Annotated in this window: 92 protein-coding genes, 1 tRNA gene, 4 pseudogenes and 1 riboswitch; of the genes and pseudogenes, 63 read left to right on the forward strand and 34 right to left on the reverse strand. The window is 42.3% G+C overall.

Annotated features, from left to right (window positions below; genetic code table 11):
• Positions 1-280 (forward strand): hypothetical protein (locus PGRAN_RS16755; protein ID WP_036065899.1); only part of this gene is annotated, 280 nt, incomplete at its 5' end.
• Positions 281-324: 44 nt separating this feature from the next.
• Here PGRAN_RS16755 and PGRAN_RS05995 read toward each other — a convergent pair.
• Positions 325-1,023, reverse strand: a complete 699-nt coding sequence (locus tag PGRAN_RS05995) for a DsbA family oxidoreductase (protein ID WP_036065900.1) — start codon at positions 1,021-1,023, stop codon at positions 325-327.
• A 160-nt stretch (positions 1,024-1,183) separates the two neighbouring features.
• Between PGRAN_RS05995 and PGRAN_RS06000 the strand changes: the two genes are divergently transcribed.
• The 20 genes from PGRAN_RS06000 to PGRAN_RS06095 all read left to right on the forward strand — a co-directional run bounded on the left by PGRAN_RS06000 (position 1,184) and on the right by PGRAN_RS06095 (position 17,266).
• Positions 1,184-1,945 (forward strand): FAD synthetase family protein, encoded by a 762-nt coding sequence (locus tag PGRAN_RS06000; RefSeq protein ID WP_036065901.1) that lies wholly within the window; start codon positions 1,184-1,186, stop codon positions 1,943-1,945.
• 96 nt (positions 1,946-2,041) lie between these two features.
• Positions 2,042-2,521 (forward strand): DUF6530 family protein, encoded by a 480-nt coding sequence (locus PGRAN_RS06005; protein WP_036065902.1) that lies wholly within the window; start codon positions 2,042-2,044, stop codon positions 2,519-2,521.
• A gap of 14 nt (positions 2,522-2,535) precedes the next feature.
• A complete protein-coding gene (locus tag PGRAN_RS06010; RefSeq protein WP_036065904.1) occupies positions 2,536-2,880 on the forward strand; it encodes a GIY-YIG nuclease family protein in 345 nt (114 codons plus the stop codon).
• A 144-nt stretch (positions 2,881-3,024) separates the two neighbouring features.
• Positions 3,025-3,573, forward strand: coding sequence for a hypothetical protein (locus PGRAN_RS06015; protein WP_036065905.1), 549 nt, complete (start codon positions 3,025-3,027; stop codon positions 3,571-3,573).
• The gene (locus PGRAN_RS06020; RefSeq protein WP_036065906.1) at positions 3,570-3,848 is read left to right on the forward strand and encodes a hypothetical protein; all 279 of its coding nucleotides are present in this window, start codon (positions 3,570-3,572) and stop codon (positions 3,846-3,848) included. The genes PGRAN_RS06015 and PGRAN_RS06020 overlap by 4 nt, the downstream gene beginning before the upstream one ends.
• Positions 3,845-4,639 (forward strand): SGNH/GDSL hydrolase family protein, encoded by a 795-nt coding sequence (locus PGRAN_RS06025; RefSeq protein ID WP_036065908.1) that lies wholly within the window; start codon positions 3,845-3,847, stop codon positions 4,637-4,639. The genes PGRAN_RS06020 and PGRAN_RS06025 overlap by 4 nt, the downstream gene beginning before the upstream one ends.
• Positions 4,636-5,541 (forward strand): ABC transporter ATP-binding protein, encoded by a 906-nt coding sequence (locus PGRAN_RS06030; protein WP_036065909.1) that lies wholly within the window; start codon positions 4,636-4,638, stop codon positions 5,539-5,541. Before PGRAN_RS06025 ends, PGRAN_RS06030 begins: the two co-directional genes overlap by 4 nt.
• A complete protein-coding gene (locus PGRAN_RS06035; protein ID WP_036065910.1) occupies positions 5,534-6,514 on the forward strand; it encodes an ABC transporter permease in 981 nt (326 codons plus the stop codon). Before PGRAN_RS06030 ends, PGRAN_RS06035 begins: the two co-directional genes overlap by 8 nt.
• Before the next feature lie 215 nt (positions 6,515-6,729).
• On the forward strand, positions 6,730-7,596 hold the full coding sequence (locus PGRAN_RS06040) for a VOC family protein (RefSeq protein WP_036065911.1): 867 nt from the start codon (positions 6,730-6,732) through the stop codon (positions 7,594-7,596).
• A complete protein-coding gene (locus PGRAN_RS06045) occupies positions 7,593-8,549 on the forward strand; it encodes a ring-cleaving dioxygenase (RefSeq protein WP_036065912.1) in 957 nt (318 codons plus the stop codon). The genes PGRAN_RS06040 and PGRAN_RS06045 overlap by 4 nt, the downstream gene beginning before the upstream one ends.
• Before the next feature lie 7 nt (positions 8,550-8,556).
• Entirely contained in the window at positions 8,557-9,165 is a 609-nt protein-coding gene (locus tag PGRAN_RS06050) for an alpha/beta hydrolase (protein WP_036065914.1), read from the forward strand.
• Entirely contained in the window at positions 9,158-9,775 is a 618-nt protein-coding gene (locus PGRAN_RS06055; RefSeq protein WP_036065915.1) for a flavin reductase family protein, read from the forward strand. The genes PGRAN_RS06050 and PGRAN_RS06055 overlap by 8 nt, the downstream gene beginning before the upstream one ends.
• A gap of 132 nt (positions 9,776-9,907) precedes the next feature.
• On the forward strand, positions 9,908-10,417 hold the full coding sequence (locus tag PGRAN_RS06060) for a GNAT family N-acetyltransferase (protein WP_036065916.1): 510 nt from the start codon (positions 9,908-9,910) through the stop codon (positions 10,415-10,417).
• Between the two features lie 435 nt (positions 10,418-10,852).
• Complete coding sequence (gene hflX / locus PGRAN_RS06065) at positions 10,853-12,124, forward strand: GTPase HflX (RefSeq protein WP_036065917.1); 1,272 nt, start codon at positions 10,853-10,855, stop codon at positions 12,122-12,124.
• A gap of 52 nt (positions 12,125-12,176) precedes the next feature.
• A complete protein-coding gene (locus tag PGRAN_RS06070; RefSeq protein ID WP_036065991.1) occupies positions 12,177-13,046 on the forward strand; it encodes a metallophosphoesterase in 870 nt (289 codons plus the stop codon).
• A 71-nt stretch (positions 13,047-13,117) separates the two neighbouring features.
• On the forward strand, positions 13,118-14,107 hold the full coding sequence (locus tag PGRAN_RS06075; protein ID WP_036065918.1) for a lipoate--protein ligase: 990 nt from the start codon (positions 13,118-13,120) through the stop codon (positions 14,105-14,107).
• Positions 14,108-14,225: 118 nt separating this feature from the next.
• Positions 14,226-14,813 carry a PepSY domain-containing protein gene (locus PGRAN_RS06080; protein ID WP_036065919.1) on the forward strand — a complete coding sequence of 196 codons (588 nt, stop codon included), beginning with the start codon at positions 14,226-14,228 and terminating at the stop codon, positions 14,811-14,813.
• Between the two features lie 191 nt (positions 14,814-15,004).
• Positions 15,005-15,697 (forward strand): hypothetical protein, encoded by a 693-nt coding sequence (locus tag PGRAN_RS15570; RefSeq protein WP_051998448.1) that lies wholly within the window; start codon positions 15,005-15,007, stop codon positions 15,695-15,697.
• An 80-nt stretch (positions 15,698-15,777) separates the two neighbouring features.
• Positions 15,778-16,425, forward strand: a complete 648-nt coding sequence (locus PGRAN_RS06090; RefSeq protein ID WP_051998449.1) for a GntR family transcriptional regulator — start codon at positions 15,778-15,780, stop codon at positions 16,423-16,425.
• Positions 16,426-16,450: 25 nt separating this feature from the next.
• Positions 16,451-17,266: a polysaccharide deacetylase family protein gene (locus PGRAN_RS06095; RefSeq protein ID WP_036065921.1), complete on the forward strand. Its 816-nt coding sequence runs from the start codon at positions 16,451-16,453 to the stop codon at positions 17,264-17,266.
• Between the two features lie 45 nt (positions 17,267-17,311).
• Here the strand turns inward: PGRAN_RS06095 and PGRAN_RS06100 are convergent, their stop codons facing one another.
• Positions 17,312-18,073 carry an alpha/beta hydrolase gene (locus PGRAN_RS06100; protein ID WP_036065922.1) on the reverse strand — a complete coding sequence of 254 codons (762 nt, stop codon included), beginning with the start codon at positions 18,071-18,073 and terminating at the stop codon, positions 17,312-17,314.
• Positions 18,074-18,243: 170 nt separating this feature from the next.
• Here PGRAN_RS06100 and PGRAN_RS06105 point away from each other — a divergent pair, with 170 nt between their 5' ends.
• Positions 18,244-19,131, forward strand: coding sequence for a diacylglycerol/lipid kinase family protein (locus PGRAN_RS06105; RefSeq protein ID WP_036065923.1), 888 nt, complete (start codon positions 18,244-18,246; stop codon positions 19,129-19,131).
• Positions 19,132-19,189: 58 nt separating this feature from the next.
• Here PGRAN_RS06105 and PGRAN_RS06110 read toward each other — a convergent pair whose 3' ends face one another.
• Positions 19,190-19,921, reverse strand: a complete 732-nt coding sequence (locus PGRAN_RS06110; RefSeq protein ID WP_036065924.1) for a sirohydrochlorin chelatase — start codon at positions 19,919-19,921, stop codon at positions 19,190-19,192.
• Between the two features lie 217 nt (positions 19,922-20,138).
• Between PGRAN_RS06110 and PGRAN_RS06115 the strand changes: the two genes are divergently transcribed.
• Positions 20,139-20,480 (forward strand): GRAM domain-containing protein, encoded by a 342-nt coding sequence (locus tag PGRAN_RS06115; protein ID WP_036065925.1) that lies wholly within the window; start codon positions 20,139-20,141, stop codon positions 20,478-20,480.
• 47 nt (positions 20,481-20,527) lie between these two features.
• Here the strand turns inward: PGRAN_RS06115 and PGRAN_RS06120 are convergent, their stop codons facing one another.
• Positions 20,528-21,400: an ROK family protein gene (locus PGRAN_RS06120; RefSeq protein WP_036065926.1), complete on the reverse strand. Its 873-nt coding sequence runs from the start codon at positions 21,398-21,400 to the stop codon at positions 20,528-20,530.
• 160 nt (positions 21,401-21,560) lie between these two features.
• Here PGRAN_RS06120 and PGRAN_RS06125 point away from each other — a divergent pair, with 160 nt between their 5' ends.
• Both PGRAN_RS06125 and PGRAN_RS06130 read left to right on the forward strand, forming a co-directional pair.
• Positions 21,561-22,703, forward strand: coding sequence for a serine hydrolase domain-containing protein (locus tag PGRAN_RS06125; RefSeq protein WP_051998450.1), 1,143 nt, complete (start codon positions 21,561-21,563; stop codon positions 22,701-22,703).
• Positions 22,704-22,776: 73 nt separating this feature from the next.
• Positions 22,777-23,163 carry a hypothetical protein gene (locus PGRAN_RS06130; RefSeq protein WP_036065927.1) on the forward strand — a complete coding sequence of 129 codons (387 nt, stop codon included), beginning with the start codon at positions 22,777-22,779 and terminating at the stop codon, positions 23,161-23,163.
• Between the two features lie 39 nt (positions 23,164-23,202).
• Here PGRAN_RS06130 and PGRAN_RS06135 read toward each other — a convergent pair whose 3' ends face one another.
• Entirely contained in the window at positions 23,203-23,664 is a 462-nt protein-coding gene (locus PGRAN_RS06135) for an Lmo0779 family protein (RefSeq protein ID WP_277619711.1), read from the reverse strand.
• Positions 23,665-23,896: 232 nt separating this feature from the next.
• Between PGRAN_RS06135 and PGRAN_RS06140 the strand changes: the two genes are divergently transcribed.
• The gene (locus PGRAN_RS06140) at positions 23,897-24,523 is read left to right on the forward strand and encodes a hypothetical protein (RefSeq protein ID WP_036065929.1); all 627 of its coding nucleotides are present in this window, start codon (positions 23,897-23,899) and stop codon (positions 24,521-24,523) included.
• A gap of 72 nt (positions 24,524-24,595) precedes the next feature.
• Here the strand turns inward: PGRAN_RS06140 and PGRAN_RS06145 are convergent, their stop codons facing one another.
• The 5 genes from PGRAN_RS06145 to PGRAN_RS06165 all read right to left on the reverse strand — a co-directional run bounded on the left by PGRAN_RS06145 (position 24,596) and on the right by PGRAN_RS06165 (position 30,425).
• Entirely contained in the window at positions 24,596-25,456 is an 861-nt protein-coding gene (locus tag PGRAN_RS06145) for a PTS mannose transporter subunit IID (protein WP_036065930.1), read from the reverse strand.
• 20 nt (positions 25,457-25,476) lie between these two features.
• Entirely contained in the window at positions 25,477-26,295 is an 819-nt protein-coding gene (locus tag PGRAN_RS06150) for a PTS mannose/fructose/sorbose transporter subunit IIC (RefSeq protein WP_036065931.1), read from the reverse strand.
• A gap of 105 nt (positions 26,296-26,400) precedes the next feature.
• The gene (locus tag PGRAN_RS06155) at positions 26,401-26,889 is read right to left on the reverse strand and encodes a mannose/fructose/sorbose PTS transporter subunit IIB (protein ID WP_036065932.1); all 489 of its coding nucleotides are present in this window, start codon (positions 26,887-26,889) and stop codon (positions 26,401-26,403) included.
• A complete protein-coding gene (locus PGRAN_RS06160; RefSeq protein ID WP_036065933.1) occupies positions 26,889-27,311 on the reverse strand; it encodes a mannose/fructose/sorbose PTS transporter subunit IIA in 423 nt (140 codons plus the stop codon). Before PGRAN_RS06160 ends, PGRAN_RS06155 begins: the two co-directional genes overlap by 1 nt.
• Positions 27,312-27,614: 303 nt before the next feature.
• Entirely contained in the window at positions 27,615-30,425 is a 2,811-nt protein-coding gene (locus tag PGRAN_RS06165) for a sigma-54-dependent transcriptional regulator (protein ID WP_036065934.1), read from the reverse strand.
• A 199-nt stretch (positions 30,426-30,624) separates the two neighbouring features.
• Here PGRAN_RS06165 and PGRAN_RS06170 point away from each other — a divergent pair, with 199 nt between their 5' ends.
• The 6 genes and pseudogenes from PGRAN_RS06170 to PGRAN_RS06195 all read left to right on the forward strand — a co-directional run bounded on the left by PGRAN_RS06170 (position 30,625) and on the right by PGRAN_RS06195 (position 36,183).
• On the forward strand, positions 30,625-31,260 hold the full coding sequence (locus tag PGRAN_RS06170; protein WP_036065936.1) for an FMN-dependent NADH-azoreductase: 636 nt from the start codon (positions 30,625-30,627) through the stop codon (positions 31,258-31,260).
• A 70-nt stretch (positions 31,261-31,330) separates the two neighbouring features.
• A pseudogene (locus tag PGRAN_RS06175) lies at positions 31,331-32,176 on the forward strand (2-hydroxyglutaryl-CoA dehydratase); the annotation flags it as partial.
• Between the two features lie 144 nt (positions 32,177-32,320).
• Positions 32,321-32,728 carry a DUF2177 family protein gene (locus PGRAN_RS06180; protein ID WP_036065939.1) on the forward strand — a complete coding sequence of 136 codons (408 nt, stop codon included), beginning with the start codon at positions 32,321-32,323 and terminating at the stop codon, positions 32,726-32,728.
• The gene (locus tag PGRAN_RS06185; protein WP_051998451.1) at positions 32,713-34,527 is read left to right on the forward strand and encodes a DegV family EDD domain-containing protein; all 1,815 of its coding nucleotides are present in this window, start codon (positions 32,713-32,715) and stop codon (positions 34,525-34,527) included. The genes PGRAN_RS06180 and PGRAN_RS06185 overlap by 16 nt, the downstream gene beginning before the upstream one ends.
• A gap of 1 nt (position 34,528) precedes the next feature.
• A complete protein-coding gene (locus PGRAN_RS06190) occupies positions 34,529-35,302 on the forward strand; it encodes a DUF1295 domain-containing protein (protein ID WP_036065940.1) in 774 nt (257 codons plus the stop codon).
• A gap of 242 nt (positions 35,303-35,544) precedes the next feature.
• Positions 35,545-36,183 (forward strand): DUF5105 domain-containing protein, encoded by a 639-nt coding sequence (locus PGRAN_RS06195; protein WP_036065941.1) that lies wholly within the window; start codon positions 35,545-35,547, stop codon positions 36,181-36,183.
• Positions 36,184-36,234: 51 nt separating this feature from the next.
• Here the strand turns inward: PGRAN_RS06195 and PGRAN_RS06200 are convergent.
• A pseudogene (locus PGRAN_RS06200) lies at positions 36,235-36,868 on the reverse strand (NAD(P)-dependent oxidoreductase).
• Between the two features lie 151 nt (positions 36,869-37,019).
• Positions 37,020-37,928: an EamA family transporter RarD gene (gene rarD / locus PGRAN_RS06205; RefSeq protein WP_036065943.1), complete on the reverse strand. Its 909-nt coding sequence runs from the start codon at positions 37,926-37,928 to the stop codon at positions 37,020-37,022.
• Between the two features lie 141 nt (positions 37,929-38,069).
• Here rarD and PGRAN_RS06210 point away from each other — a divergent pair, with 141 nt between their 5' ends.
• Positions 38,070-38,714, forward strand: coding sequence for a DUF1129 family protein (locus PGRAN_RS06210; protein WP_036065944.1), 645 nt, complete (start codon positions 38,070-38,072; stop codon positions 38,712-38,714).
• Positions 38,715-38,770: 56 nt separating this feature from the next.
• On the opposite strand, the gene PGRAN_RS06215 is transcribed toward PGRAN_RS06210, so the two are convergent.
• Positions 38,771-39,301, reverse strand: a complete 531-nt coding sequence (locus tag PGRAN_RS06215) for a YceI family protein (RefSeq protein ID WP_036065945.1) — start codon at positions 39,299-39,301, stop codon at positions 38,771-38,773.
• 45 nt (positions 39,302-39,346) lie between these two features.
• Complete coding sequence (locus PGRAN_RS06220) at positions 39,347-39,787, reverse strand: MarR family winged helix-turn-helix transcriptional regulator (protein WP_036065946.1); 441 nt, start codon at positions 39,785-39,787, stop codon at positions 39,347-39,349.
• A gap of 192 nt (positions 39,788-39,979) precedes the next feature.
• Here PGRAN_RS06220 and PGRAN_RS06225 point away from each other — a divergent pair, with 192 nt between their 5' ends.
• A complete protein-coding gene (locus tag PGRAN_RS06225) occupies positions 39,980-40,438 on the forward strand; it encodes a MarR family winged helix-turn-helix transcriptional regulator (RefSeq protein WP_036065947.1) in 459 nt (152 codons plus the stop codon).
• Positions 40,439-40,577: 139 nt separating this feature from the next.
• On the opposite strand, the gene PGRAN_RS06230 is transcribed toward PGRAN_RS06225, so the two are convergent.
• Both PGRAN_RS06230 and ytvA read right to left on the reverse strand, forming a co-directional pair.
• Entirely contained in the window at positions 40,578-42,062 is a 1,485-nt protein-coding gene (locus PGRAN_RS06230; protein WP_036065949.1) for an amino acid permease, read from the reverse strand.
• Between the two features lie 137 nt (positions 42,063-42,199).
• A riboswitch (Lysine riboswitch) is annotated at positions 42,200-42,394 on the reverse strand.
• 77 nt (positions 42,395-42,471) lie between these two features.
• A complete protein-coding gene (gene ytvA / locus PGRAN_RS06235) occupies positions 42,472-43,245 on the reverse strand; it encodes a YtvA family blue-light photoreceptor (RefSeq protein WP_036065950.1) in 774 nt (257 codons plus the stop codon).
• A 254-nt stretch (positions 43,246-43,499) separates the two neighbouring features.
• Here ytvA and PGRAN_RS06240 point away from each other — a divergent pair, with 254 nt between their 5' ends.
• From PGRAN_RS06240 to coaA, 12 genes and pseudogenes are all read left to right on the forward strand, one after another.
• Entirely contained in the window at positions 43,500-44,141 is a 642-nt protein-coding gene (locus PGRAN_RS06240; protein ID WP_036065951.1) for a GTP pyrophosphokinase, read from the forward strand.
• A 14-nt stretch (positions 44,142-44,155) separates the two neighbouring features.
• On the forward strand, positions 44,156-46,216 hold the full coding sequence (locus PGRAN_RS06245; RefSeq protein ID WP_036065952.1) for a Na+/H+ antiporter: 2,061 nt from the start codon (positions 44,156-44,158) through the stop codon (positions 46,214-46,216).
• 182 nt (positions 46,217-46,398) lie between these two features.
• Positions 46,399-46,942: pseudogene (locus PGRAN_RS06250) on the forward strand (helix-turn-helix domain-containing protein).
• A gap of 14 nt (positions 46,943-46,956) precedes the next feature.
• Positions 46,957-48,048 carry an ABC transporter ATP-binding protein gene (locus PGRAN_RS06255; RefSeq protein WP_036065953.1) on the forward strand — a complete coding sequence of 364 codons (1,092 nt, stop codon included), beginning with the start codon at positions 46,957-46,959 and terminating at the stop codon, positions 48,046-48,048.
• Between the two features lie 2 nt (positions 48,049-48,050).
• Positions 48,051-48,860, forward strand: a complete 810-nt coding sequence (locus PGRAN_RS06260; RefSeq protein WP_036065954.1) for an ABC transporter permease — start codon at positions 48,051-48,053, stop codon at positions 48,858-48,860.
• The gene (locus PGRAN_RS06265) at positions 48,857-49,663 is read left to right on the forward strand and encodes an ABC transporter permease (RefSeq protein ID WP_036065955.1); all 807 of its coding nucleotides are present in this window, start codon (positions 48,857-48,859) and stop codon (positions 49,661-49,663) included. Before PGRAN_RS06260 ends, PGRAN_RS06265 begins: the two co-directional genes overlap by 4 nt.
• Positions 49,660-50,733, forward strand: coding sequence for an ABC transporter substrate-binding protein (locus tag PGRAN_RS06270; protein WP_036065957.1), 1,074 nt, complete (start codon positions 49,660-49,662; stop codon positions 50,731-50,733). The genes PGRAN_RS06265 and PGRAN_RS06270 overlap by 4 nt, the downstream gene beginning before the upstream one ends.
• A gap of 111 nt (positions 50,734-50,844) precedes the next feature.
• Complete coding sequence (locus PGRAN_RS06275; protein WP_036065958.1) at positions 50,845-51,288, forward strand: VOC family protein; 444 nt, start codon at positions 50,845-50,847, stop codon at positions 51,286-51,288.
• A gap of 189 nt (positions 51,289-51,477) precedes the next feature.
• Positions 51,478-52,821 carry a WxL domain-containing protein gene (locus PGRAN_RS06280; RefSeq protein ID WP_036065959.1) on the forward strand — a complete coding sequence of 448 codons (1,344 nt, stop codon included), beginning with the start codon at positions 51,478-51,480 and terminating at the stop codon, positions 52,819-52,821.
• Between the two features lie 175 nt (positions 52,822-52,996).
• Positions 52,997-54,022: a permease gene (locus PGRAN_RS06285; RefSeq protein ID WP_036065960.1), complete on the forward strand. Its 1,026-nt coding sequence runs from the start codon at positions 52,997-52,999 to the stop codon at positions 54,020-54,022.
• Positions 54,023-54,038: 16 nt separating this feature from the next.
• Positions 54,039-54,881, forward strand: a complete 843-nt coding sequence (locus tag PGRAN_RS06290) for a TIGR03943 family putative permease subunit (RefSeq protein WP_036065961.1) — start codon at positions 54,039-54,041, stop codon at positions 54,879-54,881.
• 77 nt (positions 54,882-54,958) lie between these two features.
• On the forward strand, positions 54,959-55,879 hold the full coding sequence (gene coaA / locus PGRAN_RS06295) for a type I pantothenate kinase (RefSeq protein WP_036065997.1): 921 nt from the start codon (positions 54,959-54,961) through the stop codon (positions 55,877-55,879).
• Between the two features lie 126 nt (positions 55,880-56,005).
• On the opposite strand, the gene PGRAN_RS17740 is transcribed toward coaA, so the two are convergent.
• Positions 56,006-56,143, reverse strand: coding sequence for a type I toxin-antitoxin system Fst family toxin (locus PGRAN_RS17740; protein WP_222712969.1), 138 nt, complete (start codon positions 56,141-56,143; stop codon positions 56,006-56,008).
• A 220-nt stretch (positions 56,144-56,363) separates the two neighbouring features.
• On the opposite strand from PGRAN_RS17740, the gene PGRAN_RS06300 reads away from it, so the two are divergent.
• Genes PGRAN_RS06300 through PGRAN_RS06310 form a run of 3 tightly spaced genes read left to right on the forward strand, consistent with a single transcriptional unit; the run spans position 56,364 to position 58,927 of the window.
• Positions 56,364-57,089 (forward strand): ABC transporter ATP-binding protein, encoded by a 726-nt coding sequence (locus PGRAN_RS06300; protein WP_036065962.1) that lies wholly within the window; start codon positions 56,364-56,366, stop codon positions 57,087-57,089.
• Positions 57,089-58,258: an ABC transporter permease gene (locus tag PGRAN_RS06305; protein WP_036065998.1), complete on the forward strand. Its 1,170-nt coding sequence runs from the start codon at positions 57,089-57,091 to the stop codon at positions 58,256-58,258. Before PGRAN_RS06300 ends, PGRAN_RS06305 begins: the two co-directional genes overlap by 1 nt.
• Positions 58,259-58,273: 15 nt before the next feature.
• Entirely contained in the window at positions 58,274-58,927 is a 654-nt protein-coding gene (locus tag PGRAN_RS06310) for a TetR/AcrR family transcriptional regulator (protein ID WP_036065963.1), read from the forward strand.
• 52 nt (positions 58,928-58,979) lie between these two features.
• On the opposite strand, the gene kdpDN is transcribed toward PGRAN_RS06310, so the two are convergent.
• The 7 genes and pseudogenes from kdpDN to ltaS all read right to left on the reverse strand — a co-directional run bounded on the left by kdpDN (position 58,980) and on the right by ltaS (position 68,294).
• Positions 58,980-60,131 (reverse strand): KdpD-like non-kinase potassium sensor, encoded by a 1,152-nt coding sequence (kdpDN, locus tag PGRAN_RS06315; RefSeq protein ID WP_036065964.1) that lies wholly within the window; start codon positions 60,129-60,131, stop codon positions 58,980-58,982.
• A gap of 15 nt (positions 60,132-60,146) precedes the next feature.
• Positions 60,147-60,701 (reverse strand): potassium-transporting ATPase subunit KdpC, encoded by a 555-nt coding sequence (kdpC, locus tag PGRAN_RS06320; RefSeq protein ID WP_036065965.1) that lies wholly within the window; start codon positions 60,699-60,701, stop codon positions 60,147-60,149.
• A 12-nt stretch (positions 60,702-60,713) separates the two neighbouring features.
• Positions 60,714-62,745, reverse strand: a pseudogene (gene kdpB / locus PGRAN_RS06325) (potassium-transporting ATPase subunit KdpB).
• 12 nt (positions 62,746-62,757) lie between these two features.
• Positions 62,758-64,431: a potassium-transporting ATPase subunit KdpA gene (gene kdpA, locus PGRAN_RS06330; protein ID WP_036065966.1), complete on the reverse strand. Its 1,674-nt coding sequence runs from the start codon at positions 64,429-64,431 to the stop codon at positions 62,758-62,760.
• A 20-nt stretch (positions 64,432-64,451) separates the two neighbouring features.
• On the reverse strand, positions 64,452-64,529 hold the full coding sequence (gene kdpF / locus PGRAN_RS17745) for a K(+)-transporting ATPase subunit F (RefSeq protein ID WP_077914608.1): 78 nt from the start codon (positions 64,527-64,529) through the stop codon (positions 64,452-64,454).
• A 419-nt stretch (positions 64,530-64,948) separates the two neighbouring features.
• Complete coding sequence (locus tag PGRAN_RS06335; RefSeq protein WP_036065967.1) at positions 64,949-66,187, reverse strand: dicarboxylate/amino acid:cation symporter; 1,239 nt, start codon at positions 66,185-66,187, stop codon at positions 64,949-64,951.
• A 133-nt stretch (positions 66,188-66,320) separates the two neighbouring features.
• The gene (ltaS, locus tag PGRAN_RS06340) at positions 66,321-68,294 is read right to left on the reverse strand and encodes a lipoteichoic acid synthase (protein WP_036065968.1); all 1,974 of its coding nucleotides are present in this window, start codon (positions 68,292-68,294) and stop codon (positions 66,321-66,323) included.
• 522 nt (positions 68,295-68,816) lie between these two features.
• Here ltaS and PGRAN_RS06345 point away from each other — a divergent pair.
• The 9 genes from PGRAN_RS06345 to PGRAN_RS06385 all read left to right on the forward strand — a co-directional run bounded on the left by PGRAN_RS06345 (position 68,817) and on the right by PGRAN_RS06385 (position 81,921).
• On the forward strand, positions 68,817-69,479 hold the full coding sequence (locus PGRAN_RS06345; protein ID WP_036065969.1) for a class A sortase: 663 nt from the start codon (positions 68,817-68,819) through the stop codon (positions 69,477-69,479).
• A gap of 522 nt (positions 69,480-70,001) precedes the next feature.
• Complete coding sequence (locus PGRAN_RS06350; protein WP_036065970.1) at positions 70,002-70,733, forward strand: MBL fold metallo-hydrolase; 732 nt, start codon at positions 70,002-70,004, stop codon at positions 70,731-70,733.
• A gap of 14 nt (positions 70,734-70,747) precedes the next feature.
• Entirely contained in the window at positions 70,748-71,743 is a 996-nt protein-coding gene (locus tag PGRAN_RS06355) for a lipoate--protein ligase (protein ID WP_036065971.1), read from the forward strand.
• A gap of 229 nt (positions 71,744-71,972) precedes the next feature.
• Positions 71,973-73,934: a 1,4-alpha-glucan branching protein GlgB gene (glgB, locus tag PGRAN_RS06360; RefSeq protein WP_241433294.1), complete on the forward strand. Its 1,962-nt coding sequence runs from the start codon at positions 71,973-71,975 to the stop codon at positions 73,932-73,934.
• 2 nt (positions 73,935-73,936) lie between these two features.
• On the forward strand, positions 73,937-75,079 hold the full coding sequence (locus PGRAN_RS06365; RefSeq protein ID WP_036066001.1) for a glucose-1-phosphate adenylyltransferase: 1,143 nt from the start codon (positions 73,937-73,939) through the stop codon (positions 75,077-75,079).
• Positions 75,069-76,214, forward strand: a complete 1,146-nt coding sequence (gene glgD / locus PGRAN_RS06370) for a glucose-1-phosphate adenylyltransferase subunit GlgD (RefSeq protein WP_036065972.1) — start codon at positions 75,069-75,071, stop codon at positions 76,212-76,214. Before PGRAN_RS06365 ends, glgD begins: the two co-directional genes overlap by 11 nt.
• A complete protein-coding gene (gene glgA / locus PGRAN_RS06375) occupies positions 76,214-77,641 on the forward strand; it encodes a glycogen synthase GlgA (RefSeq protein ID WP_036065974.1) in 1,428 nt (475 codons plus the stop codon). The genes glgD and glgA overlap by 1 nt, the downstream gene beginning before the upstream one ends.
• 47 nt (positions 77,642-77,688) lie before the next feature.
• Entirely contained in the window at positions 77,689-80,094 is a 2,406-nt protein-coding gene (locus PGRAN_RS06380; RefSeq protein WP_036065975.1) for a glycogen/starch/alpha-glucan phosphorylase, read from the forward strand.
• 18 nt (positions 80,095-80,112) lie between these two features.
• Entirely contained in the window at positions 80,113-81,921 is a 1,809-nt protein-coding gene (locus tag PGRAN_RS06385) for a glycoside hydrolase family 13 protein (RefSeq protein ID WP_036065976.1), read from the forward strand.
• Between the two features lie 61 nt (positions 81,922-81,982).
• Here PGRAN_RS06385 and PGRAN_RS06390 read toward each other — a convergent pair whose 3' ends face one another.
• The 6 genes from PGRAN_RS06390 to PGRAN_RS06415 all read right to left on the reverse strand — a co-directional run bounded on the left by PGRAN_RS06390 (position 81,983) and on the right by PGRAN_RS06415 (position 88,491).
• On the reverse strand, positions 81,983-82,546 hold the full coding sequence (locus PGRAN_RS06390; protein WP_036065978.1) for an isochorismatase family protein: 564 nt from the start codon (positions 82,544-82,546) through the stop codon (positions 81,983-81,985).
• Positions 82,543-83,772, reverse strand: a complete 1,230-nt coding sequence (locus PGRAN_RS06395; protein WP_036065979.1) for a multidrug efflux MFS transporter — start codon at positions 83,770-83,772, stop codon at positions 82,543-82,545. The genes PGRAN_RS06390 and PGRAN_RS06395 overlap by 4 nt, the downstream gene beginning before the upstream one ends.
• An 80-nt stretch (positions 83,773-83,852) precedes the next feature.
• The gene (locus PGRAN_RS06400) at positions 83,853-84,683 is read right to left on the reverse strand and encodes a helix-turn-helix transcriptional regulator (protein WP_036065980.1); all 831 of its coding nucleotides are present in this window, start codon (positions 84,681-84,683) and stop codon (positions 83,853-83,855) included.
• A 9-nt stretch (positions 84,684-84,692) separates the two neighbouring features.
• Positions 84,693-85,304: a TVP38/TMEM64 family protein gene (locus PGRAN_RS06405; protein ID WP_036066002.1), complete on the reverse strand. Its 612-nt coding sequence runs from the start codon at positions 85,302-85,304 to the stop codon at positions 84,693-84,695.
• Between the two features lie 149 nt (positions 85,305-85,453).
• Entirely contained in the window at positions 85,454-86,428 is a 975-nt protein-coding gene (gene gltA / locus PGRAN_RS06410; RefSeq protein ID WP_036065981.1) for a glycosyltransferase GltA, read from the reverse strand.
• A 5-nt stretch (positions 86,429-86,433) separates the two neighbouring features.
• Complete coding sequence (locus PGRAN_RS06415; RefSeq protein ID WP_036065983.1) at positions 86,434-88,491, reverse strand: ArnT family glycosyltransferase; 2,058 nt, start codon at positions 88,489-88,491, stop codon at positions 86,434-86,436.
• Between the two features lie 219 nt (positions 88,492-88,710).
• Here PGRAN_RS06415 and PGRAN_RS06420 point away from each other — a divergent pair.
• The 4 genes from PGRAN_RS06420 (at position 88,711) to nfsA (ending at position 91,424) form a co-directional block, all read left to right on the forward strand.
• Positions 88,711-88,781: transfer RNA gene (locus tag PGRAN_RS06420), tRNA-Gly, on the forward strand.
• A gap of 253 nt (positions 88,782-89,034) precedes the next feature.
• Positions 89,035-90,159: a tRNA epoxyqueuosine(34) reductase QueG gene (queG, locus tag PGRAN_RS06425; protein WP_036066004.1), complete on the forward strand. Its 1,125-nt coding sequence runs from the start codon at positions 89,035-89,037 to the stop codon at positions 90,157-90,159.
• A gap of 5 nt (positions 90,160-90,164) precedes the next feature.
• Complete coding sequence (gene trmL, locus PGRAN_RS06430; RefSeq protein WP_036066005.1) at positions 90,165-90,674, forward strand: tRNA (uridine(34)/cytosine(34)/5-carboxymethylaminomethyluridine(34)-2'-O)-methyltransferase TrmL; 510 nt, start codon at positions 90,165-90,167, stop codon at positions 90,672-90,674.
• A 12-nt stretch (positions 90,675-90,686) separates the two neighbouring features.
• Positions 90,687-91,424 (forward strand): oxygen-insensitive NADPH nitroreductase, encoded by a 738-nt coding sequence (gene nfsA, locus PGRAN_RS06435; protein ID WP_036065984.1) that lies wholly within the window; start codon positions 90,687-90,689, stop codon positions 91,422-91,424.
• A 139-nt stretch (positions 91,425-91,563) separates the two neighbouring features.
• Here nfsA and PGRAN_RS06440 read toward each other — a convergent pair whose 3' ends face one another.
• On the reverse strand, positions 91,564-92,070 hold the full coding sequence (locus tag PGRAN_RS06440) for a hypothetical protein (RefSeq protein WP_149024000.1): 507 nt from the start codon (positions 92,068-92,070) through the stop codon (positions 91,564-91,566).
• Positions 92,071-92,300: 230 nt separating this feature from the next.
• Between PGRAN_RS06440 and PGRAN_RS06445 the strand changes: the two genes are divergently transcribed.
• Positions 92,301-93,008 (forward strand): DNA alkylation repair protein, encoded by a 708-nt coding sequence (locus PGRAN_RS06445; protein WP_036065986.1) that lies wholly within the window; start codon positions 92,301-92,303, stop codon positions 93,006-93,008.
• Between the two features lie 561 nt (positions 93,009-93,569).
• On the opposite strand, the gene PGRAN_RS06450 is transcribed toward PGRAN_RS06445, so the two are convergent.
• The 3 genes from PGRAN_RS06450 to PGRAN_RS06460 all read right to left on the reverse strand — a co-directional run bounded on the left by PGRAN_RS06450 (position 93,570) and on the right by PGRAN_RS06460 (position 95,296).
• Positions 93,570-94,043, reverse strand: a complete 474-nt coding sequence (locus tag PGRAN_RS06450) for a low molecular weight protein-tyrosine-phosphatase (protein WP_036065988.1) — start codon at positions 94,041-94,043, stop codon at positions 93,570-93,572.
• 1 nt (position 94,044) lies between these two features.
• Positions 94,045-94,782 (reverse strand): SMI1/KNR4 family protein, encoded by a 738-nt coding sequence (locus PGRAN_RS06455; RefSeq protein WP_036065989.1) that lies wholly within the window; start codon positions 94,780-94,782, stop codon positions 94,045-94,047.
• An 88-nt stretch (positions 94,783-94,870) separates the two neighbouring features.
• The gene (locus PGRAN_RS06460) at positions 94,871-95,296 is read right to left on the reverse strand and encodes an Rrf2 family transcriptional regulator (RefSeq protein WP_036065990.1); all 426 of its coding nucleotides are present in this window, start codon (positions 95,294-95,296) and stop codon (positions 94,871-94,873) included.
• Between the last annotated feature and the right edge of the window lie 139 nt (positions 95,297-95,435).

Here is a 95,435-nt window from a genome sequence, read left to right on the forward strand (position 1 = left end):
TATTATTGTGAGTATCGTTTCAGTTACGATATCATTTATGGGTTTTGCACTTTTTAATCAAAATCAAGCGGGAATGAATGGTCAAGGAAATATGCCAACGAATGGACAGTCGCAAATGGGTGGCTCTGATGAAACATATGGAACGCCGCCAAGTGGTGCTCCTGGACAACAACAAGGAGGAGGTTCGTCCGGTTCATCTGGTGATACAGATGCGGATACTGGTGCTTCTCTAAGTCCAGGCTCTGATTCAACGGACGGGACATCATCGAATTCTCTATAAATAGCAAAAAGCCACTTTCGATTTTTCAGCGAAAGTGGCTTTTATTAACAGTTACAGGAATCTCCGGAGCACTGGCCAGCATTATCATCTTTGTTATTTAGCATCGTTAGTGGATTTTCTTCTTTCCAAACTTTTTCAAGTACTTCTGTAAAACTCGTGGCTGGCTGTGCGCCGGAAACGCCGTATTTCTCGTTGATTACAAAGAAGGGGACGCCTTGGATCCCAAGGGAAGCGCCGGTTTGTTCATCATCTCGAACGTCGGCTGAAAAGGTGTCGCTTGCCAGCATATCTAAAACCTCGGATCTGTCCAGACCAATCGATGCCGCAATGTCTGCTAACGTCTCATGATCGCCTAAATGCTTGGATTCTGTGAAATAAGCGTGAAGTAAGGTTTCTTTTAGTTCTTCTGCTTTTCCTTTTGTTTTGGCGAATTGAAGCAAGCGATGTGCGTCAAACGTGTTGGTTGGAATCATGGTATCAAAGTGATAATCGAGGCCAACCGTTTTTGCCTGCGCGCTTACTTGATCGTTCATACCCTTCGCTTTCTCGATTGTCATTCCGTATTTCTCCGCTAAAATCTCGTCCATCGTCTGATCATATGTCACCGGCGCGTTTGGATCGAGCTCGAAGCTACGATATTCTACTTCTACATCTTTTCCAAATTCCTTTAAACCGGCCTCAAAATTACGTTTTCCAATATAACAAAACGGACAGGCAAAGTCCGACCAAATCTCTACTTTCATACGTGTTTCCTCCTAAAAAAGATTTACTCATCTTCCATTAGTATAGCGTGATGTCATATAGAATACAATTAAGTTGCTTACTATTTGTTAGTGACGAGCAAACGAGTTGAGAAGTGCATTGGAAATGAGGTATCTTTGTAGTGTAGAGGAGTGGAGCGAGATGGAAGTTTTTCAAGTGAAGGATAAGTTACCAACTAGTGAGGAGCCGGTTGTCTTAGTTATTGGTAAATTTGATGGTGTTCATAAAGGGCATCAATACCTTTTGAAGCGCGCGAAATCATTTTGTGGTGGGGGAGAGAAGTTGGCCATTGTTAGCTTTACGCCGCATCCGCTATGGGCTCTCAAAAAAGATCCAGCATACCAGCGAGCAATTACTCCAGATGAAGAGAAGTTTCATTGGCTAAACTACCATGGTGTGGATAAGGTATATAATGTGGAGTTCACACAAAAATATGCCGAGACTTCTGCGGAAACATTTATTAGAGAACATTTGCGTGGCCTCAATTTGCGCCATATCGTTGTGGGTGAAAGTTTTAATTTTGGTAAGGGGCGAGATTCGGATGTGGATTTATTGATAAATCTATGTGGCGAGCGCGCAGTTCCGGTGACGGAGGTTCCCTTTGTGAAGGATAACGCGCGTCATAAAGTGAGCTCAACAGAGATTCGTGCGGCTTTGCATGCGGGGAATTTCCTTGAGGCGGAACGTTTACTGGGGCATTCTTATTTTATAGAAGGGAATGTGGAATCAGTCGACGGTTCCTATGTGCTCACAGGGATCGATGATTTTGTTGTGCCAAAAATGGGAACGTATTATGCGTTTATCGATGGTAAGCGGGAGCAAATACGTGTTTTAGAAAATGGTGAGATTAGCGTACCAAAAGTAAAGCAGCATATGCGGTTACAATTCGACACTATCCAATGAGATGGTGTTTTTTTAATGGGTTGATTTTCCAACAGAATGGTGCTATACTGATTTAGTAAGTTTACTAATTTACTAAACTACTAAAGGAGAGATACCATGAAAATTCCAACAAATTTAAAACACAAACCAGTCATTGTCGCTGAAAACTACGAAGATGTGGATGGCAAACTTGCTTATAATTCGGATGCAAAAGGTTTGTCGCTTGGCTTGGCGCAATGGAATGACCGTGGCAAAGTCGATATTTCAGCAAAAGTATGGCGACACACCGGTGGAAAATGGTCTCGCCAATCGGAAGAATTACCGTTACATCGTGTGCTGGATTTGGCTATTTTAATCGGTCGGTCGAAGCTTTATTTTAAAGATGCCTATAAATATGAAGGCTTATATAATATGGAAAACCCGCAGATTGATCGGATCGGCTTACAAGGAGACGCGATGACTGTAGAGGTTTGTGAAGATAATCCAATGATTGATGAGGATATTGTGTTATTCCAGCAAGTGCTTGCCGACAGTGACGAACTTGTGAGTGAGCGTTTACGAACATTGAGCAGAATTTTGAAAGAAGCAGGATATTAAGGAGGTTTTTGAACATGGCATCAGAGAAAGAGACGCGTAAGGAAATGATTAATGCGTATAAGCAAATGAAGCATCGCGCGGGTGTGTATCGGTTTATTAATAAGGAGACAGGCACGTATGTGATGGCGGCCAGTATGGATTTAAAGGGGATTCAGAACAAATATGAATTTGCGAAAAAGATGAATATGCCAGGTGCATTACCGCGATTGATCGAGGATGAGGTTGCGAAATATGGTATGGATGCGATCGTACTTGAGGAGTTAGAGCTTGTTGATATGAAGGACGAGATGAACAATCAAGATATTAAGGAAGAATTAGATGTGTTGCTCGAGCTGTGGCACGAAAAACTGAGCGACTGAGCAGGATAGAGAAGTCAGGATAGACATGAATCAATGGAAAATTGGTTTTTGTTCTCTCTTGGCTTTTTTGTTTAGGTTTGGGGGCAATTCTGCTATACTTAATCAAAAGTGGTAGAAGAGCCCGTTAGAGAGGTTGGTGAAGGGATGAGGAAATATTACACGCATCAAATCGGGATGGCGCTGATGCTGACTTTTGGCGTAATAACCGGTCTTGGTGCAGCAAGACGCGTGTTGTATGTAACATTGCTTGATCAGGAGCGTTCTAGTTTGTATTGGATTATTGAGCTTGCGTTAGCGATTATTATGATTATTACGGCGATTTTATCTTATTCAGGTCGACGATTGAGAGGGACAGAAGTTGTTGTCAGCCTGTTGTTCGTCACTTATTTCACGTATTTTGTGATTCGTGCGGTGATAGGGATGGAAGAAATGGTGAATACCCAAAATGCGAATATTTTTTCGATGTTAGCGGGCTTGGCGATGTTCTCAGCGTTTATCTTGTTTTATACAACGGAATCAGGAGCGGTGACGGCCAAAGCAGAAAACAGAATGGTAACGCTCAGCGGCTTTGTATTTGTTTTGTTAGGTCTATACTTGGTTTTATACTTGCCATTTTTCGCTATCAAGCTTACGCGGACACGAAGGGTTGGGAAGATGCTAATTTTCAAAAAGCGGTTTTCTATCCGGCGATGATTTCAGTGGGGGAATACGCATTTGTCGCATTATCATTTGTTTTCTGCGCCTTTTTACTATTCCAGAAATGGCAACCGTTACTGGCTTATATCGGCATGGGAATCGCAATGCGAGAATTATTATTTGGTTGGCTACAGATGCGGGCATTACAGGGGGATAACACGGAACTCACGATGTTGAGTATTTTGCCATTATTTGTTGGTATAACAGGACTTATCGGCTTCCTTCTATTCATAGGAGGAGCGAAACGAGGCGAACAGGAGGAACAGATTTGAAACGAAATAAATGGGTTATTGTGATGACATGGATTTCTGTGTTGGCGCTATTTCTTTGCGTCGCGGGGCTGATTGCAGTCGCGCAAGGGCAAACGAAGACGGGGTCCACGACGACAGAAAAAACGACACCAAAACAAGAAACGAAGAAATCAGATCGCTTTCAGGTGACTGGTTTAGGTGATTCATTGACGGCGGGTGTTGGTGATACGGACGGGAAAGGATATGTACGCCGTGTTGTCGATACAATGGAGAAGGACGGCACGCGTGTGACACTGTCCAACCTTGCCATCAGCGGCGCGCGTAGCAACCAGTTACTCAGCCAGCTCGGTCAAAAAGAAATCGCGCAACAGGTCGCGAATGCGGATGTCGTCTTTATGACAATTGGTGGGAATGACTTATTCCGCGGTGGCGCAGCACTGGAAGATTTGAACACGGCGGAGATTCAGAAAAACGAAACGGCCTATTTAAAAAATCTAGAGCAAACGTATAAACGCATTCGTGAGCTAAATAAAGATGCGGTCGTTTATCATCTCGGTTTGTATAATCCTTTTGTAGATGTCAAAAAACGGGTAGAGTTGGCTAGTATTGCGGCAAAATGGAACATGGATACACAAAATTTGGCGAGTAAGTTTTCACGAGTGGTGTACGTTCCGACCTATGATTACTTTATTTTGAATGGGAAAAAATATTTATCGAGTGATCACTTCCATCCGAACGGTGCGGGATATCAGTTATTTGCAGACCGGGTATCAAGTGTTATGACAACGGACGGAGAGGGGGAAGCGAAATGACAACAGCTTTATTAGTTCAAGATTTAAACAAAAAAATTGGCAAGCGGCAAATTATCAAAGACTTGAGTTTTGAAGTGAATGAAGGGGAAGTGTTTGGCTTTCTAGGTCCGAACGGTGCGGGTAAAACAACGACGATTCGAATGCTGGTGGGGCTGATAAAACCAACTTCTGGAACGGTTTTAATTGGTGGCAAAGATATTCAGAAAGATTTTACGGAAGCGATGAAAAGCCTTGGATGTATCGTTGAAAACCCAGAGTTTTACCCATTTTTGACAGGGTGGGAAAATTTAGCTTATTTTGCTCGGATGGATCGGTCGATTAAGCCTGAACGTTTGCACGAGGTAGCAGAGCTTGTTGGAATGTCGGCGCGCGTACATGACCGGGTGTCGACTTATTCGCTTGGGATGCGTCAGCGTTTAGGCATTGCGCAGGCCTTGTTGCCGAATCCGAAGCTACTTATTTTAGATGAGCCGACAAATGGGCTAGATCCATCTGGAATTCGAGAAATGCGTGATTTTATTCGGTTTTTGGCGAAGAAGCAAGGCATTAGTGTGCTTGTTTCATCCCATTTATTGAGCGAGATTCAATTGTTGTGTGACCGGGTGGCGATTATGACGAACGGCGAGATTATTGCGACGGATGATGTGGATAAACTGCTTTCTGACCGGGAAAAAACGCGATGGCGCTTTGAGCCAATGGCAAAAGGTGCGGCGATTTTAGCGGAGATGACCGCGGTAACAGAGCAAGATGGTGCTTTTTATACGTCGTTTGATGCGGATAAATTACCGGTTTGGAATAGTCGGGTTGTTCGCGCGGGTGTTCAAGTGCTTGAGATGCAGAAGATTACACCATCGTTAGAGGATTTATTTATCGAGTTGACAGGAGGACAAGGCATTGATTAACTTAGTTTATAACGAGCAGCTGAAGCTTTATCGGAAACGTCGACTCCTGATTATTTTATTTTTAGTGGCAATTATTGTGGGAATTTTTACGTATGCGCAGTTTCGGCAACATCAGGAAGATGAGAAAAAATCGGGTACGACGGATTGGCATGTGCAAGTACAGCAACAAATTGTGGACATTGAGAACCGGTTAAGTTCCAATCGGATTCCGGATGAGTATAAGAAATATATGCGTGTGACGCTGGGGCAGTTGCAATATTATTTGGATGAGGATGTGAATCCAAATGCGCCAGGAGCCCCAACTTTCTTGAAATCATTTGTGGAAAATGGGATCGGCTTACTGTTTCCGTTGTTTGTGATGGTGATCGCGGCGGACTTGATTTCTTCGGAGTCGGGAAGTGGGACGATCAAATTCCTGTTGACAAGGCCGGTGAAACGATGGCGAATTTTGACGAGTAAATTTATTTCGATGATGCTGTCTGTGTCGATTATTTTGCTAGCATCGGCGGTGATAGCATATGCGATTTCAGGCGTCGTGTTCGGGTATAGTGGTTGGACCGCGCCGATTTTGACTGGATTTGATGTGAGTGGTGATGCGGTTGGAACAGCGGGTGTCTATTCACTGCCAATGTGGCAATATTTATTGATGGAGTTTGGTTTGGCTTGGTTGGTCGCGATCGTGATCGGTGTGCTGACATTGATGTGTTCCGTGTTGGTGAGAAGTACGGCTGCGGTGATGGGCATCATGCTCTCCGCGCTGATTACGGGCTCGATTTTGAGCAATCTCGTGTCATCTTGGCCAAGCGCGAAATATTTGTTTATGGTTAACTTACAATTAACGAATTATCTAAATGGAACAAGCCCACCTGTTGATGGTATGACGCTCGGTTTTTCTGTTGTAACATTGCTGGTTTGGACGCTCGCAGGATTGATTACTTCTTATTGGGTATTCATGAAACGCGATGTATATTAAGAGAGAGCCTATGTGACGTACATCGATGTCATACAAACGCTTTTGTTCGATTTATGTGAAAAGGAATTTTCGTTCTACTCAGTAAAATGGGTAGGGCGATTTTTCTATACTTGGCGTTTTTAATTCGCTCACTTACTTTTTATAAGCATTTTTCTTTTCTTTTTTATAGTTTAGTGTTAAACTGTTTTTAGAGATTAGGAGAAGGGTGTGAGGGTATGCTAAATGGTATTCACCATGTGTCGGCTTTTACGAAGTCGGCGGCTATGAATCGGCATTTTTATACGGAAATTCTGGGTTTACGTTTAGTGAAAAATACGGTGAACCAGAATAATACGCGGATGCGCCATTTGTTTTACGGGGACTACCAAGGAAATCCGGGGACATTGCTTACTTTCTTTGAGATCAAAAGGTTAGGTCGTGCAAGACGAGAACGGGATTTTTATGGGACGACTTATTTGGCCGTTTCGAAGGGTTCGCTTGATTTCTGGGAAATGCGGTTGGCGCCGCATGTGATGGAGCTTCGTAGGACGAATGCTGGGCTTTATTTTCAGGATGCAGATAGCTTTCAAATTCAGTTGGTGGAAACGGATGCGGTGATTGAGCCTGAGAATGCGACGCGGCATACGGATATTCCAGCAGATAGGCAGGTAATTCGAATCCTTGGCATGGATTGGCATGTTGGGGATACGAAGCGGTTAGCTGACTTTGCAGAGCAGTTTTTGGAGCTTACGCCTGATCCTTTTACAGCATTTATTCCGAGTGAGTCGGAAGCGTTATCGCGGATGGGGCGTGGGAGCTTGGATCATGTGGCTTTGCGGGTTACGAGTAAAGCGGAAGTCGCGAAATGGCATGCCAAAGCGGTGGCTGCGGGTCTAAAAATAGAGGAGTTCGTGGATCGGGCTTATTTTACTAGCCTCTATTTCCGGGAACCAAACGGGCTCATGATTGAAATTGCGAGCGATACACGGGGTTTTACGATTGATGAACCCGTAGAACAATTAGGTGAAACATTGGCTTTACCGCCATTTTTGGAAGATAAACAAACAGAAATCGAATCGAATTTAAAGGAGAATGAGAAATGAAAGAGTTAAAAGGAATCCACCATGTGACGGCGATGACGAGTAGCGCGGAGAAGAATTATGCATTTTATACGGAGACTTTAGGGATGCGTCTTGTGAAAAAAACGGTTAATCAGGATGATATTCAGACGTACCATTTGTTTTTTGCGGATGATGCGGGTTCTGCGGGAACGGATATGACATTTTTTGATTTTCCTAATTTGCCGAAAGGGCGCAAAGGGACGGATAGTATTTCGAAAACATCGTTTCGTGTGCCGAGTGATGCAGCGCTTGATTATTGGGTGAAACGCTTTGATTCGCTTGGTGTTGAGCATGATGCCATCCGTGAGAGTTTTGGTAAGAAAGTGTTGGCGTTCCGGGATTTTGATGAGCAATCGTTGGAGTTGATTTCGGATGAGAACAATGAGGGCGTTGCACCAGGAATCCCTTGGAAAAACGGTCCAGTGCCTGCAGAATTCGCGATTTATGGACTTGGTCCGGTGTATTTGACGGTGCAAAATAAAGAGAACATGGGCTTGATATTGACGGTTATTCTCGGGTTTCGGGAGGTTGCTGTCGCGGGCGCTGAGCATTTGTATGAGGTCGGTGAAGGTGGAAATGGCGCGCAAGTAGTTGTGGAAGAACGGACGGATATCTTGCCTGCAATGCAAGGCTATGGCAATGTGCATCATGTTGCGTTCCGCGTGGAGGATCATGACGAATTAGAGAAATGGATTGCGCGTGCGAATGAGTTTCAAGCGCCGAATTCGGGTTATGTGGATCGCTTCTATTTTGAATCGCTGTACATGCCGGTTTCTCAGCAAATCTTGTTTGAGTTCGCGACGGATGGCCCTGGTTTTGCGCAGGATGAGCCGTACGAAACGATGGGTGAGAAATTGTCTTTACCACCATTTTTGGAAGCGAAACGGGCAGCCATTGAAGCCGAGGTTCGCCCACTAAACACGAAAAGGAGCTGATTTTAGGATGGAACATCTGTTTATACCTGGAAAAAACACAACGCTTGATCCGCTTGTTTTGCTACATGGGACGGGAGGCGATGAGCGGTCGATGTTACAGTTAGCGGAGATTATTGCGCCGGATGCGTCTATATTATCATTTCGTGGCGATGTCTCGGAGCAGGGCGCCAATCGTTTTTTTGCAAGATATGCGGACGGTTCGTTTGATTTGGCGAGCTTGAAGGAGAAAACGGGGCAACTAGTGCTAGAAATTAAGAATTTGGCTGTAAAATATGATTTTAACGCGGAAAATGTCGTGGCGGTTGGTTATTCGAACGGTGCAAATATTGCAGCGAACGCGATCTTGACGGATGCTTCTAGTTTTCAAAAAGCGATTTTATTTCATGCGATGCCGTCTGGGGAAGCGATGCCTGATTTTTCGCTTGCTGGAACTCGTGTATTTTTGACGGCGGGTGTGAATGATCCATTGATAAGTGCGAAGGGATCGCAAGCATTGATCGACGCATTGAAAAATCGTTCGGCGGATGTGGCGGAGCTATGGACGGAAAATGGGCATAATTTAACGCTTGTGGAAGTAGAAGCTGCGCGTGATTGGTATGTGGCACAGCATGATTAGGCTGGATGCAAGGGAAATTGGGGCTCAGAGTAACTATAAGTTTTTGAGTGGGGCAATTATTCCGCGTCCAATCGCTTTTGTGACGACGCTATCAGCAAATGGAATTTTGAATGCGGCGCCGTTTAGCTTTTTCAATGTGGTTTCGAGTGATCCGCCGATTGTGTCGATCGCTGTGCAGCGAGACAAAGGACAAATGAAGGATACGGCGCGAAATATTATCGCTACCAACGAGTTAGTTATCCATATTGTCGATGAGGCGCTAACAGAGGAGATGAATAAAACAGCAGCAAGACTGGAGCCGGATCAGAATGAGCTGACACTTACGAATTTGACGACGGTGCCGAGTGAAGTGGTTTCGGTGCCAGCGATCCAGCAAGCAAAAATTCGATTTGAGGCGAAGTTAGCTCAGCATATCCCAATCCAAAATGAGGCGGGAGAAACGGTAACGGATTTAATTTTAGCGAAGGTATTATGTTATCATGTTGATGCAACAGTTTTCGATGAGGAAAAACAATATATTCTGACGGATGCACTGAAACCAGTTGCTCGCTTAGCGGGAAATAATTACGCGAAACTGGGAGAAAACTTCACGATGGAACGCCCTCAGTGAAATTTGTAGAAACTTAGCGCGCCAAGTAATGTCTCACACAGGAGGCATTGCTTGGCGCGCTAAATTTTTTTATGGATAGCTCTTTTTCTGCTATACTGGAAAAAAGGGATTTTAGTTGGGGGTAAATAAACGATGATTCAGATACGAGAAGCTTGTGAATATGATGCAAAACGGTTTGCGAAAATGCAATTGCAGATAGATAGTGAGACGGATTATATGCTGTATGGCGCGGGAGAACGAGAAATCACGTCCAAAGATGCTCGCAAACGGATCGAATATTTTGCTGATTTGCCGTACTCGCTTATTTTAGTGGCGGAGGATACGGAGACGGAAGTCTTGATGGGTTTTTTAATTGCGGATGGAAACCCGCCGAATCGGATGCAGCATAGTGTTTATATTGCTGTGGGTGTGCTAAAGGAGTACTGGGGACGGGGCGTGGCGACGCGCTTATTTACGCATATGGAAACGTGGGCGAAGGCGCGTGGTGTCGTACACAGACTGGAACTTGGTGTGCTTTGTGAAAATACGAAAGCGCTTAGGCTTTATCAAAATTTAGGATATGAAATCGAAGGGACACATCGTGATTCGTTCATGATAGGCGCTGATTATTATGATACCTATTGGATGTCTAAATTAATTTGAATTTTGCAGTAAGGACTTGCCAATCGCTTTTTACCATGTTACAATGTGACTAATTATAATGATCGGAGGGTTGTCCAGATGTGGTATGTTAGACTTAGAATTCCAAATTCGCTAAACGTAATTAAATAGTGCGAGAAATGAGGATAGGTCAGCCTCGGAAGGTACATGAGTAGTGTGCTATAATTCGAGCGTATGAGCTAAACTCATGAGGGATTGGTCTGCCTTTCACAAAAGGGAACCCATTTTTGGTATCTTACTAAAAAATCAAATATTTTCGCGAATCTTGTTTTTTTAACAGGATACGTGTCGATATTAATGGGAAGCAGATGAATGGTCTGCTTCTTTTTGGTGTGCTTGAAACTGCATATATGGGCCAGTGACCGCACCTTTACCCTCGCACGTGTGACAATAAAATGAACACTGGAGGAATGAAAAATGACTAGAACGGCTATATTAGTAGGTATTACAATGAACCAAGAGAACTTTGAATATTCCATGGAGGAACTTGCGAATTTGGCAGAGGCTAATGCCATTGATCCTGTTGGTAGGATCACGCAAAAGCTCGATCGGAAGAATAAAGCGACATATGTAGGCAAAGGTAAAGTAGATGAAATCAAGAGTTTAGCGGATTATGAAGACGTGGATCTTATTATTTTCAATGATGAACTCGCACCGTCGCAGATTAGAAATTTAGAAGAGTTGCTAGAATTGGAAGTCATGGACCGCACACGACTTATTTTGGATATTTTTGCGGAGCGGGCAAAAACGAGAGAGGCGCAGTTACAAGTTCAAGTGGCACGTTTGAAATATGAATTGCCGCGCATCGTTGGCCAAGGGGAAGGGATGGATCAGCAAAGCGGAAAAGGTGGCCTGAAAAACCGTGGGGCTGGGGAAACGAAGCTCGAAATGGATCGCCGTCGGATTAAGAAGCAGATTAATCAGCTAAATAAGGAGCTCGACGGACTTGTAGCGGAACGGCAAGTGCAGCGTCGCCAGCGCCAAAAAAACGAGATTCCTGTGGTTTCGCTTGTCGGTTATACGAATGCGGGGAAGTCGACGATTATGAATGCGATGGTAGCGGAGCATAGTCAATCGGCGCATAAACAGGTTTTTGAGAAAGACATGTTGTTTGCGACGCTAGAAACGAGTGTTCGCGAAATCATTTTGCCAGATAAAAAGCAGTTTTTGCTCACGGATACGGTAGGTTTTGTGAGTAAATTGCCGCATAACTTGGTCAAGGCTTTCCGCTCCACACTTGAAGAAGCGGCGGAGGCGGATGTGCTCATCCATGTCGTGGACGTGTCGCATGAACATTTTGAGGCGATGATGGCGACTACGGAAGAAACACTTGCGGAATTAGATATTATTGATCGACCGATGATTTTTGCTTATAATAAAGCAGACTTGGCGAACAATGTTATGTTCCCACGACGCGAGGGAGATAGCCTTTATTTATCTGCGAAAGAGAGCACGGGTCTTGAACTACTGGTTGATATGATAAAAGAACAGGTGTTTAATGACTACAAAACAGTGACGCTAGTCGTTCCATTTGATCGTGGGGATGTCGTTTCTTATTTGAATGAGCATGCAGACGTTTTAGAAACGACCTACGAAAATGAAGGAACGGTGTTGCAAGTGAACGCTCAGCAGTCAGACCGAATGAAGTTCGCCGAATTTATCCAATCAGAGACTCAAAAAGAAGGATAATTACGTGTTACTTTGTTATAATGAAGAAAAAGATGTGAAGGGTAACAAGTCTATGAAAAATAATTTTTTAAAAGTTACTGGATTTGCCGCGCTAGCCTTTACGGGCTATGCATATTGGTCGACCAAACAACTCAGAGAAACGGAATACACCATTGCTTCTGCTAAAATTGCGCCAGAACTAGATGGTTTTCGTGTTTTGCAATTATCTGATGTGCACGGCTGTACGTTTGGGCGTTACAACCATCGCTTGATTAAGAAAATTTGGCAGTTGGATCCAGATATTATTGTCGTCACGGGCGATTTACTGGATGGCGATGAAGGTATTAATACGGTGATTACGCTGATGCGAAAGCTGGCTCGGCGCTATCCAATCTATTACGTGACAGGAAATCATGAGGCGCATAGTGCGAATTTAGAAGATTTACTGCCAGCGCTAGCAAAGAGTGGGATTGTCTATTTGAATAATCAGCATGTGTACATCGAGCGTGATGGTAAAACCTTTGCATTAGCAGGGATTGATGATCCAAGTTTGCAAATTCAAAAACCGCATGATTTGACATTGGAGGAAGAGGTAGCACGTGAAGAAGAAATCGTTGTAGCCGAAATAAAAGAAGCAACAGCTGGGATTCCAGATCCTATTTTCACGTTTTTATTATCGCATCGTCCAGAGAAATGGGCGATTTATCAACAAGCCGCGATTGATTTAGTGTGTTGTGGTCACGCACATGGCGGTCAAATACGCTTGCCAGGGACACAAGGGCTTTATGCGCCACAGCAAGGTTTACTACCGAAATGGACCGCAGGCATTCACCGAGCAAACGGTAAGGCAATGATAATTAGCCGAGGTGTTGGTAATGCCACTATTGTACCGAGGGTTTTCAATGAACCGGAACTGCCAGTCATCACATTGCGGCACAAATAACAGGAACGGGCTTGAGACTACGACATAGAAGTTGGGTTTCAAGCCCTTTTTTTTATGAAGGAGAGACATGCATGATTTACATTGATAACAAAGATTGCTTAGATCAGTCGGAGAATTTTGCCATCGAGGAATTTGCTTTGCGACATCTCGATGAAAATGAGACGTATATCATGTTCTACAGGATGCACCCGACGGTCATTGTGGGCAAGAATCAAAATACGTTAGCGGAAATAAACCAGGACTACATAGAAGCGCATCAAGTCCAAGTGTTACGAAGACTTTCAGGAGGTGGCGCGGTTTACAATGACGAAGGGAATATCAGTTTTAGCATTATAACGAAAGACGATGGGGAAAGCTTTCATAATTTTGAACGCTTCACAAAACCGGTTATGGATGCACTGATTACACTTGGCGTTGACGCTAAATTGAGCGGTCGCAACGACATTGAAGTCGCTGGCAAAAAAATTTCTGGGAATGCGCAATTCGCCACCAAGGGGAGACTTTATAGCCACGGAACCTTAATGTTTGATGTGAACCTAGAAAATGTCGAAAAAGCGCTGCATGTGAACCCATTGAAACTACAGGCCAAAGGTGTGAAATCTGTCAGGTCGCGTGTCACCAATATTCGAGAACACTTGCGCGAAGATATGGATATCGCTGCTTTTAAACAAGTCTTGCTGGAATCTATTTTTAAAACGACGGATATCCCAGTGTATACTTTCACAGATCAAGATAGAGCTAAAATCGCTCAAATTCGCCGTGAACGCTATCAAAATTGGGATTGGAACTATGGTAAATCACCGAAGTTCAACGTAAAAGGAGAACAAAAGTTTCCTGGTGGTCTTGTGGAAATAAGACTTCAAGTCGAAAAAGGTAAAATTACGATGGCGCAAATATTCGGCGATTTTTTTGCCACAGGGAATATCGCGGATGTGGAGCAGAAATTGCTCGGCTTGGCCTATACAAAAGACGCCATTCTCGCCTTTTTTGATAATCTTGACATTCCGAGGTATTTCGGGAAAGTCACAAAAGCCGAATTAGAAACACTATTTTTTAGATAAACTTATAATCTAAGTCTCAAGTATGATGTATTGCATAGTAGCTGTATGTTAGACTACTACTATAAACTAAAAGAAGGCAGGGAACGAAAAATGTGGAAAAAAAATTAGTGTAATTGCAATGACAACGGTAATGGTAGGGACTCTCGCAGCGTGTGGAGATGATGATGCGAATGGTGATAATAATAACAATGGAAACAATACGCAACAAACAACAGATAGCGGTTCAAGCTCCAATACAACGACAACAGATCTAAATAATAAGAAATTTTCGATGAGCTATACAGAGGCAATTGAAATTTTCAAAAATAAGCATCCCAAAACGGATATTACTTCCGTAGAATTATCACAAGAACTCGGTAAATTCGTATATACGATTGACGGCGTAGATGATTCTAGTGAATTTGAAATGAAATTCGACGCGGATACGAAAGCTATTTTACAAGATAACAATGAGAAGTTAGACCGAGAAGATGCTAATGGTGTGGAACGGGCGAACGAGAAACTGGATTTGACAGGGATTAAAACACCACAAGAAGCGATGACAGCAGCTTTAAAACAACAAGCAGGAACGGTAAAAGAATGGTCAATCGATCGTGAAATGAACCAAACCTATTTCAGCATTCAAGTTATGAACGGCACGCAAGAAGTGGAAGTTAAACTAGATTCCAAAACGTTAGCGGTTCTATCAACAGAACAAGATGATTAATGTTATCCCAAACGCTCGTATGCTTAGTTTTTTATTCTAAGCATACGAGTATTTTTTTATATACATATATTTTGCAGAGCACAAGGTAACAAAAAATAGTGCGCACTACTTTCTTTCCATCTGTGGCTTTTAATATTCGGCTTTACGTGATAAACTAATATGAAAGAATGAGAAGGAATGAGTGTTGGTTTATGGCTGGGGAAAAACTGATTCGGTTTTATCGAACGAAATTGAGTAATTATAATTTAATATATAGTTTTATGATGACAAACATCTGTTTTTTTGGTTTACTGATGATTTTATTTATCGCTCTGCCACTCGCATTTGGCTTAGCATTTGGTATGAATGGACTTTGGTTTGGACTTCTTGTGTATGCGATTCTTTTTTTGCTTTGCTACTACATCGTGATTGTTCGCAAAGCAAGGAAAATACTCTGGAAAAGCTATCGTTTGCGCGAGTTCAAGAAGTTACACATGTTAAAATTATGCCTATTACGAAATTATTTAGCAAAAAATGGATTTGCAACATCAGAGGAACTAGCTACATTGCAAAAAGTAGTCGAAGAAGATCATGTTTTTGGGACAAAAAATGTCACGATCAAAAATATCGCGACATTGCTCGTTGTGTTAATTATGGCAGCGCTTGGAGCTGTTTTTATTTTGGAGGCGAGCCCAGAGGGACACCGTATTTTTGTAGCGGGGTTACTGGCTTTGTTAGTGGTGTGTATCGCGGTGGTTTTACGCGTTGTCGGATATGTGATCTCGCATTTTACAGATGCTAAAAAACGCCATGCTCGGGCGCTAGCTCGAGATATTCAGGAACTCAGTGCAAGTTACATTATGGAGCGTAACACAACGTATCAGCATATCGCGAAATGGAGTTAATCATCGCCAATAATGACATTTTAAAAGAAATAATTGATGGAAAAGCGATATTTTAAGGTCAATTGAAGGGGAGTCACCAAATGAACAGAGCAGTAAACGAAACATTAGAGAGCAAGGCGTACCGTATGATTAAAGAGAAGATTCAATCAGGGGAATATCAAGTGGGACAACGTCTTATTGAGGCGGATACTTCAAGAGCGCTTGAGTTGAGTCGGACTCCAGTGCGGAAGGCTTTTGCGATGTTGACGGTCAATGGGTACTTAGAATTTGAGGATTACAAAGGGGTTATCGTTAAAAACTGTGCCATTACAAAAGAACGCTATATCGAGATGTTGGATGTTATGGAGCTGTTGTTGCTAGCGACCATTGACAAGATTGAAGCGAAATCTCTTACCTTTACCAATCATCGTGTCTTAAGCAAAGCAACAGATTTTTTAGGATTAGAAGAAGCGACGGATAGGCAGTGCATGGAATATCAGCGCTGGTTTCTCAATGAAATATTAAGCTACGCCAAAAATGAATATTATGTGCAAGTTGTGAATCAGTTTTATGACGACTTATTGGAGTTTGGCGAACCGGATGTTTTTCAGTCTGCAACAAAACTGTTCGAACAGACGCTTGATAATTATGTTGCTTGTGGACGTCATATTGAATCGCGTGATTTTTCAGCAGCACGCGTCGTCGTAAAGCAGATTATTAATGATCGGATTTTATTTATTTTCAGATAAAAGACGCAGAGGAGTTTTTCGTATTATGAAGAAAATTTTACGCATCGGTTTTGCGGTGCTTTGCTGCCTTGTTGTCAGCGCCTGTGGTGGTCAAAATGAGGCGAATAAACCAGAACCAACCCCAGCGAAAAAGCCAGTTCCTGCCACGAAACAAGAAGAAAAGCCAGTAAAGACTGGAACGGATGTCAATCCAGAAACGCTACAAATCCCAGTATTGATGTACCATTCCATCAATACAAATGTCAAAAATAATTTAATTACACCTCCAAACGAGTTTGACGCTCAGATGAAGTGGTTGGTCGATAATGGTTATCACGCGATCACGCTTTCTGAATTAGACTTGATGCTTATTACAGGTAAAAATGTGCCAGACAAACCGGTAGTAATCACGTTTGATGATGGATATCAAGATAATTATACGAATGCCTATCCGATTTTGAAGAAGTATGGCTTAAAAGCGAACATTTTCGTTATTACGGATAAAATTGCGAAAAATAACCATTTCGATGAGGCCGCGCTGAAAGAAATGAGTAAGTATGGGATAGAGATGGAGAGCCACACGGTTCACCATCAAGAATTAAACACGCTTTCCTATGATGATCAGGTCAAAGAATTGAAGGAATCTAAAGCCGTTTTAGAGCATCTGACGGGCAAGACGGTGAATTCGATTTGCTATCCCGTTGGTCGTTATAATGAGAATACAAAGCGTGCAGCCGAAGCAACAGGGTACAAAATGGGGTTCACTACTGAGGCGGGGAAAGCAAATAAAAATGATGGGATGTACACTTTACCGCGTGTAAGAATGGTACCAGGAATGCAAATGAAATCTGCTATCCAATAAAAAAATATGTCCAATTGAAAACTAACTTTCAATCGGACATATTTTTTAACTTAGCTGAAAATGTTCATGTAACCAGTGCAATCCGAGTGTTTCAATTTCGTTTAGTTGTTCCATAAAGCCATGATCAGCACCGTCTAATTCAATCAATTTCGTGCTTTTAGGGAAAAGATCTAAACCTTGCTTCGTAATCTGCGTCAGCTCCCGCTCTAAATCACCTTCTGTTCCATGGATAATGAGAATCGGGCAGTTCACTTTTTGTAACGTCGCCGCTTGATCCATTTGGTCAAAATCAAGCAACATCTGCTTATCTAGCACGATTTCTGTGCGCCATGGATCGTCCACATAAAAAATCATACTACCACTACTTTCACATTGCGCCACCTGCTCTTTTGAAAAGTTATCGACATGTTGATAGGCAATCGCGCCGGTAACGGGCCCAGTCAGGATCATCGTCTCAATATCGGTATCGTAACAAGTAAGTGATAGCCGGCCACCAAGGCTATGTCCCCAAAAAGCAAATTTCTCCATCCCGAGTTGTTGGCTATATTGTTTGGCAGCTCGTAAATCAGTGACTTGTTTTTCAAAATGGATGGCAGTGTCGTCACTTTCCCCGTAACCGCCGCAATCATAGGTGAGCACATTATAACCGTTTTGTTGTAATTTTAAGGCGAACCGATCAAACCGTCCGCTCGATGATTTATTGGATAAGAAGCCGTGTGTCATGATGATGATTGCTTTTGAAGGAGCTGCATAAAAATGACCAACCAGCGTTAGTCCAGTTTCGTTTTTGAATGTGATTCGTTCCATTTTTCAGTCCTCCTTGTTTTCCATAATTCTGAGTTAATTACTATGCTTTAACTTTAACGCCAAACGGCTGATTTTTCAAGTAATAATTATTGAAATGTTGTGCTTTTGCTGTTTTTTTACGCTGGGAACAGGGTATAATGAGAAAGAGTAAAGTTAGGAGTGTGATACATATGGGGAAAGCATTATTAATTGTGAACCCTTCTTCAGGTAAAGAAAAAGGCAAGGTATACGCGGAACGGGCGCATCAGGCATTACTAAAGCGATTTCATGAGGTCGAGGTAAAAGAGACGACCAAGGGCGGAGACGCGACCGAATTTGCTTTACAAGCAGCAACAGACGGTTACGAAGCGGTAATTGCGATGGGTGGAGATGGAACGCTAAACGAAGTTATTAATGGTATTGCAGAGCAGCCACACCGACCAGCGTTTGGTTTTATTCCACTTGGAACGGTTAATGATTTGGCGCGTTCCTTAGGTGTTCCACTGCGTCCTGATCGTGCCATTAAAGCATTAGAAACAGCGCGTAAACGAACAATGGATATCGGTAAAATAGGCGACACATACTTTATGAATGTTTTGGCAGCAGGGATGATTGCCGAAGCGGTCGATAAAGTGAGCGTGGAGCAAAAAACAAAATTTGGCTCGGTAGCATATTTTGCAGAGGGATTAAAAGCATTTGCGCGACATGAATTGCTTGCGTTTGAGGTGAAATATGATGACGGGGAATGGGATGGTAAGGCTGCGCTTGTTATCGCCAGCTTGACTAATTCTGTTGGTGGCATGGAGCAGTGGGCACCGGAGGCTGAGGTAGATGACGGACTCATTCACGTATTTATTTTAACGAAACTGGGAGTCATTGATGCGGCGAAAATTTTGCCACAAATCGCACTTGGAACACTAAAAAAAGCAGACGGCGTGATGTATTTCTCGACGACACGTTTAGAAATCGATTGTGACCAGGCGGATGTTAAAGTAAATGTGGACGGGGATCCGGGAGATGCATTTCCTATTAAAATCGAAGTTTTGCGGGAGCATCTAGATGTATTAGTGCCGGAATAAGGGCCATAAGAAAAGCATGGGTACTCCGCAACAATTGGCGTACCATGCTTTTTTATGCTTAACTCACTAGTTCACTGATTTTATGCAAAATGGCTTGCTCAAGTAGTGGGTGATAATGGAATGACTCACAAATAACGATCTCACAATCGGGATTTGCTTTTTGGAGATGTAGCCGTTCTTGATCGATAGCGACAACATGTGTTCCTGTAAAAAGGAAATAAGGCAGGATGTAGATTTTTTGGTATCGTGTACTGAGCACTTCAAGTTTCGCGGGATAGCTTGGCTCGCCTTTAATTTCGCTATGGAAGACAGGTAAATGAAGTTGGGACTCCAAAAGCTGTGCTACACTATACAGTCGTGTCGCGGGTTCATCATCGCGTTCATTGCCAAGCCCGACAAGTAATACTGCTTCTGAGTTGGTAAAATTAATACTCGTATCTAGAATTTTTTCTTTAGCAAGAGCGATGATTTCTGGGTCAAAACCAAATGTTTTTGTCATTTTTATAGTAATATTAGAATACTTTGTCGTCAAGGAATTCAAAATGTCAGGGATTTCATATTTAATGTCGCTTGACGAAAATAGAAAAACGGGAACCACGATGAGTTCATCAGCACCAGCGGCTATCGCTTTCTCACAGGCGATTTCGATTGTTGGATAGCTCATCTTTAGAAAACCTAATTCTTGGATTATCTCTGGCCGTTTCTTTTTAATGGTGTTAATAAATGTACAAAATTCCGCATTGCCCTCAGCCAGCTGGGTGCCATTGCCAATATAAATGATTGCGCGCAAAATGATTAACTCCCTCCAAGTTATGTACTACATTGCTGTTAGTTATATTTTAACCTGCCTGAAGTCGTAAGCCAAGCTGTTTGTCGAAATAAAATTTTTAAATGTCACCAAATTGTGAACTGGTGTGAAGAGGTTATGTAGCGAGACAAATCATGAAAATGTAGGATAGATAGTGGTGTTAAATGCTGTTATTTTAAATAATGGAGGGAAATAATTAATGGGTGAAACGGTGGATGTTGTTTATAAAGGACTTGCTAATTTAAAAAATGGCTTCAAGCCAGTTCCGGGGAAACTATTTATCACGGAGGAGTATCTAATTCATAAACCAAATGATTATTTTGTGGAGGAAGTGACAATACCCTTTACGGATGTGGTGCGAATAGAAGGTGTAATGACGAAGATTTTAGGTCGAGATATGTTATCGAATTTGTTGGAAATCGAGACAAAAGAGGGGCATAAATTCCAATTCGTTGTTAATAAGCAGAAAAAGTGGTTGGAAGCGATGGAACAAGTGCTTACAAAACGCGGGGAGCGCAGTAAATTAATGAAAGATAAATAAGGATAAGACTATGGGTAGCGGCACAACTCATAGTCTTTTTCTTTTTGTTAGTGATGGATTTGGTTGAATTTGGCGACGGCACCGATGAGATTAGCATCATTTCCAAAGGCGCAGGAAACGATGGTGGGAGCAACTTTTGCGATGGTGATTTTTGCTAACAGGGTATCTAGTTCGGCTTGGATGGATGGCAGGAAATCCGCACGTTCGCTCACGCCGCCCCCAATTACAATTAATTCAGGGTCGTATACATACTGCAAATTGAAAATCCCCTTAGCGAGATTGCGGTACATCGCTTCAATTTCATCTATGGCTATCTGGTCACCAGCTTCTTTCAATTGGAAAGCTTCTACACCGTTTAGCGATGAAAGACCTTTACGCTTAGCGATTCGTGCGGAGGCATTAACTACGGTGCCGGTATCACTGAGGTTTTCTAATTTATCATTCATAATCATATAACCAAATTCACCCCCATGAAGGTGAGCGCCTGCATGAATTTTTCTATCTTTAATGACAGCGCCACCAATGCCTGAACCAACAATGATAAAAAGAATATCGTGTACATTTTTTGCTACACCAAGCCAAGTTTCGGCGAGAGCAGCGCAGTTCGCATCATTTTCAAGTGTAATTGGGAGAGCTAGCTTTTCTTCGAGTAATTGTTTGAACGGGAAATGGTGAATGTAAGGAATCGCGCTAGCTCCACCGATAATACCGCTTTCATTATTGACTGCACCAGGGCAACTAAAGGCAACACCATCCAAGGAATGCGTGCTATATGTATTTTTTGTTGCTTCTAGCGTGTTGATCAAGCCTTCTAATGTGTCTGGTGTTTTGAACTTCCCTTTGTCCATAATCGTTCCATCTTGTGCTACGAGAGCATACTTGACCGCAGTTCCACCCATATCAAATGCTAATAGTGTCATGCTTTTTCGAACTCCTTTATCTTGAATTTAATCTTAAGCATACGTGGAATTCTTTGAAAAAACAAGTGTAAATAAAAATAAAGCGCAAAAATTATTTTACAATTATATTACAAAGTGTTACAATTATGTCGTACTTATTTATATCAAGGAGGAAATAAAAATGCATGTGAGCAGAGCAGAGAAGGCGCGCGTGAAACGTAAGAAACGGCGTCTGGGAGTACTTTTAGCAGTCATGGCTTGCTTTTTATTTGGGGGAGTAGGAAGTGCTTATTTATTCGTACAGGCACATTCTAAAGTAACAGCAAACGAAATGAGTATGAATGATGAATCTACGGCAACAGTTAAGGCGAATATTGTGATTGATCCGAATGCGTCACTGAAAACAAAAGTGGATCTCGTCTTAAAGAAGCACCAGTTTAATGGGGCGGCTTATGTCGTCAAAGATAACAAAGTGATTATTAATCAAGGCTATGGTCTGGCGAATAAGACAACTGGGGAAGCTAATACGAGCCAAAGCTTATTTTTTATAGGCTCGATGGAAAAAGCTGTCGTAGCCACTGCAATCATGCAACTTCAAGAAAAAGGGATGCTAAGCGTGGAGGACCCAATTGCTAAGTATTTCCCAACATTTCCAAATGGAGAAAGTATCAAAATTAAGAATTTCTTGGGACATACATCTGGTGTGGAAGGTAGAAAAAAAGGTAATCAAAAAATAACATCGCAACAAGTTTTAGAGGAGGTAGAAGCAGCTGGGATTAAACGGTCACCGGGAACGTGGGACTATCAAGATGACAACTATGCGGTGATGGGGCGTTTAGTAGAGGTATTAACGCATAAATCATTAGCCAGTTATTTAGCACAGTATGTCTTTGCGCCTGCTGGTATGAAATCTACAGCGATTGGTGATTCATTTTTCACACATCCAAATGAATCGGTTAGTTATAAAGTGAAGGATGGCATGCTGATGAAAACGAGTTTTGTTCAGGATACATCACAGTTGTTCGGTGCGGGAAACATGTATATGCCACCAAAAGATATTTATCTATTTGATAAAGCTTTGACGAGTGGTAAACTGGTGAATCAGGCAAGCATGCGTAGTATGCTTCACGCTGGTGCTGGGAACTATGGTTATGGCTTTTATACACGACCTAATTTTTATATTTCCCGCGGTGTATTATACAACTATGAAACGATCAACAGCTTTTCAAAAGATCGTCGCGATGCAGTCATTGTTTTCTCCAATATTCGGATGGAGAAAGATAGTGGGGCATTAGTTAAGGAAATTTATAGCGTTATGCAGTAATAAAATAGATGCGATTTGACAATTTCATGCTATAATATACAAAAAGCGAAAAAACTTCAGGAGGAATTTTTTAGTGGAAATTAAGGTTCAGAAAAAGCTTGCGACCGGGCAGGTTAGATTTGAAAGTGATTTCGGCACGTGTGAAGGAATTTGGAATGATGACGAGCCGGAGTCGAATCGCAAATATACTGTAGAAATTGAAATACCAGAGCATTTGACGGCGGCACGACTCGCTCTTAGCGACGAGAAGCATTGTATTTTGGAGAAGGTAGAAGAAGAGGAGGCTGTTCACATCGTTGGGCAATTAGAAGACTACGAAGAGGATGGCTTTGCTGTTTTGCGCTTGGAAGACAGTATTATCTGCTTTAATACAAAATACGATGAGCAAATCGAAGCAATGCACGGAAAATTTATTGAGTTTGAAGTAGAAAAGATACATTTAAGCAAAGTGGGCATTTAAAAAGATCGCAATTGAGCTGCATGCCCAATTGCGATCTTTTTAACTTTTTTCCGTAAAGACTTTTAGCATTTGTTCTAAATCATCTTCGTTTCTGACGAATAGCAGAAGGCGCTGGCGTCCAGTTTCGATAACTAGCACGCCATCCTCAGACAGGTTGATACGCTCCATCTTTTTATATTCAAAGAAGAGGAGAGCATAGAAGAAACCGTGCTCCTTGAAGATGACTCTACCTTTTCTAATAAAACAAATGTAGAAGAAAAGCACGCCGAGAATGGCTAGCAACACGGATGTAGAAATAGGGCCGTGACGCAAGAACGCGTTGGAGATAAACAGCATCGCAATCAAACCGACGAATATGTATCCATCCCACTTCCCTCGCGAACGAAGCGGGACACTAAGAACGGTTTTCCCTTTCCAAAAATGAAGAATAACGCCATCATAAACGGAAAATAAAAACGCGCCGACAATCATGATAATTAGGAAAATATTTGTTGCATCCATGCTCATTATTTACACCTGCATTCATTAAATTCTCCATTCATTGTAACATTATCCACTTAAAAAAGGAACTAAAACCATACTGTACCTAGCGTAAGGTTGCAAAAATTGTACGAGAATATCCAAAATATCCTTGTGCAATATTTCATTACATACTATAATTAGAATTTAAGTCGTTCTATTTGTGAAAAGGCTGTCTAAGGAAGACTTTAACGAGCTTAAAAAGGAGACCAGCATGAAAAAAATAGTAATAGTAGTAGGTATACTGATTATCACGATTGGTGGAACTTTGATGTACTTGAGCCATATGAACTACTGGCCGTTTCAGGGGGATAAGGTAACAGGTGTTCCAGATGGAGAGATTAAAAATGTGCGTTCGCAACCGAGTTCAGATGAATTATCGATGCTTTTAGCTGCAAGCGGCGAAGTAGATTATAATGTGAAAGCCAAAACGATGGATGTTTATTTTGATGTGTATAAGCGGGACACACGTGTGCGTCATGAGCGGGTAACAGCTCAAGCAGGCGAAAAAGCGGCACAGATGAACAGTCGTTTTGTTTGGGGAATTCCTGGGTCTGATATGTTTGCACCAAGTGAAATTCGCGTAATTATGAGAAATGTCCAAGAATCATATGCTCAAAATACGTTCGTTATTCCAAAAGGTATTTTTGGAAAAGAGAATGGAGATTCCGCGAGAACGCAACCATTTGAGGACGGAAAAATTAAAATGGGGGAAAAATATATATTACAATTGTGGGAGTTTAATAAAAAATACGAAGCGGGAGACAGCAATGACCCTTTCTCAAAAGAATTCCTAAAAGAAAGAGAACAAACCGTCATTTTATACATGGTTTTCAACTAACAAAACCGGATTCCTCACTATTGAAAAGTGGAGAATCCGGTTTTTAATTGTTATAAAATAATTCTTCTCAAATCACGAACCAGGAACTGCGAAGATGCCTAATACATAGCCTACAATACCAAGTGCAAATAACATGAAAATAATCCAAAGCGCGTTGATTTTTTTCTTCAGTAGCCACATACAAGCGAATGTTAGTCCCAATGCAAGGATACCAGGCATCAAGCTATCCAAAATATCTTGCACAGTAGTCGTTGTTGTTTTACCTTCTTGGTTGGTCGTTTTCGAAACAACGACAGGAATATCGATGTTGGTCCATTTATTAACCAGTCCACCCATGACGAACAGTCCAAGAATGGAGGCACCTTCTGTCAGTTTCTGAATAACTCCACCGGCCATATCGGAAACCACGTCGGTCCCTTTACGGTAGCCGTAGAATACGCCCCAATAACGGAAGCCAAGACGAACGGCGTTAAAGAGTACAAAGAATAGAAGCGGTCCAAAGATACTACCGGTCGATGCGAAAGATGCACCAAGCGCGGCAAATACGGGACGGATAGTTCCCCAGAAAATTGGATCCCCAACACCGGCAAGCGGCCCCATCAGACCTACTTTAATACCATTGATGGCAGCTTGGTCGATTGGTGCACCATTCGATTTTTGTTCCTCCATCGCAGCGGTTACTCCTAAAATTGGAGCTCCCATATAAGGATGTGTATTGAAAAACTCGAGATGGCGTTTGATTGCTTCAGTACGTTCTTCGCCTTCATATAAGCGATTGATGATCGGGACAACGGTAAAACAGAATCCCAAAGCTTGCATACGTTCAAAGTTCCATGAACCTTGGAATAGGTTGGAACGAATAAATACGGACATTAAGTCGCCTTTTGTCAGCTTTTTCTCGCCAACAGTTACTTTTGCTGTTTCGTTACTCATAATTTGGTTACCTCCCTTTTTTAGTCGTCTAGGTCGTCATCCAGATCGTTCGCTGGTTTCGACCCACCGCCACCTGCTGCTCCATATTGGGCAAGTGCTTCTTTTAAATAATATTTAGGGCTTAGTTGGATGTAGACAATGGCTGCTACGAGTCCAAGAACACCAAGTGCTACTAAGTTGAACGTAGTGAAGGCCGCGACTACGAAGCCGAGGAAGAAGAACGGCATTAAGTATTTCGCTTGCATCATGTTAATAACCATCGCATACCCGACAACAACGATAAAGCCACCAGAAACGTTTAGGCCGTTAACGAGCCAATCAGGAATAGCGTTTAGCATATCTGTGACAACGCTAGTACCCATCGATAAGGCAACGATTAAGACCGGAATGGCAATCCGCATCGCCTGGAGAAGCAGTGCCGTGACGTGCAGGAGGTCGATGCCCCTTAGATTCCCTGCTTCCGCCATTTTATCAGCGGAGTGTTGGAAACCTACTGTAATGGTACGAACGAGAATCGTTAAGACTTGACCCGCAGCGGCTAGTGGAATCGCAAGTGAGATACCAACGCTGATGTCTTGTCCTCCTGAAATAACTAAGATAGTAGAAATTAATGATGCCAAAGCTGTATCTGGTGCAACTGCTGCTCCAATGTTCATCCAGCCAAGCGCGATCATTTCCAAAGACCCCCCAATAATAATACCGGTTGTCATATCCCCAAGCACGAGACCTGTAAGCGTACAAGCAATCAACGGACGATGTGTTTGCCACTCATCCAGAATACTACCCATACCACAAATACAAGCTACGAGGAAGACGAGAACTATTTGTAATGCATCCATATAAAATTCCCTCCCAATTTTCTTTCATTAAAATAAATTGATAATGTCAAAAGCACGCGATACGTATGTGACTTCAAAGTATATCCCTATCAGTTACAACGAAACTTACATACCTTCTTTATCTAGTAATGGAATCATCATAACTTTGCTGTCAGCAGCCACTTTACGGATTTCAAGCTCAATTCCTTTTTCGTTTAATTTACGAAAAGCTTCGATGTCTTCTGGCCCTACAGAAACAGCATTTGTAATCTGTGTTCTGCCATCACGATACGCCATACCACCGATGTTTACGGTTGTAATTGGAACGCCGGCTTCTACAAAACGAAGGACATCTGTTGGATTTGTGAAAAGAAGCATGACGGGTGTTGTTGCATATTTAGGATTATTATAGGCACGAATTCCTTTTTCAACATCTACTACGTTTGAGACAACGCCGGGAGGGGCTACTTGTTTTAGAAGTGTGCTACGGATTTCATCTTTAGCGACATCATCATTACACACAATAATGCGCTCTACCTGCGTTTCCTTTGTCCAAACTGTGGCTACTTGACCATGGATAAGACGGTCATCAATTCTTGCTAAACGGATTTCCATTATAAATCATCCTCCTCAACGTTTTTAAGTGATTGTTTTAGTGACTTAACGCCATCTCTTCCAGCAGTTAGCGCAGTGTTTAATAGATCCTCAAAACTGCTTACTGCACGCATCGACAGGGTTTCAAGCAACATCGGAATGTTGGTACCTGTTATGACATCCATCTTTTCTTTCGGCAGAGCAATTTGGCTGGCTGCGTTGTATGGGCTTCCGCCGAACAAATCAACCATGAAAAGAACTCCCTCAGAATCATCGATAGCATCCAATTTTTCATTGAATTTTTGAATCAATGTATCTGTGTTTTCACCTGGAACAAACGTAATGAATTCGACGTTTTCTTGCTTGCCGATGATCATTTCTGTCGATTTAAGCAATTCGCGCGCCGCTTCACCATGTGTTCCAATAATGATACCCACTGGCATAATAACTCCTCCTTTTTCTCTATGAACAGGATTTTTCTACCCTTGCAATCCAAGAAGCGTGCCCATATGTATGCTTTCTTTTAACATTTGCTTCTTCAAGAGGCTCCTTATCCTGCGAAATATATGTTGGTAAATTGATACAATAAAAACGTGGCATAATACACTGCTACGCAATAGACTATCAATCCGTACATACAATGTTCATTACCCTAATAAGTTATTTTAAAAAACAAAAATTACGCAAAAAAAGAACGCTGCAAAAAAATTCAAAGTTAGAAATTCCTGTGCAGTCGTTCCTTTTTTTTATGAAATTGTCTGGTGTGTCTTTGTGATGATATCGTAAATGTAGCACTGTTCATCGTTTGTCAGTGATAGCTTCATCGGTTGGAAGCAATCGTGGTTCGCGCTTTTTATCGCTTGGAAAATGCGCGTGTCAATCATAGCCTCGCTCCTATCGTGATAAGTGAGACTATCTTTTAAAACCATGCGTTCCATCGCGCAACCGACATGAATGAGCAAGTTGATCTTTAGTGTGTTTTCCATGGTGTATTGAAGCTCTGCCTCTAGTGTACTAGCAAATTTTAGAAGGAGAGGCACGATTTTTTTCGGATTAAGGTACGTTAGGAATTCACTCAAACTATCCTCAATAACTTCACGGGCAATCCAGCTGGTTTCGCTTTTTTTGATAAAAATATCGCGTTTCTTTACCACTTGAACGATTTGGTCTTCTCCTTCTTTGGCAAAAAGACGCTCAATGGGCATGAATGGGATCTGAACTTTTGGATCATGGATGCCGATAATGAGTAGGATGTCATTCTCTTCTTGCAGTTGATCGATTTTTTGAGTGGCTTCTAGGATGCCGATAGGAATAACTTTGATGTGGTCGGTAGTGATGTTTTCTAAGATGTTCTCGATGAAGGATTGTAGTTTTTCAGCCGTGCCTTCACCAGTTGCGCAAATCGTGACGATGGCGTGTGGTTTATCATTTTGTACGATAGGGGCTTCGGAATCATAGCCGCCATAGCCGCGAAAATCTTTCAGTGAATCATAGATGCTGTCTAAATCCATGTCGAGAATATTCGATTTGCGAACGGCCTCAATAACGGTCGCTGTGGAAACCATATCGAGCGTGCGAACGGGAATGCCGGTGCGTTCTGTGATGACTGAGCCAAAACTTGTGAGGGAGCCCATATCAACGAGAAGCAAGACGCCGCGTCCCATATCGAGTTCGCGAGCACGCTGAGTGATTTTGTCGAGAACGACTTTTGGGCTAAGATCGAGTGGCATATCGATGCTATCAACGAGCCCTTCACCGAGGAGTTTCTTTGCAACGTTGACGATGCTTGTTGCCGTGCTGTTTCCGTGTGTGGCGACAAGGACTGCGACACGATTTTCTTCTTGGTCTTTCAATAAAGAACTGATGAGTAGCGTCAAATAGAGAACTTCCATATTAGGCACGCGAATGTGGAATTCTGCTTCGACTTCCTTTTTTAGTTCGCGCGCAATGGCGTAACTTTCGGGTTTATCATTGACGACGTTTTCGATATTGGTGTATTTTAACGGTTTGTTGCTGCGTGCCCGTTTGAGAAATGACGTGAGGTGTAGGCTAAACGCGAGCAGGAAACGTTCGTTTAATTTTTTGCCGAGTTGTTGTTCAATCTTGACTTGGATATCCTCGGTGAAATTCAAAATCTCTTCGTTAACAATTTTAAGAATGTTATCGCGATCGTGAATTGTATTTTTGAATTTATTGTAAAAACTATTAAGGTGTACGTCGATATCCATCGTGATAAATTTCTTGATATCTTCATCTTCAACGCCTTGATCCATCAGAATGGACGCCTTATCCTCGATGATTTTATAAAGGTTGAAATTAGGCTCGTACTCATCGGAATTAATGAGTTGCTTGCCACGCTCTGGCATGATTACCGTGTAGGGATCGAGGTATTTCGAAATTTCTTGCAACTCCTTACGACGACCACTAAAATGGAAAAAACCGTCTTTTATGTTGATGGGCAACGTTTTAAAGTCAATCAGAATTTCTTCGTTTCGATCAAAACTATTTAAAAAACCTTGGGCACAGACAAGCTGAATATTAGATTTTAACTGTCCGATATTACCAAACGTCGTGTTCCCGATCAGTGCTTTAGCAGCTTCATCCTCAATCCGCAGTGGTTTACTAATGCGGTGCGCTTCATTGGAAAGCAGGTTTTTCAAAAGGTCTACGCGTTCTTTCGGTGTTCGTTCTTCTAAGCTTGGTAGCGAAATGACAATGGGAATACGGCGGACAAAAGTGCGTAGCAAGGACGATTCAGGGTCTTCCGTCGTTGCCCCGATAATAAGTACGTTGGATTTGCGACGACGATCAGTTTCGCCGAGCTTGTTAAAAGTACCACTATCCATCAAGTAAAAAATCATTTCTTGACCTTCTGGTGGTAGGCGGTGAATTTCATCTAAGAATAAAATGCCACCGTCCGCTTTTTCAACGAGTCCTTCTTTTTCGTTATCTGCTCCGGTAAAAGCCCCTTTTGTATGACCAAAAATATGAGACATGAGCAGTTGTGGGTTATTGTAATAATCGGCGCAATTAAAAATAATAAAAGGAGACTGGCTGGATAAGCGCTCGGCATGTTGCGAATAGCGATACATCAAATTTGCAAAAAGTGTTTTCCCGACGCCTGTTTGGCCAACAATTAAGGTATGCAAACCATTCGGGGGATAGAGAACCGCGGCTTTTGCTTGTTCCACTTGTGTGCGTAAACTTGCTTCCGAGCCGATTAGATCATCGAATGGGCTTCTCATGACAGTATTATAATTTAGTTGTTTTAGTAAGGATTGGCAGTTTTCGAATTCGAGTTCATCTGGTGAAAGCAAGCGTTCGATCCGTGCTTCTAGGGCTTTGCGGTCGAAATAAAGTACAGGCCGGCCGCTAATCTTGATGATTTTTCCTTGGCGGTGTAGCTCATTTAGTTCCATGCTGACATTATTTCGTAAAATTCCGAGGGCATCTGATATTTCTGTTGCGGTGATACCTTGATTTTGTTCTAATTGCTGTTTGATATCATCGTGATCCTGTTGCTGGATATAGTGATAAATCCGCTCAATACGTTTCATTACGCATCCTCCGATTCATTCCTTTACTGGAAAATGAGTAGTGTATTAAAATGTCTGATACACTACTGAATTTCTGTATTCATTTTAGCATGGTTTGCTTATTTGTCAACTGCTGTTGGGTTTCGTACATTGACGCATGTAGCGAAATTAGGATAAAATGAGAAAGCAATGATTATAATGTAAATGGAGATGAATTTCTTTGACAAAATTACTATTTATTAAAGCATCGCCGCTTCCGGATGATGTATCTCGTAGCATGGTCGTAGCAAGTGCCTTTTTAGAAAAGTATCAACAGGAAAATCCGGATGATGTTATCGAGCGCATCGATGTTTATGATCACGAGATTCCGCTGATTGATGGTGCTTTTTTGACGGCGGGCAATGAATTACGCGCAGGAAAAGCATTTACGGATTTAGAGCCGGCGATGCAGGAGAAATTAACGGCATTTGACGCGTTGACTCAGCAGTTTATGGATGCGGACCGTTATGTGATCGTTTCTCCACTTTGGAACCTTGGTATCCCGCCAATGTTAAAAGCTTATTTTGATACGGTGGTTGTCGCTGGGAAAACATTCCGCTATACACAGTCTGGTCCAGAAGGCTTGTTAAAAGGTAAGAAGGCGCTACAAATTCACGGAAGTGGTGGCGTTTATTCGACAGGTGACTCCGATCTTGAAACACACGGTGAGCCTTACATTAATACGATTTTGAACTTCGTGGGCGTAGAAACATTGCCAAGTGTGTTTGTCGAAGGAGTAGATTATGATCCTACGCGCAAAGATGAGATTCTAAATGCAGCAATAGAGGAGAGCGTTCGTCGTATTCAACTATTTTAATAGGAAATGATGAGAACTAGAGATGGCTTTTCGAGCAGATCTCTAGTTTTTGCTTTTACTTTGCAATTAAATGGTGATGGCTTTTGATAGTTTGCCGTTGAAAGAGGAGGTTAAGCCAAAAGTTGGCGTTGTCGGCGAGATTTTAGTGAAGTTTCATCCTGGCGCGAATAATGATATCGTTGGGGTGATTGAAGAAGAAGGCGGGGAAGCGGTCGTTCCTGATTTTGTCGATTTCTTGCTGTATTGTTGCTACGACAGTCATTTTGCGGCGAATATGTTTGGAATGTCGAAGGTGAAATCGTTCGCGAAGCATAGTTTGGCGATTCCAGTAATCAATAAATATCGGAAGCCGATGTCGGATGCTTTGCGCGCTAGTAAGCGATTTGAGGCACCTGAAAATATTGAGGTCATCGCGGAAAAGGCCAGTCGGTTGTTATCGCTTGGAAACAAGATGGGAGAAGGCTGGTTCCTGACGGGCGAAATGATAGAGTTGCTAGATAGTGATGTTCCAAATATCGCGTGTTTGCAACCATTTGCGTGTTTGCCAAACCATATCACAGGCCGTGGTATGATAAAAGGTTTGAAAAAAATGTATCCTATGGCGAATATCATGTCGATAGATTACGACGCGGGTTCGAGTTCGGTCAACCAACTAAACCGGATAAAATTAATGCTCTCTATCGCGAAGAAACAGCTCGAAACCATGGTAATGCCTGAGTCAGAAGTCATCGTTAAAAAAGAAGGCTTCCATCCGAAAGAAAAGATTGTCGATACAGCGAAACGCGTGCGGGATTCTGCACCGATTGAAAAACTTGGCAGTACAGTAAAACGAGCGCGTGAAGCAGACCCTGTTGGGCACATCGCGGGCAAAGTCAAGGCTTCCGCTGAATCTGAAAAAGTACAAACGGAATCATAAGAATAAACGCAGGTTTTTCGATCATTCGGGGAACCTGTTTTTTTGTAAAATAATTCACAAACAAGAAAATAGCTAAATTGACTATTTCATTGCTATAATTTGAACTTAGAACGGGTAAAGGAAAGTAGGAAAGGGGGATTCACGATGATATATTTCGCGAAACTTGCGGGAATCGCCTTTGTTGTCTTTTTAGTAATTGACGCTGTGTGGCTAGGGCTTATTGCCAAGAATTTGTACAAGCATTATTTGGGCGATTTGATGGCAACGAATATGCGATTTGGCGCGGCGGTTTTGTTTTATCTTTTGTTTGTTGGTGGGATGGTCTTTTTTGTTATTGAGCCAGCGCTTGCAAAAGACAGTCTCCAGTTTGCGATTTTTGCAGGAGCGTTTTTAGGACTGCTTTGTTATGCGACATACGATTTAACGAACTTGGCGACGCTAAAAGATTGGCCGGTACTTGTCACGGTGATTGATTTAGGCTGGGGCGCGTTTATTACAGCAGCAACGTCTGGTATTGTATTTTGGTTGGCGAAAGTATGGCAGATTTCATGAAAGTGGGGACGGGAACGATGACGGATTTTTTAGATAGTAAAAAGTTGTATCATGCCTTTTTAGGTGGTGCTAGGGCGGTTATTGATGCGAAGGATGGACTGAATGCGATCAATGTTTTTCCTGTGGCGGACGGTGATACGGGAAGTAATCTCGCGTCGACGATGTTATCGATTGTGGAAGAGTCGAAAATCGCTGAATCGGCAAAAGAGACGCTGTATACGATTTCAGAGGCGGCTTTATTTGGTGCTCGCGGGAACTCAGGGATTATTTTTGCGCAATATGTGAATGGTATGCATTTTCATTTATCGGATGATAAACGTGTTTCGCTTGGCTGTTTTGCGCGCAGTGTCTCGGGTGGTGCTGATTATGCGTATAATGCGATGGGAAATCCGGTGGAAGGTACGATGATTACGGTGATTCGGGCGTGGTCGGAAGCGATTGCGCAGGCGAAGGATCATGGCGCCACTTTTCAAGAGGTGTTGGTAAATGCGTTGAAACAGGCTAAAATGGCTTTGGAAAGTACGCCGAATATGTTGCGAGTTTTGCGGGATAATGGGGTTGTGGATGCTGGTGCAAAGGGATTTTTCACGTTTATTGAAGGATTTACATCGGTGATTAATGACGAGACGTATGTGGCGGAGGTGCAGAGCTTGCCGCGATTGGTGGATGAGGAAGTTTTGGATCAGGCGCCTGTGTTTCGTTATTGTACGGAGGTTTTGCTGCAGGGAGAAGGGCTGGACGCGGATGAGATTCGGTCGGGATTGTTGTCGTTTGGCGATTCTCTGATTGTCGCGGGGACGGATACAAAAATTCGGGTACATATTCATACGGATGAGCCGCGCGAGGTTTGTGCTTATTTGGCTGATTATGGCGTGATGATACAGCAGAAAGTGGATGATATGCAGAATCAATTCGACGTGATTCATCATCGGAAATATCGGATTGCACTAGTGACGGATTCGGTGGCGGATTTGCCGCAGAGCGTGATGGAGGAATATCAGATTCAAGTCATTCCGCTACACATCGCGCTTGCTGGGAATGATTATTTGGATAAAATCACGATGGATACGGGCACGCTGTTTGAGCGTCTAGAGGATAGCGACGCGTATCCGACATCATCTCAGCCGAGTGTGAAAGCGGTCGCGAATCAGTTGTCGTTTTTGGCGAATCATTATGAGCACGTGCTTGTTTTGACGGTATCTGGCAAACTTAGCGGTACGTATGAAACGGTGAAAAAAGCGGCGGCGAGTGTGTCGGGTGATATTGTAGTGTTGGACACGCGGCAAAATTCGGGTGCGCAAGGATTGCTCGTGAAGGCTGCTGCGGAACAAATTGCGCTCGGAAAAACGTTCGCGGAAGTACAGTCGTTCGTGATGCAGCGTATTTCGCAAACGAAGATATTTGTCAGCGTGCCAAACTTGGATGCGATGATTCGGTCGGGGCGTCTCGGTGAAAAGGGCGGCGCGATTGGGAATACGTTGCGCTTGAAACCAGTTGTTTCACTATCAGATACGGGGGCTGGAACGGTGAGCGATATTGCTTTTAGTTTGCAGAGAAGCACGAAGAAAATTGCAGCACGCGTGAAGAAGATGCTCGCACAAGGTCAGGTCGCGGAATATGCGATTGTCCATGCACACACGCCGGAACGAGCGGCGGAATATGAGGCATTGTTTACGAAGATTGTTGGGAAGTCGGCTGCCTATGTGATGGAGATTTCATCCATTATTGCGATGAGTGCTGGGGTAGGCTGTGTGGCGATTGCGATTCGGATGCAATTAGATGAGGGGGAGGAAATATAAGATGATATATTGGATAGCAGGCTTAGTATTATGGATTTACTTTACAATTTTGTTCCTATGGGCGCAAAAATTAAAAAATAATTCGATTGTAGATTTAGCGTGGGGACCGGGATTTGTTATCGTTGCGCTATATACGTATTTTTTCGGTGGCGAGATGACGGCGCAAGGTTTGATTGTAACCATCTTCGTTTTTATTTGGGGCATGCGCTTGTTTCTACACTTAGCGAATCGAAATATTGGGAAACCGGAGGACTATCGCTATGTGAATATGCGTAAGCGTTGGGGGACTCATTTTGCTAAACTAAAAGCGTATTTGAACGTCTTTATTTTGCAAGGCGTACTGCTTTATATTATTAGCTTGCCAATCTTGCTTGTGAATACAACCTCTGCAAATGCACTGGCTTGGTGGAATTACGCGGGAATGGCCGTTTGGATTATCGGATTCTTTTTCGAAGTCGTTGGAGACGAACAACTGCGCCGTTTCAAAAAGAACCCAGAAAACAAAGGCAAACTCATCATGACGGGACTTTGGAAATATACGCGCCATCCGAATTATTTTGGCGAGGCGCTTAGTTGGTGGGGCATTTTTCTAGTAAGCTTCACTGGGGCAGCAAGTCTTTGGGGCATTATTGGTCCCGTTATTATTACGTTGCTACTGTTATTCGTATCCGGCGTGCCATTACTCGAGAAGAAGTATAAGGACCGCCCCGATTTTCAGGCTTATGCCAAGCGAACGTCCAAATTTATTCCGAGCATTCCAAAGAAGGAGAACTAAACGTAAAGGGTTATGGCATGTTTATGTATACTTTGTGAGGGTATTGTCCAATGCAAACAATTTGTACCGAGCGTTCTTTACTGGAACAGCGCAATAAAATAATTTTGTAGTGATTATGTTGAGATAGTGTATAACATTAAACTATTATTTGATGTATTCCCGTCTAAATACTTGTAATCTGTTTGGAATCCTTTAGAATAGGAAGAGTATGAAAATAAGGTTGGGAAAAAGGAGTGTATCACATGAAGAAAAAGTTAGCTTTAATGTTTGTCGTTGTTTTAACAGCTGCGATTACCCTAGCTGCATGTGGAAGTAAGGCAGTAGAACCAAAAGAAGCAGCAGATATCGCGGTTAACACAATCATCTTCAATAAGGACACAGATAAATTCGAAGACACTTTTGGTGAAGATGCAAAAAACCTTGAAAAAGAAATCAAAACAGGCTTTAAAAAGGGCTTCACAACTAGCTTAAACATTACAGATGGTAGTATCGATGATGAGGTCGACAAATTATACGACACCTTCGCAAAACGTGTGAAAGACGTCACTAAATACACAACAAAGGTAACAAACGATGATAAAGATAAACCAACTGTAGAAATCTCTGTAAACGGGCTTGACATGACGGGAGTACAAGCAGAAATGACAACGGCACTACAAGCGAAAGTAAAAGCAGATCCAACAATCGAAAAAGACGCAAAGAAAGCTGCAACAGCAATGCTTGAAGTATACCAAGAAACCATTTCCAAAGCAAAAGTTTCTGAGAAAGCTGTCAAAGTAAAAATGAACTTAGAGTCCAATAAAGATCAATGGAAAATCAAAGACGCCGAAGCCTTTGCACAAAATCTATACTTGGCATTCTTTACAGGTACTGTTCAATAAACTAAAAATGCGAGCCCAATAGTTAAACGGGTTCGCATTTTTTTGCTATTTTTAGCGTTGACCAACCGTGAAACGAGCGCGGATATGTTTGCCTTTTTCTGCTTCGTCAAGGAGTGCCATCGCATAGTCTTCCATACTGATGTAGCTATTTCCGTTGGCATCAACGATCAGTTCATCGGTTCCTGTTGTGTAAGTACCTGTGCGTTCGCCTGGCTCGAATAATCCAGCTGGGCTAATGAATGTCCAGTCAAAGGTAGCATCGCTTTTCAGATGGTCTAATTGAATCGATTGTGCGGCTCCTGTAGCGTAATAAGGCGCTTCTTTAAAAGATGGTGTATCGAGAACGCGTGTCCCTTTGTCATCAACTAGCGAGCTCGCTGCACCGCCGACAACGATCAAACGCGGCTTCGAGGTTCCATTTAATTCTGTAATCAAGTGATCGATCGATTTCCAATGATTATCAGATTCTTCAATAGGCGCGCTAAAAGCATCCACTAACACATCGAAACCAGCAACGTCTTCTTTTGTTACGCTAAAAATATCTTTTTCAATAATTGCGACAGATGTATCGGTTAGTCTGCTCGGATTGCGAACAATGGCTGTGACCTCATGCCCCCCGATTTTTTGCTTCTGTTAACACTCTTGATCCTGTACGTCCAGTTGCTCCAATGATACCAATTTTCATAATAAATGACCTCCTTATATTTAGTTGTAACTATTGATGTTACAACGATTGATTTTAGTATATCGATTCTAGCGTTAAATGTAAAGTAGAAAGTTTATATAACATAAAAAAGAGACAAGGAATCGTGTAGAAACCGTTGCCTCGTCTTATTTTAAGAGATTGTTGCTTTTTTTAATTTGGATGCGATTATCAGGTGGGAGACGGTGAAAATGAGTAGTGCCGCCCAAATGAATAGGAAGGCAATAAGCTGTATGCCATCGAAAGCTTCATGGAAAACAAATACGCCTAGAATGAGCATTAACGTTGGCCCAACATATTGGATGAAACCGAGCATCACGTAAGAAATTCGTCTCGCACTCGTGGCGAATAGTAGAAGCGGGATTGCAGTTACAACGCCGGCGCCAAAGAGTACGAGATTGGTGTCCAAACCAAACCGCATAAACGCATCTTGCGCGAAAAATACTAAAAATAGAAGTGCGAATGGCGTCATAATCATTGTCTCGATGGTTAGTCCGCCCCAAGCGCTGACAGGAACTAGCTTTTTAATCAAGCCGTATAAGCCAAATGTGACGGCCATCGAAATAGCGGCCCAAGGGAAAACGCCTTGGTGGATCGCTAAAATAAGCACACCGACTGCGGCTGAAAGCACTGCTAAAACCTCGCCGCGGCTGAGTTTTTCCTTCAAGAAAACAGTTGCAAGCAGAACGTTCACTAATGGATTAATATAATAACCGAGACTTGCGCTAATCACATGCCCATCATTCACCGTAAAAATAAAAATGAACCAGTTTGCCGTGATTAAAACAGACGCGACGGAAATGGCTAGTATCAATTTGGGCCGTTTGATAATCGAGATAATTTCTGCCCAGACAACTTTTGATTTGCCCATCATCGCGATAATCAAGACCATAAATACAAATGACCAAATAATGCGGTAAGCCAGAATCTCGCTTGCTGGAACGCCTCCAGCCATTTTCCAATAAAGCGGTAATACGCCCCAAATAATGTAGGCAGCAATCGCAGCTAAAATGCCCCAAGTTTTTTCTTTTTCTGTATACATTTCCTCACCTTTTCTAAAAAAATACTAGAACCATTGTAACATACATTGCCTATCGAAAAGCCAAAAATCAGCTATAAGTTGCTGAAAAAAATTTTTTCGCATATGATAGACTAAAGAAGAAATGGGAGAGATGTGGGTTTTATGCAAACGAATAAACGAATAATCGATGAAAAAAGAGAACGGCTATCGTCTGAAAAAAAGGCCTATATGCAGACGGTAGAATGGGTGCTTACCGCGGATAAAAATTTATCGGATAAAGCGAAGGAAGCGGTATTATTAGTAGCGATAGAGGAGTTACTAGCAGCAGAAGAAGCAGACGCTGAGAAGATTTTTGGAATGGATGCGACAGCGTATGGAAGACAACTTACGAAAACAAGAATTCCAGAGACAACGCATAAAAATCCGATCCCACTCTTTGTGTTTATCGGAATTGTGGCGATGAGTTTATTTTTAGTCGTGATGGGGATCCTTCATTTTGTCAATAAAGATCATGTGTTTTATATGGGGACATTTTTTGTATCGCTTGTGCTCGTATTTATTTGTATCGTGTGCGTGTTGGTTGGAGGGTACATATTATGGAAACATTACACGGTGACAGTATCTAAGTCGATGGCGGCCTATTTTTTAATTGGAAGTGGCATCTTGATTATGTATGTTTTTGTACTCGTGTTTATTTTAATGATTTTACCAAACTTTGGAGCGGTGATTAGTAGTGGGGCGTTGATTGAAATGATTCTTGGTGTCGCAGGATTTATCACAGCAAGCATCGTTTGGCGGAAAATATAAAAAAAGGGTGAAGCAGGAGTCTCTGAGATTTAAAGACCTTGCTTCACCTTTTGATTTTATTTTGAAACTTCGATTTGGATGTTAAGTTTTACTTCATCGCCAATTAGTACGCCACCAGTTTCAAGCACGTCATTGTAATTTAGTTCGAAGTCTTTGCGATTGAATTTACCAGTACCTTCAAAACCAGCGACCATATTGCCAGACATTGGATCTTTACTTGTTCCTTCGTATTCTACATCTAGTGTAATCGTTTTTGTGATGGCGCGGATGGTAAGGTCTCCGGTTACTTTGTACTCGTTACCGCCACCAGCTTCAATCTTCGTCGATTTAAACGTAATGGATGGGTGATTTTCTACATCGAAGAAATCGGGGCTCTTCAAATGACCATCACGCGCTTCTTGGTGCGTGTCGATAGAGGCCGCATCTACTGTGAAGTTTAGGCTAGCTGTTGTTAAATCCTCAGGGTCAAGCGATAAATTGGCACTGAAATCTTTGAAAACACCTTTCACTTTAGATACCATCATGTGTTTTACTTGAAACTCGATTGAACTGTGTGCTGGGTCTACATTCCATTTTTCTACTGTCATTTTAAATTCCTCCAATTATTGTTTTGTATTTTTTGGCGCCATCTTCTAGTTTGCTCGCCAGTGGGATTCGGCGTTTATACCGATTTTTTTTAGTCCCTCTATTAATGTTGCCTTCTCTTCCTCATCTAAAACATCGAGTTGTTCTTTTATCAAAGTTTCAAATTTCGGAAATAGGTTGCTGATAAATGTTTGGCCTGACTCGGTTAGCTCTGCGTATACAATGCGACGATCATTCTCGTCTGCGATGCGCGTTAAGTAATTCTTTTTTTCAAGTTTGCTGACCATGTAGGTCGTGTTGCCGTTGGAAATCAGGTTTTTTTGACCGATGGCTTGGAGTTGTTGCGGTCCAAGATGATAAATCTGTTCTAAAACACCGAATTCACTTGGCGTAATGCCATATGCTTCTACTAATTTGGTCGTAATCTTTTGAATCCAGCCAGCCGATCTTAGTAAAACAGTGAATAGTTTCAAATCGATATCTTCCACAGAAAACGCCTCGCTTCAACAAAATGTTTTAATATCGAAATATCTTACAAACAAATAATAACATACTTACTAAAAATAAGTCAATTGATTTAGAAAAAAATTTTAAAAAAATAGGGTTTCGTTAAGTTTATGTAAAGATCATTGTGTATAATAGAAAGTAGCGTAGAATAGAAAAGGAAGAGGTGATGAAAGATGGAGTTAAGTGAAGATAGAGTAAATCGAGTGCAGGATGTATTGGGGTCATATTGGGCGATCAATCGGATTACCGCCAAGCATGCCGAACAGAATGCGCTCAGCCTAGGCTTGTCGTTGCAACAAATGGCGATACTTAATATTTTGTACGGACGTCCAGAATCAACGGTAGATGATCTAAAGAAGAAACTATTCACATCGACAGAAATCATTTCGGCCAATGTGGACGGGTTAGTCCACGCCAGATTAGTAGAAAAACTAAACACAGAATTCGTCGAAAATGCTGATGCATGGCGCTTGCAGTTGACAGAAAAAGGGAAAGAAATGTCTGAACGCTCGACACAGAACGCCTTTGCTTATAAAGCGATGATGAAGGCTTTAGATGAGATCGATGATGAAGATATAGACAAATTAATCGAGATCAACCGCAAAATAGAAGGTTTGCTAAAAACAGACTAACTAAATTTATTTAAACTTCTTGGCTGGCTTGAACATGGTAAAATACCAGATTTAGGTCAGCCAATTTGCGAGATAAAATCGGTAAAAAACATCGAAGACCCCTAGAATGACTTTCATTCTAGGGGTTGATGTATGTGCATTAATCTTTTTGGTTCATGTAAGAATCTTTATCAAAAGAACAATCTTCCAGTGGGATAACTTTTGATTTTTGGGTGAATTTATAGGTCAGCCAGAATGCTAGAAAAATAGGCAAACCGATATAGGAAATGGCGATTTTTTGCCACCATTGCGGATTGGAAATGTCTGGATGTAAGAAGGCGTTGTAATCTTGTCCGACAATAACTAAAATACATAAAACAAGCGCTAAAAGTGGACCAAAGGGGAAGAATTTTGCTTTATATTTCAGTTTGGTCAAGTCAAGCCCTTGCTTCACATACGCGCGCCGGAAGCGGTAATGGCTAATGGCGATACCGACCCAGGCAATAAAACCGGTCAAGCCAGATGCGCTTAGAAGCCATGTATAAATGACGGCTCCATTATCGCTCAATGTTGTGATGAACGTCATAGCACCAACAATCGTTGTCAAAATAAGCGCGGCCATCGGAATACCACGACGATTCACTTTAGAGAGAAATTTTGGTGCTTTACCGTCTTTGGCCATCGACCATAACATCCGTGTCGAGGCATAAAGTCCTGAGTTACCCGCGGATAGCACGGATGTTAGAATAACAGCATTCATAACGGAGGCAGCAATCGCAAGTCCTGCTTTTTCAAAAACGAGCGTGAACGGACTAATTGCGACATCGGTTGCTTCGCCGCCAAGCAAATTTGGACTTGTATAAGGAATGATCATTCCGATAACGAAGATCGCGAAAATATAAAAGAGCAAGATACGCCAGAAAACTTGTTTTATCGCTTTGGGTACACTTTTTTCAGGTGTGGCACTTTCTCCTGCTGCAATTCCGACGAGTTCGGTTCCTTGGAAGGAGAACCCGGCGAGCAGGAAGGTTCCGAGAATCGCGAAGAAGCCGCCGTTAAAAGGTGCGTCACCCATTGTGAAGTTTTCGAAGCCGATGAATTGACCACCAAGAATTCCAAAAATCGTAAGTACGCCGACGATTAGGAAGACGATGACGGTCACCACTTTAATGATGGAGAACCAATATTCTGATTCGCCGTAAGCTTTGACGGACAGCGCATTTAGGCCGAAAATCAGAATGAGGAAGATCGCGCTCCAGAGCCAAGCAGGTGCATCTGGATACCAAAATTTAATAATAAGTGCGGCTGTTGATATATCGACAGCAAGCGTGATCGCCCAGTTAAACCAGTAATTCCAACCGAGCGCAAAGCCAAATGCTGGATCGACAAAGCGCGAGGCGTAGGTACTAAAAGAGCCCGAAACTGGCATGTAAGTTGCCATTTCGCCAAGACTTGTCATTAAGAAGTAAACCATTAAACCAATCGCTGCATATGCGACAAGCGCACCACCTGGACCTGCTACGGCAATTGCATTTCCACTCGCAAGGAATAATCCTGTTCCAATCGAGCCCCCAATAGCAATCATTGATAAGTGACGCGTTTTTAATTCTCTGCGAATATGACCTTGTTGCTGTTCTTTTTTCAAAAGTAAAACTCCCTTTCTAGATTGTTAAAAAACGATTTTTTTAGTTAAAGCTCTATATCACATGAGGTTTTCGGGAACGAAAAAACTGATCCCTTATGATTTTCTAGAGATCAGCCTATATACACCAACATCAAAAAGCGTTAGATAGCACACCCGTTTCGCCAAGCTATTGGCACAAACAGCAGTCCTGTTTCTTTCGATAACAGTCCCAGTTAAAGAGCAGTCATAAACCTGTCTTCACTTCGGCGAGCATCCTTTTTACGTTGAGTCAAACAGTGTTTTATGCACCTCGTCATCCGCTACTTGTGAATTTCGCAACCTCTACCTCACCGTTTGGATGAGGATTTTATTAAGTTTTCATGTACTATACTAACGAATTCAGTGCGTAATTGCAAGGTTTTTTTGTATTTTAAACGTTTTTTAAAGCTTCGCGAACGGTGCTGAAAGTCGGGATGTTCGGCAGGCGGCTGTCGTAGTTGACCATAAGCATCGCAAATCTTGGCGAAACGCCGGTAAGCATGAGGCTCACGCCAGTCAATTTCGTTAATGCTAAAAATTTGATCAGATTAGCAGCGACTTCTTCATTGAAATCGGCGAGTCCAGAAATGTCCATAATCAAATAATCAATTTGGCTAACATCAAGATAGGAGGCCACATTTTGCGTCATTTCTTCAAAGCGATCTGTCGAAAGTGCGCCAACGAGTGGCAGAACTGCAACGCCATCTTGCACAGGAACGATCGGTGTTGACATTTTAACGATTTCCTCAATGGAGTCTTCCAATAACATTTTATATTTTTCCTCGCGCGTCACGTCACGCTGAATCCCAATAAAATAGCTTTTTCCAGAAGCCTCATCGAAAATAGGATCGATCGTTAGTTCATTAAAGAAGATATCTCCATTTTTGCGGTAATTTTGCAGAAAAACATTTACGTGTGTTCTATTTTTGACTGCTTGGCTGATTTTTGCAATGGCGGATTTATCGGTTTTGCGCCCTTGTAGCATACTACAATTTTTACCCATCACGTCTTCTGAGCTGTAGCCGGTAATCCGTTCAAATCCGCTGTTCACATAAATAATTGGATTCTTTGGCAAATCGCCATCCGTAATAATAACGCCGACGCTTGTCATATTTAAAGCTTTTAAAATAATATTGAATTGCAATTCTGCTTCTTTGTTTAACATCCCACACAACCATCCCTTTTTTGGATTTATATAAACTATCATACCAAAAAGCCCTCGAAATAGAAATCGTTAGTATAAAATTCATGTTCTGTTCATACTTATTTGATAGGGTGGAATTGTCTTAAACTGTATAATAAATTGATGATAAAATAGTAAGAAATTGCTTTGATTGGATGAATTATTGTGCACACTTATGAAAAATGTAGTAACATAGATAGGATAGGAAAAGTGAAGATCAGAGAGGAGTTATTTTTGTGCAACAGCCTTCCGTAAATGAGTTGAAAGAATGGCGTAATGTGATGTTAATGCATCGTTTCGCTTTAGAAGAGGTTAATACGAAATTAAAAATATTAAATGATGAGTTTCAGTTTATTCATGATTACAACCCGATGGAACATTTGAAATCAAGGGTGAAAAGCTTCGAGAGCCTCACTGCAAAATTGGAGAAAAAAGGGCTAGATATCACACCGGAGAATGCCTATGCGCACGTGCATGATATTGCAGGTATTCGGGTCACGTGTTCGTTTGTATCTGATATTTATAAAATATATGAGATGTTGGCGAATCAAGATGATATGACAATTATGAATGTGAAAGATTATGTAGAAAATCCAAAGCCGAACGGTTATCGGAGCTTGCATTTAATTTGTGAAGTACCGATTTTCTTAACGAATACGTCACGCAAAATGTGTGTGGAAATTCAAATTAGAACGGTTGCCATGGATTTTTGGGCGAGTTTGGAGCATAAAATCTACTACAAATATAAATCGACGGCACCAGCGCATTTGACGCAGGAGCTATATGAGGCTGCCGCGATTATTCAGCATTTAGATGAAAAGATGAAATACTTAAATGATGAGATCGATCAATATAAAAATGAGGTTGAGGGCGAATAAGGGGTTGAAAAAGGGTGGACATATTTTATTACGTATTAATTATGTTAGCAACTATTTTGGTTTCGAATGTTGTTAACCGTTTTATCCCGTTTGTATCAATTCCGTTGATTCAAATCGGATTGGGTGTTTTAGTGGCTTGTTTACCACTAGCATTCGAATTGAAGCTAAATCCGGAGTTATTTTTAGTGTTGTTTATCGCACCACTTCTATTTAATGACGGAAAAAGAACGGATCGGCAAGCGTTATGGAATTTGCGTGCGCCGATTTTAATGTTGGCGTTGGGACTTGTTTTTGTAACCGTGCTTGTTATTGGTTATTTTGTTAACTGGATGATTCCAACGATTCCGCTTGCTGCGGCTTTTGCGCTTGCTGCTGCACTTGCACCAACGGACGCTGTGGCAGTTGGCTCGCTTTCGGGACGAATTGACTTGCCGAAGAAAATCACACATCTTTTAGAAGGGGAAGCGCTGATGAATGATGCGTCGGGTCTTGTGGCTTTCCAATTTGCGATAGCGGCAATGGTGACAGGTGTATTCTCCATTTGGGATGCGTCGGTGAGTTTCGTGTTGATTGCAATCGGTGGGATTATTTGTGGGCTTGTGTTGACATTTATTAAATTTAAATTCCTCAAATGGATTCGTAGTCTAGGTATGGAAGACGTTACGCTACATATGTTGATTCAAATTTTGACGCCATTTGTGATTTATTTAGTGGCCGAAGAATTGCATGTATCGGGAATTTTAGCTGTTGTGGCGGCCGGCATTATGCATGCTTTTGAAAAGCGGAAAATGGATCCGATGACCGTTAAACTGAATGTGGTGTCGCAAGGGACTTGGTCGGTTATTATTTTCGTGTTGAACGGTCTCGTATTTATTATTTTAGGAACGCAATTACCAGATATTATTCAAGTCGTTTGGCAAAACTCGGGCGTGAGCAATTGGCAGGTCATCTTTTACGTGCTTCTGATCACGTTTAGCTTGATTACGATACGATTCTTGTGGATTCATTTAGGTTGGTTGATTCCGCATTTGATGAAAGGAAATGATCTAAGCAAGCCAAATCTGCGAGCAACAGTGCTTACCTCCTTATCAGGTGTTCGCGGAGCGGTGACGCTTGCTTCGGCACTTTCGATTCCGTTTGTGCTAGGAGATGGTAGTCCATTCCCGCAGCGGTCGCTCATTATTTGTATCGCATCAGGCGTTATTTTATGCTCGTTGATTATTGCGACGGCGATTTTACCGATTTTGGCTCGGAAAGATGAGAGCAATACGGACAGTCCACGCGCGGAAAAATCGATGCGATTAAGCGCTTGTCGCCAAGTTGTGGAGCAATTAAACCGCGAGATAACATCGGAGAATAAGGCGGCAACACAAGTTGTGATGGAAGATTATCGCGGACGTATGCGTGCTATTCAAAAAGAAGATGTAAACGCGAGTAGGCAAAAAGAAATAGATGCGGCACAACATGGGCTCCGTCTGCAAATTTTGAAATGGGAGAAAGATAATACCGCTTTGTTGTTGGAACAAGGGAAGACAAGCAAGCAATCTGCTATGCGCTATAATAACTATATTGATGCGATGGAAAAAGCGCTGAATGGCAGAGGGAAAACGCGTTCTGGTATGATGGCAATGATGTTTAAACGCATGACTCGCCAGTTACTGCATCCGAAGCAATGGCAAAAAGCGAAGGAAAAGATGAACGAAATAAAGCAAAATCCAGACCAATATCAAGATATGATGAACGAGATCCGGGATTTGCGTGAGAAAAATGGGCAAGTTGTGACGAAGAATCTGACGGCATTGCTTGACGATACGAACCAAGCCGTGATTTGGCCTCTTATCAATGAAAATAAACGCATTCTAGAACAAATGAGACGCGACCCAGGTAGCATGAAGTCAAGAGCTAGATTCGAACAAGCGAAAAAAGATGTGCAACTTCAAGCTGTTCAGATCGAGCGCGATGTTATCCAAGATCTTTTTGAAAAAGGAAAAATTTCGAGAGATTTAGCGCGTGAGCTGAGACAAAACTTGAACTTGTATGAAACGTATTATTTTGGGAACGAAGAATTAGCATAAAGATGAACAAGCCTGATGAGAGTATATACTTTCAAAGGCTTGTTTTTTTGTAAAAAAGTATTGCGATTTCAGCAGGGAATGATGTATAATTAGCGTTGCTATAGTAAACATAGAGTTTACTATTACTAAACAATAATGACTCTAGGTTTACTTTTACTAAACTAATGGGAAGGTTGCGAATTATGGATATCGGTAAGCGAATTAAGAATCTACGTCTTAGTAAAAATTTGACGCAAGAAGAGCTTGGAGAACGTACGGATTTGACAAAAGGCTATATTTCACAGTTAGAGCGTGATCTGAGTTCGCCTTCCATTGAAACACTATTTGATATTTTAGAAGTGCTTGGCTGTACGCCGAAAGAATTTTTTGACGAGGAAGAGCAGGAGCAAAAAGTTGTATATGGCGCGAGTGAGCATACTTTTTTTTGAAGATGAGGAAAAAGGGTATCAAGTAAAGTGGTTGGTTCCAGAATCTAATGAGAAAGAAATCGAGCCGGTTTATTTGACGCTTTTTGAAAAAGGTTCGTTTAAGCAATTCGAGCCATCGCTATCGGAAACATTTGGCTATGTTCTAGAAGGGAAAGTCACAATCAAACTAGGGAAGCGACTATACACGGCAAAGCAAGGCGAGGCAATCTATTTTCATGCTTCGGATGAACATCAAATTTGTAATGAAGAAGATGAGCCGGCAACATTGATTTTAGTTGCAACAGATTCGTATTTGTAAGGAGGAATAAAACAATGACAGAAACAATTATTCGCTTTGAAAATGTAACAAAGCAGTTCGATAATGATCCACCGGTGCTCGATAATGTCAGTTTTGAGATTGAAAAAGGGAAATTCTATACGCTACTCGGCCCTTCTGGTTGCGGAAAGACGACCATTTTACGCTTGATTGCGGGTTTTTTAGAGGCGAGTGATGGCAAGATTTTTCTGAATGACAAGGTGATTAATGATATTCCGGCTAATAAGCGACCGGTCAATACGGTTTTTCAAGATTACGCGTTGTTTCCGCATTTGAATGTGTTTGAAAATGTGGCATTTGGCCTGCGAATTAAGAAATTGAAGAAAGATGAGATTCGGCAGAAAGTAACCGAAGCGTTGAAATTTGTAAATTTAGCGGGTTACGAGCAACGCGAGATCACGGAAATGTCTGGTGGTCAGCGTCAGCGTGTGGCGATTGCGCGCGCGATTGTGAACGAACCGGAAGTTATTCTGCTAGATGAGCCACTTTCGGCACTTGATTTGAAGCTGCGAACGGAGATGCAGTATGAGTTGCGCGATTTACAACGCCGACTCGGTATTACTTTTATTTTTGTCACGCATGATCAAGAAGAGGCGCTGGCGATGAGTGATGAGATTTTTGTATTGAATAAGGGCGAAATTCAGCAAAGCGGGACGCCTATCGATATTTATGATGAGCCGATTAACCGTTTTGTCGCTGATTTTATTGGGGAATCCAACATCGTTTCTGGCAAAATGATTCAGGATTTCGAGGTGGAATTTGTGGAACGAACATTTGAATGTGTCGACCAAGGCTTCCATCCAAATGAAATCGTGGAAGTCATCATTCGCCCAGAAGATTTGGAAATTACGGTCGAGGAGAAAGGAAATTTGCGCGTGACGGTGGACTGGGTCTTATTCCGCGGTGTGCACTATGAAATTGGTTGCATCGATGAGGATGGGAATGAATGGCTGGTACATTCGACGAAAAAAGCGAGAATTGGTGAAAAATTAGGGTTAGCATTTGATCCGGAGGCTATCCATGTGATGCGTCTCGGGGAAACAGAAGAAGAATTTGATGCGCGCCTAGAAAGCTATGAAGAGGCGTAGCCATGACAAAACGAGCGCGCACTTTTTATCTTATTCCTTATGTCTTTTGGATTTTGTTATTCGTTATCGCGCCGATCGTGTTGATCGCGTACTATTCATTTTTTGATATTGATGGAAATTTGACGTTTTCGAATTACGTGAATTTCTTTACGCCTGTTTATTTGAAAATGACGGTGAGTTCTTTCTGGTATGCGTTTTTGATCATGTTATTCACGTTATTGATTTCGTATCCAACCGCTCTTGTACTCACAAAATTGAAGCATAAACAGCTCTGGTTATTGTTGATTATTTTGCCGACATGGATTAACTTATTACTTAAAGCCTATGCGTTTATGGGGATTTTTGGAACGTATGGTACGGCGAACAAATTTTTAGAATTTATCGGGATTGGAACGCAGCAGATCTTATTTACTGATTTTAGTTTCTTGTTTGTGTCGACGTATATTTTTATTCCGTTTATGATTTTGCCGATATTTAATGCGCTTGAGGAGATGAGTCCGTCATTAACGAATGCGGCGCAAGATTTAGGTGCTACACGGTGGACAACGTTTTGGCGCGTCGTATTCCCGATAACGCTTGACGGTGTGAAAGCAGGATGCCAGGCCGTGTTTATTCCAGCCTTGTCCCTCTTTATGATCACGCGTTTGATTGCTGGAAACCGAGTAATCACGCTTGGAACGGCGATTGAAGAGCACTTTCTAGTTACGCAAGATTGGGGAATGGGTTCAACGATTGGTGTATTTTTAATCATTGCCATGTTTATTATCATGTTTGCATCTGGCGCAAAACGTAAGAAAGGGGCGATGAAATGAAGAAGAATAGGTGGGGGAAAGTATATTTGGCTGTTGTATTCATCGTTTTATACGCACCGATCTTTTATTTAATGTTCTACTCGTTTAATGCTGGCGGGACGATGAATAGTTTTAGCGGTTTTACGCTCGATTATTATAAAGAAGTTTTTCAAGATACGCGGTTGTTGATTATCGTGTTGAACACATTCGTTATCGCGCTACTTTCTTCGGTGATTGCGACCATTTTCGGCGTATTAGGGGCACTGGCGATTCGCTACATGCCGCGTCCATTCACAAAAAATTCCTTGCTCAGCTTAAACAACGTGTTGATTGTTAGCCCAGATGTGGTCATCGGTGCTTCATTCTTGATCTTTTTCACGATTTTAGGTGTGAAGCTAGGTTTTATCTCTGTACTCGTATCACACATTGCGTTTAGTATTCCGATCGTTGTACTTATGGTATTGCCAAAATTACAAGAGATGAGCCCAACGCTCATTGATGCGGCGCGGGACTTAGGGGCAAGCCAATGGAACGTGTTGAGTAAGGTGATCTTACCGTACATCGCGCCTGGTGTTTTTGCTGGATTTTTCATGGCGCTTACGTATTCACTCGATGATTTCGCGGTTACGTTTTTTGTAACAGGAAATGGTTTTTCCACGCTTTCTGTTGAGATATACTCGCGGGCGCGGCAAGGGATTTCACTGTCCATTAACGCCTTATCAACGCTGTTATTCCTATTCACGATTATCCTTGTGATCGGTTATTACTTCATCAATCAGCGTAATACGAAGTCTGCTCATGCGATGGAGGTGCCGAAAAAATGAAGTCATTAGTTCGTGTTTTTGGTCTCGTCGTGATTGCGGCGCTTCTTATGATGGCGCTCACGTTCTCTTTGAACAAGTCGGAGGGCTATTCTGGCGGGAACACCTTGACCATTTACAACTGGGGCGATTATATTGATCCCGATTTACTGAAAAAATTTGAAAAAGAGTCTGGTATAAAAGTCATCTATCAGACATTTGACTCCAACGAGGCGATGATGACAAAAATTGAGCAAGGCGGTACAACGTTTGATATTGCAGTTCCGAGTGATTATGCGATCAGTAAAATGCGTGAGGAAAACCTGCTCATTCCGCTAGATAAGTCAAAATTGCCGAACAAAAAGTATCTAAATCCGCGTTTTATGAATCTATCTTTTGATGAAGGCAATAAATACTCGATGCCTTATTTCTGGGGCACGCTCGGCATTATTTACAATAAAAAAATGATTCAAGACATTCCGTTCACGAGTTGGAACGATTTATGGCGACCAGAGCTCAAAAATCAGATTTTGCTTATTGATGGGGCTCGGGAAGTCATGGGGCTTGGCTTAAATAGCCTCGGCTACTCGCTGAATAGTACAAACGAAGCGCAGTTGCAAGAAGCGTTGATGAAATTAAAAGAAATGACGCCCAACGTGAAGGCCATTGTTGGCGATGAAATTAAGATTTTGATGGCTGGAGACGAGGCGGGAGTAGCAGTTACCTTTTCTGGTGAAGCGGCTGAGATGCTAGACCAAAATGAAAACTTGGAATACGTCATCCCGAAAGAAGGCTCGAATTTATGGTTTGATAATATGGTTATTCCAAAAACGGCAAAAAATGTTGATGGTGCACATAAATTCATCAACTTTATGCTAAATCCTGCAAACGCGGCGCAAAATGCAGAATACGTTGGTTATGCGACACCGAATGAGGCAGCCGTGAAACTTCTACCAAAAGAAATAGCAAGTGATGAGCGTTTCTATCCAGACCTAGACCAATTAAAGAATCTAGAAGTGTACGATAATTTAGGAAAGAAAATGTTAGCACATTATAACGAGTTGTTCTTAGAGTTTAAGATGTACCGCAAGTAGACCTATTTTTTAAATCGCCCATATTTTACATTTTAGCAGGTTTTGAATTGTAATCTGCCGTGCCATCAACTATAATCCAAGGGTACTGCAATTTGAAAGGTGGAGAAAGAAATGGCAAAATTATATTCATATTTAAGCTTTGATAATGCAAAAGAATCGATGGATTACTATAAAGAGGTGTTCGGTGCAACATTACTAAAACGTAATCCTATGGATGAGAACATGGCGAAAGAATGGGGTATGCCGACAGATAATCTAGAGAATACAACCATTCACGGTGGCTTTGTCGTACTTGGAAACACGATTTTCTGTAGTGATCGTTTTGGCGAAGGAGAAGCTTTCTCGTCAAGTGTGACATTAATGCTTGATTTCAATTCAGAAGACGCGGAGGAAGTTGAGGCACTTGATAAACTTTACAAGGCAGTAACGGAAAGCGGTGTAGAAATCATTGACCCACTGGAGGAGAAATTCTGGGGTGGCAAAATGGGTATTATTAAAGATAAATACGGCCTATTGTGGATGTTCCACGCGCAACCGTATTCGAAGCTAGTATAAAATAAAGCGAGGAAGCGGCGATCATAAATCTGATATCGGATTTATGGTCGCCGCTTTTGTCATGCTTCCTAAAATGCACCTGTTATTCACACATTTTTCCGAGAAACGGCAAAAGAAGTGATGGCTGATGAACCTTTCTAGAGGTTATCATAAGAGTTCAGATACAAAATAAAGGAGTGTTACAAATTTATGAAAAAGTTAAGTATCATGACCATGACAGGAATTCTAGCCATGGCAACCGCAGGAAATACCGTTTTGGCAACATCATTTGAGGGAGCGGACAGTGCGACAAGTGAGGCCTCGATCAACATTTTGCCGGGAACTGGTGTTACTGATCCTGAAATCGTAAATCCAATTGATCCAGAAGAGCCGGCGATACCGGTTGATCCGATTAATCCCAACCCAGGAGCATTGCGAATTAACCATGTTTCTGATTTGAATTTTGGAGATGTGACACTTAGCGGTCGGAAAGAAACGATTCATGCCAAGAAAGTCAAAACTAAAACAGATCAAGAACTGCCAGCGTTTATCAATATTGCCGATTTACGAGGAACGGGCGATGGTTGGTCATTGAAGGTATCACAAGAAGGCGAACTGGTTCGTGGTGGCGAGCTTGCATTTCAGCCAGAATATAATGGTACGGATGAAGGTATCCAAACAGTGGGCGGTACGCTTGCCAAAGATGGCGATGAAATTGATTTGATGATTGCAAAGGAAAATGCTGGGATGGGTAGTCACTCGGCGCTACTCGGTGGTTTAGATGGTGTGACTTTAACCATTCCAAAAGATGCCACGGCTGGTCAGCAGCAAGCTTCTTTAAATTGGAATATTGTTGCGGACCCATCGACGACTATTCCTGATGAAGTAGTCGGAATTCCAGATAATAATTTGCGCACAGCTATAAAAGAAGCACTCGGAGTTACGAATGACAACCAAATCACGAAAGCCAATCTGGAAAAATTAACAGAATTTACGGCAGAGGGTAAGGATATTGTGGATTTGAAAGGAATAGAATATGCGACTAATCTAACGAAGCTAGTACTTGATAACAATAAAATTACGAACGAGGGAATTGTCCCTGCCATTTCCTTAGCAAAATTGGTAACCGTGGAAATTAGTGGGAATCGAATTATGGATGGAAAAATATTATCCGATTGGGCACCACCGCTTATTTCATCAAAACCGCTAGAACGTATTAATGCAAACAATCAAAACCTTGGGAGGGTGCTTGCTGCAACAAACTCTGAAGATATAGCGCTACTAGATTTAAAATGGTCAGGTGGGAAAGAGACGCTTCAAATGCGAAACTTAATAAGAAACAGCCAGGGAACCTATTCTACGCTTCATTCCGTGGCACTAGATGGTAGCAATTCTGGCGTTGATTTTAATTTCATTGATAACCAAAATTTTCAAGTGGAAAATATACCTTTGGGCACGGGTAGTCTGGAATATAGAGCTGCCTGGGGCACGCAAAAATTAGGCTTTAGTGCCTTTGTAAAAGTAGATAACTTAGACGTACAAATTGAGGAGTAATAAGTAGATGAAGATTGTGAGCGAAGCCAGACCATACTGGTTTTGTTCGCGATCTTTGTTTTTGTCTTCCGGTTCTATCTATTTTTTGCTCATACAACTTGATTTCTTTCTGCAAGAAGCATAAAATCAAGAGGTTAGCTTAGCAAAAAACTGAAATGAGCAAGGAAGTGAACACATGTTTCAAAATTTACCAGATTCTTTTTTACAAATGAATACGATTTTTATTTCGATTATGATTGAGGCGCTGCCGTTTGTGTTGATTGGTGTTTTTATTGCAGGCTTCATTCAAATGTTTATTTCCGAAGCTTTTATTGCTAAGATTATGCCGAAAAATCGATTTTTAGCGGTGATTGTTGGTTCGGTTATCGGGGTATTATTTCCGTCGTGTGAGTGCGGAATTGTGCCGATTGTCCGGAACCTGATCGCAAAAGGGGTACCACTTCATGCTGGGATCGCGTTTATGCTAACAGCGCCGATCATCAATCCAGTCGTATTATTTTCGACGTACGTGGCGTTTGGTAGTACATGGGAAGTGCCACTGTTACGTGTTTTAGGGAGTCTAGTCGTCGCGATGGTTGTAGGAAACGCGATTGCTTATTTTTATAAAGGTGAGGGGTTAAAAGAGAAGTTCATGCTGTATGAAACGGCAAGTGAACGAAAGGAAAAGGAGGCGTCGCCACAAGTACTCGCGATTGCAGGCATGGACGGGATGATGGCTTCTGGATCTACGCATACAATGCCGCATGAGGAGGCAGAGCACCACGATCACGCGCATCATCACGAGCAGGATAACGCCAAAATGCCAATGAAAGAGAAGGTTTGGCATACATTGCAACATGCTGTCGATGAGTTTTTCTCCGTCGGGAAATTTCTCGTGTTTGGTGCATTACTGGCAGCGGTGATGCAGACATATATTAAAACTTCGACGCTCGTTTCGATTGGGCATGGACCTGTGTTATCGATTCTACTCATGATGGTATTGGCGTTTGTTTTATCGCTTTGTTCCGAAGCAGATGCCTTTATTGGTGCCTCATTCCGTAGCGTTTTCTCAACACAATCGATCGTTGCATTCCTTGTTTTTGGTCCGATGTTAGATATTAAAAATTTGATGATGATGTTGGCGACTTTTAAAGCGAAGTTTGTTGCTTTTATCGTGATTGGTGTTACGATTACCGTGTTTATTTATGCATTACTAATATAGGAGGAGGGCGTTTTTTATGTTTCGTGTTTTTATTTTATTCGGATTCGCCTTCTACTTGATGCAACTGCATGTGACGGGCGATATTAGCAAGTATATCAATATGAAGTATTCTTATTTGTCACAAGCGGCGATGATTGCTGCATTTTTGCTCGGCTTGGTGCAATTAATCATGATTTTCCGCGATGAGGATTTAGTACAGGATCACACGCATATGGGGCACACGCATGATGGAGAAAATACGTTTTGGAAAAAGATTTTAGTGTATGGGCTTCTTGTTTATCCGCTTGTGGCAGGCTTTATGTTCCCGATTGCCACGCTTAATTCAACGATTGTGGACGCTAAAGGATTTCATTTTCCGAAAAATAATGCGGCGGGCGATGATCCGTATGCGATGAACCAATTTTTGAAGCCAGATACGAGTGGTTATTTTGGTAAATCGGATTATGAGAAAATGATTGCCAAAGAGAAGGCGGAGATCATTCATGATAATCCAATCAAGGTGACAGACGCGAACTATTTGATGACAATGGAAATTATTTATAGTTATCCAGGGGAATTTGAAGGGAAGCAGATTGAATTTACTGGTTTTGTGTATAATGATCCAGTGACGAAGGGCGCCAACCTATTTGTATTTCGCTTTGGAATTATTCATTGTGTTGCGGATTCGGGCGTTTATGGGATGCTTGTACACATGCCTGATGGGGAAAATGATCTCAGCAATGATACGTGGGTAAAAGTGAGTGGCGTTATTGAGCAAGAATACTACGCTCCTTTTAAAATGGACATTCCTGCTGTGAAGGTGACCAAATACGGTGAAATTCCAAAACCAAAAGATGTCTATGTCTATCGCAAATATTAGGTTGCGGAAATGGTTCACATGCGGTATGCTTAAACCTGTGAAAACGAAAACAAACCTAAAGAAGGATGGGAATGAATATGAATCATTATTCACCCTACTTTCACTTTCCGCGTGAGGATTGGCGTAAGCTGGAAGTAAGTAAAGACCAGATGTTATCGGCGGAAGAGCTAGAGGACATCAGAGGTTTAAACGATCGTATATCATTAGAAGATATCGCAGAAATATACTTGCCACTTGTGAAGTTGCTAGCGATCCATTACCATGAGCAAATCTTCATTCACGGCGAAAAAATGGAATATTTGAAGCGACACGCGACACATACCCCATTTGTTATTGGGATTGCTGGAAGTGTGGCGGTTGGTAAAAGTACGACAGCGCGGGTGCTTAAAATCATGCTGAATCGCTGGTTCCAGAAGACGCGAAAAGTGGAGCTGATCACAACAGACGGTTTCTTATACCCAAATGCTGTGCTAGAGGAAAAGGGCTTGATGGAGCGCAAAGGTTTTCCAGAAAGTTATGATCGGAGCCGATTTGTGGCTTTTTTAAGTGATTTGAAGAGTAATAAAGCTGATGTTGAGGTGCCGTTATACTCCCATTTTACGTATGATATTTTGGAGGAGACACGTGTTATTAGTCAGCCGGACATCATCATCGTGGAGGGAATTAACGTGTTACAGGTCGACCCAGAGCAGGCCGTTTTTCCGAGTGATTTCTTTGATTTCTCGATTTATATGGATGCAGAGGAGGCGGAAATCAAGCGCTGGTATTTGGAGCGATTCTTCATGCTACGCGAGACCGCTTTTCAAGATACAAGCTCCTATTTCCACCGCTATACAAAAATCAGCGAAGAAGAAGCGCGCCAGTTTGCGCTTGCAACATGGGATAAAATTAATGGCGTGAATCTGAAAGAAAATATTGAGGGAACGAAATATCGAGCGCAACTTATTTTGAAAAAGGGTGCGGATCATCTTATTTCAGATGTGTATCTGCGCAAATAACATCCAGCAAAAAAAAGATTGAAAAAAAAAAAGAGATGTGTTAAGATGAATTTAGGAAAAAGAATCAGTAGATACACAAAAAGCCCCGACTCTCGGCTAAAGATATCGGGGCTTTTTTTTGTTGGATTAGAACTTTGATCGTCGTTGTGGCCGCTCACGCTTCCGATGTTCTAACCAGTACTTGTAGGTCATGAGTGTCATCCCAACAAGAATCGGAGCAATAAGTGTGGAAAAAATCAGAATCAATAGATACACCTCCTTCATAAAAGCATGCTAGAAGGTTGACGACTTCTATAATTATAGCACGCAGATGGCATAAAATTAAGCCTTTCTGGTAACTTTGCCTTTTCATTGATTTCGTGATTTTTTAACCCTGATTTCACTTATTTCTTTACATTTTATTTTTTTGATGTAAAATAAAAGTGAGTAATCACTCATTATTGTGATGAGGTGTTTTTAATGAACCTGGAGGAGGTTTTTTGAAATGGGAGATGCAGCGATTCGTGTGGCAGATCTGAATGTGTCGTTTGGGAAGAAACAGATTCTTGCGGATATTGGACTAGAAGTGGCGAAGGGTGAGATTTTTGGGTTGATCGGTCCTTCTGGTGCGGGAAAGACGACGCTTGTTAAGGTCATTGTTGGGATGGAAAAAGGAGATTCGGGGAATGTTACGGTTCTTGATAAGCGTATGCCGAACCTTGGTGTAATCGCTAATATTGGCTATATGGCCCAGTCTGATGCGCTTTATATTGATTTAACGGCGAAGGAGAACATGGAATTTTTTGCGGCTTTATACTCGCTAAAAGGAACGAAGCGCAAGGAACGGATTGCCTATGCGGCGAAGTTGGTGAATCTAGAGGGAGAGTTGAATAAGCAGGTCAGCGATTATTCGGGAGGCATGAAACGGCGCCTGTCATTGGCTATTTCAATGTTGCAGGACCCTGATGTGCTGATCTTGGATGAACCGACAGTTGGAATTGATCCGGAGCTTAGAAAATCGATTTGGGAAGAACTGGACATGCTGAAGGGCGAAGGAAAATGTATTCTCGTGACGACGCATGTTATGGATGAGGCGGAAAAATGCGACCGGTTGGCGATGGTGCGTGATGGTAAAATTATAGCGGTTGGGACGCCGGCAGAATTGGAAGCGAAGACGGCAACGGGGAAATTAGAAGATGCCTTTTTACAATTTGGAGGTGTGCAGTCATGATGCGGGTGATGGCGATTGTAAGGCGGATTGCGAATCAGTTCCGACGGGATAAAAGGACGTTAGCTTTGATGTTTATTGCACCGCTTATTTTGATTACGTTGATCAATTATTTATTTGATGGAAATGCGGTGGATCCGAAAGTCGGTGTGGAAGGCGTGTCAGGTGAGATGGTGGCACAGCTGAAGGACACGGATATGACGGTGAAGCAATATGATTCGGTGAGTGATGTGAAGGGGACCATCAAGTCGGACGGGCTGGACGCATTTATTAGGCAGGATGGCGCGGATGTGAATTTAACATTTGAGAACAGTGATCCAGGTGTTAGCAAACAGATTCAGATGAAATTGCAGGCGGCTTTGATGGCGGAGCAGAAAGATGCGATGAAGCAACTAGGCGTGTCGATGCAAGAAGCGAGTGCGAAGATACAGCAGACATTAGCGATGGTTGCGAAACAATACACGGCACAAACGGGTCAGCTGTTAGACATCCCGACGGTGAATTTGCCGATTCCAAAAGAACAGCAACAGCTATCGATTTCGACGGAATATATATATGGTGACGCGGATACAACGTTTTTTGATACGATTGGACCGATTTTTATTGGCTTTTTTGTATTCTTCTTTGTCTTTTTGATTGCAGGGATTTCGTTCTTGCGTGAGCGGACAACGGGGACTTTAGAGCGGTTGATGGCGACGCCGATTAAGCGGTGGGAGCTGGAAACGGGATATTTGCTCGGTTTTGGGATATTTGCCTTGGCTCAGTCCATTATCGTGGCGCTTTATTCGATTCACGTACTGAATATGGTACAAATGGGCTCGATTTGGTATGTTTTACTGATTACGCTGATGTTAGCAATGGTGGCATTGACACTTGGCATTCTGCTGTCGACATTTGCGAATAATGAGTTTCAAATTGTGCAATTTATTCCGATTGTGATTGTACCACAAGTGCTGTTTTGTGGTATCTTTCCGCTAGAAGGAATGGCGGATTGGTTGCAGTGGGTGGCGCACATTATGCCACTTTATTATGGCGCGGATGCATTGACATCGATCATGGTAAAAGGCGAAGGATTCGGTGGTTTTGCGACGGATTTCTATATTTTACTTGGATTTGCGCTCGTTTTCATGATTTTAAACATTTTTGCACTGAAAAAATATCGTAAAATATAGAAAGGAATGGTGGTAATGGCTGAAAATAACGATATCTTGACGCAGATGCTTGAGGTGGCGGAACAGGATAAAAAAATGAGCGATAAGCAGCGGAAAATTGTAGCGGCTGCGATTGAATTGTTTGCTGAACGTGGTTTTGCGGCGACTTCAACGAGTGAGATTGCGAAGCGCGCTGGTGTTGCAGAAGGTACAATTTTTCGACATTATAAGACAAAGAAAGATTTATTAACGTCGATCACTGTGCCGATCATGATTGATAGTGTCGCGCCATTTTTGGCTAGGACTTTTGTGGCGGAGGTATTTGAGCAGGAGTATCCAGATTTTAGGGCTTTCTTAACGGAACTTGTGCGGAATCGGTTTGATTTTGTACGTGAGAATAATCAGGTGATCAAGATTTATATGCAGGAACTGTTATATCATGATGAGATGCGGGAGCAATTCTCAAAGGTTTTTATGGTGCATGTGAAGGGGCAGTTTGATCGGGTTATTGTTTTTTTTAAAGAACGCGGGGAGATTAACGATATGCCAAATAGTACGATTATGCGGGCGCTGATTACGAATATTGTTTGTTTTTTGATGACGCGGTTTATGATTATGCCAAAAGCCGATTGGGATGATGATGCGGAAATCGAGCGAACTGTCACGTATATATTGAATGGTATAAGTTAAAAGAAGGGTGCATTGCCAGCAAATATAGGGCGATGCATCCTTCTTTTTGTCATCAGTTTTTTCTTGAATCGGCGACGATATGAATATCGATTCCGTCTGTTTCACGCATAATGGCATTTACGACAGAGCCTTTTGTCAGTTCTTCTAGGCGCGTTTTGACGGATTGACCAAGAATGATTTGCGTAATATGATGTGTTTTTGCGACATCTGTAATGACACTGAAAATCTTGCGACTATGATTGGACTCAATTATAAAATGCGCGTTGAATTCTTTGGCTAGCTTTTTCCAGGTGTCGTATTTCTTGCGGGTATGCGGATCGAGATCGCTAAAATTTCCAGGTATTGCGGTGAGAATAAAGAGTTCTGCGCGCAGTCTATTCGCGATTCGCCAGCCACGACGGATCAGTTTTTCAGCGTTGTCATCATTTTTAATACAGACGAGTATTTTTTCGTTCATAGCAGCGGCACGATGTTTGGGCTCCTTTTCGGGAGTCTTATCATCAACATCATCGGCGACTTCGCGTAATGCCATTTCGCGGAGTGCGGATAGATTGCGCTGTGTAAAGAAATTTTCGAGTGATTGATTGATTTTATGGATGGCATAGATTTTCCCATCGCGAAGCCGTTTTTGGAGTGTTTCTGCGGAGACATCGATCAGGATGACCTCACTTGCTGTATCTAAAAGATGATCGGGAATGCGTTCGCGTACTTTCACGCCAGTAATGGTTTGCACCGCATCATGCAAGCTTTCCAAATGCTGAATATTGACGGCTGTCAGGACGTTGATGCGATGATCTAAAATATCTAACACATCTTGATATCGCTTGTCATGTTTGGAACCAGGAATATTGGTATGCGCGAGTTCATCAATAAGGACAACATCTGGATTGCGACGAATAATGGCATCCACATCGAGGTCATGAAAAGTACTACCTTTGTATGGAATTGATTTTAGCGGGATGATTTCCAGATCTCCAATCATATTTTTCGTTTCTTCGCGATTATGCGTTTCTACTAGACCGACCACGACATCGAGCCCTTCTTTTTTCATGTCTTGGGCTTCGATGAGCATGCGATATGTCTTACCAACGCCCGGCGCGGAGCCAATATAAATCTTGAGTTTGCCTTTTTTCAGACGTTCAATTTCGGCAAGGATTTCTTCGGGAGTCTTGCGGCGAAAGGAAAAATTACCATCATCGGTCATAGGCTTCCGACCTCCTTAGTCATGTAATTTTGATAAGGCTAAATTTAATTGTAAAACATTTACACGTGGCTCACCAAAAATACCGAGAGAGCGTGATGCTGTGCAGTCCGCTACAAGTTTAGAAACCGTGGCAACTTCTAAATGGTTTGCCTTGGCAACGCGCGCTACTTGCAATTTCGCGCTGGCGACAGAGATATCAGGATCAAGACCCGACCCGGAGTTTGTTACTAAATCTGCCGGGATATTGGTGCGATCCATGGTGGAATTATCTTTCATAAGCTGTGCAATAGATGCTTCGACGCGCTTTTTCAGGGCTGGATTCGAAGCTGCTAAATTTAGAGAACCGCTTGCACTCGCATCATTTTTGATAGAAGAGACGCGACCATGAAAGTAGTTAGCCGATGAGAAGTTTTGTCCAATCCATTTGGAACCGATGATTTTCTTATCCTTTTTGATTAGCGAACCATTAGCTTGCTTTGGAAAAAGAACTTGGGCCACGCCAGTTGTCGCGAGTGGGTAAATAAGTCCGCAAATAACGATGAAGACAAGGCATAAACGTAGTGCTTTCATCTTTTTTCCCTCCTATATGAAGACCGAAACGGCCAAATCAATTATTTTAATACCGAAAAATGGGGCAATGACGCCGCCGAGGCCGTAGACGAACAGGTTTTTTTTGGAGTAGCTTACTTGCCTTCATTGGCGTGTATTTGACGCCTTTCATCGCGAGCGGAATCAAGATCGGAATGATGACAGCATTAAAAACGAGTGCAGAAATAATCGCGCTAGTAGGGGAGTCCAATTGCATTATATTTAGTTGGTTCATCGCCGGAATGGCAATGGCGAACATCGCCGGGATAATCGCGAAATATTTGGCAATGTCATTGGCAATACTGAATGTTGTCAAGGCACCGCGCGTCATTAAGAGCTGTTTTCCAATCGAAACAACTTCGATAATTTTTGTTGGATCAGAATCCAAATCTACCATGTTCGCGGCTTCTTTTGCAGCGATTGTTCCAGAGTTCATCGCAAGACCAACATCGGCTTGAGCAAGTGCAGGTGCATCATTCGTGCCATCGCCAGTCATCGCGACGAGTTTGCCAAGTGCTTGCTCATCTTTGATTACTTGAATTTTGTCCTCTGGTTTGGATTCGGCGATGTAATCATCGACTCCGGCTTCCGCGGCAATTGTTTTCGCTGTCAATGGGTTGTCTCCTGTACACATAATCGTTTTGATTCCCATTTTGCGCAGTTGAGCGAACCGTTCTTGCATACCGGGTTTGACTGTATCTTTCAGATAGATAAAACCGTAAATTTCGGCGTCGACAGAGACTGCTAGAGGCGTACCGCCAAGCCGTGCAATACTATCTCCAACTTCTTGCATATCAGCAGGCAAATTACCACCCAAACCTTCTACCCAGCGAGCAATCGAATCGGAGGCCCCTTTACGGATTTTACGATCGTCTTTTAAGGTAATACCACTCATTCGCGTTTCTGCTTGGAATTCGATTTCCTGAGCGATCTGCGAATCATTGTCAGGGTAGGTGATTTCCAGTCGTTTAGCCAAAGCTAACACGGATTTCCCTTCTGGTGTATCATCTTTTAACGAACTAATCGCAGCGATTTCGGCGACCTGGGCCATTGTATGACCACCGACCGGCAAAAACTCACTCGCCATCCGATTTCCAAACGTGATGGTGCCCGTTTTATCTAAAATAATGGTATTAATATCCCCAGCTGCTTCCACGGCTTTTCCGCTCATCGCAAGTACATTGAAACGTGTCACCCGATCCATTCCCGCAATTCCAATCGCAGAAAGGAGGGCGCCAATCGTTGTTGGAATAAGGCAAACTAGCAGTGCTACCAGCGTTGGAATCGACAACAGGACGCCATTAAAACGCGCAATTGGATACAGCGTCATGACCACAATCATAAAAATAACGGTCAGCGTAATGAGCAAAATGGTGAGCGCAATCTCATTCGGCGTTTTTTGACGTTTAGCCCCTTCGACCATGGAGATCATCTTGTCAAGGAAGGACTCACCAGGGTTGCTTTCAATCCGGACTTTAATAGCGTCACTAAGAACCATTGTTCCACCAGTAACCGAGGCAAAATCACCGCCGCTCTCTTTAATAACAGGTGCAGATTCACCAGTAATCGCCGATTCATCAATCGATGCAAGCCCTTCAATAATTTCCCCATCACTCGGAATCAAATCGCCCATTTCAACGAGGACAATATCTCCTTTATGCAGCGTGGACGCCGGAACTTCTTTCACAGATCCATCTTTTTGAATCCATTTTGCTACCGTATCTTGCTTCGTTTTTTTAAGTGAATCGGCTTGCGCCTTTCCGCGACCTTCTGCCAAACTTTCCGCAAAATTTGCAAATAGAATTGTGACGAATAAAATAAGGAACACCGTCAGCTCGTATCCAAATGCTCCTGTTATACCAAAAAACTGCGGAAACAAAAGAAGTAACAGTACAACAAAAGTTCCAACTTCTACAACAAACATAACTGGATTTTTCATCATGACTACCGGATTCAATTTTACAAAGCTCATTTTTATAGCAGTGAGCATCATTTCTCGATTAAATAAGACGTTTTTTTTCTCCATTTTTATACACTCCTATAAAGTTAAACTTTCTGCAATTGGTCCAAGTACGAGGACAGGTAAGAAGGTCAGGGCGCCGATAATGAGCACGACCATCACTAAAATCCCTGTAAACAAGCCATTATCTGTTCTGAACGTCCCGATGGTTTCGGGAATAAACGATTTTGCTGTCATTGAACCGGCGACGGCCAGTAATAGTACGATTGAAGCATAGCGCCCTAAAAACATCACGATTCCAGTCGTCAAATTCCAAAACGGGGTATCATCTTGAAGCCCTTCAAAACCCGAGCCATTGTTTGCAGCAGAAGAAGTGAATTCATATAAAACTTGTGTCATGCCATGGAAACCAGGATTAGAAATGGCTTCAGTTCCTAGTGTTGTAAGCAATGCTACGGCTGTGGGAACCAAGATAATTATTGGATGAACGAGCAGTGTCAGGGTGATTAGCTTCATTTCCCTCGGCTCGATTTTGCGACCAAGAAATTCGGGGGTGCGCCCAATCAAGAGCCCGCATAAAAATACACCGAGCATCGCGTACATCAACATGTTGATTAAGCCGACACCATCACCGCCAAATACGACATTGAGCATCATCAAGGCTAGCGTTCCCATACCACCGAGCGGCGTCAACGTGTCATGCATATTGTTCACCGATCCAGTCGTGGCCGCCGTTGTAATCGTACTAAAGAGCGTCGAACCACCGAGTCCAAAGCGCATTTCTTTGCCTTCCATACTGCCTTGCGCATTGGAAACCCCGAGCCCAGTTAACACCGGATTACCGGCTTTCTCCGACATGAAAATCAGCCCAAGAAAAACGATAAACAAGACAAACATCGCGAAAAAAATAACCCAGCCTTGCTTTTGATTTTTAGCAAAACGGCCATATGTGTAGGTAAGTGAAGCAGGGATACACCACATTGCTAGCATCTCCAACACATTTGTAATCGGCGTTGGATTTTCGAATGGATGTGCCGAGTTAGCACCGAAGAACCCACCACCGTTCGTTCCTAAATGCTTGATCGCTTCAAGAGATGCTACAGGTCCAAGTGCAAGGGTTTGTTTTACGCCCTCAAGCGTTGTCAACGTTTGCGAGCTCGCTAAAGTCTGTGGCACCGCAAGCCCCACCAAAACGATAGCTAAAACAAAGGAAAAAGGCAAGAGCAACCGTGTGATGGTCCTCGTGAAATCTTCATAAAAATTACCCAGCGTTTGGCCTTTACTCGTAATCCCACGAATGAATGCAATCGCAACAGAAATCCCGCTCGCAGCAGACGTAAACATCATCATCGTAATAAAAATCATTTGCGTCATGTTAGTTAACGCCGTTTCCCCGCTGTAATGTTGTAGGTTCGTATTTGTCATAAAACTGATAACCGTATTAAAAGCAAGCGTTGGATCAAGCCCTTTTAGGCCGGTAGGATTTGCCCAAATACCTTGCATAAAAACGACCAAAAAGCCAAAAATCATCAAAATCGCATTGACGAGTAGCAAAGAAATCGCATAACGCTTCCAAGTCATTCCCGGACGATCTTGCAATCCCGCTAGCCGATAAATACCGGCTTCCAGCTTTCCAAAAAAACGATCTGCTTTTGCCGGTGCCCCCGCATAAATGTGGTACATGTAAGTTCCGAGCGGTTTGATGATACAAAATAAAATCAAAATGACAACAACAATTTGTAAAATTTCCATTGTCTCCATATCTCCCTTAATTAAAATTTCTCTGGATGAACGAGCGCATAGACTAAATAACCCAGTAACAAAATCGCAATTATCAGCATTGCAATCATTTTAACTCCTCCCTCAAGCTTTTACGCTATTATTCATCATGTCCCCAATAAAAAAACACCCCAGATATCCATCCGCGGATCACAAGTAAGGGGCCGTACAAAGCATCATTCCATCTCCCTTTTCCTGTCGCGAAATACAGGTTCTGTATCCTGTGGTTCACGCATATGAAATTGTTTGAAAATCGATTTTAAAACGCAAAATAGCTGCCAAAAAAACGGGAAACGCTAGTTATACCAGTACTTCATAAAGTGAACTATTATTTCTATTTCTGAGCTATGCGACATATCATACTCCTATTTTTGAGAAAAGTAAACCATAATATTAAAAGTTTTTTCAAAGTGAGGAGGGACCTAGCATTTGGCCAAAATAAAAAAGTGAAGCACAGCATACAACTGCGTTTCACTTTCAATAGATCGTATTATGCAAACTGTTTTGAGAGCCAATTCTTACCTTCCACAAATCGACTGACGAGCATCGCACAAACCGTATTTCCGGTTGAGTTTAGTAATGTTGCAGGTATATCAATTATCGTACTAATAATCATGATGGTTCCCACGAGTTCCGGATTAAAACCAAACACCGCACAAATCATTAGTTCACCTGTCATACCACCACTTGGAATGGCGCCCATCACAGCTCCAACGAGGAAGGCGACGCCAAGAATGGCTAGAATGCTCATTGGCGAAGTCATGTCTTTACCAAATAAGGTAAACAAGAAGATGATTTTGATGATACCGCCCATGACAGAACCATCTTTATGCGTGTTTGCACCTAGAGGAATAACAGTTTCTGCGATATCATCCGGTACCCCCATTTTTTTCGTAGCTTGTAAATTAACAGGAATACAAGCAGCACTGGATGAAGTTGCAATCGCTGTAATCGAAGGCGTAATCACGTTTTTCCAATAAACCTTCACACCAAGTCGACCACCCGCGATAAATGCGTACAAAGTAAAAGCACCGAAAAAATAAATAACCGCTAGTGCTAAATAAAGCAAGAATGAGTTCAAATACCCGTTGATAATTTGTGGTCCAAGTTTACCGACTGTATCTGCAAAGTAACAACCAAGACCAATTGGTGCGGCGAACATAATCACTTTCACCATTTTTAAAATGACTTCAGTTCCTGCGTTTAAAAAATCTGCAACAGGTTTTCCTTTGGAACCAGCCATCGATGTAGCAAGCCCTAGCAGGATAGAAAATACGATCAGAGGCAATAAGTTAGACTTAGAGAATAAGTCCAAGAAATCAGGCACTGTGAACGTTTTGACGAGCGTTTCACCAATGCCGGAGCTCACTGATTCCGGTGCTGCGGGCAAGTTTTTAATAATGTGCGTCATATCGACACCTTGTAGCGGGTTATAAATCGTTGTCCCAATGAAAGCGATGACCGCAGCGATTAGAGCCGTTGAAAAGAATACCGCAAAAACGGTCCCCATAATTTTCCCAAGACGCTTCATGCCCTGCATATTGGCAATTGCAGAAGAGACGCTGAGAAAAACAAGTGGTACAATCACGACAAACATGAGATTCAAAAATATTTCCCCGATAGGTCTAACTACAGCTGTCTTATCCCCAAAAATGAGACCAGCTGCACCACCTAATATAATTCCGGCGATTAAGAATAAACTGAATGTATAATTTTTTAGTACTTTCATATGTAGTAAAACCTCCCCTTATCTTTTTCTAGAATAGCATTTTAAAGCGTGAAAGGGAAGCGCTTTTTGCAATAAATGCGAAAGAAAAAGCCTCCCAATCTAAAGCGTGCTTAGAAATCGGAGGCTTCTGACGTTAATTTGATTCTGTAGAGTTTGAATCTGTGCTTGTCGCTTTGTTCTTATTATTATAGTTGTACTTCGAAGGATCGGTTTTCTTAAAGCCTTCTGGTGTGTAGAAACGAAGCAGATCGCCTTGTAAAACTTCATCGGAAAGCTCAAGTTCTTTCGCGACGTTGTCTTTTGTAGCTTTCATGGCATCCGTTTCAGTTGTGATTTCTTCGCCTGTTTTTTGATTGTAGAACTTGCCGCCAATCATGGAATAAGCAGGCGTTATGAAGTCACCGTTTCGGAATGGTACGACTTGTTTCACGTCTTTAGAAAGCAAATCGTTACCTAGTTGCACGTAATTTTTCGTATCGGTACCAAGCAAGTGTAACAGTGTTGGCAACATATCGATTTCGCCGCCGTACGTTTCATTGACGCCACCTTTGACGCCCGGTACATGAAGCATAAATGGTACGCGTTGTGCTTGCGCATTTTGGTACGCGTCATAATCGGTTCCTAAAATTTTGGTCATCGCTTGCGCATGGTTGTCAGAAATACCGTAGTGATCACCGTACATAACAATCACCGAATTCTCATATAAACCAGCATCTTTCAAGTACTGCACGAAGCTTTTCACAGACTCATCTAAATAGCGAGCCGTTTGGAAATAGCTATCGACAGATGAATCACCAGTCTCAGCAGGTGCTATCGTCGCTTCTTCCGGTGTAATTGGATACGGGAAGTGGTTCGTTAGTGTAATAAATTTCGCATAGAACGGCTGTTTCAAAGTTTCGATATATTTCTCGGACTCTTGGAAGAACGGCTTATCTTTCAAACCGTAGTTCGAAACGTCTTTTTCGTTCATGTCATAGTAACTAGCATCGAAGAAATGGTTGTAGCCAAATTGCTTGTAAATTTCATCACGGTTCCAGAAACTCTTATAGTTCCCGTGGAAAACCGCTGAATCATATCCTTGTTGGCCTAAAATGGCAGGTGCAGATTGATACGTGTTCTTACCTTTTGTAGAGAAGGCAGAACCTTGTGGAAGTCCGAATAAAGAATTCTCTAGCATCATTTCGGCATCCGATGTTTTCCCTTGCCCAGTTTGATGGAAGAAATTCGTGAAGCTAATCGTGTTCTTATCTTTAAAGAACGAGTTGATGAATGGTGTGACTTCTTCACCGTGAAGCTTATAGCCAATCAAGAACTGTTGGAAACTCTCCAAGTGAAGATAGATCACGTTTTTGCCTTTCGCCTTGCCAAAATACTCTGGGTTAGGCTGGGCATAATTTGATTTCGTATAGTTCAAGACTTCATTGACGTCGCTACTATCAGCGAGGGCACGTTGCGTTGAATTTTGTGTACTTTTTACAGCGTCATACAGCTGGAAGTTTGTCATCCCGAGATATTTCACGATATATGTGCGGTCAAACGTACGCGTAAGCAGTTCCGGACGATCGATTTCCGCAAGACCTAAGTTGGCGAAGAACATTGCCACACCTAGCGTTAGAACGCCTACGGTTTTGCGAGCACGAATACGCGCTTCTTTATTTGGTTTTACAACTCGGAAAACAAGTAATCCAATCAGGAAAATGATATCCAAGAAGTAAAGCGCATCGGTCCAGTTCATTAAAGCTCCGATACTGCCACTTTGTTCCCCAAGGCTTGACGCCTCTTTAATGTTCGGTAGTGTAATAAAATCGCTGAAGAATCGGTAGTACACCATGTTCGCGAACAGGACGATGGTCAGCAATAAATCAATAATGATAATCCAGACAAATGAGCGTCTACCTTTTGCGAATAAAGCCAGTCCCATAAAGAACACAGCCGAGCTCAACGGGTTGATAAGTAGTAAAAATTGTTGCATGGCATTCTCAATACCAAGGTTAAATTCTGTTTGATAAGCAATATACGTTTTTAGCCAAAATAGAATGACGGCTAGAATAAAAAATCCGTAGTTCTTACTTAAAAAACGGAGGACTTTATCTTTCCAATCTTTCATAATTCACCTCTCCTAAATACTTACTAATTCAAGTATAGTTCTTTGATTGTCTAATTAGAATAAAAAAAACTGGGTTTCATATGTAAAAAGCATTACGCTAAATCCAAACCCACGTTAACCTAATAGTAACATAACTTTAACAAAAGTGAAAACTAAAAAACATGAGTCTAGAGGCTGATATGGTTTAGGAATTGGCTTTCATCAAGGTTTATGGCGGTTTCTTTTGACAAATAATCTGTTCTATAGACCACGCTAAAAAGATGTATTTACTACGTATAAGTTGAGACGCATATGAAGCGTATTTTGCTGACTGCGTTCGGTATTTTGATTTTGATGTTTTACGAAACCAGCTACAGAAGAGAGTCCCTCAAAGTTTTCACAACCTCCACAAAAAAATCAAAAGAGGTTTCTCACTGCGCCCCTAACAAATTTTGTCCGAGGCTAACGGGCTTTTTTTGCCTTTCATAGTTGCTTTTAGAGCAGAAGCTACTATATAATAGGAACAACAGCAAGGAGGAATAAATATTGAAGAAAACGATTGCTATTATCATTTTAATTATCGGGTTGCTTCTCGTACTTTCGCCGTTTATTAAGAGCGGGGTTGTGAAGTACCTAAGCGAGCGGGACTCCGTGACGAATTACAGTGCAGAAACGATTGAAAAAAATAATAACAGAGACGCCAACTTTGATTTTGCGAGTGTCGAATTACCATCGATGACATCCGTTGCCAAAGGAGCTGTAGATTACGACAAGAACGCGGTCGTTGGTTCGATTGCGATTCCGAGTGTAGATCTTAGTCTGATGGTATTAAAAGGGACGAATACAGCGAACCTGCTTGCCGGTGCAACGACGATGCGCGCGGATCAGGTGATGGGAAAAGGAAACTATCCACTTGCTGGACATCACATGCGTAACGGCTCGATGCTATTTGGACCAGTGATGAACGTAAAGGAAGGCGCCAAGGTGTATCTGACCGATTTGAAGAACCTTTACACGTATGAGGTAACGAAAACAGAAATCATTAAAGATACAGAAGTTAGCGTGATCGACAATACGGAAGAGCCTCAGATCACGTTGATTACGTGCGATGTTGCCACTGAAACCGATCAGCGCTTTGTCGCGATTGGGAAGTTAGTTTCAACAGAGAAGCTGACGAAAGAGAAAGAGGATAAGTATTTTAAATAAGTTTTCATTTATGCGCCTGACATGGAATGTTAATTCTATGCTGGGCGTTTTCTATAGAAATTCATTTTCGTTAAATAGATCATGACTAATTTTAAAAATTTCCAATTATATGGGTAGCTAAAGTAGTAACTTAAATAAAAGGTGGCAAGGATAGTTGACAATGAATAAAGAGGTAATTTCCTATACAAAAGGCATTTTAATTTCATCTATAATTTTCTTTTTAGTTTTGAAGTTTGTTTTCAGTAGTACTTGGTTCACATCAATTGGTATACCTGTAGCTACTTGTATAATGTTATCTATCACGTCAATTTATAGATTTAAAGAAAAGTGACAGGAAATTTTACATGGTAGAGGATACTTGTTAGGAAGAATGAAGCGCGGCCTTCACACAAATTGAATAGGTACTAAAAATGAGAGTATGCCACAAAATCGGCGTGCTTTTTTCAGTCGCAAAATCTGTTCTCCCTGTCCATTTTAGTGTATGATAAAAAGGTAAGCTAAATCGAGAGAGGACGTGGTGGCATGAAGTTGACTGTGTTTGGTCATTGGGGCGGCTATCCGAAAGTGGATGAGGGAACGTCGAGTTATTTATTGGAAGAGGATGGGTTTAAGCTATTGATTGATGTCGGTGCGAGTGCCGTTTCTATTATGCAAAATTATGTCGATCCAAATGAGATTGATGCGGCGATTATTTCGCATTATCATCCGGATCATGTCGCGGATGTTGGGATTATGCAGCATTATCGATTGATTGGTGGGATGAACAGGGATGTGCCGGTCTTGCCGATGTATGGGCATGAGGAGGATGCGCGTGGCTTCTCTTATCTTTCGATGCCGAATGTGTCGGAGGGTATTGCTTATGATCCGAGTAAGCCGCTCCATGTGGGGCCTTTTACAATCACGTTTTTGAAGACGGTGCATCCGGTTGTTTGTTATGCGATGCGAATGGAGGCGAACGGGAAGGTGTTTGTATTCACGGCGGATTCTGCCTATCAGGAGTCGTTTGTTCCTTTTGCGAAGGGTGCGGATTTATTGATGGCGGATACGAATTTCTATAAAGAGTTGGCTGGGACGAGCAAGATTCATATGGCGAGCACGGAGGTTGGCAAACTGGCGCAAGATGCTGGTGTGACGACGCTATTGTTATCGCATTTGCCGCAGTTTGGGGAGTTGGCAACGCTGAAGTCGGAAGCGGCGTCGGCATTTGATGGACAGATTGTGTTGGCTGAAAAGGGCTTGATTATCGAGTTTTAAGGAGGAAATAAGGCGTGTATTTTATAGATAATAAGAATATGTTAGATCCAACGATTAATTTGGCGGTGGAGGAATTTATTTTGACGGAGCTTGATTTGGACGAGCCGGTGCTGCTTTTCTATATTAATCAGCCGTCGATCATTATTGGGCGTAACCAGAATACGATTGAGGAAATTAATACAGACTATGTCGCCAAAAATAATATCAAGGTTGTGCGTCGTTTATCGGGCGGTGGCGCGGTGTATCATGATGAGGGCAATCTGAATTTCAGCTTTATTACGAAGGATGACGGTGATTCGTTCCATAACTTTGCCAAGTTTACGCAACCGATTGTAACGGCTCTGAAAAAGCAGGGCGTGAATGCGGAGCTAAAAGGTCGCAATGATTTGCTGATCGATGGTTTTAAGGTGTCTGGAAATGCACAGTTTGCAACGAAGGGCAAGATGTTTTCACACGGGACGTTGATGTTTGATTTGAATATCGATCATGTGGTGGCATCGCTGAAGGTGCGCAAGGACAAGATTGAATCGAAGGGCATTAAGTCGGTGCGTAGCCGTGTTGCCAACATTTCGGAATTCATGGAGCAAAAAATGACGACAGAAGCGTTCCGCGATTTGCTGTTATTGGATCTTTTTGAGGTATCGGATGTGGCGGATGTGAAGGAGTATGTGCTCACGGAAGCGGATTGGGCAAAGATTCATGCGATTTCTGCGAAGCGTTACAACAATTGGGATTGGAATTACGGAAAGTCGCCGAAGTTTAACTTGGAGCGGACGAAGCGTTTCCCAGTTGGCGGCATTGATGTGCGTCTGGATGTCGTGAAAAGTGTGATTGCAGATGTGAAAATTTTTGGTGATTTCTTCGGTGTTGGCGATGTCACGGAAATCGAGGATAAGCTTCGCGGGGTGAATTACGAGCGCGAAGCAATAGAAGCGGCGTTAAAAGGGACGGATATGAAGCATTATTTCGGTAATATAACGATGGAAGATTTTTTAGATTTAGTGTATTAAGTGATGAAAAAGAGTGCGAGCCAGATGGTTTGCGCTCTTTTTTTGGAATCTGGAAAAATGTTAACTTTCGAACGGTGGTATTATTTTCAAATTAGCGGGAAATCTGGTATATTAGAGGTAAGAAAACTTGTTTGACAGTTTTCGATTTACTTCATATCTGAACACGGCAGAATGATTTTTTGTTTTAAGAAAGATAAAAAAACAGATTATTCAAAAAGGGAGTGATGAAGTGAGCAATAAATTGCAGATCGGAAACATGTCAGAAGCGGATACATATTTATTTAATACGGGGAATCATTTTCAAAGTTATCAGCTTATGGGATGTCAGTTTGCAGTGGATGCGTCTGGGAATGAGGGTTTTTCATTTCGAGTTTGGGCTCCGAATGCGCGTGAAATTGCCATCGTGGGTGATTTTTGTGATTGGGAGACAGGATTGAAGTTAGAGAAAAAGGGGGAAACGGGGATCTGGGAAGGGTTTTCGCTTTCGGCAAAGCATGGACAGCATTATAAGGTACTCGTTGTGGATCAAAAGGGGCATCAGAAATTGAAGATGGATCCGTACGCGTTTTCGTTTGAGACACGACCAAAAGATGCGGCTGTTGTGACGAAGTTGCCTGATTTTAAATGGTCGGACGGACGCTGGATGGCCAAACGAAAACGGAAATCGGTGTATGAGGCACCACTAAATATTTATGAGGTACACGCTGGATCGTGGCGCAAGCCGAAAGACTCAGATGTGGAATTTTATACGTTTGGAGAGTTGGCGGAGATGTTGATTCCGTATGTGGTGGAGATGGGATTTACGCATATTGAGTTTATGCCGCTCATGGAACATCCGTTAGACGCGTCATGGGGCTATCAGATCACGGGTTATTATGCGTTATCGGCGCGTTACGGGAGTTTGGAGGAATTTATGGGCTTCGTGGATGCCTGCCATGCGGCGAACATTGGTGTGATTATGGATTGGGTTCCAGGCCATTTTTGTAGAAATGATAATGCGTTGGCCTATTTTGATGGGACGCCACAATTTGAGTATTGGAAGTCGTTTCAGGCGGATAATGTGCGCTGGGGGACGCTCAATTTTGATTTGTCAAAGGCCGAGGTGCACAGTTTTCTGATTTCGAATGCGTTGTTTTGGATTGAGATGTGTCATTTGGATGGATTGCGTGTCGACGCGGTGTCGGCGATGATTTATTTGGATTATGATGAGGGGTATTGGGAAGCAAATGAGGACGGGAACAACTTGAACAAGGCTGGCATCGCTTTTGTGCAAAAGTTGAACACGGAGGTTTTTAAACGGTATCCAGATTTGTTGATGATCGCAGAGGAAAGCACGGCGTATCCGAATGTGACGATGCCGGTGGACGCGAATGGGCTCGGCTTTAATTATAAGTGGAACATGGGATGGATGAACGATATTTTGAAGTTTTTCGAGATGGATCCGTTGTTTCGTAAGGACCATTTTAACCTTGTCACGTTTTCGTTTATGTACATGTTTAAGGAAAATTATATCTTGGCGTTGTCCCACGATGAGGTGGTGCACGGCAAGAAATCGATGATGCACAAGATGCCGGGTGATCGATATAACCAGTTTGCTGGTCTCCGAACGTTAGAGGCATTTTTGATGACTCATCCAGGTAAAAAGTTGAATTTTATGGGTAACGAGACGGGGCAGTTTTTGGAATGGAAGTTTGCGGAGGAATTGGAATGGGCCGATTTGAAACAAGATTTGAATCATCAGTACCAGTTCTTTGTGCAGACGCTAAATGAGTTGTATGTGGATCATCGTGCGCTATTTGAGCAGGATCATGTGCCAGAAGGAATGGCGATTTTGGATGCGGATAATCGCGATGAGTCGATTTTGACGTTTATTCGCCAGGGTGTGAAGCCGCGTGAGTTGCTGATTGTGGCGTGTAATTTTGTCCCAGTAGAAAGGCAACACGTGCGGATTGGTGTGCCTTATGAGGGCGTTTATACAGAATTGCTGAATACGGAGTCGCGTGAGTTTGGTGGAACGTGGGATGTCGCGCAACCGGAAATGCGTACGATGGATGAGGGACATAATGGACAACCATTTAGTATAGAAGTAATCTTACCAGCGATGAGTGTACTGATTATTAAGCCGAAACGAATAAAAGGATATAAAAAGGGCGGTGAAAGGGATTCGTTAGTAAAAGGCGGACCCAGATAATGATGAAAAATGACATGATTGCAATGATTTTAGCAGGTGGACAAGGCTCAAGGCTCGGTGATTTAACGAAGACAATGGCAAAACCGGCTGTCTCGTTTGGTGGGAAATACCGGATTATTGATTTTTCGCTCAGTAATTGTTCGAATTCGGGGATTGATACGGTCGGTGTGGTGACACAGTATCAGCCACTGGAGTTGAATGAACATATTGGAGATGGTTCTTATTTCGATTTGGATTATAAGAGTGGTGGCGTGACGATTTTGCAACCGCATCTCAGTTTAGAAGGGGAAAAGTGGTTTAAAGGAACGGCGCACGCGATTCATCAAAATGTGAGTTTCATTGATAGTCATGATCCGGAGTATGTATTGATTTTGTCGGGGGATCATATTTATAAAATGGATTACGAGAAAATGCTCGATTACCATAAGGCGAAAAATGCGGCGTTAACGGTTGCGGTTATTGAGGTGCCAATGGAAGAGGCATCGCGATTCGGAATTATGAACGTGGATAATACAGAGCGAATTATTGAATTTGATGAGAAACCAGCGGAGCCGAAAAGCAACTTGGCATCGATGGGGATCTATATTTTTAAATGGAGTCTTTTGAAGCAATATTTGAAAGAAGGCCAGACGAAAGATATTGATATGAGCGACTTTGGTAAAAATATCGTACCGGCTTATTTGAATAATGGAGAGCACATTTTTGCGTATCGGTTCTCTGGGTATTGGAAGGATGTTGGAACGATTTCGAGCCTTTGGGAGGCAAACATGGAGTTTATCGATCCATGTCATGAGCTCAATATCCGCGACCGGGAATGGCGGATTTACTCGAAAAATCCAATCGCGCCACCGCAACATATTACGAAACAGGCCGATGTGAAGAATGCTCTAATCGTCGATGGTTGTTATATTAATGGTCAGGTGAAGCATTCGATCTTGTCGCAAAATGTCAAAATTGGCGAGAATAGTGTGATTGAGGATAGTATCATCATGCCAAATTCGGTGATTGGGAAAAATGTGGTGTTAAAACGGGCGATCGTTGGGGAAAATGCGGTTATTGCGGATCATGTGGAAATTATAGGTGGGGACGAGATTGAAGTTGTCGGCCACCATGAGATGATTGGAGTGTCGGAAGATGAAGGCTAATAAAATTTGTGGGATCTTAAATTTGTCGGAAATTAAAGAAGGATTACAGCCTTTGACGAAAAACCGGCCTCTTGCTGCGATGCCTTTTGCGTGTCGTTACCGGTTGGTTGACTTCCCGTTATCGAATATGACCAATGCGGGAATTAATACGATTGCGATGTTTTTGAACGAGAATAATCGGTCGTTGTTTGACCATATTCGAAGTGGTAAGGAATGGGATTTGAACACGATGTATGGCGGTTTGTTCGTATTTGATGAGCGAAATGCGGATGACTTTTCGCAGGAGAATTATGATAATAGTCTGAACTTCTTGACGAAATCGGCGACGGAATATGTCGTGATAATGGGCAGCAAGATGATCTGTAATATCGATTTAAAGGCAGTTTTACAGCATCATAAGCAGCAGGATGCGGATGTGACGGTCGTTTATAAACGAATTGCGACACCGATTGAGCCTTTAGATCATGAACATTTGACGACGTTTGAACTCAGTCCGGAAGGTGCGATTTTGGCGAATACGGTCGTTGAGAAAACAGAGCAAGTGGCGGAGCACAGCGCGCTTAGCTTGGAGATCTATTTGTTGAAACAGGAGTTGTTGGTAAAACTGCTTGAAAATTACCGGGAAACAGGTCGGGATTTCTCGTTGGATGCGGTGATGAAGCAGGCTGTGGAGCACACGAATGCCAATGGTTTTGAGTACACGGGCTACATGCGCCAAATCTATTCGGTGAACTCGTATTTTGAGGGGAATTTTGATATGCTGGATGACCGTGATTTAACGGGATTGTTCCAAGAAAATCAAAAAATCCATACGAAGGCTAAAAATGAGGTACCGACGTTTTATGCGGAAGAATCGGATATTACGGATTGTCTTGTTGCCAATGGTTGTTTGTTGCGGGGAACAGCGACGCATTCGTTGATCTTCCGGAATGTAACATTGGATGCGGGTGCAGATGTGAAGCATTCGATGATTATGCAGGGCGCGAAGGTTGGTGCGGGTGCTAGGCTAGAGTATGTGATCGCGGATAAGAAGAGCGTAATTGCACCAGGTGTCGAATTAATCGGCACGAAAGAGCAACCGATTGTTGTGAAAAAAGATGAACAGATTGAGGCCAACAGAGGAGCGGAAGTGTAATGAAAGTTTTATTTGCAGCAGCAGAAGTGTTTCCTTTTGTGAAGGTCGGCGGACTAGCGGATGTGGCGTATGCCTTGCCGAAAGAACTCGTGAAACAAGGTGTTGATATTCGGGTCGTGTTGCCGTTTCATACGAAGATAGCGGAAGAATTGAAGGCGGAGATGGAGGATCTGACGCAGTTTACGATCGATGTTGGCTGGCGCAAGCAGTTTTGCGGTGTGAAAACGTTGATGCGTGATGGCGTACGATTTTATTTTATAGATAATCTGTATTATTTTGATCGACCTAATGTGTATGGGGACTATGATGATGCGGAGCGTTATGCGTTTTTCTCGATGGCGGTTTGTGAAATGATGGAGAAAATTGACTTTATTCCAGATTGGTTGCATGTGAATGATTGGCACACGGGGATTATCCCGTTACTTCTTGCTGATAAATATGATTGGATTGAGGCGTATCGAGGCATTCGGACGGTGCTAACGATTCACAATTTGCAATTCCAAGGGATTTACTCGCCACAAGTGTTGGAAGAATTGCTTGGAATTGGATGGCAGACGTGGCATGAGGACGGGATAAAGTACTATGATAACGTGAATTTTATGAAGGGTGCGATTCAGTTTGCAGACAGAATCACGACGGTGAGTCCGACGTATGCCAAGGAGATTCAGACGCCGCTTTATGGGGAACGCTTGGATGGATTACTGCGAGCCAACGCCTGGAAGTTGTCGGGGATTTTGAATGGAATCGATCAGGAGTTGAATGATCCGATAAGTGATCCACTGATTCCGAATCATTTTACGAAAGCAGATTTGTCTGGGAAAGCGGCGAACAAGGCTACGATGCAAAAACGGCTCGGTTTGCCCGTGCGTGCAGATGTTCCGCTTATCATCATGGTTTCGCGACTGACACATCAAAAAGGATGCCATCTACTTGAAGCAAGCCTAGATGAGTTGCTTCAAAAGGATATTCAAGTCGCTGTGCTCGGCAAGGGTGAGCAGAGCTTTGAAGATTCATATCGCTTTTTTGCACACGTTTATCCAGAGAAAATGTCGGCGAATATTGATTTTGATATCGGTTTTGCGCAACAGCTTTACGCGGCGGGAGACATACTGCTGATGCCTTCATGGTTTGAGCCATGTGGGATTTCACAGCTGATTGCGATGCGCTATGGGACGCTTCCAGTCGTACATGAAACAGGTGGTTTGAAGGATACCGTGACGCCGTTTAATCAATATACGAATGAGGGCACGGGCTTTAGTTTTAACAAGTATGAGGCAAGTGTTTTCAGAAATATATTGTCGATGGCGATTGATGTCTACCAAGAGGAACCTGCTGTGTGGCAACAAATTGTAGGACAGGCGATGGACAAGGATTATAGCTGGGAAGCTTCAGCCAAAAAGTACAAGGGTATCTACGAGGAATATTGATGTTAGGAAAAGGCATAGCTTTACAGACCCGATAAGGAGGAATCATATTGAAAATTAGTAAGGAGCATTTTAAGAAAGAGTATAGGCGTTCATTGACGAGCCTTTATGCCTCTGAAATTCATGATTTGACGCCCTTGGAACAGTACATCACGTTGGGGAGTGTAGTGAAGGATTACACGGCTCAAAATTGGATGCAAACAAAAAAAGAATATCAGCAGGATCAAGCAAAGCAAGTCTACTATTTTTCGATTGAATTTCTACCTGGGAAGTTATTAAAAAGCAATTTGTTGAATTTAGGTATTTTGGACAAGGTGCGTGAAGGTTTGGCCGAGCTTGGTGTCGATTTTGCTAAGTTAGAAGCGATTGAGGCTGATCCAGGTTTAGGGAATGGTGGTTTGGGGCGTTTGGCGGCTTGCTTTATGGATTCGATGGCAACTTGTGATGTTCCAGGAAATGGGAATGGAATTCGTTATCGTTATGGGCTGTTTAAGCAGAAATTTGTGAATGGTTACCAGGTCGAATTACCGGATGACTGGTTGAGACATGAGAATGTGTGGGAAACGAGGCGCGAAAATAAGGCGGAAATTGTGCGCTTTTTCGGAGATGTGCATTTGGAAGAGGACGCGAATGGTCAAATCAAACCAGTTTATTCGCACACAGAAGATATTTTAGCGGTGCCCTATGATACGGCGATGACGGGTTATGAAAATGACACGGTCAACAATTTGCGACTTTGGTCTGCTGAGATTCCACCGAGCGAAGAGATGGACTACTTTTCGGAGGAGCGTCGGAAATCGATTCATAGTATTTCGGAAATGCTCTATCCGGATGATTCGAATTATGATGGCAGGTTGTTGCGCCTGAAACAGGAATACTTTTTCGTGTCGGCGGGCGTGCAGAGCATTATTCGTTATTACCGGAAGTTAGGCGTGCCAATGGAGCATTTAGCAGAGAAGATTTCGATTCATATTAATGATACGCATCCGACGATGTGTATTCCTGAATTGATGCGAATTTTACTAGATGAAGAGGGCTTGAGTTGGGACGCGGCATGGACGATTACGATGAAGACGTGTTCTTATACGAACCATACGATTATGGCTGAGGCGCTTGAGAAGTGGCCAGAGCAGATGGTTTCGAATCTAGTGCCACGGATTTATCAAATCATTTGCGAGATTAATCGCCGTCATTTAGATAGTATGTCGCCGCTTTATGGCGTGAATTTTACGCAGCGAACAGCGATTATTCAAGATGGTATCATTCATATGGCGCATTTAGCGATTATTGGTAGCCATAGCGTGAATGGTGTTGCGAAACTGCATACGGATATTTTAAAAGAGAAGGCCTTGCACGATTTTTATTTGGCGTATCCTGCCAGATTTAATAATAAAACGAATGGTATTACACATCGCCGCTGGTTGCTCCTTAGCAATGAAGGTTTGAGCGACTTGATCAGTGATTATATCGGTACCGAGTGGAAGAAAAAACCGAATGAGTTATACTTATTGAAAGCTTTTAAAGAAGATTCCGTACTGCTTGAAAAATTAGAGCAAGTGAAGTTTGAGAACAAGCAACGTTTGGCAGCCTATGTGGAAGAGACGATGGGCATCGAGATTGATCCGAATGCTGTATTTGACGTCCAAATCAAGCGACTTCATGCGTATAAACGCCAGCTCTTGAACGTACTCCATATTTTATCGATGTATTTGAAGTTGAAAGAATCGCAGTCAGGTGAGGAAATCGTGCCGCGCGTCTTCATTTTCGGTGCCAAAGCCGCGCCGAGTTACTCTTACGCCAAGGAAATTATCAAACTAATCAATGCTGCGGCAGACATGATTAACAATGACACGACGATTGATAACAAAATTAAAATCGTGTTCGTGGAAAATTACGGTGTGACACTAGCGGAAAAAATAATTCCAGCGGCGGACATTAGTGAGCAAATTTCGCTTGTAACAAAAGAAGCATCGGGGACGAGTAATATGAAATTGATGCTAAATGGTGCCATCACACTTGCGACGCTGGACGGCGCCAATGTGGAAATTCGTGATAAAGTCGGGGACGAGAACATGTTATTGTTTGGGATGCAGGACGCGGAGTTGTATCATTTTTACGATTCTAATTCGTATCATTCACATGAGATTTATGATCATAATCCACGGTTGAAGCGCTGTATAGATGCACTGGTAGATGGTACGATTCCGAACATAGAGGCAGAGGGGCGCGAGATTTTTGATTCGCTTCTGAAGTATAATGATGAATATTTCGTGTTGAAGGATTATGACTCATATGTGCAGGCGCAGTCACGAATTGATGGTCTATACCGAGATCGCAAAAAATGGAATCAGATGTCTCTGTTAAATATTGCGAACGCGGGAGATTTTTCGTCGGATTATACGATTATGAATTATGCGGATGAAATTTGGAATGTGCATCACAATAAAAATTTGTGACGAGAGGAAGTTTAAATAATGGCGAAAGTAGTTGTATTTGATTCGTGGAATGCGTTATATAAACAGCCTTTTGGCGCAGTGAATGCGAGCGCGACGGTCGATTTTCGGATCGATATCGCGCTTCCTTACGTTGCAAAAGTAGAGCTGAAAATCCATAAAGATGGTATGGAGGAACAGAGTTTTGAGATGACGCATGAGCAAGGCATCGCGTATATTGTTTCTTTTAAACCGTATGCGGCGACTGGTCTTTATTTTTACTACTTCAAAATTCAGCAAAACTTCGATACGGAAGTGCGGACGACATATTATTTTAATAATCGTGGTATGGAAGGCGGAGAAGGCTTTTTTACTGAGAATTATGATGATGTTTGTACGTATCAGTTGACCTGTTTTGAATATGCGGATAAAGCACCGGAATGGTATCAGAATGCGGTTTTCTATCATATCTTTGTCGACCGTTTCTTCAATGCAGACGACCATGTGCGCGTGCCAAAGCCTGATTCTTTTATTTACGCAAGAACAGAGGATACACCATATTATATTAAAAATGACAAAGGCGAAATTGTGCGCTGGGAATTTTTCGGTGGAAACTTAGATGGCATTCAGCAAAAGTTGGGCTATTTGAAGGAGCTGGGTATCACGGGTCTGTATTTAAGCCCGATTTTTGAAGCGAAGAGCAATCATAAATACGATACCTCTGATTACAAAAAAATAGACCCAATGTTCGGCGATGAGACGATTTTTGCAGCATTGATTCAAGCGGCTAACGAGCATGGCATGCGGATTATTTTGGATGGTGTTTTCAACCACGTTGGGGAAGATAGTATTTATTTTAATCGCAATGGCCATTTTGATTCGGTTGGTGCGTATCAGAGCGTGGATTCGCCGTACCATCACTGGTTTACTTTTCAGAATTTCCCGGATCAGTACGATACGTGGTGGGGTGTCAGTAATCTGCCCGTGGTGAACAAGCGGAATGCGGATTTTCAGCGGTTAATTTACGCGGATAAGGACAGCGTGATTGATCATTGGACGTCGCGCGGAGTTGCTGGTTGGCGGCTAGATGTGGCGGATGAGCTTCCAGATGCGTTTATTGGTGGGATTCGGCAAACATTATTAAAGTATCCAGATCGCGTTTTAATCGGTGAAGTCTGGGAGGATGCCACGAATAAAATTGCTTATAATGAGAGGCGCCACTACTTGGAAGGGGGCATGCTGCAAGGCGTGATGAACTATCCTTTCCGACAGATTATTATTGATTTGTTGAACGGGGATCTCACAGCACAGCAAGCAGTACAAAAAACGATGGCAATTAAGGAAAACTATCCTGCTGAGGCACTCGCCGCAAACTTGAACAATATTGGAACGCATGATACCGCCCGTATTTTCACGATGTTATTGGAAAATAAAGCAAAGTTGCGATTGGCCGTTTACTTATTGATGGTTTTGCCAGGGGTGCCATGCGTGTATTACGGTGACGAGGTAGGTCTGACAGGCGGCGCAGATCCAGATAATCGCAAATTCTATCCGTGGGGACGCGAAGACGCTGATATTAGCGAATTTTATCGTGCAGCAATCAAGCTACGCAATACAAACGAGGCGCTACGAAAAGGGGAATACCATCCATTTTCCCTCGGTGTATTATTCGGTGTTGTTCGCCACGTAGACGAGGATAACTGGCATGTTTTCATTATGAATCCAACCCATCAAGAGCAAGAAATTGATCTTACAAAAATTTATCCACAGCGCGAAGACTGGATTCCAATTGTACAGGCAGCCAAAATTCAAAAAAACAAAATAGCACCATATGGATTTTTTTTCGTATAAGCAAAAGAAAAGAGAAGATTAGCGTTTTTTCAATAAGCGCTAGCCTTCTCTTTTTTCGCTGTTATAAACTAGAAATGACTTCTGCAGTTGAACGAATTCGGCCCATCCGCGGGAAAATAGTTTGGCATACGTAATCATGCATCGTTTTATCAGAAGCCCCCATAATGTCCTCCACAAAAACCTGATCATAGCCTAGTTGGAAAGCATCGCGCGCTGTGGTATCCACGCCAATACCGGTCGATACGCCACCAAGTACAATCGTATCAATTCCACGACGCCGCAATTGCAAGTCGAGATCGGTGCCATGAAACGCACTCCATTGCCGCTTAGTCATCGTGTAAGTTCCCTTTATCTCTGCAAGTTCTGGCACGAGAACATCCCAGCCATCAGGAAAGGCCGTTGCCGCACTTGCTGGTGCGTCTGTCGTTGGATTTAACGAATCTTTATCGTCCAAAAAGGAGACTCGCACCAAAACAATGAAACCACCTTTCTCCGTAAAGGATTGAGCTAATTGCCGAGATCGTTCAATGATCTCCTCGGGGCTATGCGGTGCGCTATTTCTTCCGATAATACCATTTTGTAAGTCGATTAACACAAGTGCCGTTTTTTCGATTTGTAAATTCATTTTGTTTGTTCCCTCCAAGTTTTGTTTGCGGTGATTTCACGCGCATTAAGCTTTTTGAACACTTTAAAATAAACCCAGATCGCGTTGACTAAAAGCAGGGCGCTAGTGATGAAAAATACATACTGTATGCCCAGCAAAGCCGCGATTTGACCGCCGAATACAGCACCAGTAAAGATGCCGAGATACCCAGCTGAATTCGTAATCCCAAAGACACGACCAGTGAATTCGGGTGGTGTCATTTTTTTTATCAAAATATTAACAGAAGGATTCAACCCAGCAACCGCGAGTCCGAGAATAAAGCGAAGCGCGATCAGCTCCCAAGGACTGCGAACGAAGGCTTGGGGAATAAAAACAATCCCTGCAACAATCAGTGCGACAAAAATAACGCGTTGTGCCCCAATTCGATCTGAAAGCTTACCGAGGCGTGGCGCTGCGATAATGCTTGCGAGTCCAGATGCTGAAAATGCGAGTCCAGACAAAAATGCAATGTGTGAAGTGCCGTGGGCGAGTTGTTGCATGTATACCGTGATGATTGGTTCCACCGAATAAAGCGCAAGTGTCAGTGTAAAGAAGGTGACAAACATCGTCAAAATAAAACTCTTATTCGGCAATGCACGCCAAATCTCTTTTGTATTCAACACTTTTTTATCCGTGCGCACGAAATGTTCTTTTACAAACAATGCCGTCAAAATAAAAGCGACGAACAACAGCCCACCCGTGATGAAAAAGACATTTTGCAAGCCGAAATGTTCTGCGATAACGCCGCCAACAAGCGGACCGAGTAGTGAGCCCGTAATGGCACCCGTCGAAAGTGTACCTAGCGCCCAACCAGCATGTGCCTCATCGGTTTGCGTCGCCACAAGCGCTGTACAAGCTGTCGCAAAACCAGTTACGACGCCTTGCAAAGTACGGAGCGCAATCAGTTCATACACATTGTGCGTAAATCCCATACATCCAATAATAATGGCCATTCCGAGACTGGCGCGAAGCAACATCGGTTTTCGACCAAAACGGTCAGCCGCTTGTCCCCAAATCGGTGAAAAGATAGCTGACATAATAAAGGTGATTCCAAACGTTAAGCCTGATATCTGAGCCACAAGTGCTGCATTATCAACGCCTAGATGCTTTATGTAAAGCGGTAAAACAGGAGCAATTTGACTCATACCGATGCTAGTCACAAACGTTCCAAACCAGCAAACGATTAAATTTCTCTTCCAAATCGGCATGTGAATCCATCTCCTCAAGTTATCTTATACAATAACAACTTAATTATAAGAGATAAAATCTCATGAAACCATGCATAATATTAAAAACCATGGACATTTCTATTATAATATTCTGTGGGACTGATACCTTCATGTTGCTTGAAGAGTCGACTAAAATAAAATTCGTCAGTAAAACCTAGTAAGCGTGCCACATCTTTTACCTTTTTTGTCCCATCCATCATGAGCTCTTTCGCAAGATCTATCTTGATCTTATTAAAAAAGACAATCACAGGATAGCCAGTTGTTTCTTTGAATATACGCGACAAGTATGCAGGGGAGAGCTGCACAAGTTCTGCCAGTTCATTGAGCGTGATATTTCCATGAATATGTTGCCGCATATAATCAATCACTTTCTCCACTTTTAGGCTCGTGGCATAGTTTTTATGTTGCTTTCGGAGGTTTTGATCAATCACGATTAATAGCTGTTGAAACAATGTTTTCACGACAAACTCATATCCAGGCAATTTTTCATGCCAGCGAATCACTACATTTTCAAATGCTTCACTAACAGCATAATAATCTTGCAAAACAGAGACTGGTGGTAAAGATAGCCGCTGCGTTTCAGACACAATCGTCCACATATTATTAGTGAAACCAACGCGCCCATAGCTGAAATGTACCGTGAGAAATGATGCTGGTCGCGCCTGGCTTGTTTCGATCGAATGCCAAACATTGGCCGGAATGTAAAAAAGCATGCCTTCGTGGAAATCTAATGCCTTATCTGCCATTCGATATTTTCCCGAGCCACCAGTAACGAGGACTAATTCATGATGTTGCAATGTTCTCGTTAACTTCTTCGCAAGTATCCCCGAACCACTAGTCTTGCCACCGTTGCAATAATGAATATGAAAAAAAAGCTCCTGTATACCCATCGTGTCCTCCTAGTTTGTATCTTTCTTTTTTGATCCCATCCAACGCTCCAACCGCTTGCCAGCATACCATAAAACAGCGACAATCACGATCAAAATCAGTAGTTTCACAGGATGTTGTATAATATCACGCAAATCATATCCGATATAACTGATTGCAAAAACTTTAATGACCTTCCCGCCAATCAATGCCATCAAAAATTGGAAAAAACGAATTTCCGATAAAGCAGCGACAACATTGACTGCAGAAGAAGGCGTAAACGGCATCACGAGTAAAATGAAGATTGGACCAAACCCGTGTTCATCGATCCAGTCCATAACCTTGCGAACATGCCTATGATGCGTAATAAACCGCAAAAACCTAGTCTGACCAAATTTCCGCACGATCCAAAACACGCACAGACTACCAAGTATGGCGGCAGAACATGAAATGATAAATCCCCAAACAAGCCCATATGCGCTCACGTTGACAATAACAAATAAAGAGAACGGTAAAAATGGTAGAAACGCCTCAATAAATGGTAAAAAGAACGCCAACAAAGGCCCGAAAGCGCGGTAGGACTGCATCCATTGCATTATATTATCATACGAGAAAAACTCTTTCAACGAGTTATACCAATCCATCATCGTTTATCCCACCCTAAACCAGTTTTCTATTATTTTCTCACAATACCCGATAAAATGCAGTTTTAAGCCTTGAATCCAAAACAAAACCATACTTTCTCCAGTTGAGAGAAAATACGGTTTTATCAATCTCTAGTTCGCTTTTTGGTTCATAAATGTAGGATGGGGACGGCTTCACTGTTTATGCGAGATGCTTCAAAGCCATAACTTTCAGCCACGATATACAAAGGACGATCCTTGACCTCATCATAAATTCGACCAATATATTCACCGATCATTCCTAAAATAATAAGGACAAAGCCACCAAACAAAAGTTGAATAATAATCATGGAAGACCAACCACTTACCGTTGTATTCGTAAATAATGTCTGGAAAAGTATGATGAACATATAGATGAATCCAGCGCCAGACAAAGCTACACCGGCATAACTTGCTAATTTTAACGGTTGGTACGAAAAAGAAGTCATTCCGTCCATAGAAAGTTTTAACATTTTTTTAAGTGGGTATTTTGTTTCGCCGGCTGCCCGTTCATCGCGCTCGTATGCTAAGGCGGTTTGTTTGAAACCGAGCCAACTCACCAAACCACGAACAAAAGGATTTTTCTCGTTTAGCTTTTTGAGCTCGTTGTAGACTTTTTTATCCATGAGGCGGAAATCCCCGGTATCAACAGGAATCTCCACATCAGTTAATTTATGCAACGCCCGGTAGAACATCTTCGCGCTCCATTTTTTGAAAAAGGTTTCGCCATTACGCTTGATTCGCTGTGCATAGACAACATCATAGCCTTGTTGCCATTTCTGCACCATCTCTGGAATTAGCTCCGGCGGATCTTGCAAATCTGCGTCGATAATAATAACGGCATCCCCATTTGCATAGTCCGTGCCTGCTGTAATCGCGATTTGATGGCCAAAATTTCTTGAAAAAACAAGGCATTTGACGTGTGGATCTGTGAAGCTAAGCTCCTGAACGAGTGATGGAGTGGCATCTTTACTACCATCATTGACGAATAGGAGTTCATAGTCCATAGCCAAATCTTCCATCACGTTCTTTAAGCGATGATATGTTTGCTCGATGACTGCTTCTTCGTTATAAAGTGGAATAACTACAGATATTTTTGTCGTCATACTACTCAATCCTCCCCGTTAAGCTTGTAAAGCGTACCGCCAGATTTTCCGCCGCCAGGGCCGCCTTGCATGCCACCGCGACTTGGGAAATTCTGACTCGTTGTTGCACTCGTCGTCACATCCGTTGTCTGATCGCTCCATTCAGAGTTATTCACTTTGGTACCATTTTCTTCAACCCACTTCACAACATCGGAGCTACTACCTTTATTATTCGATGGTAAGTAGAAGTACTTGATTTTTCCATCTTTAATCATTTGTTTTAATTCATCTACTGTCAAAATTGGATCGGTTCCGTTGAAGCCGCCGAGTGCCATGACAGATTTGCCTGTTTTAATAATGTAAGGTGCAGCTGTAGAAGCGTCTGTGGTACCAAATAAGAATTCCGTTCCGTTACTATTTTTCTCTACATAAGCGAGTAATTTTTCGTTGATCGTCGCATTAGCAAAGCCGCTACCACTGCTTGTTTTTAGTTGAGGTCCAGCCTCAGGAAGCGCGCTATTGCCACCGTATATCATCGGGGTTAACGCCCAATAGGTTGGTGCGAGAAGTAGTGCGATGAGAGAAGCTACGGCGATCCAAGAAGTCCATGCAGGTTGTCGATGCTTGAGGATGAATAATACTGTGGCAAGCCCAAGTCCGGTAACGCCTGCGACACCCATCCAAAGCACTGAATATTGCGCGATAAAGAACATTTGTAAAGCAGTTGTCACCACAATTGCGCTTGGCAATAAATAACCTGGTACGCCCGTATTTTTACGATATAAATGGAGTAACGCCATGAATCCAGCACCAGTTAAGGCTGCGATTGCAGGAGCTAACATGATTAAATAATAATGGTGGAAAAAGCCTGCGATACTAAAGAAGCCTGCAACTGGAATGAGCCATGCCATCCAAAAAGCCATTTCTTTTTGTGCTGTATTCCATTGGAAGAAGCGACGTTTGCGGCTCCAATTAGCGATAAAGATAGCTACGATGCCAAACAATGCCATTGGTAATAACCAACTAATCTGATCGCCTAGCGCCGTTTGGAAAAGACGCAATGGACCAGCTGTACCAGTACCAAACATGCCCGTTCCGCCCATCATTTTCGAGCCGCCACCTCGATTTCCATTAGGGCCACCACCTTGCATACCACCATTTGGGGGCTGAGGTGGTTGACCAGACATCGACTGGCCATTTTGAGCGGATTCTGTTGATGCATCGGGTGCGATATTATCATTGTTTGAGCTGGAACCTGGAGAAGTCATTTGCGAATTCGTGCTTGCATTTGTTCCCGTTTCTTGACCTAATAAGCGCTCCATACCATTGTAACCGAATGCGAGTTCCAACACGGAGTTTGTTTGGCTGCTCCCGATGTATGGTCGCTCACTTGCTGAGGTGTTATCCACGATGACGGCCCATGAAACTGAAACGCCAAGCATCATCACGAGGGCGATGACGAGATGAAGTGCTTTTTTCTTCCAATTACATTTTGCTACAATGAAATAGAACAATAAGAAGGCTGGGACGACCATATAAGCTTGCAACATCTTGACATTAAAGCCAATCCCGATCAAGGCAAACGCAAGGAGTAGGAAGCCAATTTTGCCTTTTTTCACAGCTTTAAATAGTGTCCATGTCCCGAGCAATAGGACAAAGACGAGAATGCTATCCACGTTATTCGTCCGACTCACAGCTACTGCAATCGGCGTTGTTGCCATAACAAGCGCCGCAATCCGAGCTGCCCATTTGCCAAACGTCGGCTTTATGAGGAAATAAAGCAATAAGACCGAGCCCACACCAGCGAGGGCTTGCGGTAAAATAACGCTCCAGCCGTGAATACCAAAAATAAGGGCACTAATCGTTTGTAACCAAAGCGCAACAGGAGGCTTATCGACTGTCACAAACCCCGAAGGATCAAGCGCTCCATAGAAAAAATTCGACCAACTTTCCGTCATACTTGTCACAGCTGCCGTATAATAGGGATTTACCGTATCATCATTCCATACACCCCCAAAATTAAGAAACGCAGCGAGTACTGCTATACCAATTAAATACCAATCAATCCGTCGTTGTTTCACCATTCCATTCACTTCCTTTATTACTGATAAGCTAAGTGTATCTAGCAAATATGAAGAAAGAATGAACAATTAGGGAAATTAGTTTTAAATATGGATTTTCAGAATAAAGCATAGATACAGTATTGCAGATAATCTGAAATTTTTTTTCAAAAAAACCCTTGCCAAATGCTTATAGTAGTGATAATATATTAAATGTTGCTAGAACAAATTGTTCTAAACTATGCGGGTGTAGTTTAGTGGTAAAACTACAGCCTTCCAAGCTGTTGTCGTGAGTTCGATTCTCATCACCCGCTCTTAAATATGTTATCAACGCAGTGTTTCGACCTTTATAAGCGAAGCATTGCGTTTTATTTTACTCGAAATGCTGAATTGGGTAACAGGAAGGCAGTCCTATTTCATTCGACTACATATGGAGGCTCTAGATCGGGAAGATACCCTCATAAGAGCCACAACAAAGCTGGATCCGGTTGCTTAAAGCCATATTTTCATCTTACCAAAAGTCAAAAGATACTAAGAACTGAGGTGCGAACCTTGCAAAATATAGATATGAACGACTTAAAACAAGACATCATCGCGTATGCAGATGAAATAGGTATTCAAAAAATAGGATTTGCTTCGGCTGATCCTTTTTTGGAATTGAAAGCGCGGTTAGAAGTCGCTGCGAAAGAGGATGTTTTAACTGGTTTTGAACATCCAAATATCGATGAACGTGTTTATCCCGACTTGATTTTTAAGGAGCCGCGGTCGATTATTGCGATTGCGCTTGCCTATCCTTCAAAAATGAAGAATGAACCGGTGAGCAGAAAAGAAGCGAGGCGCGGCATTTTTTCGCGTGCCTCATGGGGAACGGATTACCATACGGTGCTTCGCGAAAAACTGACCTTACTGGAGGCTTTTATCGCAGAACGAGTTCCGGATGCTCGTTTTAAATCCATGGTAGATACGGGCGAGTTTTCTGATGTGGCGGTGGCAGAGCGAGCGGGCATTGGTTGGCGTGGCAAGAATACGCTTTTGATATCGCCGGAATTTGGCTCTTTTATTTATTTAGGGGAGATGCTGACGAATTTGCCGCTTGCGTCGGATAAACCGATGGGGGATTTGTGTGGCGATTGCAATAAGTGTGTCGAGGCTTGTCCTACGGGGAGTTTGCTCGGGGAAGGCAAGATGAATCCGAAGATTTGTCTGAGTTATTTGAGCCAGACGAAAGGCTTTTTGGATGAAAAATATCGGGATGTGTTGCATAATCGATTATATGGTTGCGATACGTGCCAGTCTGTTTGCCCGTACAATCGGGGACATGACTTTCATTTCCATGAAGCGATGGAGCCGGATCCAGAGCTTGTGAAACCGGAATTAAAGCCATTACTTTCTATATCAAATAAAGAATTTAAGCAAAAATTTGGTCCGATGGCTGGGTCTTGGCGTGGCAAAAAGCCGATCCAACGCAATGCGATCATCGTGCTTGCGCGTTATAAGGATAAGACGGCTGTGCCCGAGCTCATTCGTTGCATGACAGAAGATCCGCGTCCGGTGATTCGGGGAACGGCAGCCTGGGCGCTTGGAAAAATTGGCGGCGAAGAGGCAGAACAGGCGTTATTGCGAGCGGAAGAACAAGATACAGAAGTACTCGCAGAAATTACGCGAGCAAAGAATTTAATAGGAGCAAGGTGAAAAAATTGGCAAATCATATTGTGCTTTATCAACCAGAAATTCCGGCAAATACGGGTAATATTTCAAGAACGTGTGCAGGAACGGATACGTACTTACATTTAATTAGACCGCTCGGGTTTTCGACGGATGACAAGATGCTTAAGCGAGCAGGGCTTGATTATTGGGATCATGTGAAATTGAACTACTATGATTCCATCGAGGAGTTTTTTGAAAAAAATGAGGGTGGTGAATTTTATTTCATTACAAAATTCGGACGCCATTTGTACAGTGATGTCAACTATCAAGATACGGACAAAGATTATTTTTTCATTTTTGGGAAGGAAACGACAGGGTTGCCGGATGCCATTTTAGAGGCGCATGAGGAGACTTGTTTGCGGATTCCGATGACGGATCATATTCGGTCGCTAAACCTTTCGAATACGGCAGCTATTTTAATTTATGAATGTTTGCGACAACAGCAGTTCGGCGCGCTAGATCAGATGCCGCACTATGATCGTAAAATTTTTAAAGATTAGGGGATGAGTGGGATGAACGAAACGATTGAGGGGATTCTGAGTCATTATTCGGTACGTGAATTCACAAAAGAGGCATTGACAAAAAGTGAGATTGAACTGCTCGTTAAAAGCGCACAGGCAGCCTCTACATCAAGTTTTGTGCAAGCATACTCCATAATCGGTGTCACGGATACAAAGTTGCGTCAGGAGCTCTCTGCCATTGCTGGGAACCAGGACTATGTCGTTCAGACTGGACAATTCTTTGTTTTTGTCGCGGATTTGTCACGGCATCACGAAATTGGTAAAGCGCGAGGCGTGGAAACGAACTCCTTGTCATCCATGGAACGGCTACTTGTGGCAACAGTTGACGCGACATTGGCTGCACAAAACATGGCCATTGCTGCAGAATCGATGGGCTTTGGTATTTGTTATATCGGCGGCATTCGCAACGACCTTGCGAAAGTTTCGGAGTTGTTGCACATTCCAGATTATGCGACACCGCTATTTGGCTTGACAATTGGACATCCGAAGGCGAATTCAGAACCGAAGCCGAGACTTGCTACAGCCCTTGTTTATCACGAAAATCATTTCCAATCAAAAACAATGGATGACTTCAAAATGTATGACGATACCATCCGCGATTACTATGCAGCTAGAACTGGTGGCAAGCGTGTGGAAGGTTGGACGGATCAAATTGAACGCGGTTTGAAACACCCAACAAGGAAAGATTTGAAAGACTTTTTAGCTAGTAAAAATTTAGGAACAAAATAGAAAACACACTAAGATGAGCAGGTAAGACCATGACCGTGGTTTTACCTGCTCATCTTAGTATATTTTGATGTCTATAAAACAAATTCTTTAGTACTTGTAGAGGGAAATAGCGCGAAGATATGTCTAAATATGCCAGCCCTTATTTCATATATCCAAGGATTAAATCTTGCTCGGCTTGTATCTCTAGTTTACGAAGAAGCAAGGTATATTGATATAAAGCGGAGTTTGAGCATGTGAACTTGTTTTGTTGGAGTTGTTGAAAAAGATATTCCAGTGTAGCTGTAAAGACAAGATGGAAGCAGTGAACTGTTTCTAACAATGGCGTTCCGATATCTTTTCGATCTTCTCCGACATTTTGAAAGACGGATGTACTGACATAATTCTGCTGCAGTTGTTGATTGACCGTGTGAAAGAGTTGTGTGATTTCCTGCGCCTGTGTCATAAGGAATCCATCATATTCTTTTCGCTGTGCATATTCTTCGGTCTGTGTATAATAAGTAGAAATCCAATAGCGAACAATATTTTCTCTATTTTGTTCGACATATTGAAAAATTTTTTTGCACCATACGAATACCTCACTTTCTAATACTACCATTCTATTTTTATTATACTGTCTTGGCGCATAAAAAGATAGCTGGTTAGCCATTGTTCACGGAATTGTCGGAATTATGGAGATTTTGTGTAGCATGTCTCCTTTCAGTATAGATCGAATGCTCGGAAAGGGTGCTTTTGTCAATATGTAATGTTGCGTATAATTCTTTTCTGGTCTGGAAAATATAAATCAATCTGAGCTCAAAGTTCCCTTCACAACTCGCTCGCTATCCGCCCAAATTTCCGCTATACTATAAAGTAATAAAGTTCAAAAAGGAGGACCACATGAATACAAATGAAGTGATGCAGCAGCTCGAATTCCTCGGTTCTGAGCAAACAAAAAACACCCTCTGTAAACATGGCGCTAACGAGCCCATTTTTGGTGTTAAAATCGGGGACATGAAAAAATTTTTAGTTAAAAAAATAAAGGACCAAGATGTTTCGCGAGAACTTTTCGAGACCGGGAATTATGATGCTCAGTATTTAGCTGGCTTAACCATTGATCCAAAAGAACTTACAAAAGAAGAACTTCTAAACTGGGCAGAAATTGCAAATTGTCCCGCTATAAACGAAGCTATCGTAGCAAGCCTCGCAGCAGAAACGCCATACGCAACCGAACTCGCAAAAATATGGATGGCGTCGAGCGAAGAACGAATGGTGGATACTGGATGGAGCTGTTACGCTAATTATTTATCACTGGCACCGAACGAGGAAATTAACGAAGTCGAGGTGTTCACTCTTTTAGAAAATGTCGAAAAAAATATTCACGATGCCAAAAACAGCGTGAAATATACGATGAATCAATTTGTCATCTGTACCGGAACCTACTACCCGCCTCTACTTGAAAAAGCCATCTCTGTTGCAAAAAACATCGGCCAAGTTCACGTAGATATGGGTGACACCTCATGTAAAGTTCCACTGGCAACTGACTACATTGAAAAAGTGATTGAAAAAGACCGTGTCGGAAAAAAACGGAAACGCGCCATTTGTTAGATACGTCTTGTGAAATCAAATTTGTTTCGATGGTTCTATGTATAGTTAAATAATCACATCAGATAGAGGTAAAAAGTTTTTTTATTGCTAATACTGTACAATAAAACTATTATATACTTGCTACATGCAAACAAGGTTACAAGTGGCCAGGATTACTATCATAATGATTGGAAATCATTATGAATAAAAAGATGACAGTATCAGCATGTTGTTATGGCAACTAAATCAAAAATATTAATTGGAGCGAAGATAATAATGTTTTTTATCATTCCGAGAGTCATATATGGCGCATATATTTGGGAATGGATGGAATCATAGATAAGCTATCCAAAGTCTATACTATTCATGGAGTAGGAAGTAGCATTCAATATGTTTATACTTACTTATTTCCAAACGCTATGATTATTTTGAAACAGAATACACCCAATCACATTGTCCATTATTATCACAGGCAAAAAGAAGAACCTTACAACAAGTGTCATAAGGTCACCTCTTTGCATATATTAATAAATGATTGAAAACTATCCACTATTCTTACTTACTAAAACAAATCAGTTGTTGCTATAATGAAAAACGCTCTCGAATTGCATTAAGAAGTCCTTCGCAACCTGCGCTAACGAGTCGTTCGGTTTCGTCGAAATTCCCTGTGTAATACGGATCGGGAACATCCGTTGTCTCCTCAACTGCTACAAAATCCATCAACTTTTTCAAAACAACGGGGCTATCTGCTGGTTTTAAAGCCTCTAAGTCTTGCATATTCGAGCCATCCATACCGATAACATAATCAAAATCAGCAAAGTCTTCCTGACCGATAAGTCGCGCTCGCATTTGTGAATAATCGATACCGTGTTTCGTCAAGATCTGTTGCGTTCCGCGATGTGGCGGATTGCCTAAATTCCAATTTCCTGTTGCTGCGGAATCAATCCGGATCTGATCACCTAAACCTGCCGCTTCGACTTTTGCGCGAAACATCCCTTCTGCCATCGGAGAGCGACATATATTCCCTAAACATACAAACAATACTCGAACTACCATTCTAATCCTCCCATTCTTTTCGTAATTCTGCCACTTTTTCTGGCCAAAAATGCTGTGATTCAAGCCATGATAACATAGTCGTAACGCGTTTGGGATCTAATTTTCGTCTGAAATAATATATTTGATTTTCAAGCAAGGTAATGCCAATTTGTTGATAAGGCGCTTCTTTCGAATGGAGTAAATGATCCAAATGCGTCAAATACCAGTCTTTCTCTTCACGATCCTCCAGCAACTGCAAGATTTCCAAGGTTTTCGCTACATTGGCCATCGCCAGCATCTGGTCCAATTTTTCAAGCGGATATTCGTACACCATATTCACCGCAAAAGGAGAGAAGTACAGCGAGGCAAGAAAACGATCAAAATCTTCTGCTACAATGAGCGTTTGCAATGTTTCAAAATCTACATAAATCACGCAAGGTTCCGCGGTTTGATAATCCAATCCAATGTAACGGTGCCCATCTTGATGGAAATAAACTTGGACACCGGGTAAATCGACATCTTGTGCTTCGGGAATCCGTATCTGAAGTTCATCTAAGCCAGCGAACGTATAAATTTCAGCGTCCGCCAGTCCATAGGAAGTAGGCTCTGCGACGGGAAAATGATTTTTTGCAAGCAAACCACCATTATGTACGCGCAACAATGCCTTGTAAGTATCAGGTAAAGAAACACCATGTTTATGCTCCCATGCCGCAATTTCTGTTTCCGAAGCAGGAGGAGCCGCGTGCAACCAAATATCCATGCCATGCACCTCTTTCTCTATAAATAGTATAGCAAATAGAATCATTTTTGACTCAGATGAACATCAAAAATGATTCTATTCGATTGTTTCAGGTAAATTCTAGCCGAATTGCGTTCACAATGTCAGCCATTGTTTTATCTGCTAATACGTTTTCCATGGCTAGCTGAGCCTCACGTAAAGTATTCTCCATCGCGGTTTGAATGTGTGCACCGACATGGCAATTTGGGTTCGGATTATCATGAAACTGGAACAACTCACCATCTGCAACGCTATCCACAGCTTTATACACTTCGAGCAGTGTAATTTCATCTAGCGGCTTAAGGAGTGTTGCCCCACCGGTTCCAGCTCTCACAGCGATGAGTCCAGCTTTTTTTAGTTGGCCACTAATGCGCCGGATCACGACAGCATTTGTATTAACGCTCCCTGCAATTTGTTCGGAGGTTAATGGTAGCTCTTCGGTAGCAATTAGTGATAAAATGTGAGTAGCAACTGTAAAACGACTACTTATTTTCATGCAAACCAACTCCTTTGTAACCATTGTAGTTACAAAACAAACAGATGTCAACTATGTTTTAATTTCAGTCAGAGTGGTACAAATGATTGTGAGGCATAACACGATTGGACAAATAGGAAAAACTAGTTTATAATCATTA

Origin of the sequence: Listeria grandensis FSL F6-0971, from assembly GCF_000525835.1 — a bacterium.
Taxonomy (GTDB): Bacteria; Bacillota; Bacilli; order Lactobacillales; family Listeriaceae; genus Listeria_A; species Listeria_A grandensis.

Coding starts and splice junctions, on each gene's coding strand:
- PGRAN_RS05995 (WP_036065900.1), bottom strand. CDS start 1,023: ATGAAAGTAGAGATTTGGTCGGACTTTGCCTGTCCGTTTTGTTATATT.
- PGRAN_RS06000 (WP_036065901.1), top strand. CDS start 1,184: ATGGAAGTTTTTCAAGTGAAGGATAAGTTACCAACTAGTGAGGAGCCG.
- PGRAN_RS06005 (WP_036065902.1), top strand. CDS start 2,042: ATGAAAATTCCAACAAATTTAAAACACAAACCAGTCATTGTCGCTGAA.
- PGRAN_RS06010 (WP_036065904.1), top strand. CDS start 2,536: ATGGCATCAGAGAAAGAGACGCGTAAGGAAATGATTAATGCGTATAAG.
- PGRAN_RS06015 (WP_036065905.1), top strand. CDS start 3,025: ATGAGGAAATATTACACGCATCAAATCGGGATGGCGCTGATGCTGACT.
- PGRAN_RS06020 (WP_036065906.1), top strand. CDS start 3,570: ATGATTTCAGTGGGGGAATACGCATTTGTCGCATTATCATTTGTTTTC.
- PGRAN_RS06030 (WP_036065909.1), top strand. CDS start 4,636: ATGACAACAGCTTTATTAGTTCAAGATTTAAACAAAAAAATTGGCAAG.
- PGRAN_RS06040 (WP_036065911.1), top strand. CDS start 6,730: ATGCTAAATGGTATTCACCATGTGTCGGCTTTTACGAAGTCGGCGGCT.
- PGRAN_RS06045 (WP_036065912.1), top strand. CDS start 7,593: ATGAAAGAGTTAAAAGGAATCCACCATGTGACGGCGATGACGAGTAGC.
- PGRAN_RS06050 (WP_036065914.1), top strand. CDS start 8,557: ATGGAACATCTGTTTATACCTGGAAAAAACACAACGCTTGATCCGCTT.
- PGRAN_RS06055 (WP_036065915.1), top strand. CDS start 9,158: ATGATTAGGCTGGATGCAAGGGAAATTGGGGCTCAGAGTAACTATAAG.
- PGRAN_RS06060 (WP_036065916.1), top strand. CDS start 9,908: ATGATTCAGATACGAGAAGCTTGTGAATATGATGCAAAACGGTTTGCG.
- hflX (WP_036065917.1), top strand. CDS start 10,853: ATGACTAGAACGGCTATATTAGTAGGTATTACAATGAACCAAGAGAAC.
- PGRAN_RS06070 (WP_036065991.1), top strand. CDS start 12,177: ATGAAAAATAATTTTTTAAAAGTTACTGGATTTGCCGCGCTAGCCTTT.
- PGRAN_RS06075 (WP_036065918.1), top strand. CDS start 13,118: ATGATTTACATTGATAACAAAGATTGCTTAGATCAGTCGGAGAATTTT.
- PGRAN_RS06080 (WP_036065919.1), top strand. CDS start 14,226: ATGACAACGGTAATGGTAGGGACTCTCGCAGCGTGTGGAGATGATGAT.
- PGRAN_RS15570 (WP_051998448.1), top strand. CDS start 15,005: ATGGCTGGGGAAAAACTGATTCGGTTTTATCGAACGAAATTGAGTAAT.
- PGRAN_RS06090 (WP_051998449.1), top strand. CDS start 15,778: ATGAACAGAGCAGTAAACGAAACATTAGAGAGCAAGGCGTACCGTATG.
- PGRAN_RS06095 (WP_036065921.1), top strand. CDS start 16,451: ATGAAGAAAATTTTACGCATCGGTTTTGCGGTGCTTTGCTGCCTTGTT.
- PGRAN_RS06100 (WP_036065922.1), bottom strand. CDS start 18,073: ATGGAACGAATCACATTCAAAAACGAAACTGGACTAACGCTGGTTGGT.
- PGRAN_RS06105 (WP_036065923.1), top strand. CDS start 18,244: ATGGGGAAAGCATTATTAATTGTGAACCCTTCTTCAGGTAAAGAAAAA.
- PGRAN_RS06115 (WP_036065925.1), top strand. CDS start 20,139: ATGGGTGAAACGGTGGATGTTGTTTATAAAGGACTTGCTAATTTAAAA.
- PGRAN_RS06120 (WP_036065926.1), bottom strand. CDS start 21,400: ATGACACTATTAGCATTTGATATGGGTGGAACTGCGGTCAAGTATGCT.
- PGRAN_RS06125 (WP_051998450.1), top strand. CDS start 21,561: ATGCATGTGAGCAGAGCAGAGAAGGCGCGCGTGAAACGTAAGAAACGG.
- PGRAN_RS06135 (WP_277619711.1), bottom strand. CDS start 23,664: ATGGATGCAACAAATATTTTCCTAATTATCATGATTGTCGGCGCGTTT.
- PGRAN_RS06140 (WP_036065929.1), top strand. CDS start 23,897: ATGAAAAAAATAGTAATAGTAGTAGGTATACTGATTATCACGATTGGT.
- PGRAN_RS06145 (WP_036065930.1), bottom strand. CDS start 25,456: ATGAGTAACGAAACAGCAAAAGTAACTGTTGGCGAGAAAAAGCTGACA.
- PGRAN_RS06150 (WP_036065931.1), bottom strand. CDS start 26,295: ATGGATGCATTACAAATAGTTCTCGTCTTCCTCGTAGCTTGTATTTGT.
- PGRAN_RS06155 (WP_036065932.1), bottom strand. CDS start 26,889: ATGGAAATCCGTTTAGCAAGAATTGATGACCGTCTTATCCATGGTCAA.
- PGRAN_RS06160 (WP_036065933.1), bottom strand. CDS start 27,311: ATGCCAGTGGGTATCATTATTGGAACACATGGTGAAGCGGCGCGCGAA.
- PGRAN_RS06165 (WP_036065934.1), bottom strand. CDS start 30,425: ATGAAACGTATTGAGCGGATTTATCACTATATCCAGCAACAGGATCAC.
- PGRAN_RS06180 (WP_036065939.1), top strand. CDS start 32,321: ATGATATATTTCGCGAAACTTGCGGGAATCGCCTTTGTTGTCTTTTTA.
- PGRAN_RS06185 (WP_051998451.1), top strand. CDS start 32,713: ATGGCAGATTTCATGAAAGTGGGGACGGGAACGATGACGGATTTTTTA.
- PGRAN_RS06190 (WP_036065940.1), top strand. CDS start 34,529: ATGATATATTGGATAGCAGGCTTAGTATTATGGATTTACTTTACAATT.
- PGRAN_RS06195 (WP_036065941.1), top strand. CDS start 35,545: ATGAAGAAAAAGTTAGCTTTAATGTTTGTCGTTGTTTTAACAGCTGCG.
- rarD (WP_036065943.1), bottom strand. CDS start 37,928: ATGTATACAGAAAAAGAAAAAACTTGGGGCATTTTAGCTGCGATTGCT.
- PGRAN_RS06210 (WP_036065944.1), top strand. CDS start 38,070: ATGCAAACGAATAAACGAATAATCGATGAAAAAAGAGAACGGCTATCG.
- PGRAN_RS06215 (WP_036065945.1), bottom strand. CDS start 39,301: ATGACAGTAGAAAAATGGAATGTAGACCCAGCACACAGTTCAATCGAG.
- PGRAN_RS06225 (WP_036065947.1), top strand. CDS start 39,980: ATGGAGTTAAGTGAAGATAGAGTAAATCGAGTGCAGGATGTATTGGGG.
- ytvA (WP_036065950.1), bottom strand. CDS start 43,245: ATGTTAAACAAAGAAGCAGAATTGCAATTCAATATTATTTTAAAAGCT.
- PGRAN_RS06255 (WP_036065953.1), top strand. CDS start 46,957: ATGACAGAAACAATTATTCGCTTTGAAAATGTAACAAAGCAGTTCGAT.
- PGRAN_RS06260 (WP_036065954.1), top strand. CDS start 48,051: ATGACAAAACGAGCGCGCACTTTTTATCTTATTCCTTATGTCTTTTGG.
- PGRAN_RS06265 (WP_036065955.1), top strand. CDS start 48,857: ATGAAGAAGAATAGGTGGGGGAAAGTATATTTGGCTGTTGTATTCATC.
- PGRAN_RS06270 (WP_036065957.1), top strand. CDS start 49,660: ATGAAGTCATTAGTTCGTGTTTTTGGTCTCGTCGTGATTGCGGCGCTT.
- PGRAN_RS06275 (WP_036065958.1), top strand. CDS start 50,845: ATGGCAAAATTATATTCATATTTAAGCTTTGATAATGCAAAAGAATCG.
- PGRAN_RS06280 (WP_036065959.1), top strand. CDS start 51,478: ATGAAAAAGTTAAGTATCATGACCATGACAGGAATTCTAGCCATGGCA.
- PGRAN_RS06285 (WP_036065960.1), top strand. CDS start 52,997: ATGTTTCAAAATTTACCAGATTCTTTTTTACAAATGAATACGATTTTT.
- PGRAN_RS06290 (WP_036065961.1), top strand. CDS start 54,039: ATGTTTCGTGTTTTTATTTTATTCGGATTCGCCTTCTACTTGATGCAA.
- coaA (WP_036065997.1), top strand. CDS start 54,959: ATGAATCATTATTCACCCTACTTTCACTTTCCGCGTGAGGATTGGCGT.
- PGRAN_RS17740 (WP_222712969.1), bottom strand. CDS start 56,143: ATGAAGGAGGTGTATCTATTGATTCTGATTTTTTCCACACTTATTGCT.
- PGRAN_RS06300 (WP_036065962.1), top strand. CDS start 56,364: ATGGGAGATGCAGCGATTCGTGTGGCAGATCTGAATGTGTCGTTTGGG.
- PGRAN_RS06305 (WP_036065998.1), top strand. CDS start 57,089: ATGCGGGTGATGGCGATTGTAAGGCGGATTGCGAATCAGTTCCGACGG.
- PGRAN_RS06310 (WP_036065963.1), top strand. CDS start 58,274: ATGGCTGAAAATAACGATATCTTGACGCAGATGCTTGAGGTGGCGGAA.
- kdpDN (WP_036065964.1), bottom strand. CDS start 60,131: ATGACCGATGATGGTAATTTTTCCTTTCGCCGCAAGACTCCCGAAGAA.
- kdpC (WP_036065965.1), bottom strand. CDS start 60,701: ATGAAAGCACTACGTTTATGCCTTGTCTTCATCGTTATTTGCGGACTT.
- kdpA (WP_036065966.1), bottom strand. CDS start 64,431: ATGGAAATTTTACAAATTGTTGTTGTCATTTTGATTTTATTTTGTATC.
- kdpF (WP_077914608.1), bottom strand. CDS start 64,529: ATGATTGCAATGCTGATAATTGCGATTTTGTTACTGGGTTATTTAGTC.
- PGRAN_RS06335 (WP_036065967.1), bottom strand. CDS start 66,187: ATGAAAGTACTAAAAAATTATACATTCAGTTTATTCTTAATCGCCGGA.
- ltaS (WP_036065968.1), bottom strand. CDS start 68,294: ATGAAAGATTGGAAAGATAAAGTCCTCCGTTTTTTAAGTAAGAACTAC.
- PGRAN_RS06350 (WP_036065970.1), top strand. CDS start 70,002: ATGAAGTTGACTGTGTTTGGTCATTGGGGCGGCTATCCGAAAGTGGAT.
- PGRAN_RS06365 (WP_036066001.1), top strand. CDS start 73,937: ATGAAAAATGACATGATTGCAATGATTTTAGCAGGTGGACAAGGCTCA.
- glgD (WP_036065972.1), top strand. CDS start 75,069: ATGAAGGCTAATAAAATTTGTGGGATCTTAAATTTGTCGGAAATTAAA.
- glgA (WP_036065974.1), top strand. CDS start 76,214: ATGAAAGTTTTATTTGCAGCAGCAGAAGTGTTTCCTTTTGTGAAGGTC.
- PGRAN_RS06385 (WP_036065976.1), top strand. CDS start 80,113: ATGGCGAAAGTAGTTGTATTTGATTCGTGGAATGCGTTATATAAACAG.
- PGRAN_RS06390 (WP_036065978.1), bottom strand. CDS start 82,546: ATGAATTTACAAATCGAAAAAACGGCACTTGTGTTAATCGACTTACAA.
- PGRAN_RS06395 (WP_036065979.1), bottom strand. CDS start 83,772: ATGCCGATTTGGAAGAGAAATTTAATCGTTTGCTGGTTTGGAACGTTT.
- PGRAN_RS06400 (WP_036065980.1), bottom strand. CDS start 84,683: ATGGGTATACAGGAGCTTTTTTTTCATATTCATTATTGCAACGGTGGC.
- PGRAN_RS06405 (WP_036066002.1), bottom strand. CDS start 85,304: ATGGATTGGTATAACTCGTTGAAAGAGTTTTTCTCGTATGATAATATA.
- gltA (WP_036065981.1), bottom strand. CDS start 86,428: ATGACGACAAAAATATCTGTAGTTATTCCACTTTATAACGAAGAAGCA.
- PGRAN_RS06415 (WP_036065983.1), bottom strand. CDS start 88,491: ATGGTGAAACAACGACGGATTGATTGGTATTTAATTGGTATAGCAGTA.
- queG (WP_036066004.1), top strand. CDS start 89,035: ATGAACGACTTAAAACAAGACATCATCGCGTATGCAGATGAAATAGGT.
- nfsA (WP_036065984.1), top strand. CDS start 90,687: ATGAACGAAACGATTGAGGGGATTCTGAGTCATTATTCGGTACGTGAA.
- PGRAN_RS06440 (WP_149024000.1), bottom strand. CDS start 92,070: ATGGCTAACCAGCTATCTTTTTATGCGCCAAGACAGTATAATAAAAAT.
- PGRAN_RS06445 (WP_036065986.1), top strand. CDS start 92,301: ATGAATACAAATGAAGTGATGCAGCAGCTCGAATTCCTCGGTTCTGAG.
- PGRAN_RS06450 (WP_036065988.1), bottom strand. CDS start 94,043: ATGGTAGTTCGAGTATTGTTTGTATGTTTAGGGAATATATGTCGCTCT.
- PGRAN_RS06455 (WP_036065989.1), bottom strand. CDS start 94,782: ATGGATATTTGGTTGCACGCGGCTCCTCCTGCTTCGGAAACAGAAATT.
- PGRAN_RS06460 (WP_036065990.1), bottom strand. CDS start 95,296: ATGAAAATAAGTAGTCGTTTTACAGTTGCTACTCACATTTTATCACTA.